Origin of the sequence: Spirosoma flavum, assembly GCF_042686045.1 — a bacterium.
GTDB classification, from domain to species: Bacteria; Bacteroidota; Bacteroidia; order Cytophagales; family Spirosomataceae; genus Spirosoma; species Spirosoma flavum.
Window position 1 is genome coordinate 345,881 of record NZ_JBHUOM010000002.1, and the last position, 115,343, is coordinate 461,223.

At 46.5% G+C, this 115,343-nt stretch carries 93 protein-coding genes and 1 pseudogene (2 of these 94 running past the window's edge); 47 read left to right on the top strand and 47 right to left on the bottom strand.

Annotated elements, in window-relative coordinates:
* The 3 genes from ACFS25_RS06955 to ACFS25_RS06965 all read left to right on the top strand — a co-directional run.
* A protein-coding gene (locus ACFS25_RS06955) for a TonB-dependent receptor (protein ID WP_381497934.1) crosses the window boundary here: on the top strand, positions 1-1,320 show its end. It extends 2,073 nt beyond the left edge of the window; only the last 1,320 of its 3,393 coding nucleotides appear in the window; its start codon lies beyond the left edge, outside the window; the stop codon is at positions 1,318-1,320.
* A gap of 79 nt (positions 1,321-1,399) precedes the next feature.
* The gene (locus ACFS25_RS06960; protein ID WP_381497936.1) at positions 1,400-2,266 is read left to right on the top strand and encodes a glycerophosphodiester phosphodiesterase family protein; all 867 of its coding nucleotides are present in this window, start codon (positions 1,400-1,402) and stop codon (positions 2,264-2,266) included.
* Positions 2,267-2,281: 15 nt separating this feature from the next.
* Entirely contained in the window at positions 2,282-3,541 is a 1,260-nt protein-coding gene (locus ACFS25_RS06965; protein WP_381497938.1) for a ComEC/Rec2 family competence protein, read from the top strand.
* Between the two features lie 10 nt (positions 3,542-3,551).
* Here ACFS25_RS06965 and ACFS25_RS06970 read toward each other — a convergent pair whose 3' ends face one another.
* Complete coding sequence (locus ACFS25_RS06970; RefSeq protein ID WP_381497941.1) at positions 3,552-4,547, bottom strand: patatin-like phospholipase family protein; 996 nt, start codon at positions 4,545-4,547, stop codon at positions 3,552-3,554.
* A gap of 280 nt (positions 4,548-4,827) precedes the next feature.
* Here ACFS25_RS06970 and ACFS25_RS06975 point away from each other — a divergent pair, with 280 nt between their 5' ends.
* Complete coding sequence (locus tag ACFS25_RS06975) at positions 4,828-5,802, top strand: polyprenyl synthetase family protein (protein ID WP_381497943.1); 975 nt, start codon at positions 4,828-4,830, stop codon at positions 5,800-5,802.
* A 48-nt stretch (positions 5,803-5,850) separates the two neighbouring features.
* Here ACFS25_RS06975 and ACFS25_RS06980 read toward each other — a convergent pair whose 3' ends face one another.
* The gene (locus tag ACFS25_RS06980) at positions 5,851-6,642 is read right to left on the bottom strand and encodes a sterol desaturase family protein (protein ID WP_381497946.1); all 792 of its coding nucleotides are present in this window, start codon (positions 6,640-6,642) and stop codon (positions 5,851-5,853) included.
* 206 nt (positions 6,643-6,848) lie between these two features.
* Here ACFS25_RS06980 and pafA point away from each other — a divergent pair, with 206 nt between their 5' ends.
* Positions 6,849-8,525, top strand: coding sequence for an alkaline phosphatase PafA (gene pafA, locus ACFS25_RS06985; protein ID WP_381497949.1), 1,677 nt, complete (start codon positions 6,849-6,851; stop codon positions 8,523-8,525).
* 41 nt (positions 8,526-8,566) lie between these two features.
* On the opposite strand, the gene ACFS25_RS06990 is transcribed toward pafA, so the two are convergent.
* On the bottom strand, positions 8,567-9,334 hold the full coding sequence (locus ACFS25_RS06990; protein ID WP_381497951.1) for a biotin--[acetyl-CoA-carboxylase] ligase: 768 nt from the start codon (positions 9,332-9,334) through the stop codon (positions 8,567-8,569).
* Positions 9,335-9,448: 114 nt separating this feature from the next.
* Between ACFS25_RS06990 and rsfS the strand changes: the two genes are divergently transcribed.
* Both rsfS and ftsH read left to right on the top strand, forming a co-directional pair.
* On the top strand, positions 9,449-9,844 hold the full coding sequence (gene rsfS, locus ACFS25_RS06995; protein ID WP_381497953.1) for a ribosome silencing factor: 396 nt from the start codon (positions 9,449-9,451) through the stop codon (positions 9,842-9,844).
* A 156-nt stretch (positions 9,845-10,000) separates the two neighbouring features.
* Entirely contained in the window at positions 10,001-12,031 is a 2,031-nt protein-coding gene (gene ftsH / locus ACFS25_RS07000; RefSeq protein WP_381497956.1) for an ATP-dependent zinc metalloprotease FtsH, read from the top strand.
* A gap of 52 nt (positions 12,032-12,083) precedes the next feature.
* Here ftsH and ACFS25_RS07005 read toward each other — a convergent pair whose 3' ends face one another.
* The 12 genes from ACFS25_RS07005 to ACFS25_RS07060 form a co-directional block, all read right to left on the bottom strand.
* Positions 12,084-12,575 carry a metallophosphoesterase family protein gene (locus tag ACFS25_RS07005; protein WP_381497958.1) on the bottom strand — a complete coding sequence of 164 codons (492 nt, stop codon included), beginning with the start codon at positions 12,573-12,575 and terminating at the stop codon, positions 12,084-12,086.
* Positions 12,576-12,649: 74 nt separating this feature from the next.
* A complete protein-coding gene (locus tag ACFS25_RS07010) occupies positions 12,650-14,356 on the bottom strand; it encodes a fatty acid--CoA ligase (RefSeq protein WP_381497960.1) in 1,707 nt (568 codons plus the stop codon).
* Between the two features lie 209 nt (positions 14,357-14,565).
* Positions 14,566-15,492: an alpha/beta fold hydrolase gene (locus ACFS25_RS07015; RefSeq protein ID WP_381497962.1), complete on the bottom strand. Its 927-nt coding sequence runs from the start codon at positions 15,490-15,492 to the stop codon at positions 14,566-14,568.
* Positions 15,493-15,869: 377 nt separating this feature from the next.
* Entirely contained in the window at positions 15,870-17,111 is a 1,242-nt protein-coding gene (locus ACFS25_RS07020) for a NupC/NupG family nucleoside CNT transporter (RefSeq protein ID WP_381497964.1), read from the bottom strand.
* Positions 17,112-17,258: 147 nt separating this feature from the next.
* The gene (locus ACFS25_RS07025) at positions 17,259-17,420 is read right to left on the bottom strand and encodes a hypothetical protein (protein ID WP_381497966.1); all 162 of its coding nucleotides are present in this window, start codon (positions 17,418-17,420) and stop codon (positions 17,259-17,261) included.
* Between the two features lie 18 nt (positions 17,421-17,438).
* Positions 17,439-19,805 carry a polyphosphate kinase 1 gene (ppk1, locus tag ACFS25_RS07030; protein ID WP_381497967.1) on the bottom strand — a complete coding sequence of 789 codons (2,367 nt, stop codon included), beginning with the start codon at positions 19,803-19,805 and terminating at the stop codon, positions 17,439-17,441.
* Positions 19,806-19,874: 69 nt separating this feature from the next.
* The gene (gene gyrB, locus ACFS25_RS07035; protein ID WP_381497969.1) at positions 19,875-21,875 is read right to left on the bottom strand and encodes a DNA topoisomerase (ATP-hydrolyzing) subunit B; all 2,001 of its coding nucleotides are present in this window, start codon (positions 21,873-21,875) and stop codon (positions 19,875-19,877) included.
* A gap of 473 nt (positions 21,876-22,348) precedes the next feature.
* Positions 22,349-22,753, bottom strand: a complete 405-nt coding sequence (locus tag ACFS25_RS07040) for a hypothetical protein (protein WP_381497971.1) — start codon at positions 22,751-22,753, stop codon at positions 22,349-22,351.
* A 90-nt stretch (positions 22,754-22,843) separates the two neighbouring features.
* Complete coding sequence (locus tag ACFS25_RS07045) at positions 22,844-24,055, bottom strand: alanine dehydrogenase (protein WP_381497972.1); 1,212 nt, start codon at positions 24,053-24,055, stop codon at positions 22,844-22,846.
* Positions 24,056-24,127: 72 nt separating this feature from the next.
* Positions 24,128-24,550, bottom strand: a complete 423-nt coding sequence (gene tsaE, locus ACFS25_RS07050; protein WP_381497975.1) for a tRNA (adenosine(37)-N6)-threonylcarbamoyltransferase complex ATPase subunit type 1 TsaE — start codon at positions 24,548-24,550, stop codon at positions 24,128-24,130.
* Positions 24,551-24,588: 38 nt separating this feature from the next.
* Entirely contained in the window at positions 24,589-25,878 is a 1,290-nt protein-coding gene (locus tag ACFS25_RS07055) for a Gfo/Idh/MocA family protein (RefSeq protein WP_381497977.1), read from the bottom strand.
* A gap of 154 nt (positions 25,879-26,032) precedes the next feature.
* Complete coding sequence (locus ACFS25_RS07060) at positions 26,033-27,790, bottom strand: phospho-sugar mutase (RefSeq protein ID WP_381497979.1); 1,758 nt, start codon at positions 27,788-27,790, stop codon at positions 26,033-26,035.
* 371 nt (positions 27,791-28,161) lie between these two features.
* On the opposite strand from ACFS25_RS07060, the gene ACFS25_RS07065 reads away from it, so the two are divergent.
* Entirely contained in the window at positions 28,162-28,452 is a 291-nt protein-coding gene (locus ACFS25_RS07065; protein ID WP_381497981.1) for a hypothetical protein, read from the top strand.
* A gap of 1 nt (position 28,453) precedes the next feature.
* Here the strand turns inward: ACFS25_RS07065 and ACFS25_RS07070 are convergent, their stop codons facing one another.
* The 4 genes from ACFS25_RS07070 to ACFS25_RS07085 all read right to left on the bottom strand — a co-directional run bounded on the left by ACFS25_RS07070 (position 28,454) and on the right by ACFS25_RS07085 (position 35,098).
* Positions 28,454-29,515, bottom strand: a complete 1,062-nt coding sequence (locus ACFS25_RS07070) for an NAD-dependent epimerase/dehydratase family protein (RefSeq protein ID WP_381497983.1) — start codon at positions 29,513-29,515, stop codon at positions 28,454-28,456.
* Between the two features lie 3 nt (positions 29,516-29,518).
* Positions 29,519-31,471 carry a KUP/HAK/KT family potassium transporter gene (locus ACFS25_RS07075; RefSeq protein WP_381497985.1) on the bottom strand — a complete coding sequence of 651 codons (1,953 nt, stop codon included), beginning with the start codon at positions 31,469-31,471 and terminating at the stop codon, positions 29,519-29,521.
* Positions 31,472-31,981: 510 nt separating this feature from the next.
* On the bottom strand, positions 31,982-33,439 hold the full coding sequence (locus tag ACFS25_RS07080) for a M20 family peptidase (RefSeq protein WP_381497987.1): 1,458 nt from the start codon (positions 33,437-33,439) through the stop codon (positions 31,982-31,984).
* Positions 33,440-33,763: 324 nt separating this feature from the next.
* On the bottom strand, positions 33,764-35,098 hold the full coding sequence (locus ACFS25_RS07085; protein WP_381497989.1) for an Nramp family divalent metal transporter: 1,335 nt from the start codon (positions 35,096-35,098) through the stop codon (positions 33,764-33,766).
* A gap of 242 nt (positions 35,099-35,340) precedes the next feature.
* On the opposite strand from ACFS25_RS07085, the gene ACFS25_RS07090 reads away from it, so the two are divergent.
* The 9 genes from ACFS25_RS07090 to ACFS25_RS07130 all read left to right on the top strand — a co-directional run bounded on the left by ACFS25_RS07090 (position 35,341) and on the right by ACFS25_RS07130 (position 45,890).
* The gene (locus tag ACFS25_RS07090; RefSeq protein WP_381497991.1) at positions 35,341-35,994 is read left to right on the top strand and encodes a metal-dependent transcriptional regulator; all 654 of its coding nucleotides are present in this window, start codon (positions 35,341-35,343) and stop codon (positions 35,992-35,994) included.
* A gap of 82 nt (positions 35,995-36,076) precedes the next feature.
* Positions 36,077-37,153 (top strand): LptF/LptG family permease, encoded by a 1,077-nt coding sequence (locus tag ACFS25_RS07095; protein ID WP_381497993.1) that lies wholly within the window; start codon positions 36,077-36,079, stop codon positions 37,151-37,153.
* 90 nt (positions 37,154-37,243) lie between these two features.
* Positions 37,244-38,191 (top strand): DMT family transporter, encoded by a 948-nt coding sequence (locus ACFS25_RS07100; protein WP_381497995.1) that lies wholly within the window; start codon positions 37,244-37,246, stop codon positions 38,189-38,191.
* Positions 38,192-38,250: 59 nt separating this feature from the next.
* On the top strand, positions 38,251-39,684 hold the full coding sequence (locus ACFS25_RS07105) for a DUF6056 family protein (protein WP_381497997.1): 1,434 nt from the start codon (positions 38,251-38,253) through the stop codon (positions 39,682-39,684).
* A gap of 10 nt (positions 39,685-39,694) precedes the next feature.
* A complete protein-coding gene (locus ACFS25_RS07110) occupies positions 39,695-40,432 on the top strand; it encodes a dolichyl-phosphate beta-glucosyltransferase (RefSeq protein ID WP_381497999.1) in 738 nt (245 codons plus the stop codon).
* Complete coding sequence (locus tag ACFS25_RS07115) at positions 40,429-42,114, top strand: hypothetical protein (protein ID WP_381498001.1); 1,686 nt, start codon at positions 40,429-40,431, stop codon at positions 42,112-42,114. The genes ACFS25_RS07110 and ACFS25_RS07115 overlap by 4 nt, the downstream gene beginning before the upstream one ends.
* 117 nt (positions 42,115-42,231) lie before the next feature.
* Positions 42,232-43,230, top strand: a complete 999-nt coding sequence (locus ACFS25_RS07120; RefSeq protein ID WP_381498004.1) for a glycosyltransferase family 2 protein — start codon at positions 42,232-42,234, stop codon at positions 43,228-43,230.
* Positions 43,231-43,259: 29 nt separating this feature from the next.
* Positions 43,260-44,234 (top strand): glycosyltransferase, encoded by a 975-nt coding sequence (locus ACFS25_RS07125; protein ID WP_381498006.1) that lies wholly within the window; start codon positions 43,260-43,262, stop codon positions 44,232-44,234.
* A gap of 123 nt (positions 44,235-44,357) precedes the next feature.
* Entirely contained in the window at positions 44,358-45,890 is a 1,533-nt protein-coding gene (locus ACFS25_RS07130) for an MBOAT family O-acyltransferase (protein ID WP_381498008.1), read from the top strand.
* A gap of 92 nt (positions 45,891-45,982) precedes the next feature.
* Here the strand turns inward: ACFS25_RS07130 and msrB are convergent, their stop codons facing one another.
* From msrB to prmC, 3 genes are all read right to left on the bottom strand, one after another.
* Entirely contained in the window at positions 45,983-46,492 is a 510-nt protein-coding gene (gene msrB / locus ACFS25_RS07135) for a peptide-methionine (R)-S-oxide reductase MsrB (RefSeq protein ID WP_381498009.1), read from the bottom strand.
* Positions 46,493-46,556: 64 nt separating this feature from the next.
* On the bottom strand, positions 46,557-47,534 hold the full coding sequence (locus tag ACFS25_RS07140; protein ID WP_381498011.1) for an AAA family ATPase: 978 nt from the start codon (positions 47,532-47,534) through the stop codon (positions 46,557-46,559).
* A gap of 95 nt (positions 47,535-47,629) precedes the next feature.
* Positions 47,630-48,478: a peptide chain release factor N(5)-glutamine methyltransferase gene (prmC, locus tag ACFS25_RS07145; RefSeq protein WP_381500777.1), complete on the bottom strand. Its 849-nt coding sequence runs from the start codon at positions 48,476-48,478 to the stop codon at positions 47,630-47,632.
* A gap of 173 nt (positions 48,479-48,651) precedes the next feature.
* Here prmC and ribD point away from each other — a divergent pair, with 173 nt between their 5' ends.
* On the top strand, positions 48,652-49,773 hold the full coding sequence (gene ribD, locus ACFS25_RS07150) for a bifunctional diaminohydroxyphosphoribosylaminopyrimidine deaminase/5-amino-6-(5-phosphoribosylamino)uracil reductase RibD (protein WP_381498013.1): 1,122 nt from the start codon (positions 48,652-48,654) through the stop codon (positions 49,771-49,773).
* Between the two features lie 54 nt (positions 49,774-49,827).
* On the opposite strand, the gene ACFS25_RS07155 is transcribed toward ribD, so the two are convergent.
* Positions 49,828-50,337 (bottom strand): hypothetical protein, encoded by a 510-nt coding sequence (locus tag ACFS25_RS07155; protein WP_381498015.1) that lies wholly within the window; start codon positions 50,335-50,337, stop codon positions 49,828-49,830.
* A gap of 14 nt (positions 50,338-50,351) precedes the next feature.
* Positions 50,352-53,303 (bottom strand): TonB-dependent receptor, encoded by a 2,952-nt coding sequence (locus tag ACFS25_RS07160; protein ID WP_381498017.1) that lies wholly within the window; start codon positions 53,301-53,303, stop codon positions 50,352-50,354.
* A 649-nt stretch (positions 53,304-53,952) separates the two neighbouring features.
* Here ACFS25_RS07160 and ACFS25_RS07165 point away from each other — a divergent pair.
* The gene (locus ACFS25_RS07165; protein WP_381498019.1) at positions 53,953-55,380 is read left to right on the top strand and encodes a tetratricopeptide repeat protein; all 1,428 of its coding nucleotides are present in this window, start codon (positions 53,953-53,955) and stop codon (positions 55,378-55,380) included.
* 12 nt (positions 55,381-55,392) lie between these two features.
* On the opposite strand, the gene nagA is transcribed toward ACFS25_RS07165, so the two are convergent.
* The gene (gene nagA / locus ACFS25_RS07170; protein ID WP_381498021.1) at positions 55,393-56,580 is read right to left on the bottom strand and encodes an N-acetylglucosamine-6-phosphate deacetylase; all 1,188 of its coding nucleotides are present in this window, start codon (positions 56,578-56,580) and stop codon (positions 55,393-55,395) included.
* A gap of 107 nt (positions 56,581-56,687) precedes the next feature.
* Here nagA and ACFS25_RS07175 point away from each other — a divergent pair, with 107 nt between their 5' ends.
* Both ACFS25_RS07175 and ACFS25_RS07180 read left to right on the top strand, forming a co-directional pair.
* Positions 56,688-58,016 carry a 3-phosphoshikimate 1-carboxyvinyltransferase gene (locus ACFS25_RS07175; protein ID WP_381498023.1) on the top strand — a complete coding sequence of 443 codons (1,329 nt, stop codon included), beginning with the start codon at positions 56,688-56,690 and terminating at the stop codon, positions 58,014-58,016.
* A 46-nt stretch (positions 58,017-58,062) separates the two neighbouring features.
* Positions 58,063-58,866 carry a phytanoyl-CoA dioxygenase family protein gene (locus ACFS25_RS07180; RefSeq protein ID WP_381498025.1) on the top strand — a complete coding sequence of 268 codons (804 nt, stop codon included), beginning with the start codon at positions 58,063-58,065 and terminating at the stop codon, positions 58,864-58,866.
* Between the two features lie 27 nt (positions 58,867-58,893).
* Here the strand turns inward: ACFS25_RS07180 and ACFS25_RS07185 are convergent, their stop codons facing one another.
* Both ACFS25_RS07185 and ACFS25_RS07190 read right to left on the bottom strand, forming a co-directional pair.
* The gene (locus ACFS25_RS07185) at positions 58,894-59,277 is read right to left on the bottom strand and encodes a DUF1398 family protein (RefSeq protein WP_381498027.1); all 384 of its coding nucleotides are present in this window, start codon (positions 59,275-59,277) and stop codon (positions 58,894-58,896) included.
* A gap of 66 nt (positions 59,278-59,343) precedes the next feature.
* Positions 59,344-60,126, bottom strand: a complete 783-nt coding sequence (locus ACFS25_RS07190; RefSeq protein ID WP_381498029.1) for a helix-turn-helix domain-containing protein — start codon at positions 60,124-60,126, stop codon at positions 59,344-59,346.
* A gap of 155 nt (positions 60,127-60,281) precedes the next feature.
* On the opposite strand from ACFS25_RS07190, the gene ACFS25_RS07195 reads away from it, so the two are divergent.
* Positions 60,282-60,626: a DUF4260 domain-containing protein gene (locus ACFS25_RS07195; RefSeq protein WP_381498031.1), complete on the top strand. Its 345-nt coding sequence runs from the start codon at positions 60,282-60,284 to the stop codon at positions 60,624-60,626.
* Positions 60,627-60,656: 30 nt separating this feature from the next.
* Here the strand turns inward: ACFS25_RS07195 and ACFS25_RS07200 are convergent, their stop codons facing one another.
* Complete coding sequence (locus ACFS25_RS07200; RefSeq protein WP_381498033.1) at positions 60,657-61,700, bottom strand: AraC family transcriptional regulator; 1,044 nt, start codon at positions 61,698-61,700, stop codon at positions 60,657-60,659.
* Positions 61,681-62,436 (bottom strand): helical backbone metal receptor, encoded by a 756-nt coding sequence (locus tag ACFS25_RS07205; RefSeq protein ID WP_381498036.1) that lies wholly within the window; start codon positions 62,434-62,436, stop codon positions 61,681-61,683. The genes ACFS25_RS07200 and ACFS25_RS07205 overlap by 20 nt, the downstream gene beginning before the upstream one ends.
* Positions 62,437-62,556: 120 nt before the next feature.
* On the opposite strand from ACFS25_RS07205, the gene ACFS25_RS07210 reads away from it, so the two are divergent.
* Both ACFS25_RS07210 and ACFS25_RS07215 read left to right on the top strand, forming a co-directional pair.
* Positions 62,557-63,405, top strand: coding sequence for a GLPGLI family protein (locus ACFS25_RS07210; protein ID WP_381498038.1), 849 nt, complete (start codon positions 62,557-62,559; stop codon positions 63,403-63,405).
* A 14-nt stretch (positions 63,406-63,419) separates the two neighbouring features.
* Positions 63,420-66,380 carry an outer membrane beta-barrel protein gene (locus tag ACFS25_RS07215; protein WP_381498040.1) on the top strand — a complete coding sequence of 987 codons (2,961 nt, stop codon included), beginning with the start codon at positions 63,420-63,422 and terminating at the stop codon, positions 66,378-66,380.
* A gap of 66 nt (positions 66,381-66,446) precedes the next feature.
* Here the strand turns inward: ACFS25_RS07215 and ACFS25_RS07220 are convergent, their stop codons facing one another.
* The 4 genes from ACFS25_RS07220 to ACFS25_RS07235 form a co-directional block, all read right to left on the bottom strand.
* Complete coding sequence (locus ACFS25_RS07220) at positions 66,447-67,517, bottom strand: M42 family metallopeptidase (protein ID WP_381498041.1); 1,071 nt, start codon at positions 67,515-67,517, stop codon at positions 66,447-66,449.
* Entirely contained in the window at positions 67,514-68,155 is a 642-nt protein-coding gene (locus ACFS25_RS07225; protein ID WP_381498043.1) for a DUF3226 domain-containing protein, read from the bottom strand. The genes ACFS25_RS07220 and ACFS25_RS07225 overlap by 4 nt, the downstream gene beginning before the upstream one ends.
* The gene (locus tag ACFS25_RS07230) at positions 68,152-69,258 is read right to left on the bottom strand and encodes an AAA family ATPase (protein ID WP_381498045.1); all 1,107 of its coding nucleotides are present in this window, start codon (positions 69,256-69,258) and stop codon (positions 68,152-68,154) included. The genes ACFS25_RS07225 and ACFS25_RS07230 overlap by 4 nt, the downstream gene beginning before the upstream one ends.
* 75 nt (positions 69,259-69,333) lie before the next feature.
* Complete coding sequence (locus ACFS25_RS07235) at positions 69,334-69,759, bottom strand: helix-turn-helix domain-containing protein (protein WP_381498046.1); 426 nt, start codon at positions 69,757-69,759, stop codon at positions 69,334-69,336.
* A 133-nt stretch (positions 69,760-69,892) separates the two neighbouring features.
* Between ACFS25_RS07235 and ACFS25_RS07240 the strand changes: the two genes are divergently transcribed.
* From ACFS25_RS07240 to argB, 8 genes are all read left to right on the top strand, one after another.
* Positions 69,893-70,582, top strand: a complete 690-nt coding sequence (locus tag ACFS25_RS07240; RefSeq protein WP_381498048.1) for a ClpP family protease — start codon at positions 69,893-69,895, stop codon at positions 70,580-70,582.
* A gap of 323 nt (positions 70,583-70,905) precedes the next feature.
* Positions 70,906-72,138: an ATP-dependent Clp protease ATP-binding subunit ClpX gene (clpX, locus tag ACFS25_RS07245; RefSeq protein WP_381498049.1), complete on the top strand. Its 1,233-nt coding sequence runs from the start codon at positions 70,906-70,908 to the stop codon at positions 72,136-72,138.
* A 212-nt stretch (positions 72,139-72,350) separates the two neighbouring features.
* Entirely contained in the window at positions 72,351-72,965 is a 615-nt protein-coding gene (locus tag ACFS25_RS07250) for a hypothetical protein (RefSeq protein WP_381498051.1), read from the top strand.
* A gap of 199 nt (positions 72,966-73,164) precedes the next feature.
* On the top strand, positions 73,165-73,800 hold the full coding sequence (locus tag ACFS25_RS07255; RefSeq protein WP_381498053.1) for a hypothetical protein: 636 nt from the start codon (positions 73,165-73,167) through the stop codon (positions 73,798-73,800).
* Between the two features lie 5 nt (positions 73,801-73,805).
* On the top strand, positions 73,806-74,525 hold the full coding sequence (locus ACFS25_RS07260; RefSeq protein ID WP_381498055.1) for an alpha/beta fold hydrolase: 720 nt from the start codon (positions 73,806-73,808) through the stop codon (positions 74,523-74,525).
* 156 nt (positions 74,526-74,681) lie between these two features.
* A complete protein-coding gene (locus ACFS25_RS07265) occupies positions 74,682-75,815 on the top strand; it encodes an aspartate aminotransferase family protein (protein WP_381498057.1) in 1,134 nt (377 codons plus the stop codon).
* A 150-nt stretch (positions 75,816-75,965) separates the two neighbouring features.
* Positions 75,966-76,925: an N-acetylornithine carbamoyltransferase gene (locus tag ACFS25_RS07270; protein WP_381498059.1), complete on the top strand. Its 960-nt coding sequence runs from the start codon at positions 75,966-75,968 to the stop codon at positions 76,923-76,925.
* Positions 76,926-77,005: 80 nt separating this feature from the next.
* On the top strand, positions 77,006-77,824 hold the full coding sequence (gene argB, locus ACFS25_RS07275; RefSeq protein WP_381498062.1) for an acetylglutamate kinase: 819 nt from the start codon (positions 77,006-77,008) through the stop codon (positions 77,822-77,824).
* Between the two features lie 38 nt (positions 77,825-77,862).
* Here the strand turns inward: argB and ACFS25_RS07280 are convergent, their stop codons facing one another.
* Both ACFS25_RS07280 and ACFS25_RS07285 read right to left on the bottom strand, forming a co-directional pair.
* Positions 77,863-78,402 (bottom strand): C40 family peptidase, encoded by a 540-nt coding sequence (locus ACFS25_RS07280; RefSeq protein WP_381500779.1) that lies wholly within the window; start codon positions 78,400-78,402, stop codon positions 77,863-77,865.
* 300 nt (positions 78,403-78,702) lie between these two features.
* Positions 78,703-79,137, bottom strand: a complete 435-nt coding sequence (locus ACFS25_RS07285) for a cytochrome B (RefSeq protein ID WP_381498064.1) — start codon at positions 79,135-79,137, stop codon at positions 78,703-78,705.
* Between the two features lie 27 nt (positions 79,138-79,164).
* Here ACFS25_RS07285 and ACFS25_RS07290 point away from each other — a divergent pair, with 27 nt between their 5' ends.
* Positions 79,165-79,614: a DUF4286 family protein gene (locus ACFS25_RS07290; protein ID WP_381498066.1), complete on the top strand. Its 450-nt coding sequence runs from the start codon at positions 79,165-79,167 to the stop codon at positions 79,612-79,614.
* A gap of 8 nt (positions 79,615-79,622) precedes the next feature.
* Here ACFS25_RS07290 and ACFS25_RS07295 read toward each other — a convergent pair whose 3' ends face one another.
* The gene (locus ACFS25_RS07295) at positions 79,623-82,070 is read right to left on the bottom strand and encodes an efflux RND transporter permease subunit (RefSeq protein ID WP_381498068.1); all 2,448 of its coding nucleotides are present in this window, start codon (positions 82,068-82,070) and stop codon (positions 79,623-79,625) included.
* A gap of 131 nt (positions 82,071-82,201) precedes the next feature.
* Between ACFS25_RS07295 and ACFS25_RS07300 the strand changes: the two genes are divergently transcribed.
* From ACFS25_RS07300 to ACFS25_RS07310, 3 genes are all read left to right on the top strand, one after another.
* Positions 82,202-84,001: a hypothetical protein gene (locus ACFS25_RS07300; RefSeq protein ID WP_381498070.1), complete on the top strand. Its 1,800-nt coding sequence runs from the start codon at positions 82,202-82,204 to the stop codon at positions 83,999-84,001.
* Positions 84,002-84,220: 219 nt separating this feature from the next.
* Positions 84,221-86,587, top strand: a complete 2,367-nt coding sequence (locus tag ACFS25_RS07305; RefSeq protein WP_381498072.1) for a glycosyltransferase family 4 protein — start codon at positions 84,221-84,223, stop codon at positions 86,585-86,587.
* Between the two features lie 131 nt (positions 86,588-86,718).
* A complete protein-coding gene (locus ACFS25_RS07310; protein ID WP_381498074.1) occupies positions 86,719-88,209 on the top strand; it encodes a glycoside hydrolase family 130 protein in 1,491 nt (496 codons plus the stop codon).
* A gap of 63 nt (positions 88,210-88,272) precedes the next feature.
* Here ACFS25_RS07310 and ACFS25_RS07315 read toward each other — a convergent pair whose 3' ends face one another.
* The 3 genes from ACFS25_RS07315 to ACFS25_RS07325 form a co-directional block, all read right to left on the bottom strand.
* Positions 88,273-89,133: a BT_3987 domain-containing protein gene (locus ACFS25_RS07315; RefSeq protein ID WP_381498076.1), complete on the bottom strand. Its 861-nt coding sequence runs from the start codon at positions 89,131-89,133 to the stop codon at positions 88,273-88,275.
* Between the two features lie 63 nt (positions 89,134-89,196).
* Complete coding sequence (locus ACFS25_RS07320) at positions 89,197-90,696, bottom strand: SusD/RagB family nutrient-binding outer membrane lipoprotein (protein WP_381498078.1); 1,500 nt, start codon at positions 90,694-90,696, stop codon at positions 89,197-89,199.
* A 24-nt stretch (positions 90,697-90,720) separates the two neighbouring features.
* Positions 90,721-93,996 (bottom strand): SusC/RagA family TonB-linked outer membrane protein, encoded by a 3,276-nt coding sequence (locus tag ACFS25_RS07325; protein WP_381498080.1) that lies wholly within the window; start codon positions 93,994-93,996, stop codon positions 90,721-90,723.
* A gap of 769 nt (positions 93,997-94,765) precedes the next feature.
* Here ACFS25_RS07325 and ACFS25_RS07330 point away from each other — a divergent pair.
* From ACFS25_RS07330 to ACFS25_RS07350, 5 genes and pseudogenes are all read left to right on the top strand, one after another.
* A complete protein-coding gene (locus ACFS25_RS07330) occupies positions 94,766-94,915 on the top strand; it encodes a peptidase associated/transthyretin-like domain-containing protein (RefSeq protein ID WP_381498082.1) in 150 nt (49 codons plus the stop codon).
* Positions 94,916-94,927: 12 nt separating this feature from the next.
* Positions 94,928-97,999, top strand: a pseudogene (locus ACFS25_RS07335) (SusC/RagA family TonB-linked outer membrane protein); the annotation flags it as partial.
* Positions 98,000-98,021: 22 nt separating this feature from the next.
* Positions 98,022-99,566, top strand: a complete 1,545-nt coding sequence (locus tag ACFS25_RS07340; RefSeq protein WP_381498084.1) for a SusD/RagB family nutrient-binding outer membrane lipoprotein — start codon at positions 98,022-98,024, stop codon at positions 99,564-99,566.
* Positions 99,567-99,992: 426 nt separating this feature from the next.
* A complete protein-coding gene (locus ACFS25_RS07345; RefSeq protein WP_381498086.1) occupies positions 99,993-100,499 on the top strand; it encodes a hypothetical protein in 507 nt (168 codons plus the stop codon).
* Between the two features lie 54 nt (positions 100,500-100,553).
* Entirely contained in the window at positions 100,554-100,940 is a 387-nt protein-coding gene (locus ACFS25_RS07350) for a hypothetical protein (RefSeq protein WP_381498088.1), read from the top strand.
* Positions 100,941-101,032: 92 nt separating this feature from the next.
* Here ACFS25_RS07350 and meaB read toward each other — a convergent pair whose 3' ends face one another.
* The 4 genes from meaB to ACFS25_RS07370 all read right to left on the bottom strand — a co-directional run bounded on the left by meaB (position 101,033) and on the right by ACFS25_RS07370 (position 104,353).
* The gene (gene meaB, locus ACFS25_RS07355; protein ID WP_381498090.1) at positions 101,033-102,022 is read right to left on the bottom strand and encodes a methylmalonyl Co-A mutase-associated GTPase MeaB; all 990 of its coding nucleotides are present in this window, start codon (positions 102,020-102,022) and stop codon (positions 101,033-101,035) included.
* Positions 102,023-102,039: 17 nt separating this feature from the next.
* Positions 102,040-102,765: a 2-C-methyl-D-erythritol 4-phosphate cytidylyltransferase gene (locus ACFS25_RS07360; protein WP_381498093.1), complete on the bottom strand. Its 726-nt coding sequence runs from the start codon at positions 102,763-102,765 to the stop codon at positions 102,040-102,042.
* A 64-nt stretch (positions 102,766-102,829) separates the two neighbouring features.
* Positions 102,830-103,873, bottom strand: coding sequence for a tRNA preQ1(34) S-adenosylmethionine ribosyltransferase-isomerase QueA (gene queA, locus ACFS25_RS07365; protein ID WP_381498095.1), 1,044 nt, complete (start codon positions 103,871-103,873; stop codon positions 102,830-102,832).
* A 120-nt stretch (positions 103,874-103,993) separates the two neighbouring features.
* Entirely contained in the window at positions 103,994-104,353 is a 360-nt protein-coding gene (locus tag ACFS25_RS07370; RefSeq protein ID WP_381498097.1) for a hypothetical protein, read from the bottom strand.
* Between the two features lie 163 nt (positions 104,354-104,516).
* Between ACFS25_RS07370 and ACFS25_RS07375 the strand changes: the two genes are divergently transcribed.
* On the top strand, positions 104,517-105,506 hold the full coding sequence (locus ACFS25_RS07375; RefSeq protein ID WP_381498099.1) for a gluconolaconase: 990 nt from the start codon (positions 104,517-104,519) through the stop codon (positions 105,504-105,506).
* Positions 105,507-105,566: 60 nt separating this feature from the next.
* Here the strand turns inward: ACFS25_RS07375 and ACFS25_RS07380 are convergent, their stop codons facing one another.
* Complete coding sequence (locus tag ACFS25_RS07380) at positions 105,567-106,214, bottom strand: 3-keto-disaccharide hydrolase (RefSeq protein WP_381498101.1); 648 nt, start codon at positions 106,212-106,214, stop codon at positions 105,567-105,569.
* A gap of 230 nt (positions 106,215-106,444) precedes the next feature.
* On the opposite strand from ACFS25_RS07380, the gene ACFS25_RS07385 reads away from it, so the two are divergent.
* From ACFS25_RS07385 to ACFS25_RS07395, 3 genes are all read left to right on the top strand, one after another.
* Complete coding sequence (locus ACFS25_RS07385; protein WP_381498102.1) at positions 106,445-109,198, top strand: PAS domain-containing sensor histidine kinase; 2,754 nt, start codon at positions 106,445-106,447, stop codon at positions 109,196-109,198.
* Positions 109,199-109,311: 113 nt separating this feature from the next.
* On the top strand, positions 109,312-110,205 hold the full coding sequence (locus tag ACFS25_RS07390; protein WP_381498104.1) for a PE-PGRS family protein: 894 nt from the start codon (positions 109,312-109,314) through the stop codon (positions 110,203-110,205).
* An 86-nt stretch (positions 110,206-110,291) separates the two neighbouring features.
* Positions 110,292-111,473: a cation:proton antiporter gene (locus ACFS25_RS07395; RefSeq protein WP_381498106.1), complete on the top strand. Its 1,182-nt coding sequence runs from the start codon at positions 110,292-110,294 to the stop codon at positions 111,471-111,473.
* 12 nt (positions 111,474-111,485) lie between these two features.
* On the opposite strand, the gene ACFS25_RS07400 is transcribed toward ACFS25_RS07395, so the two are convergent.
* On the bottom strand, positions 111,486-111,806 hold the full coding sequence (locus ACFS25_RS07400) for a hypothetical protein (RefSeq protein WP_381498108.1): 321 nt from the start codon (positions 111,804-111,806) through the stop codon (positions 111,486-111,488).
* Between the two features lie 96 nt (positions 111,807-111,902).
* On the opposite strand from ACFS25_RS07400, the gene nhaD reads away from it, so the two are divergent.
* Together nhaD and ACFS25_RS07410 are read left to right on the top strand one after the other, a co-directional pair.
* Positions 111,903-113,198 carry a sodium:proton antiporter NhaD gene (gene nhaD / locus ACFS25_RS07405; protein ID WP_381498109.1) on the top strand — a complete coding sequence of 432 codons (1,296 nt, stop codon included), beginning with the start codon at positions 111,903-111,905 and terminating at the stop codon, positions 113,196-113,198.
* 80 nt (positions 113,199-113,278) lie between these two features.
* The gene (locus ACFS25_RS07410) at positions 113,279-113,989 is read left to right on the top strand and encodes a hypothetical protein (protein WP_381498111.1); all 711 of its coding nucleotides are present in this window, start codon (positions 113,279-113,281) and stop codon (positions 113,987-113,989) included.
* A 120-nt stretch (positions 113,990-114,109) separates the two neighbouring features.
* On the opposite strand, the gene xrtN is transcribed toward ACFS25_RS07410, so the two are convergent.
* Positions 114,110-115,231: an exosortase N gene (gene xrtN / locus ACFS25_RS07415; RefSeq protein ID WP_381498113.1), complete on the bottom strand. Its 1,122-nt coding sequence runs from the start codon at positions 115,229-115,231 to the stop codon at positions 114,110-114,112.
* A protein-coding gene (locus tag ACFS25_RS07420; protein WP_381498115.1) for an XrtN system VIT domain-containing protein crosses the window boundary here: on the bottom strand, positions 115,218-115,343 show its final stretch. It continues 2,544 nt past the right edge of the window; only the last 126 of its 2,670 coding nucleotides appear in the window; its start codon lies off the right edge, out of view; its stop codon occupies positions 115,218-115,220. Before ACFS25_RS07420 ends, xrtN begins: the two co-directional genes overlap by 14 nt.

A 115,343-nucleotide genomic window follows, 5' to 3' on the forward strand; every position in this document is an offset into this window, starting at 1 on the left:
CGTATTCCAGAAGTACTGGTTTCTAACCAATTGGGTAACAATGGTGTAAATACGGGCGTCCTTAACTTCCAGAATACGACAGCCTATCCGTTTGTAACTGATCCAAGCTTGCTTCCAGCCGCTGTACGGCCTAACCCAACCAATACTGATGTTTCAAGTTTAACTGGATATGCGGTTAATGCAACCGATCCTAACTTGAAATACCCTATCGTTTGGAAAACGAACATTGCTATCGACCAGCGCTTACCCTGGGGCTTAATCGGAACATTGGAGGTAATCTATAATAAGACACTTCAAGGTCTCCGTTATATTGATGCCAACCTGAAAGGAGCAACCAGCCAACTATCAGGTCCTGACACACGAAGCCGTTTTCCTGCTTTAGGCGTAACAGGTACTGCTGCTATCAACACAGCTCGATATATTAATTACCCATATAACACAAACGCATTTGTCCTGAAAAATACAACCGAGGGTAATGCATATACCTTTACAGCTAAACTTGAGAAACCATCCAATAGAGGTTTTGGTGGTATGGTAGCCTATACCTATGGCCGGGCCCGGGATTTAATGTCAGTAGGTAGTACAGTAGTTGGTAATACTCCAACTGTTGCTGGTCAAAATTATTTGACTCTGTCGTATGGCGATAATGACTTGCGTCATCGGATTATTGGTTACATCAATTATCGCATCAATTACGGTGGCAAATTTGGTGGTTCTACAACGTTTACGCTTGGTGGTACGTCAACCAGCGGTTACAAACAGTCATACATTTATGGTAGTGATCTGAACGGCGATGGTCAGACGAATGATCTACTTTACGTTCCTAAGACGGCATCTGAACTGACATTTGCCGCTCTCACAGTAGGTACTGGAGCCGCAGCGGTAACGTATTCGCCTGAACAACAACAGGCTGCTTTTGATGCTTATATTAACGGCAACGACTATTTGAAAACTCGTCGTGGTCAATATGCCGAACGGAATGGTGGATTTGCTCCATGGTTAAGCCGTTTTGATTTCTCGGCCATTCAGGAGTTTTATATCAAAGTAGGTTCCAAAGACACGAGACACTCGATTCAGTTCCGGGCCGATATTCTTAATGTTGGTAATCTTCTTAACAACAAATGGGGTGTGGGCTGGATTCCAACGACTGCTAACCCATTGGCCATTGCCAGCATTAATGCTACTACGGGTTTGCCAACGTATCGGCTTGCTACGCAGTCCTTAAATGGCAGCACGATTCTCTTGAAAGATTCATTTGTTAAGAGCGTAACGATTGATAACGTTTGGCAGGCGCAGCTTGGCGTTCGTTACTCTTTCTAACTACTTGTTGATTGAATAACCGTAAATCCCCCGCCACAGTCAATGTGACGGGGGATTTTTGTTGAACTAGATTTACGCTATGAAAACAACATTCTTCTTTTTACTGATGTCTCTTCTATCAAATGAGGGGATGGCACAGAGGCTGAACCGGTTTCACGATAGTCAGACAAGTGATGCCTTTTTTCAATACAAAGCGGACCGCAAACGACCGCTTATTTTGGCGCATCGGGGTGGGCCAGGGTCTACAGATACTGAAAACTCAATAATGACTTTCGATAAAACGGCGAAGGCGCTTCCTGATGCTATTATCGAGATGGACGTGCGCTTGACGCGTGATAGCAGCCTCATCCTGCTACATGATGCAACGTTAGATCGGGAATCTGATGATAAGGGGCCCGTAACAGAACGAACTCTGGCTGAATTGAAAAAGATCAGACTCAAAACTCTGGCCGGTGATTTGACTGATCAGTCGATGCCAACCTTTACAGACATACTAACGTGGAATAAGAACCGATATATGTTAGCTTTAGATGTAAAGCCAGGAACGGACCCACTTCGGGTAATGAAGGAAGTTGAGAAGCACCAAGCTGTGTATTCTGTTTTCGTCATTTGTTATTCGCCGGCAGAAGCGCAACGAGTGCGCGACCGTTACCCCTCGCTTTGGCTAGCGATTGGGATTAACGGTATGGCTGATCTGGAGAGATTAGAAAATAATCCGCTACTGTCGGGACGGCTAATCGCGCTGACTCCGCAGAAAATTCAGCCGGTCTCATTTTATGAACGCCTGCATAAACTGGGAATCCCTGCTTCTGTTGGTACCTATGGGGCTGGTCAATTAGATGAAAAACCAATGGCCGAGGTTGGTGCTGGTTACCGGGATTTATTCCGGCAGGGTGGTGATATAATCACTACAGATCGCCCACGTGATGTATCTGCTTTATTTTAACTTATCTGTTTTTGCATGAAATTTTCCCGGCTATTAGTTCTCGGCGCAGAACTATTGTTGTCCATTGCTACGGTAGCACAGCAAATAGGGAAACCGCTGGCCGTTTGGCAGACTGGTCAACTTGATATTCACCATATTAATACGGGTCAGGGTAATGCTACCTTTATCGTTTTTCCAGATGGTACAAACCTGTTAATTGACGCCGGGGCGATTAATACGATTGACTGGCGAACGAATAAGCCACGAAATATCCCAGTCAAGCCTGGTAATGACCGACAGGCAGGCGAATGGATTGCTCGTTATGTGCGCAATGCGTTACGGTTTCAAGCTGATCCGGTCATCAATTACGCCATCATTACGCATTTTCATGATGATCATATGGGTTCACCGCTAAACGTAATCAAGCGAGGGGCAGGGGGATATGTACTAACGGGGATTACAGAGGTAGGTGAACACATTCCTATTCGTAAGGTAATAGATCGTGGATGGCCAGATTACGCCTATCCACGGTCATTTGCCAGTGATTCGATGGTAGTCAATTATCATCGGTTTCTGGATTGGCAAATCAACCATAAAGGATTGATTGTAGAGCAATTTCAGGCTGGACGAAATGACCAAATTGCTTCAGTTAAGCAGCCTGAACTCCGCAAAAAATATCCGTTTGAAGTCAGAAATCTAGCGGTTAATGGTCAAATCTGGACGGGCGATGGAAGCAAAACCCGACCCCTTTTTCCCGACCTAACTTCCTTACCCGCTACAGAGTACCCTAACGAAAACATGTGTAGCATCGCGCTCCAAATTCGTTACGGTAACTTTGATTACTTTTCGGGGGGCGATATTCAGGGAGTACTTCAGTTTGGATCACCTGTCTGGCATGATGTTGAAACTCCATTAGCGAAGGTAGTTGGGCCAGTAGATGTCCAATTGCTTGATCATCATGGTTATGCAGATTCGCAAAATGGCGCACTTCTAGCGAGCTTGCGGCCGCGCGTCTTCGTGATTCCGGCCTGGGCATCCTCGCACCCAGGGCGTGATGTACTCGAACGTATCTTTTCTGAAAAGACATATACCGGCGAGCGCGATGTCTTTGCTACTAACCTACTTGAAGAGTCTAAATTAGCTATTGGTGACTTGCTGCCTCGGCTAAAAAGCCAGTCAGGTCATGTTGTCGTACGAGTTGAGAATGGCGGAAAATCGTATCGCGTACTGGTTTTAGACGATAACGATGAGTTATTTAGCGTGAAGGCAATACATGGGCCTTATCAGGCTCAATAGAACTATATAGTTACGGTGAAACTGTAGCGTTGCCGTTTAGACGATTCATTTTCAGCATATCCGTTCCGGCCTGGTATCCTTGAACAATCATCCGACTGATATCATCGGAGGTGAACTTCATTAAATTGAGATGGAGTGGTTCAGTAGGACGGATTATAGTCAGTTTAAGGCTTCGTCCGTCGAGGTTTTCACGATCGGCAAAACGTTCGGCCCAGGCAATGTCATTGTTTACTAACTGATTGACTGTGATGTCTTTAACCCGATCCATTAGATTTAACAGGTTTCGGTAATTGAACTGTTCGTTATAAATCTTTTTAGCATGACACGCCACACAGGCAATCTCGGTAGCTCCATCTTCAATAGCTACCCGCAGCGGAGCTACTTCACGCAGGCCACCGTCTAAGAAGGCTCGCCGGTGATCGCCCCCGATTTGCACGGCGGGCATTAGAAATGGCAATGAACTGCTGGCATATACATAATCCAGAAAGTGAGGGTCATGGACGTCAGCATAGCGCATATCACCTTCAATAATATCTACGGCTCCGACTTTTAATTTTACCGGTCCGGTCTTAAGGGCTTCCACATCAACATTGTTACGAATTAGGTTCTGGATGGGCGAATTGTCTAACAAACCATCAAACCGGCTCATAATTGTATTGTAACCCATGCGAAAACGTGACCGAATTACGGCTACATCGGTGGGTTTTGTAATATTCCGAATCCAGAACTCAATTAAATATTTGCCAACTTTCTCCCAGTCTACCCGACCGTTTTCGGCTTGCTGACGCGCTGCCTCGTTGGCAATAAACGTGGCATTTAGACTTCCAACCGAAATGCCGTAGAGTTGGTCGGGCACGAAACCCGACTCAAACAAAGCCATAACAGCCCCTACTTGAAACGCTCCTTTCAATGATCCTCCGCCCAGCACAAGAGCGCGCAGGGGAGATTTGCCCGTAGGTAAAATGGCACTTGGATGTGGAAGGGGTGGGGTCGGATTGTCAATCATATAAACCTACGGTAGGTGGTATTACTAGTACATGAGCCCGGTAAGTTGAGACTTTTCAATCAATAAACAAAACGAATTGGTATGGGGATAGTTATGAAAAGGAGACCTGGTTTTCTAAACGGCTTTTTCGGCGTCTGCACTTTCCTTACTATACTTGCTGAAAAAACAGCTATCAGGAAATACTTACCGAAAAACAAGTGTTGCATCGTTTCACTAGTCGATCGTTACTTACCCTTATTAACTGCTGTTAACTGATTACTGCTCACTGATAACTGAAATAATGCCTCTTACCGTCGCCGACATACAAGCCCCGATTGCTGCCGAAATGCAATTGTTTGAGCAGAAATTTAAGGGGCAGATGAAAAGCGATGTTATGCTGCTCGACCAAATCATGAATTATATCGTGAAGCGGAAAGGCAAGCAATTACGTCCGATGTTTGTGTTTCTCATGGCGGGTGTTTGTGGTCCCATTACTGAAGCCACGTACCGGGGCGCGTCGTTAATTGAATTGTTACACACAGCCACTCTTGTTCACGACGACGTGGTCGATGAATCCAACTACCGGCGTGGTTTCTTCTCTATCAACGCGCTCTGGAAAAATAAAGTCGCCGTGCTGGTGGGCGATTACCTACTCTCACGCGGACTGTTGCTTTCAGTTGATAACGGTGATTTCGACTTGCTCCGGATTGTTTCGACAGCCGTCCGCGAATTGAGTGAAGGCGAATTGCTTCAGATTGAGAAAGCCCGTCGGTTAGATATTACCGAGGATGTATATTATGAAATTATCCGTCAGAAGACAGCATCGCTCATTGCTGCTTGTTGTGCGGCTGGAGCGCGTTCGGTAGAAGCTGAAAAGGAGGTCGTCGATAAAGCACATGCCTTTGGCGAGAAAGTTGGTATTGCCTTTCAAATCAAAGATGACCTGTTCGACTACGGAATCGCCGAAATAGGCAAGCCGCTGGGCATTGATATTAAGGAGAAAAAGATGACGCTACCCCTCATTTATGCTCTTAATAAAACCGGTTTTCTTGAGAAAAGGCGGATCATTAATATCATCAAAAACGAAAGTGAGAAGCCCCAAAAGGTCAATGAAGTAATAGCATTCGTCAAAAATTCGGGCGGTATTGAATACGCAACAGAAGCCATGAATCAGTATGTTGCCGAAGCGCAGGTATTACTGAACGCCTTCCCCGACTCGCCCTATCGGCAATCCTTGCACCAGCTTGTACAATACACGATCGACCGAAGCAAATAAGTTTGTACTAGGAGAGATAGGTAAGTAGGTAATGAAATCTTCCACCCATCATTCTACAGGCTGTGTTTCCTTTTGGGTTTTCTTTGAAAATAACCGGTGAAAATCCGGGCTTTCAGTATTCATCCACTTGTCCCAGAACGTGAAATACAAGCCGTAGTTAAACCGAAACTGCGTATGGTGAAGGCTGTGATGTGTCGCACCAATTAACCGGCTCCCCAGCCAGTGCCGATCAAAATTATGTGGATAAATCTCCGTATTCAGGTGATTGATGGCGCTTGACAACGTCATGATTAACAAAATCAGGCCCACCGCTGAGATATGCAGCGGTAATACAAATGTTAAAGCAGGAATGATAATGGCTTGTAAGGTGCTCTCAATAGGGTGAAATGAGAACGATGTCCAGGGTGAGGTCGTAATACTGTCGTGGTGCGTTTTATGTACCCATTTGTATACACCCGGCCAGTGCATCCAGCGATGAAGCCAGTAATAATAAGTCTCGTGAATAAATAGCACCAGCACAATACTGGCCGGATACCAAAGTAATGGGTAGCTCGTAATATCCGTGTAGACCTTTGTGTAACCCCTCTGATAGGCCAAAATGATGCCTATCGCAATACCCGTAAAAATCAGGGACGTAACCATCGACCAGCCAATTTCGCGCCAATCCTGACCAGCTTTTCTGGGACGCGTTTGTACGGCTCGATGCGCGAATTGTTCTTTCAGTGAGACTTTAAACAGCCACCAGAACGTCAGCGAGAACAGGACATATCGCCCAAAAATAGCGATAAAAAGAATTAAGGCCGTTAACCCGAGCGTGGCCGGGCTGGTAATTTGAATCATACGATGCGATAACATAATTCGCTATTGATTCAACCAAATCCATACAACAATGTTGAAAAATAGTGCTTCGATTCTCAATATCACCAGTAGATGTTCCGAGTTTCATTGGAAAGGCTTCACAAACCCTTCATTTTGTTCGTTCGTTAGCCCATTAATTTGTTTGTACATTTGTCGCAGTCACCCAATTATTCAATATAACCGGCATTATGCGCCTGATTTTCTCCGTTTTACTGGTGTCGGTACTCACCACAGCGGCCTTCGCCCAACCTAAAAAAACGTCGGCTACAACGGCCAAAATCAATAGTTCTGCCCGCAAAATGCTGGCGAGGCCAAAACTCGTTGTTGGGATTGTGATTGATCAGATGCGCTACGATTACTTGTACCGTTACTATGATAAATATGGTTCTGGCGGATTTCGGCGCATGATGGACGGCGGCTTCAATGCCCGGAACAACCATTATCATTACGCAGCTACGTATACCGGACCGGGTCACGCAGCCATTTACACAGGTTCTGCTCCGGCGTTGAATGGCATTGTTGGTAATGATTTCTACGAACGAAATCTTGGCCGGCTGATGTACTGCGCCGAAGATACAACCGTCAATACCGTCGGCAATACAGGAATTGCCGGTAAAATGTCACCCCGGAATCTGCTCGTGACAACTATTGGTGATCAACTCAAACTCGCTACCGATGGTCGGGCTAAAGTTATTGGAATAGCCCTGAAAGATCGTGGGGCCATTTTGCCCGCTGGTCATGCTGCCAATGCCGCCTATTGGTTCGATTCGAAAGATGGCAATTTTATCAGTAGCACGTTCTATCAAAATGAGCTGCCGCAGTGGGTACAGACCTTTAACGCCCGCAAATTGCCGGAGCAGTTTATTAACCAGAAATGGGAACCTACTCTGGCTATGAATCAATACACTGAAAGTACTATTGATGATGAGCCTTATGAATCGGTGTTAGCGGGTGAAACTAAGTCTATTTTTCCCCATACGTTTGCTATTCAGGCTGGCGGAAGCAAATATGAGCCGCTTCGCACTAGTCCCTATGGTGACCAGATTACTAAAGAATTTGCCCTGGCAGCTCTCAAAGGTGAACAACTAGGGCAGCATGACGTAACCGATATGCTTTGTGTTAGCTTTTCATCGCCAGATTATATTGGTCATGCTTTTGGTACGCACGCTATTGAAACAGAAGATCAATATATCCGGCTTGACCGACAACTGGCTGACTTACTGAATGAGTTAGATGCTACAGTTGGTAAAGGTCAATGGGTAGCATTTTTATCGGCAGATCACGGCGTTGTCGATGCACCTGGCTTCCTGCAGCAGAATCGGATTCCAGCCGGAGTACGAGGATATGGCGAGATTGGTGAAGCCGTAAAAGCCGCACTTGAAAAAGCGTACGGGCCGGGGCAGTGGATGCTCTCGTACTTCAACCAGCAGATTTACCTCAATCACACGTTGCTGACAGAAAAGAAAATAGCTATGCAGGACGTATATGAGATGCTGCGGGCTGTATTGCTTAAACAGAAAGCGGTAGTCAATGTCGTTAACCTGCATAATCTCGGTGCTGAGGCTCTGCCATTATTGCAGGAGAACTTGTTCCGCAATGTGTATCACCCAAACCGTAGTGGTGATTTCTATGTAATGCAACAACCCGGTTGGCTTGAAGGTCGAAACAAAGGGACAACGCACGGAACAACATACGCCTACGATACTCACGTGCCGTTTTTACTTTATGGATGGGGCATTGTTCCGGGTCAGACTTTTCGTCGAACGCACATTCATGATATTGCCCCGACTATTACGGCCCTTCTTGGACTTCTGGAACCCAGTGGCTGTATTGGTAACCCGTTGGAGGAAGCAATTGCTAAATGAGTGGCAGGATTGCCAGAGAGGTCAATATTTCATCTGCTGATTCACTCATTACCGAAAGTAACTTCTTTAAATCCGAAGTAGCGCTCCTGCCCATCAACGCTGATGGCCAAACGACCGTTGGTATCTATGCCAGTAATAGTGCCTAGAAAAGGCTGACCTTCACTTTCGAAATTATGTTCTTCCTTAGAGCGGTACAGAATCTGTAGGTAATTATTTTTTAGGGTATCGCGCTGACCCGAGAGTAACTGTAAATAACGTTGTTCTAAGGTTTCGCAAAGGCGGCTAAGCAGGCCGGGTAGATCGTAAGCGTTGGGTAAGGGCACTTCATTTTGTAAAGAGGTAGCAGTAGAATAGCCAAATTCTGTTTGGTTCACGTTTAGTCCCATACCGATCACCGACCAGGCAATACCATAGCCATGAAGAGTATTCTCAATTAAAATTCCGCCTAGCTTTTGATCGTTAATATATATATCGTTAGGCCATTTAATGCGTAGTGGCTCGCCAACGAGGGGTTGAAGTGCATCGTAAATACCCAGCGAAATGGCCATGTTGAGCCAGAACTGCTCTGTTGCTGTTAAGAAAGATGGCTTCAAAATCAGCGAAAAAGTCAGGTTTTGTCCTGGGTTGGCTTCCCATTGATTGCCACGCTGCCCCCGACCGGCTGTTTGATTATCCGTTATGACAAGTAGTCCTTCGTTAGGGTCGGTTTGAGCAATCAAAGTAGACGCTTCGTCGTTAGTTGACTGACAGCTTGGCAGATATTGGATTATTTGTCCAATAAAAAGCGTTTTGGGATAGATTTTGTACAAAATATTGTATAGTTTAGTAGTATAGAGAGTTGATGAATGGTGCTATGGACGTTTATGTGTCCAATAGATAACGTACCCGCTGATTGGCTTATCGTGCAATGTTAAAACGAAAGCATGAGAATTAATAAAAATAGTGAGTTTACCGCCGACCAAATACGTGATTTTGTAGTTCGGGGAATGCAGGAGAAGAAAGCACAGGAAATCGTTGTAATGGACCTGCGCAACGTCAAAAATGCCATCTGCGATTATTTTGTTCTTTGTTCGGGTAACTCTGACACGCAGATTGACGCTATATCGACTTCCGTTGAAGACGAAGTTTATAAAGCCAGCAAGCAAGACCCCTGGCACAAGGAAGGAAAACTGAACCGAGAATGGATTTTGTTGGATTACGTCGATGTCGTCGTCCACGTTTTCAAAAAAGACCGGCGCTCGTTTTATGATCTTGAACAACTTTGGGGTGATGCCGAGATCCGGGCTATTAAAGATGATGATATGGTGGTCGCATCTTAAGAAGGAAGTACTGTTATTGGTCCAATTGGTAAAAATCAACCATTGAATTGGGCCGTTTGTGGGGCTGACAAACCGTCTGTCCTAACCGATTCACGATAGAAACAATCATTCGTGAATCGGTGTTACCCTTGAAATCCGTTAGTACAACCTGAGGAAATGGCAGAAAATAATAATAGAAATCCGTTAGCACCCCGTGGTGGGCCGCGTAAACCCAATTTTCAGGGCTGGATTGTTGCTTTGCTGATTGCCGCCATTCTTGGCATAACATTCTTCAACAGAAGCTCAGCTACGCGCGAAATTTCGCAAAAGCGGTTTGAGCGTATGGTAAAAGATCACGAGGTGGCGGAAGCAATAGTCGTTAATGACAAAATTGCTGAAGTAACTCTGACGCAACAAGCCGCACAAAGCCCTAAATATCGCAACTTGTTTGCTGAAAAACCGTATTTTGGCACTAGTCAAGGTCCGCATTTCCAGTTTCAGATAGCTTCTGGGGAAACATTTAAGAAAGATTTAGACGCAATTCAGCAAGGACTTCCTGACAACGAAAAAATCGATTATCGATTTGAACAGCGCAGTGACTTTGGCAGTATTATCAGCACATGGGGCTTCCTTATTGTGATGATTTTGGCGATGTACTTTCTACTCGGTCGCATGTCAGGGGCTGGTGGTCCAGGTGGTCAAATCTTTAATATTGGTAAATCAAAAGCAGCTTTATTTGATGCCGATAGTAAAGTAAAAATCACCTTCAATGATGTTGCCGGCCTGGACGAAGCAAAGGAGGAGATTAAGGAAATCGTTGATTACCTGAAAAATCCAACCAAGTTTACAAAGCTTGGAGCGAAGATCCCGAAAGGCGCTTTGCTGATTGGCCCTCCGGGTACCGGTAAAACCCTATTGGCGAAAGCTGTAGCAGGTGAAGCGGGTGTTCCATTCTTCTCACTATCGGGGTCAGATTTCGTTGAAATGTTTGTTGGGGTAGGTGCCGCTCGTGTACGTGACCTCTTTAAGCAAGCAAAGGAGAAAGCTCCCTGTATCATTTTCATTGATGAAATTGATGCTGTTGGTCGGTCACGGGGACGGGGTTCTATGCCTGGTGCCAATGACGAACGCGAGAATACATTGAACTCATTGCTGGTTGAAATGGATGGTTTCGCCACCGATTCAGGTATCATTATTTTGGCAGCTACCAACCGGCCCGATGTGCTTGATCCAGCGTTGCAACGACCTGGTCGTTTTGACCGCCAGATCAGCATTGACAAACCAGATATTATTGGTCGGGAAGCAATCTTCCGGGTGCATTTGAAGCCGATTAAATTGTCGACTGATGTTGATCCAAAACAGCTGGCTGCTCAAACACCAGGTTTTGCCGGGGCTGAAATAGCTAACGTTTGTAACGAAGCAGCGTTGATTGCCGCTCGTAGCGATAAGGAAGCCGTTGACATGAAAGACTTTCAGGACGCAATGGATCGCGTTATTGGTGGTCTGGAGAAGAAAAACAAAATTATCTCGCCGGAAGAAAAAGAAATTGTAGCATATCATGAAGCAGGTCATGCCGTGGCAGGATGGTTCCTTGAGTATGCTGATCCGCTCGTGAAAGTAACCATTGTGCCTCGTGGTGTTGCTGCTCTTGGTTATGCACAGTATTTGCCACGTGAGCAGTATCTGTATCGCACGGAACAACTCATGGACGAAATGTGCATGTCATTAGGTGGCCGAGTTGCGGAAGATCTGATCTTTGGTAAAGTATCAACCGGTGCTCTGAGCGATTTAGAGCGTATTACCAAGCTGGCATATAGCATGGTAACCATGTACGGCATGAACGATAAGATTGGTAACGTATCATTCTACGACTCGAAGCAATCTGATTATAACTTCAGTAAGCCTTATTCGGAAGAAACGGCTAAGCATATTGATGAAGAAGTTCGTAAGATTGTCAGCCTGGCTTATGATCGGACAAAAGGACTTTTGACTGATCACCGCGATGCATTGGAAATTTTGGCTAAGGAATTATTGTCAAAAGAAATCCTGTATCAAAATGATTTGGTACGCCTAATTGGTAAACGTCCCTTTGAGCGTGAGACCGTTTATGAGGCTTACAAAAACAGAGGTGTAGCTGAGGAAATTAAGGAAGAAATCGGTAGAGAGGCCAAACCTGCTGAAACCGAACCAGAATCGCTACCTATATAATATGAATTATTGTTGACAAAAAAGGCGTCCTGAACAGGACGCCTTTTTTATGTTATTTTTTTCCTAGCTCAATCACCTGCATATCCAGAACTCGACCCATATCGAGCGAGAAGCGGATGGCAGTTCGCATAACGTGGAAACCTGTTTTTCCAGCCGCACCAGGATTAATAAATAATAGATTATTCATGGCCGGATCTCGCATGACTTTAAGAATATGAGAATGGCCGCAGACAAATAAATCGGGTGAATCAGCTTTTAAGACTGGCCGGGTTGTAGGATTATACTTAGGTGGCGTTCCGCCGATATGCGTCATCCAGATATCCAATCCTTCGAGTGTAAAACGTTGATTGGAAGGTAGATCGCTAGTCTCTCGGTCAATATTGCCACATACGATTCGTAATGGGCGAAAATTTCGTAGCTGCTCGTCCACAACGAGGGCTCCTACATCGCCTGCATGCCATATTTCATCACACGTATCGAACTGAGTGAAAATTTGTGGGTCCAGGTAGCTATGCGTATCGGATAAAAGGCCAATTCGAATCATAATAATAGCAAACACATAAGGCGCAGATTTCAGTCAATACTGAGGAATTCCTCTCTATTCACCGAACTCCGCGTTTAAGAGATCGTGGTTGATGAACCCAAAATTAATTCTTTCATCTCGCTGCGAATCTTCTTTTTATCAATTTTACCAACGCTTGTTTTTGGAATGTCCGACACGAATATAATCCGGTCGGGTACGTACCATTTATGTAATTCACCTCGCTCTATTTTTGCCTGTAAATACGCTTTTATACCTTCGGCAGTTAACGAATAACCTGGTTTTAGTATAATGAGTGCATGCGGACGTTCTCCCCAACGGTCGTCGGGTAGACCAATAACGGCTGACTCAGCCACTCCTTCGACCTGCGACAATACATCCTCCATATCCAGCGACGACACCCATTCTCCCCCAGTTTTAATAACGTCTTTGGTACGATCAGCAATGATAACCCAATTGTCAGGCGTAATGCTGGCCACATCTCCCGTATGAAGCCAGCCACCTTTCCAGAGCTCAGCTCCCCGTTCGGAATCTTCATAATATCCTTGCGTGAGCCACGGACCACGAGCTACAATCTCGCCTAAGGAATGTCCGTCATGCGGAACAAATTGACCGTTGTCGTCCATCAATCGCATTTCGACGAAAGGCGCAATCCGGCCAGCTCGTGTACGAAGTTCGATTTGCTCTTCTGGTGAGAGCGTTTTTTCTTGTTCATTAAGGTACCCAACAGCCAGAATCGGGGCTGTTTCGGACATACCGTACCCCGACATAACAGTGATGCCCAGCTCTGTAGCTGCTTTGGCTAAGCCTTTGGTAAGGGCTGAGCCGCCAATCAACACTTTCCAGCGACTAAGGTTCTGGCGAAATTTCTGAGCGGCCGGATTGCTGACGAGCATATTAAGAATCGTTGGTACACAATGCGACAGGGTAACTCCCTCTGTGATAAGCAATTTAAGCAGCAATTCAGGTTCGTAGCGACCCGGATAAACTTGCTTGGCCGACATCATCGTTGCCAGAAACGGAAAGCCCCAGGCATGTACGTGAAACATGGGCGTTATGGGCATATACACATCCGTGGATCCTTTGAATGGCATCGCTTCGTAGCCGATGATGTACGTCAAGAGACCCATTGTGTGCATGAATAACTGCCGATGTGAAAAATAAACACCCTTTGGACTACCTGTTGTACCAGTAGTGTAAAAGGTTGTAGCCCAAGTATTTTCGTCGAAGTCCGGGAATTCGTACTGGTCAGATGCTTTGCTCAATAAGGCTTCATATTCGCCGGAGAAGCCGTTTGGTATCTCATCAAGTGTGTTAATCCTGGCCGTACCAGTATAAACTTTATCACTCAGAACGACATATTTCTCAACAGTTGTAAGCTCTCCTTTAATAGCCGTTAGAATGGGCAGAAAATCTTCATGAATTAGTATAACCTTATCCTTAGCGTGATTTATGGTATACTGAACTTGAGCGGGTGGTAGCCGGACGTTGACCGTGTGTAAGATGGCACCCACACTAGTAACGCCAAGAAAACATTCGAGATAACGATGGCTATCCCAGTCTAACACTGCAACTGTATCGCCCGGTTTAACATCTAATTCAGCCAATACGTTAGCTAATTGCCGAACACGTTGATTAAATTGGATGTAGTTTATCCGAAATAAATCCCGGTAAACAATTTCACGTTGAGGTTCGTATCTGAGCGACTGCGCTAGCAGATTTTTTATGAGCAAAGGTGGCTCATGTGCCTCAGCGGTACGGGGAATGAGTTTTGTCGGAATCATAATTACCTAACGGTATTTACTGAAAATACAGATAAATCGAAGGTAGAATTGAATAATGGAAAGAAAAAATAGTAGGTAATAAAAAAAGTCCGACTTCCGAAAAATAGGAAGTTGGACTTTTGAGTAAACGTCAGTGCTGTGTCAGTTTTAGCGTAAAAGACACAAGCTGGCTTTATTATTATCTGAGTTGGTATTTTATAAAGTCTATTTTATCGTTGTTCAACCGGGCGAAAAGCTAAAAATAAACCCACTCCTAGAACGATAGCAGCACTTACCCCAATCAGTATGCTGTCGGACTGCGTTGTTTTCGGTTGTGTGTCTTGCTCATGTGATTGATCGGTCTGAGGCTGATACGTTCCGTCAGTCACGTCCAGAATTAATTGTGTTGCCTCTTCAGGAACGTCAAGTTGGGGGAAATGGCCGGAATGTGAAAACCAATGCAGATGAGCATCCGGGAATAATCTTAACGCGAGTTTCGACTGGCTAGGTAGGCAAACCAGGTCCTGACGACCCCAACCAATAACCAATGGCAGTTGAATAGAGCCAGCCGGAGCGCCTTGTTGCTTTTCGCCATAAGCCAGATTTGTCAGCAATTCGCTAAAGGTGGGAGTGGGAATAAACGTCCGTAACTCGTTTAAAGCTACTTGAGCCGGAATTTTCCAGGGACGAGCCGAAAATTGAGCAAATAGTAATGTTCGACTAACTGGATTATTAGTTAGTGTGGGTAATACGGGTTGTAGCTGTTTGACCAACTGAGCCGATAAGCGAACAGAATGATAGAAAAAAGGAATTTCCCAACCCTGCCAGAAACCACCCGGATCAAGCGATACGACTGCACCGAGTATACCGCCCCGCCGGGCAAGTTCAAGTACCAGTCGTGCCCCCATTGAACTACCCACAGCATCGACACCTATGAGATTATTCTCTGCCAAAAAGTCAGTTATGGCATCGGACAGGGTACCGATAGATACCTCACCCGTCAGCGGTGGTGTGTCGCCAAAACCGGGTAAATCCACAGCAATGACATCGCGCTCAGCGGCTAATCCGTCAATTATCCGATCCCATGACCGGTGACTGCTTCCAATACCGTGAATCAGTAACAGTGGTTTACCAGTCCCGCGCCGGACATAATTCATAGTTGTAGGTAGTTGAGTTTTAATCGTTGTTCACCGGGTTTCAGTCTACGTGAATAGCCTGCCGCAAAGCAACTTAAAACTGCCCTCAGCGACCATGCTATCGAGCGAGGACAATCAAATCAACTCCATTAGGGATGTAATGTTTTTTGTTGTCAAACCACTTCGTGTATAGTAGTTAGTCCACACGAATAAAAGTAAGGTTTGATCAGTTCGTTTTTACCTAAACTGCCTAAAGGAGTGTGCGATGCAATGAAGGCTATGTTTTTGGCAAACAAAACGGTTCTAAAGCGGACTTCCGACCTGGAAACGACCACACGGCGGCTGAATAGCTGATTAACCCTATCAGGCTTTTCGACGCACTATATAAACTGTAATAATTACAGCAGTAATCCGGCAAGAGTCGCCGACATATAGCTGGCCAGCGTGCCGCAAATCAGTGCTTTGAATCCGATTCGGGCCAGATCGCTTCGGCGTTTGGGAGCTAATTCGCCAATACCACCAACTTGAATAGCAATGGAGCTAAAATTGGCGAAGCCACAGAGCGCGAAGCTGACAATAGCGATTGTTTTAGGGTCAAGTGTTTGCTTGATTTTTACCAGTTCTAAGTAGGCCACAAACTCATTAACGACCATTTTAGTGCCCATTAATGAACCCGCTGCCTGTATGTCTTTACTTGGTACACCCATTGCCCAGGCAAAGAGAGAGAAGAATTTGCCCAGAATAAAATTGAGGCTCAGGTAATCTACGTTGAAGATGTAGAAGCCTACTCGAAACATAAGACTATCGACCAGAGCAATCAACGCAATGAAACCGATTAGCATGGCAATCACATTGAAGCCCACTTTCAGCCCTTCGCTGGCCCCCGCTGCAATAGCATCTAACAGGTTAGCATATATTTTTTTAATCTCTACCTTGACGGTTCCCTGTGTTTCGGAAATCTGCGTCTCGGGCATTACGATCTTGCTGATAACCAATGCACCCGGCGCGGCCATGATACTGGCTGCCAGTAAATAAGGAGCTGGTACGCCAAGGGAAATATACACAGCTAAAACGCCCCCGGCTATGCAGGCAAACGAGCCGGTCATACTGGAAAGTAGTTCGGAGTTGGTCATGCCGTTGAGATACGGCTTAATCATGATCTGTGCTTCAACTTGCCCCACAAATGTACTCGCTACGTTTGAGAGAGCTTCGGCTCCACTCACGCCCATAAGCCACTTCATTGCCTTTGCCATTACAGCTACCACCCGCTGCATAATACCCAAGTGGTAAAAAATATTGACCAATACGGCCACGAAAATGATCGTCGGAATGACTTTAAAGAAGAAGATAAAGTTGTTCTCAGGACCGAAGGCTTTACTAAGAACATCGGGTTTGACGAGCGATGAAAAGACGAACTCGGCACCTTTGTTGGCCTTTTGCAGCAACCGGTCAACGTAATAACCAAGTCCCTGAAAAAGGTTTCTTCCGAAGTCTGTTTTTAAGACAAATACCGCCAGGCCAAGCTGAAGAGCAAGCCCTACGCCAACAGTACGATAATTAATTGCTTTACGATTGTCAGAGAGGGCATAGGCGATACCCAGAATTAAAACGATGCCAATTAGTCCAGTAAAACGCTCCATTCAGGGATGATACAATTACAGTTAGGTCGGCGAATATACAAAAAGTAGAGATGGAACGAACCCAATGGAAAGAGAGGAAAACGAAAACAGGCTGAATAGACGAATTATATTCGCTTATTCAGCCTGTTAGCTTGTTGAGAAACCTGTTTAAATGAGCGTAGTCAGATCAAGTACAAAACCGGGCAAGACATCTTCACCCGACAATTGACCAAAGCCAGTAACCTCTTGTAATGCCAGAATGGGTCGGTAGATATACGTTGACTGGTTAGGTAGATCAATTAACCAGCCCAATCGACAACCATTTGCCATCCAGTTATCCACTAGTGCCTAGATATTAGCGATAGCTCGCTCGGCACCTTCCTGGTACTCTTCTTCAATCTGGGCTACTTCTGCCGATTTAATTTCGGGGTCGAATAGCCGGGCATCCATTGCTTCCTTCTCCGTCACTTCAAAGAATCGTTGGTGTATGTTAAACGGCTTATCGCCGGTTGGTACCTCGCATTTTTCGAAATTACCGTCTTCCTTCAATTCATAGGCATTGACGTTATCAAGCAGGTTATCTTTTAGGATCAAAATAGCCTGTTGTTTCACGCGATGATCTGCCAGAATGAACAATGACTCAATACGACGATCGAAACTACGCACCATTACGTCTGCGCTGCCACCGTATACTTTCGGGTCGCCATTGTTATGGAAGTAATAAATGCGGGTGTGTTCCAGAAAATCGCCGACAATAGATCGCACGGTAATGTTTTCGCTCAAACCAGCCCGGTGGGGACGCAAACAGCAAATACTGCGCACAATTAACCGAATTGGTACGCCAGCCTGCGATGCCTTGTATAACTCATCAATCACCTGCTTGTCTTCCAGAGAGTTGACCTTGATGCAAATGCCGCTCAATAGACCACGTTGGGCATTGTCGGCCTCCAAACGGATCAGGCGAAGCAACTGTTCCCGCATGTCGCGCGGAGCCGTAATGAGGTACTGATATTCATTGGGTATCGAGTGACCTGTAATGACATTGAAAAACTCAGAGATGTCGTGCGTATACGTCTCATTTGTTGTCAGCAGGCCAATATCGGTGTACAGTTTAGAGGTATCTTCATTGTAGTTACCCGTAGCCATGTGGGCATATCGTACAACGCGGCTGCCTTCATTGCGTACCACTAGCAGTAGCTTTGTGTGCGTTTTAAAACGGCTGATGCCGTAGATAACAAAGCACCCTGCTTTTTGTAATCGCTGCGCTTCCCGAATATTGTTTTCTTCGTCAAAACGTGCTTTTACTTCGAACAATACGGATACGTGCTTGCCATTCTCCGCGGCTTTTAACAGCGCTTCTGTGATACGAGATCGCTTGGCCAGTCGATATACAGTAATCTTGATCGCCAGCACATTAGGATCTTCGGCTGCTTGTTCGAGTAACTGAAGTACAGGTTCAAAATTGTTGTACGGATGGTGCAACAATAAATCACGTTGCTTAATAAGCTCAAAAATGTCGTCGGTTTTATCACGGCCTAATCCCAGCGGAGGAACTGGCGCATGGGGTAGGGGCATGTCATCCTTAAACTCTGGATTGCCAATAATTTGCCACAAGGCCGAAAAGTCGAGCAGTGTGTGCGATTCAAATATATTTAAATCATCAATTTCCCAGCGTTTCTTAAGCAGATTCAGCATCCAAGGCGAACTCACTTTAGATTGACTATCTGCCCCACTGTTTTCAGTTTCAATTTCGACACGGGTAACGCGGCCCAATCGTCGATTCTTGATTTTTTGCCTAACCTCATCAATAAAGTCTACTTCGTCGTCGTCGTTCTCATCGAGCGTGAAGTCGCCATTACGCGTGATACGAAATAGATTTACCGCCAGAATTTCGACATTTCTGTAAAGCTTCTTGATGTTCTGGCGGACAATTTCTTCAATGGAAATAAAAACCATTATGTCCTCGCGCTCGAACGTTATGAACCGGGGAAGGTTAGCTGGAATCTGAACAAACGAAAGGCGCTGACGGTCGTCTTCGTCTTCCGAGCGTAAACTTACCAGTTCAGTTCCATCCGTATTTTGCGTGACAACCCCGAAGATGAGCACTTTAGCCAATAAAACCGGAAAGGTATGCGTGTAATCATACAACATTGGGGTCAGCGTTGGATAGATGGCCCGGTCGAAGTAATTGGTAGCCTCTTCCTGCTCGTCGAGAGTCAGATTTTCGTACGTAACCAGTTCGAGCCCATTTTCGGCAAAAATTGGGAGTAACTGTTCGGAAAAGACAGTCTGTTGGTCCTGAAAAAACTGATGCGCTGCCGTGTACAACGCCTTGCGAAACGGTACTTCGCGTAGCCCCGAGTAATCTACCCGCTGTTTATGATAGTCCAGATAGTTATACAAACTACCCACACGAATCATAAAAAACTCGTCCATATTGGAGGCCGAAATAGCCAGAAACTTTAGCCGTTCCATGAGTGTACGGTCTCCCAGCGGAGGTTGCGCCGTACGGGCCTGATCCAGAACGCGCTCATTGAATTTGAGCCAGCTCAAATCGCGGCTTAAATAATCGCTCTGATCAATGACGCTGCTAACTTTTTCGCTAACTTTTGCCATTTTATCTGTTCCCTGAGCAGGCGCGTTGGCCTGTCGGTGTGTAAAACGGGAAACCAGGTTGCCCAATATCGTGCGGTTAGAGTTGAGGGAATAACGCATACTTATTTCAAAGCTTTGAAGTACAACAAAAAAGCGGACTAAAGAAGCCCGCTTTATGTTATCATTCAGTTAAACATCCACTCGGGCATACTTGGCGTTTCGTTCGATGAACTCACGTCTGGGGGCGACTTCATCACCCATCAGGGTAGAAAAGACGTGATCAGCATCGGCAGCTGACTCAACTGTTACGATTTTCAATGTTCGGGTATCGGGGTTCATCGTGGTGCTCCAGAGCTGTTCGGCGTTCATTTCACCTAAACCCTTGTACCGTTGAACACCCACGTTTTCTTCACGACCGCTACCCGCCAATTCTCTCACAGCAGCTTCGCGTTGTGCTTCCGTCCAGCAATACCGCTCTTCTTTGCCCTTTTTAACAAGGTAGAGAGGAGGCTGAGCAATGTAGATGTAGCCATTGTCGATCAGCGCCTTCATATTGCGATAGAACAGCGTCAAAATCAACGTACGGATGTGACTACCATCTACGTCGGCATCGGTCATGATGATAATCTTGTGATACCGGAGTTTGTCCAGGTTCATCACAGTCTCATCATCCTTCTTTTCGAGCCGTATACCCAGAGCCGTCCAGATATTTTTTATTTCTTCGTTTTCGTAAATCCTGTGCTCCATAGCCTTCTCTACATTCAGGATCTTACCACGTAAGGGTAAAATGGCCTGAAATGCCCGGTTACGGCCCTGCTTGGCTGTTCCACCGGCTGAGTCGCCTTCCACGAGGTACAATTCACATTTTTCTGGATCGGTATCGGAGCAGTCAGCAAGTTTACCGGGCAGACCCATGCCACCCATAAAATCCTTGCGTTCGGTCATGATGCGCTTGTAGGCCAGATCGGCGGCAATCCGCGCCTGAGCTGACACCAGCACTTTTTTAACGATGCCCTTCGCCGTATTCGGGTTTTCTTCCAGCCATGTTTCAAGAAGGTCGGCCATTGCCTGGCTCACCGCACTCACCACATCCTGGTTGCCTAGTTTGGTTTTAGTCTGTCCTTCAAACTGAGGTTCCTGAACCTTTACCGAAATAACGGCGGTTAGGCCCTTCCGGAAATCCTCACCACTGAACGTTACCTTACCCGAATTCTTTGGCAGTACACCGGGATTCTTGTCGGCATAATTTTTCAGTACTCGCGTTAGGGCAGAGCGGAAACCCTGCACGTGTGTACCACCCTCGTGGGTGTTGATGTTGTTAACGTACGACAGGACGTTTTCACCAGCCTCATAGTTGTAAACCAACGCGACCTGCACAGGAGTTGACCCTTTGGTACTCTCCATATAAACCGGCTTCATACCGTCGAGCGCCGGGCGGGTTTGATCCAGATATTGAACGAATTCAACCAGACCACCTTCCGAGAAGAAATCGTCCTCACGTAGTGGCTGCCCGTTTTCGTCCAGCTCACGCAGATCTTTCAGGAAAACGTGGATGCCTTTGTTCAAATAGGCTAGCTCGCGCAGACGGCCTGCCACGGTATCGTATTTATAAACCGTTTCGTTAAAAATGCTGGCATCAGGCTTAAAGTGTACGGTCGTACCAGACTCTTCAGTCTCACCAATTAGGCGGACAGGGTATTGGGGATAACCTATTTTATATTCCTGTTCGAAAATCTGACCTTCCCGACGGACTTCTACGCGTAAATCGGTTGAAAGCGCATTAACGCAAGAGACGCCTACGCCGTGTAGCCCACCAGAAACTTTATAATTGTCTTTATCGAATTTACCACCAGCGTGCAGTACGGTCATAACTACCTGAAGGGCAGAAACACCCATTTTGGTATTGATGCCAGTCGGGATACCCCGGCCGTTATCCTGCACAGTTATTGAATTATCAGGATTAATCGTTACGCTAATTTTGTCGCAGAAGCCAGCAAGCGCTTCATCAATGGAATTATCCACAACCTCCCAAATAAGGTGGTGGAGACCACGTGTACCTACGTCGCCGATGTACATGGATGGACGTTTGCGAACGGCTTCCAAGCCTTCTAACACCTGGATGTTATCGGCACCATAGTTGCTTAACGCGGTTTCAACAGGAGCATCTGCTTCAATTAGTTCGTTGGTCATATCAGAATGGGAGCGTGTCAAAAATTTGTTGTTTTGGGTCCAGAAAAAGCTAGATTATGTGGATCTATCAGATTGTAAAAATACAAAAATAATTGGTCTTTTCCTACCGCTATTTGCTGAGATTAGCTTAATATACGAAAAAATAAATTAATCATCAAGCCACTGGATAGATAAGGGCTTTTTGTTCGCTTTGACCCCTTTTTATGCTTATTTCTCCGCCATTAAATCCTCGCGTAAAGGATAGGAAAAAGGTGAATTTTTAACGCCTTTCTTCAGATAGGCCATTTCTCGAAAAAGTATCATTGAGAGGACTAGCTGACGAGGGTAATTTGACCTGATTTGCCATAGGTATCCTAAACGGGTTTACCCTACGTGCCGACGAGCGTTTTTTGCTTCGTTTTGTAAAACTGATCATAAAAAATAAAGCCGAATCGTTTTGATCCGGCTTTATACTAACGCACAAAAAAAAGTCATTAATCTTCTGGATACGGAATGTAAACAAAGCCCGCAAAATCGCCATGTACAACGAACAGGCAGCAATATTCATCGGGCTTTTTGTAGTTCTCTTTCCACAAATCGACTGAGTCAGGGCCGATTAACTCGCGTTGAATAAACTCATCAACAAACGATGCTTTATAATTCCACAGATTGTCCATATCGTTAACTGCAATTAGCAGTTGCCCTACGGGAACGTCACGGCGTGACGCTACAAAGACGGGATATTCCGAAAATCCACGTTTCCTGATTTGATAAGAAGCATCTTTTAATTGATCGGCCACCTTCACAAAATCAGACGAAATAGTACCCATTAATTCTCGGTTGACATCGTAAGAATTGGCGTCGTCAAGTAGCGTATTTTCGTTGCTATGATTAATCATGGTTGAATGATCCTTGTGGTGACGGTTCCTTAAAACCGACATTAGTTTTGAATAGATGCATTGGTTCCAAGAAACCAATACCACGTTACATTAGAACCGGGCGGCCAGCAAGAGGTCTAAATCTTTGAAACGCATATTGAACTTGCGTGCGATGTAGGCATTGGTAAGCGTTCCCTTGTGAGTATAAACACCTTTCATAAACCAACGGTTCGCATACATCATCTGTTCAATACCACCGGTAGTGCCGGTTTCGAGTAAAAAAGGAAGAAATATATTACTCAGGGCCATGCTGGCCGTGTAGGCTACGCGGGCGGCAATGTTTGGTACGCAGTAGTGAATGACCCCCATGTGCTTAAACGTGGGCTGTTTATGGGTTGTCATGTGGGACGTCTCGAAGTTTCCTCCCTGATCAATCGACACGTCGATGATAACCGAATCTGGTTTCATGCGCCCAATCATTTCTTCGGTTACGACTATAGGGCTAAGCCCATCCTCGGCCCGCATGGCTCCAATAACCACATCGGCCCGCTGAATGGCTTCCGCAAGGGTATCTGAGTCGATAATAGACGTATAAACGTGTTGCCCAACTGCGTATTTAAGCCGCTGAAGTTTGTACAGATGCTTGTCAAATACTTTTACATCAGCTCCCATACCGAGGGCTGTGCGAACGGCATATTCGGTAACCGTTCCGGCACCGAGCATAACAACTTTCGTTGGTGGAACGCCCGTGATGCCTCCCAGAATAATACCCCGCCCATTATCAGCATTACTCAAATATTCCCCCGCGATGAGCATAACGGCACTCCCCGCAATTTCGCTCATAGAACGTATTACGGGAAGGTTACCACCCTGATCTTCAATATATTCGTACCCAAATGAGGTTAGATTCTTGCTGTTGATTTTCTCGAAGTAAGTCCGGTCATGAGCGGGTAAATTCAACGCCGAAATAACCGTGCTTCCCGATTGTACATACTCAAATTCCGCATCGACAAGCGGCTCGACTTTCAGGATTAGATTGGCCTCATAGACTTCTTTGGGCGACTGGGCAATCTGCGCTCCTGCCTCGCTGTATTCGGTATCAGAGAATTTAGCCTTCTCGCCCGCCCCCTTTTCAACAATAACATTATGGCCGTTCCTCACCAGAATAGCCACCGCTTCGGGCGTGAGCGCAATGCGGTTTTCCTGAAGAGATACCTCTTTCGGAAGGCCAATGAGTAGGCTGTTCCGGCTGGTCTTTACCGCCAGCGGAGATTCCTTCGGGTACAGGGCCGTTTGCTTGGCCAATTCCTCAAATCCAGTCACTTTTCTATTTTTTTACGGTTTACAATAGTTGGTTAATAAATGCCCTAATAACAGGGAACCAACTGCTGTAAACTATCCAATTACCTTAGTTTCAATGGCTCGGCGACCAACTGAATCTACCGAAATGTGAATTTGATAATACGTGGCAGGCCACAGCGACGAGATACGCTCCGGCCATTCAATAAAGCAGTAATTATCTGAATCCATATACTCTTCAATGCCAATATCCAGCGCTTCGGCTTCGTTGCGAAGTCGATAACAATCGAAGTGATAAACTGAATGACCTTCGTGTGTGGTGTATTCATTCACAATCGAAAACGTTGGACTTTGTACCATACTCACTACGCCCAACATCCGGCAAATAGCCTTAATGAGTGTCGTTTTACCTGCACCCATTTCGCCCTCAAATAGCCACACCGACTGATTGCGCCCTTCAGCCAGCAACCGATGGGCTACGGTGTCGAGTTCGTCAATATGGTCAAGGTGCAGGATCATGAGCGGTTTTTTAAAAACTCCCGCAAAGATATAGATTTTTAAGCGGTCCACTTAGTTCGCATGGGGCGACTTAGTAGCCGGTTTGCTTCGGCATCTCCCTGAAATTGTTCTGTAGCCGGATTCCAGCGGAGTGGACGACCGAGTTGATAAGCAATATTGCCAAGCGTGCAAACCGAAGCCGTTCGGTGCCCTACTTCTACATCGCAGATTGGGTTTTTCCGGCTTTTGATAGCATCTAGGAAATCTTTGTAATGATTATCACTGAGATAAACACGTTTTTCACCTTCGCCAATAACCTTGTCCTTCAATGTTTCGGGCGTGGTCGTTAAATTTCCCCGGCTTACAGTCACTTCACCTTCGGTACCGATAAATTGGCAGAATTGAGGGCCATCAATGGGGTTGTGGTGCATTTCTATACCGTTGGCATAGCGATAGACTAAGCCCTTGCCCTCTTTGCCGGGTATCGCTTCTGTCGGACCGGAATTGTCCATGTCTAACCCCCACTGGGCAATGTCGAACATGTGCGCACCCCAATCCGTCATGCCGCCCCCGCCGAAGTCTCGAATGTCGCGCCACTTACCCCAGAACGCATCGTTTAGGGTAGGGTTCAGCGCGATGTTGTAAGGCCGTTCAATGGTGTTGGGTCCGAGCCAGGCATCCCAGTTTAGGCCGGAACGAACCGTTTCGGCGGTTAAATCGAACGTATGAGGAGGCCCGCCAACATTGACATTCACCATTTTTATCTGACCTATGTAGCCATTGCGAACCAACTCAACGGCCTGCCGAAACTCTTTCCATGACCGCTGCATACTGCCGGTCTGAAACACGCGCTTGTATTTACGTGTGGCCTTCACCATATCGCGACCTTCCTGAATGGTGAGTGACAGGGGTTTCTCGCAGTAAATATCTTTTCCGGCTTTAGCCGCCTGGATAGCAATGGGGCTGTGCCAGTGGTCGGGGGTGGCAATGACGACGGCATCAATACCTTTGTTACTCAACAAGGTTCGATAGTCGTCGTAGCGCAAGCAACCGCTATACGATGCTTTAGTAGCTTTGTCGGCATAATATGTATTTACAGCATCAGCGAACGTGGCTACTTTAGACTGGTCAACATCGCAGACAGCAGTAATACGAGCATCGTTTTTTAGAAATTGTCCCCGCAAACCAACACTCTGCTTCCCAAGACCAATAAATCCCACGGCAATCTGGTCGCTGGGGGCCAGAAAGCCGCGACCCAGCACGTGACGCGGAACAATAGAGAAGACCGATAAGCCTATGGCTTGTTTTAGAAACGTCCGGCGGTTGGCTGCAACAATTGGTTTAAACATGAGCCTACAGAGTTGAAAAACAAAAAGTGGGTAATGAGTAAGCTATACTTACCAATTACCCACTTACTTGCTGATGTTGACCAAATTAATTATAGCCCGAATTCTACATCAGCGTTTCCTTGCGGTCTATTTTGGACAAGATTGCCTGCGTTTCTTAGGTCAGTTGTAATTCATCAATCACACGCTGTACTTTCGCTTTTAACTGAGCGTAGGTGTCGTCAAAGGCTTCTTTGCTTTCGAGCGGCTCACGAACGCTAACGTAAAACTTTATTTTCGGCTCTGTACCCGATGGTCGTGCTGATACTTTTGTGTCATCGGCAGTGAAAAATTGAAGCACGTTCGACGATTCGATACCCATTTTTCCCGCTTCAATCGCTGATATCTGGCCACTTTGTGCGTCTAGACGCGTTAATTCTTTGTAATCGTCAACCCGAACCACCGGCGATCCGGCGATTGATTTAGGCGGATTGGCCCGGAAATCGGCCATCATTTGCTGAATTTCTTCAGCTCCAGCTTTTCCTTTTTTCGTTAGTGAAACCAGCGATTCGTAATAGAAACCATTTTCCTGATACATGGCCATCAGCATATCGAACAGGCTTTTACCCTGATCTTTAGCATAGGCGGTCAGTTCGGCAATAATGGCGCAGGAGGCAATAGCGTCTTTATCGCGCACAAAATCGCCGATCAAGTACCCATAGCTTTCTTCGCCCCCGGCAATGAACTGTTCTTTACCTTCGAGTTCACGAATAACTTCAGCAATGTATTTGAAGCCTGTTAGCGTGTTGTAGCAGGTTACACCATACCGTTTGCACATCTGATCGATAAGGTCGGTTGTAACGATGGTCTTAGCTACAAACTCCTTGCCGGTCAGTTTGCCCGCGTCTTTCCAGGCATTGAGCAGGTAATAAATAATCAGGCTGGCCATCTGGTTGCCGTTGAGCAACTCAAATTCGCCGTGGTGATTGCGGGCACCCGCGCCGACACGGTCAGCATCGGGGTCGGTGGCCATAATCAGGTCGGCATTGAGCGAATTGGCCAGATCAAGCGCCAACTGCATAGCCGCCCGTTCTTCGGGGTTTGGCGATTTCACTGTTGGGAAATTACCATCTGGAACAGCCTGTTGCTCAACAATATGAACGTTGGTGAAGCCTAACGCATCGAGTACACGGGGCACGAGCGTAATACCCGTTCCATGAATGGGTGTGTAAACGATATTCAGGTCGGCCTGGCGTTTGATAACATCCGGGTTGACCGCATTCGACTTTACCCGCTCCACATAGGGCGCGTCAATTTCTTCGTCAATCAGCTGAATTCGCTCAGGAACGCCTTCAAACTTGATGTCGTCAATAGAGGTGATTTTATTCACCTCGTCGATAATAGCTTTGTCGTGCGGAGCAACCACCTGCCCACCATCGTTCCAGTAAACCTTATAGCCGTTATATTCCGGTGGGTTGTGCGAAGCCGTAACGACAATACCGCTCTGACAACCCAACTGACGAATGGCAAATGATAGTTCGGGCGTTGGGCGCAGGTCGCTAAAAAGGTACACCTTAATGCCATTAGCCGAAAAAATATCGGCAACCAGACGCGCAAACTCCGGGCTCATCCGGCGGCTGTCATGGGCAATGGCAACGCTAATATCTTCGCCCGGAAAGGCTGCGTTAATGTAGTTGGAAAGTCCCTGCGTAGCGGCTCCAACGGTATAGCGGTTCATGCGGTTCGAGCCCACGCCCAAAACCCCCCGCAGGCCACCGGTGCCAAATTCCAGGTCGCGGTAGAACGAGTCGTTTAATTCGGTCGTGTTGCCGGAATCAATCAGGTGTTGAATCGATTCTTTAGTAGCGGCATCGTAGTTGCCACTAAGCCATTTATCAACACGTTGCTGGGTAGGAGAGTCTAGGGTTATTTCCATTGGTTAAGGGTACTGATTTGAATTTGGTTTATTTAAGTCAGACGTTTATAATTTGTAATGAAAACAGCGCATTGATGAACTAGTGACGCGCTAAGTTGCATAGAATCATTGTTTTTCCTGCATAAGTGACTCAGCAATTAGCTCATCAAACACTCTTATCTTATCAATTCGGTTATGATGCAATGACTTCGTTTAAGATTCTAAACTGGTTAAAATACTGGTTGTCAACTAAACGAAATGGTTTTGGCAAGATATGAGAATAACTTCAACAACAGGGACGCATTGCAGATGCCCTTTAATCAACTAGACGAACGGGTACGTATCGAAGAAAGCTGATTTAATTTCTCCGCCAAAATTACAATTCCCCCTTCGTGAACCAAACCTGTAGGGTAGAATCAGGTGCGTTTTTGATCAAACGAACCGGCAAGACCCGCAACCTTATCAATCCCACCAGCCATTGGGTTAAACGGTGTTCGGCTGTACGGTTCCCCCAAATATTTTATTCATTCACGGTGGTCTGGTCCGTCCACCAACAGCCTTTTGCATTTCCAGTGGTAGCCGAACATGAGTTAAGCCAGTTGGTTGACTGGATTGGTAAATCCCTGAAAAAACCCCAACTCCGGTGGGAATTGGGGCAGATACTTATTCGAAAAAACAGGTAGATTATTTTAGAATCGGCTCCAGAGCAACCCGGTTTTCATTGAGCCAGTGGTGAATATCGGTCACGATCTCACGGATGCCGAGTTCAGGTTTCCATCCGGTACGCGCCGTTACGTTCGTGTTGTCAGTGATGTAGAGCCGGATGTCGGCGGTTCGATTTTCGGTAACTTGTTTGATCGGGATAGTCTTGCCGGTTACTTCCTGACAGATTTGGGTCAATTCCTGCAACGACGCGCTACTTTCCAGGCCCCCGCCCGCATTCATAATCTCGCCGTTTACATCGCCAAGATTATGTAACTGCCAGTCAATCAACCGGCAGAGGTCGGAAATATGGAGCATGTCGCGGGTTTGTTTACCCGTACCGCCGTAGCCGATGTAGGCAAGCTGCTGTTCAAAATAGTGTTTGGCAATCCAGAGAACCATAACGCCCTGATCGACCTTACCCATCTGCCACGGACCCGTAATAACTCCACATCGATTAATGACTGTTCGCAAACCGTAAAACTCATTGTATTCCTGAATCAGGAGTTCCGACGCTAGTTTGGTTGTGCCGTAGAGCGATCGTGCCCCAGTAAGGGGAAAATCCTCGGCAATACCCCGCGATGAAACACCTGGCACAGGTTGATTATCGGTTAGGACAAAGCGTGTATCTGTTTCGTCGAAATTGAGCGTTTCGAGGGTTTTAATTGGATAAACCCGACTCGTTGACAGGAAAATGAAGCTGGCTTTGTGCTTTAAGGCGTAGTTTAGGCAGTTGACAGTGCCAAACAGGTTGGTATTTATGAGGTAATCGGGCGTACCATCCAGACCGGCTAACACCGATGGTTCTGCTGATGCTTCGATGACAGTGTCTACGGCAGGCAGGGCGTCAAAATCTTCTTTATTCCGAATGTCGCCGTGCAGAAATTCAATACCGGTTGCTTTCAACCGAGCCAGGCTTAATTCTGATCCACGACGTTTAAGGTTATCGAGTGCAAAGATCTGGTAAGTAGGATAATTCTGTTTCAACGAAATAGCCAGCGATGAGCCAACAAACCCGGCTCCGCCAGTAATGAGAATTTTCATACGTTAAGTTGTAATGCGTTTGAGCTGGACGTTTTCGACCGGGCGGATAACCAATGGTACTTTCTCGATTTTAACCGAACTACTGTCCAGGCCGAACCAGCGATCTTCGGGCGTAGTAAACCCTTTAATGGTAAAATATAAATTCATAATAAACCGTTCGCGGGCGGGTAATTCGTTTTCAAACGACAGAAATTTTTCCAGCACAACGAAGCGAAAATCGCCGATAACATTCTGTCGGCTAAGTGATTCGTAGCGGCTCGTAATATCCACTTCTTTGTTTTTAACCATGTCTTCGATCACCTTCCGAAAGAACAGGTTGATACGTTGCTCAACCCGAAAGCCTAATTTAAACGTCACTTTATAGGCATCGTCGGGAGCAATGGTATTCACTTTATACTCCATCGTATAAGGGTCATCGGTTGTATCGACGTGAACGAACCAATAAATGTCGGCTCGTTTCGGGCGCTTCTGGAAGATGGAATAAATGATTTTTGACTCAATTTCTGACTGCCGGGCTGCATTGCTCATAAACACAATGTGCGTGGCGTATTTCGGAATACTTATGTCGCGGCTGAGTTCTTTAATAGCCTGCGTATACTGATCAATTCGGACATATTCTGTCAGGCGAAGTTTGATCTGGAATGCCTGGAGCCAGATGTACATAATTCCGGCAATGGTAGAGCCGATGAGTACCGATACCCAGCCGCCGTGTGGGAATTTGATCAGATTAGCGACTAAAAACGAGCCTTCGATACCCAAGTAAACAACCAGAAATAACACTACCCACCACGCCTGATACTTATGCGTATAGAGGTAGTACGAAAACAACAGGGTTGTCATCAGCATTGTCAGGGTAATGGCCAGACCGTAGGCCGCATCCATATTTGATGACTCCCGAAAGTAAAGTACTATGCCCACGCAGCCTGCCCAGAGCAACATATTAACGCTCGGTACATAGAGCTGTCCTTTCTGAAGGCTTGGGTATCGTAGTAGAACTTTAGGCCAGAAATTCAGGCGGATGGCCTCACTGATAAGCGTGAAAGACCCAGTAATAAGCGCTTGACTGGCAATAACCGCAGCGGCTGTTGCAATGACAATGCCTATGGTTAGGAACCAGGGGGGCATGATGGCATAGAACGGAATCCGGTCTTTCAGTACTTGTCCCTGCATGCTCACAAGCCAGGCACCCTGACCGAAGTAATTGAGTACCAGACATGATTTGACAAATATCCAGCTCACCCGAATGTTGGACCGACCGCAGTGGCCCATGTCGGAATACAGAGCTTCGGCACCGGTTGTACACAGAAAAACCGAACCTAAAAGCCAAAAACCACCCGGATACTCGACTAATAACCACCAGGCGTAATACGGATTAATGGCCGCCAAAATACCCGGAGCGTGTGCAATCTGAATGGCACCGAGCGTGCCCAGCATCACGAACCAGACGAGCATAATAGGGCCAAAGGCTGTACCGATTACATTGGTCCCGAAAGCTTGAATCAGAAAGAGAATCGTTAAAATCGCGATAACGATTTCAATAATTTGTAGATGGGTAATGGCCGGGTAAAGTAGCCTTAGCCCCTCCACTGCCGACGAAACCGAAATGGGTGGTGTAATTATACCATCGGCCAGCAGAGCGGCACCACCAATAATGGCGGGGAGCGTGAGCCAGCGGGCATGCCGCCTAACCAGTGCATAAAGCGCAAATATGCCGCCCTCACCCCGGTTGTCGGCTCGCAGGATCAGGATGACATATTTAACCGTCGTTTGTAGTGTCAGCGTCCAGAGAACGCAGGAGAGGGCTCCACGCACTACATCGGCCCGAATTATATTTTCGGAACCAATAATAGCCCGGAGCGTGTACAAGGGCGACGTACCAATATCGCCGTAGATGATGCCCATTGCCACCAGTAGACCGGCAGCCGAAACGGTGTCTATATGTTTCTTATCTTCCATAAAATAGGCTTACACCTTCTTGCATTACGAGCGGGTCAAAACGGCGCAAAGATAACCGATGTTTAGCTTCATTAATGCTAAGTTAACCGAAAGTTACATGATATAAGGAGTGCTCAGAGCGAGCCTATAGCTGGTACCAGATAGAACTCCAATCACGGGAAATAGCTTGCTACAACTTAGTATTACTAAGATACATGCTGCCAGCTTATAGTAAAATAATGAGCGCAAAATGTCCTTATAGTTGACATTGACAAACTTTACTGGCTGATCATTGCCCGCAAAGTCGATTTAGTCAGGGGGAAGGGATGTGTATTGTTGATTGACGGAAACCAAAGTATCGCTTAGCCCGTATGTATTGGGGCCGCTCATATAATCTGTTCGGGTTTTGTTTAATTAGGTGTGTTTGGTAGATGGCTCGTTTCGTTAACGAGCCATCTCTTTAACAGTGTAGCTTTTATATCGCAGCAACTTTATCTACGTGGGATAGTTAAATCTCAATAAATTAACCTACTATTTCTGGCTATTTTGAATAAGGGCTACGTAAAACCGGATCATATTCTGGTAATCCTTCACACGTATGCGCTCATTTGTACCATGAACACCTTGCGTTTCGGCATCATTCAGGGGCAAGGGCGAAAACCGATACGTAGCCGGTGTGAGCGCTGAATAAAACTTAGAATCTGTAGCCCCGAGCATAACATAAGGAGCCACCGCTACGTCGGGAAAAATACTCTTGATCGTCTGGTGAATTGTTTGAAAAGCGGGTGCTTCAGGATCTGATAAGGGTACGGGGTCATTCCCTTTACCCAAAATACTGACGGTAATGCTATCGTTGTCAATGACTTGTTTTACCCGCTCAATAACTCCGTCAACCGTATCGCCCGGTAGCAACCGAAAGTTGACCGTAGCCAGTGCATCAATTGGGAGCACATTGTCTTTAGCCCCGGACTTAAAAATAGTGGGTGCCGTTGTAGTACGGAGAGACGCATTAGTCGATTTTGTCTGGGACATTATCCGTTTGATGACCGGTGCAAATAGCCATTGGTTGGCCAAAACGACTCGCTGTCCAAATGGAACTTCTGATGCGAGGTAATCTAATAAGTGATCGACGCCACCATTTAAACGGGCCGGAAAAGGGTTGTGTTCCAGTTTACTAACTGCTTCAGCTACCATACCGATGCTTGTTTGTTCGGGGGGCATTGAGGAGTGCCCACCTTTGCCAATTGCCGTAAGTTCCAGGCTTAGGTATCCTTTTTCGCTAATGCCGATGAGAGCCACTGGCTTTTTGATACCGGAAACACCGTCGGTTTTGATAACTCCGCCCTCGTCCAGAATATAGTCGATTGACACTCCTCGTTTTTTCAGCGCAGCGGCAATAGCTTGAGCACCTTGCCCCGATGTTTCTTCGTCCTGTCCAAAGGCCAGCAGTAAGGTTCGTTCCGGTTGAAAGTTGGTGCGTAACAAATACTCGACCGACTCTAACACGCCTATCATGCCCATTTTGTCGTCAAGTGTGCCCCGTCCGTATAGGTATCCGTCCTCAATGATACCCCCAAAAGGTGGACGTTTCCACATGCCTTGCGTTCCCTGAATGACCGGAACAACATCGTAATGAGCCATCAGCATAATCGGTTTTAGGGCCGGGTTTCGTCCTTTCCATTCGTAGAGCAGACTATACTGGTTGAAGGTCTCTTGTTTCAGGTGTTGGTGAATAAGCGGATATGTTGCCCGTATGTAGGTGAGGAACTTGTCAAACTGTGTCGTATCCGTTAAGGCAGCATCGGTGTACGAAACAGTAGAAATTCGAATGGCTCCGGCAAGCCGTTGAATAGATGAATCGGGTACGACGATCGGTGCGGCTGCTGGTACATTCGTTAATTGGTGTGATGTCAGCCGGAACGTATTAACGAGTAAGACGACAACTAGTAAAACAAGTAGAAAGCCAATGATTCGCAAAAATGATCGCATGAGAAAGTATACAGAGATATTGACGTAGAGAAGTAACGAGGCATAGGAGTCTGCCTATGTGCGTTATAACGGTGTCCAAAATCGCCATTATTCGTCAGTATGCAATATTATTTGGCTGAAACAGTAAAATGGAGTATAAATGAGAGCTATTTGAGCTATCTAATGCAGGAAAAATACTAAATGTAAGTAGTTTATAAACGGACTTCTGCGGTTGAGAACGCTGCCTGTGTCAAGATTATATTAATACAGCGTTCTATTGCTCACCGTAAATCGTCGAGTTACAGGACGATGAAATTATTATCTGCACTCTTTATTGTTCTGCGTTTAGGTCAAGGTATCCCACAATAAATAGCCATTCAAAACGATTATAAGCCATGTCACAAACCACGATAACACCCGCATCCAACCCGGATTAGCAAAACGGCCCATTTTAGCTTTATCATTCGTGAATAAGACTAAGGGGACTACCGCAAAACTAAGTTGCAACGACAGGATAACCTGACTGAAAACGAGTAATTCGCTGGTGCCATGTTCTCCGTAAAGAATAGCCACCACCAGAGCCGGAACGATGGCTACTAAGCGCGTAATAAGCCGACGTAACCAGGGCTTAACACGCAGGTTTACAAAGCCTTCCATCACAATCTGGCCTGCCAGTGTACCCGTTAAAGTGGAGTTTTGGCCCGACGCCAGCAAGGCTACTGCAAACAGAATACCGGCCATCTTGACACCTAGAATTGGGTCGAGCAGACGATGGGCATCGGTAATGTCGGCAATTTGTTGATTACCCGAAAAGTGAAACGCCGACGCCGACAAAATGAGAATGGCCGCATTGATGAAAAATGCCAGAAACAAGGAAACTGTTGAGTCGATGGTGGCAAACTTAATAGCTGATTTGCGACCAATATCATTACGTCCAAAATCGCGGGTTTGTACAATACTAGAGTGCAGATACAAGTTGTGCGGCATAACCGTAGCACCTAATATCCCGATAGCAATATACAGCATGCCCGGATTGGTTACGACTTCGGTACGCGGCACCAATCCAGCTACAACGCTGGCAATGTCGGGCTTAGACACCAGCAGTTCATAGCCAAAACAACCCACAATCAGGAAAATAAGGCTGGCGACAACCCGTTCAAGTAGCTGAAATCCTTTGTTCTGTAAGTATAAAAGCAGTAACACATCTAAGGCCGTAAGGAGAATACCTATGGTGAGAGGCAGGCCAAACAGCAGATTGAGTGCAATAGCAGAACCAATGACTTCGGCTAGGTCGGTGGCAGCAATGGCAATTTCGGCCAGAAGCCACAAACCGATAGCAGTTGGTCGGCTAAAATGATCGCGGCAAGCCTGGGCGAGATCACGACCGGTAGCGATACCGAGTTTTAGAGATAAATGCTGAAGTAGAATAGCGAACAGATTGGAAATCAGTACTACAGATAACAGTCTATAACCGTATCGTGCACCGCCCGCAATATCGGTGGCCCAGTTTCCGGGGTCCATATAGCCCACCGCAACCATCATACCGGGACCAGCGTAGGCGCGTAGCGTCTTGAAAAAGCCCCCACCCGTAGGCACGTGCACTGAACTATGTACGTCGGCCAGGGAGTTTGTATTATTCTCCTGACGCCAGCCTTTCATCGACGTATTCGTTGCTTCCATTTTTTATTATTGTACGTTAACTACTCACGACAGCGTTGTTTGAAAATAAATTAATCCAGATTTGGATACTTACTGACAAACCCGAAATCAGGTAAGTAATCATATAACGTATCAAAGATAAGTATTGTTGAAATAAAAATTTAGATTAGTCTAAATTTTTAGAAAGTTTAACATAAAAACTACCTTTGCCGGCAAACTGTTTTAGTTTATTCAACTGTTCTGAATAAGCAGCCACCAACTTCATGCACTCGTTCACTGAAGAAAATTACCTGAAGACCATTTATTACCTCGCTAATCGTCAGCAGGGTGAAGTCAGTACGAATGCCCTGGCCGAAATGACATCGACAAAGGCCGCGTCAGTAACGGATATGCTTCGGAAACTGGCTGACAAACAGTTGATTCATTATAAAAAATATCAGGGTGTCCGCCTAACGGAAGAGGGCGAACGGCTGGCCTTGCAAATTATTCGGCGGCATCGGCTTTGGGAGGTCTTTCTGGTTCAGAAACTCGGTTTTGGTTGGGATGAGGTCCATGAAATTGCGGAAGAATTGGAACACATTCGTTCAGAAGAGTTGGTGACCCGTTTAGATACGTATCTGGGTCATCCTCAATTTGATCCGCACGGCGATCCAATTCCTACGCCCGCCGGACAAATGCCCGAAATGGGCTATCGGAAACTGTCAGAGGTGACGGCTGGGGAAGGCGTTTGCCTGATGGCGGTGCTGGAACACTCGACTGAATTTTTGAAACACCTCAATCACTCGAATTTAACCCTCGGCTGTATTGTAACGGTCAACGAGATCAATGCCTTCGATAAGTCGGTGCTGGTGCAGATTGAAACCGGTCGCACTATTTTTATCAGCTATGAGGTTGCCAAAAATTTGTTGGTAAACTAATAATAACGCGCCGTCGGTTTTAAGAAACCGCTGTGCGAAACGGCTCAGTAGGCCAGTTTTTAAGGAACCGACATCATAAAAAATGAAACTATTAGACGGCTATATTCTCAAACGCTTCCTTCAAACCTACATCTTCGTCGTGCTGGTCATTGTACTTGTAGTGGTTATGATTGATTACACCGAAAAGGTGGATAATTTTCATAAAACTCATGCCCCCGCCAACGCAATTCTGTTTGATTATTACCTCAATTTTATTCCGTACTGGGCCAATTATATTAGTCCGTTGATGGTCTTTATTGCTACGGTATTTCTAACATCACGGTTGGCGGCCCGAACCGAAATTATTGCCATTCTGAGCAGTGGTGTTAGTTTTGTCCGGTTGTTGTTTCCGTATATACTGGGTGCATCGGTGTTGGCTGTAGCCACCTATTTCATGGTTAACTATATAATTCCGAAGGCTAACAAAACCCGGATTGCGTTTGAGATAAAGTACATTAACGACGCCTATACATACTCCGGACGAAATGTACATTTGAAAATTGCCCCGAGTACCTATGCCTATCTGGAGAGCTACAATAACCAGAGCAACACCGGGTATAAGTTTACGATGGAGCGCGTGGAGGGCAACCAACTCAAGCAAAAACTTTCTGCTGACCATATTGAGTGGGACGCTAAAAAGAAGAAGTGGACGATCTATAATTATAAGATACGCACCATCAACGGCTTAAAGGAGACGCTTACGCCCGGCGTTCGCATCGACACAACGCTGAATCTGAAACCCGACGATTTTGGCTCTAATTTTAACCTTTACGAAACGCTCACCCGCCCCGAACTCAATAAGCGAATTGAGCTATTACAAAGTCGTGGTGCCGACGGTGTAGAGACTTATCTGCTCGAAAAATACAGCCGTGATACCCGGCCATTTGCCATTATCATTCTAACCGTCATTGGCGTAATCATGTCGGCCCGCAAGAGTCGCCGGGGGGTGGGCTGGCAAGTAGCACTGGGTTTCTTTCTGGCCTTTACCTATCTCTTATTTTTTATGTTGGCAAAAGGCATCGCCGAATCGGGTAACCTCAATCCAATAGTGGCGGTCTGGTTGCCAAACGCTATTTTTGCGGCTATTGGAGTGCTCTTGTACAATACCATTCCGAGGTAAGTTGTAAAGAGTGGTGCATGATAAAGAATGAATGTTCACCAATCTGGTATCATTTTTTCTTTATCACGCATCACTATTAATCCGTCCTTCATGGTTCACAAGCCTTCCTCAACCGACTACTTTCAACTTCATTTCATTGTTCTGATTTGGGGGTTTACGGCTATTCTGGGTAAACTGCTGGAACCACTCGACTCGTCGGCAGTGGTTTTATTTCGCACACTGCTGGCCGTTTTAGGCGTAACTATCGTGTTACTAATCCGCAGGCAGAACATACAGGTTTCGTCAGCTGATCGATGGGGGTTGCTGGCTACGGGCGGGCTAATTGGCTTGCATTGGGTCTTATTCTTTTTGGCGGCCCGGTTGTCCAACGTTTCGGTTTGTTTGGCTGGTATGGCTACCAGTTCGCTTTGGGCGAGTGTGTTGGAACCGCTTGTGCTACGTCGTCGGGTGCGTCCCATTGAGGTAGCCCTGGGCGCGGTTGTCATGGCTGGCCTTTATGTGATTTTCCGGTTTGAGTTCGATAAAGTTGTGGGGCTTGCAGTTGCCGTAGGTTCGGCTATGTTATCATCACTATTTACGATTATCAACAGTCGCTTTACGCACCGATATGATGCATTGGTCATCTCGTTTTATGAAATGATTGGTGCTGGGCTGGCTGCACTCGTCCTGTGGATTATAGTCCGGATGGCTGATCCACTCGAAGCGAATTCTACGGTGCAATATGTACCCGATTCGCCCATGCAATGGTTCTGGTTGCTGGTGCTGTCGATGATTTGCACCGTTTATGCGTACACAGTTGGAGTCCGGTTGTTGAGAAAGTTTTCGCCTTACCTGGCCATATTAACCGTAAATTTGGAGCCGGTGTATGGAATCGCACTGGCAGTGCTAATTTTTGGTGATACCGAACATATGACATCGGGGTTTTATGTGGGGACACTTGTCATTCTGGTAGCCGTACTGTCTTATCCATTCCTGAACCGACAAAAACCTACGTCAACTACACCCACCGGGGGCGATCTGGAGATAGATTTACATTAATAAAAAACAGGATAGAGGGCAAAAGTAAGGGCCTGATTTACTTCCGTACGATTTTTTGCATGAAACATCCGCTTATTGACCGGTTGGCGACCGTAATCGTTATCCTCTTGTTTTTACTGGCTTACGTGCCATTGTTGCTGCTGTCCCTTCACAATCATCCATCGGCTGCCGACGATTATTGCTTTGCCGATACAGCCGTGCGGTATGGATTCTGGCAGGCCCAGAAATTTTATTACGACGGATGGACAGGGCGCTATTTTTCCAATATGCTGGTTCATGGTAGTCCGCTGGTGTGGGGTTGGTATGATGGATACCGGTTTATTCCGGCCCTGATGGCTACAGCCCTGGCTGGCTCCATCTATGCATTAGCCAGTGAATTTTTACGGGGTGAGTCGCTAAAAAGTCGTTTAGTAGCGACGGGTGTGCTATTTTTCCTGGTTGTGATCGCCCTGCAAAGTACGGTCGAAGCATTTTTCTGGACAGCCGCTATCGCCACGTACACTGTTCCAACTATACTGACTATTTACTTGCTGGCCGTCATTATCCGGTGGTATCGACTACAGGCGGGCCCGATGAAATGGATAACGGCTTTATGGGCTGGCTTTCTTGTATTTGCCAGTGTTGGCTCCGGCGAAACGAACCTGATCCTCTTAATTTTATTGTTACTGACTATTGTGGGTTACCGACTGGTATTTCTTCGTCGCTTCGACCCTCTGCTGATCTGGTTGGTACTGGTGGCGCTGGTATCGGCTTGGTTGTTGTTTCGGGCACCGGGCAACGCCATTCGAATGGGTAGTAACCAGGCGAAGGCTGGCGAATTAGTTAAGTCTGTAGGATTATCATTTTTCTGGCTGGCCCGGTCTATGGCTGAGTGGCTTATTAAGACGCCCATTATACCCTTTTCGCTACTTTTTATACCCGTAGCCCGGCGGCTGGTTCGACATGGTAGTTCTGTGCGCGAGTTGTTTTTGCTCCCGGCTGGCTTACTAACCATTGTCTATCTGGGGTTATTGGCCGCCACAATTTTTCCATCCTATTACGGTTTGGGTATTCCTCCTTTCGCCCGAACCATGAACATTCTGTTTGTTTTCTTTGCCCTGGGCTGGTTCTATGTGCTGACCGTTTGGGTTGGTTGGCTGGACCGGCGAGGGCGTAGCCTGACACTTGTTCAAAAGTGGCCCGCACCGGTATGGTTACTAACGGGTATTTGGCTACTTGGTAGTATCGTATTTAGCAAGTCTATTAATCAACTCTATACAGATTGGTTAAGTGGTCATGCAGCTACCTATGACCGCGAGATGACGGAGCGCCATCGCCAACTAATGACATCGGCTGATACCGTTCGTTTACGGCCTATTAGTGTATATCCGCCCACTTTATTCGTTGAAGACATTAAGCCCGACCGTACCCACTGGTGGAACCGTTGCCAATCGGGTTATTATGGCCATAAAGTACTCGTTCTTGATTCTACCCTCACCGCCACCGCCAATTAGTAAAGGCTGTATGTCCTCTGTCTGCATCATTATTCCGTGTTATAACGAAGCCACTCGGCTCCCGGTCAATGTGTTTCTATCGTATATGCAGCAGGGCGAAAATGTGCATTTTTGTTTTGTAGACGATGGCAGCACTGACGATACTCAGACAGTGTTGAAAGCAATGCAGGCGCAGTATCCAAACCGAATTGAGGTTTTAATTTTAGATCAAAATCAGGGTAAAGCCGGAGCCGTACGGGCGGGTATGCTGCATTGCGCCGATAAATCATTCAATTATTTGGGTTTTCTGGATGCTGACTTGGCCACGCCACTGGGAGCCATTGCTGATTTAACCACTGTTCTGGAGGCTAACCCGGCTCTCGATTTGGTAATGGGGTCGCGCATTAAGTTTTTGGGTGTCGAAATTAAACGCGACCCGTTTCGGCACTACGTTGGCCGGATAATTGCAACTATAATTAGCAACATCCTGAAACTTCCCGTTTACGATTCACAATGTGGGGCCAAACTATTCCGCCGTGATCGTGTCGTTGCCTTGTTCCAAGAGCCGTTCATTAGCCCGTGGCTGTTCGATGTGGAGTTGCTGGCCCGACTTATCCGGCAATACGGTCGACCGGATGTATTAGAGCACATTGCCGAATATCCCTTGCGACAGTGGATTGAGCAAAGCGATTCGCGCATCAGTTCAGGCTATGTTTTCAAAATGTGGTATGAACTATACCGAATACAACAAAAATATAAAAATGTATGACTCGACTATACCGGCTATTGTCGTTTCCTCCACTAACGCTGGCTTTTTTGCTGTTGCCTATTGCGGGTTTCTTTATTTACTTTTTCGCACTGCGCTACAACATTCCCTGGTTCGATGAGTACGAAAATATTCCGTACTTTCTGGACCGTTTCCTGAATGCTCATTCGTTTAGTGAGCGCATAACTGCGTTAGTACGGCCCAATAACGAACACCGGGTTGTCTATGCCCGGCTGGTGGTGCTATGCCAATATTTTCTGACGGGTGGGCTGAACTTTGCCAACCTTATGCTCTGGGGGAATATGGCTTTAGTGCTAATTTTCTTCCTTCTTTATCGGGTACTGCGCAGTCAGGAGAAACGTTCAACGCAAGCCCTGATCGGCTTGTTGCCGGTGCCTCTGTTGCTTTTTACGGCACAAAATTACCTGCTCACTTTCACCGCGATTTACACACTCCAATACTTGGCTATTATTGGTCTGGTGATGCTTACGTTCTTCGTATTAGCGACCAATAAGCCGCTCAATTTTGGTCTTGCAGTAGGCTTAGGTTTACTGAGTACGTTCAGTATGGGTAACGGTTTGTTGCTGTGGCCTGCCGGAGCGGGCATGTTGCTTCTCCAGCGACGGTGGCTGGCATTGGGTATTTGGCTGGTTGTCGGCGCTTTGGGCGGTTATCTCTACTTTTTGGGCTACCCGGTGCAGCAGGGTAATGCCGATGGGTTTGCCTATGTACTGGCGCATCCCGGACAGATTGTTGCCGGATTTCTGATTTTTGCGGGTAGCGTATTCGACTTTTTCCCGACGCTTCCGGTCGGAAATCGGGTTTATCTGCCATTTGTTGGTGGCTTGATTATCGTGGTTAGCCTAGGTTACTGGTTGGTAAGAACCCTGTTTCAAACGAAAAAGAACACCTCTTTTTTTGATGCGTTTATTTTTGGTGTGGTGCTGTTCTTACTGGCTAACATCGGCTTGATTGCCCTGTTCCGAATTCGGTTTTATTTCGGGATGGTACTGCACAGTTCCTATCGAACATACGCGCTGGTACTGTGGGCAGTAGCTTGCATTTTGCTCTACAATCAACTGTCCGATAAGAGACGAACGCAGCTTTGGCCGGTGGTCTGGCTACTCTTTCTAGGGGTCAATGTGATAACCTACCTGACTTATCTGCCCGAAGCCATAGAACGACGAAAACACTTACAGGGAATGGTTTTTAATCAGGTACACAGTGATGTTGGGCTTGGTGGTAGTCGTAATACCGAGTTGGCCCGTTATATCTCGGACTTAACAACTCTGATGCACAAGCAAAACTGGTATAACTTGCCGAACCCGACGATCACGCCCGACGAGAAAAAACTACTTGGCCCTGTTCCGACGCCCCTGCTTACTAAACCATTGAATGTTCTCCAAAAGCCTGATTATGTAGTCGTGAGCAGTGATGAATCTGCGTATAGCCCCGGTTTAAACAAGGGTACGTACCTGATTATGAGATCGAACCGCTATACCTATTTGATGTTTGCCAATAAAAATCGTCCTCTGGGCCATAACCCCTGGCAGGTATCTCCCGGCTTCTCAGCCGCCATGCCAAAATTTATGATTCAGGCGGGCCATTACCAATTGGGTTGGTTTCGCACGTACCCGGAACACAGCGAAGTTCAGTTTACGAACCAGTTTGTTGAGGTGCAGTAAAGTGGTTGTTTCCTGAATCGTAACTGGCCTGGTTGGACTGTACGATAAAGGATTGGCCTGTTTTAGAATGAAAAGGTTTACTTTTGCCAAGTCTGCCACTGACCAATTACAACTGTTTTGTCGAATCCACAGATTTCTATTATCGCTCCGTTATATAACGAAACCGAGTCGTTGCCTCGTCTCATTACCCGGTTGAATGCCGTAATGGATAAGTCGCCCCTGACCATCGAAGTAGTTCTGATTGATGATGGAAGTCGCGATAATACGGCTGTACTAATGCAGCAGCTAGCCCTGACCGACAGGCGCTATCAATGCATATTTCTGTCGCGCAATTATGGGCATCAGATTGCGCTCACCGCTGGTATTGCGTCGGCTTGTGGAACCGAAGCGTTGTTTATCATTGACGGTGATTTGCAGGACCCACCCGAATTATTAACGGAGTTTTATCAGAAATATCAGGAAGGCTACGATGTCGTGTATGCCGTGCGCAAGAAGCGTAAAGAAAGCTTGTTTAAACGCATGGCCTATTCTTTATTCTATCGGTTGATTCGGTCGATTTCTTATGTCGATTTGCCGTTAGATAGTGGTGATTTTTCGCTTATTAGCCGCCGGGTAGCCGATATATTGAAGCAAATGCCCGAAGAAAGTCGATTTATTCGGGGAATGCGAAGCTGGATTGGCTTCCGCCAGATTGGTGTCGAGTACGAACGGGATGCCCGCCTGGATGGGGAGTCTAAATACTCGTTCGGTATGCTGCAACGCTTAGCCTACAACGGCATTTTTAACTTCAGCGAATATCCAGTCAAAATTATTACGCGAATGGGTATGGTCACGATTAGTATAGCCGCCATTTACCTCATTCAGACGCTAATTAAACGGTTTGTTTATCATGATGTGCCACAGGGATTTACGGCCCTGCTGTTCGTCATTGTACTTTTTAGTGGTGTACAACTGATTGCCCTGGGGCTGATTGGCGAATACGTCTTGCGCATATTTTTTCAGGCCAAAGGACGCCCACTTTATGTAATTCGGGAGGTTATTCGGCAGCAGCAACGTCAGCCTTTGCCGGGCCACAGTGCCGATATATCATTTCCTGCCTCTCAGCCCACCACCTAACAACCTACTATTCATTGTCACAAACCCTGATGGCATTAGATAAAATCTTAACCGCCTTTCCTGACCGCATCAATATTGTTATTCCTTTATTTAATGACTGGCAGGCTCTCGGACTATTATTGGAACGTATTCAGGCGGTAAATGACCCCATTCTAACCAGCCGGTTGGCCTTTCTGATTGTAGACGATTGCTCGTCGACAAACTATGAAACGTTGCCTGCCAGCATCGGACAGTCACTGTCGGTGTTGCGCCTGTTTCGAAATGTTGGGCACCAGAAAGCCATTGCCCTCGGCCTGTCTTATTTGGCTTCATTACCCGATCAATACCCAACTATTGTAATGGATTCTGACGGCGAAGACCGACCCGAAGATATTGTACAGCTTTTGCAAACGGGAGCCGCCAACCCCGGTTGCGTTGTGTTTGCCCACCGCGCCAAACGGCACGAAGGCTTGCTGTTTCGGCTGTTCTACGAGGTTTACAAAACTGTATTCCGATTGCTAACGGGTAAGGTAATTACGTTTGGTAACTTCAGCCTTATTCCCGCCAGGCAATTACGCAAGCTGGCGCACGTTTCCGAAATCTGGAATAACTACCCCGGCGGAGTCATTCGATCGCGATTGCCTTACACGGCTGTACCATTGGAACGTGGGCGTCGGTTGGCAGGTGAATCCAAAATGAACTTTGTTTCCTTAGTGTTGCATGGGCTTAGTGCGGTGTCGGTACTGATGGACACGACCGCCGTTCGGCTGGCCCTTTTCTGCGTTATGATGGTGGTGGCGTCGGTGTTTGGTATTGGCGTGGTAGTGGCCCTTCGCTTGTTTACCGATACTGCCGTGCCGGGATGGGCCAGCTACTTAGTCTTTTCATTCCTGATTGTTATTCTACAGGCTTTCCTGATTTCGTTGCTGTTAGTTTTCATTGTCCTGTCCTACCGAACGCAGCCCCAGTTTATTCCAGCGCGGCAATTTCAGGATTTTGTCGAAAAGGTCGAGAAGGTATACTAGTGGAGTGCTACGTTTATATATAGTAAGTTGGCGATGGGAAAAATTGAAAAGACAGCTTGCTTCTTATCAGTCACGTAACACTTATTAACTTGCCATTTACTGCCTGCCACTTACAACGTACTAATGCTTTTTAATTCACTACAGTTTTTACTGTTTTTTATTGTCGTTACGCTTAGCTACTTCAGCCTGAAGTGGCAGGGGCGATGGATGCTATTGTTGGTAGCCAGTTGCTACTTCTACATGGTTTTCCAGCCAGCGTATATTGTTATTCTCTTTCTTACTATTGTCATTGATTACATCGCCGGAATCTGGATTGAGAAATCGAGTGGAAAAGCACGACGATGGCTATTGATTCTATCGCTGATTTCCAACCTGGGTATTCTGGCCTTTTTCAAATACCTCGGCTTCTTCACCGAAAATATTGCCAGCTTATTCGGTGCGCTGGATATGCCACATATTGCTACAACCGTTACCGAGCAGGTGAACCGAGTGTTTGTGAAAGTGTTGCATGTGTTCGGGCAAAGTGGTATTTCGTCCTATAAAAACAACATGAGCATTCTGCCCATTGGCCTGTCATTTCACACGTTTCAGGCCATGAGCTATACGATTGAAGTGTATCGGGGTAATCAGAAAGCGGAGAAACATTTCGGGATCTACGCGCTCTATGTGATGTTCTATCCGCAATTGGTGGCGGGCCCAATTGAGCGGCCACAAAACGTACTCTGGCAGTTTCACGACTACTTCAAATACGATGTCGAGAATGTAAAGGCGGGGCTAATGCAAATGGCTTTCGGACTATTCAAGAAACTCGTTATTGCCGACCGGCTGGCGATGCTCGTTGACCATGCCTACGCCGACCCATCCCAACAAAACGGCCTGACGTTACTGGCGGCAACATTTTTTTACACTTTCCAGATTTACTGCGACTTTTCGGGCTATTCCGATGTGGCTATTGGGGCTTCGCGGGTTATGGGCTTCACGCTCATGGAAAACTTTCGAACGCCTTACATTGCCCAGTCGATTTCGGAATTCTGGCGACGCTGGCATATTTCACTCTCAACCTGGTTCCGCGATTACTTGTACATTCCGCTTGGGGGCAATCGCAAAGGAGAGTTTCGGCAATATCTGAATATGCTGATTGTCTTTTTAGCCAGTGGTCTCTGGCACGGACCAAACTGGACGTATGTAATTTGGGGCGGACTAAATGGCCTCTATCAAATTCTGGCCGTTCTGCGCGATAAACTGCTGGCACGAATGGGCTTTTCGAGTACGCCACCGAGTCTGGTAACGTCGCCGGTTCATGATGCCCAAAGTCGTAAATCACCCATACGCGTGACGGTTAACGTGTTGATTACGTTTATCTTGATTATGCTGACATGGGTATTTTTTCGCGCCCACAACCTTGGCGATGCGTTCCTGATTCTACAGCGGATTGCAACCTTATCAATCAGCGACCATATCGATAGCCCAATGAATTCGGTAGAGATGTGGTTCAGTGTTGGGCTTATTGCGTTTCTCTTGCTGAAAGAACAATTCTACCTCACCATTCCAACTCGTCATACCACCCGCTTCGCTGTGTTGTTCGTGGTAATTACATTTGCGACCTATTTATTTGGCGTCTTCTCCTCAAATCAGTTCATCTATTTTCAGTTCTGATCTGAGATTAAGTTGATAGTAATACACTACCTATTTGCAATTCGCGGATTGCAAATAGGTAGTGTATTAACAGTCTGAAATTAGAGCAAACCTTACTTTATCTGTGCAAATGTTAACGCTACACCGTTCATGCAGTAGCGCAGGCCGGTTGGTTCAGAACCGTCGTTGAAAACGTGGCCGAGATGCGCATCGCAAACGGAACAGCGAACCTCGGCTCGGTTGCCGTCGGATTCAGTATAAATCGCATTTGGAACGATGGGCGCGTAGAAACTAGGCCATCCCGTGTGTGAATCAAACTTGGTTTCAGAGCGAAAAAGTGGATTGTGACAGCCCACGCAGGTATACGTACCCAGTCGGTGTTCGTGGGTCAGGTCGCTACTATTGGGCCATTCGGTGCCACTTTCGCGGATAATGTTGTATTGAGATCGCGTTAATAGTTTTTGCCAATCGGCATCGCTCTTTTCAACTCGGCGGTTACCAGGCGATGTCGCATCAAGAGGACGTTGGTGCGGTGGTCTGGGCGTAGCAAGGTAAGTGCGGTAAAGCCACAGGCCGCCAATTAGTAGTACCGCTAATAGTATGAAAATCTTGTTCTGTTGCATCTGTAAAGGCCCAAAGAAGCTTTTACATAAAACACCAAACAGGCAGTCTACCGTTCACCAAATCTTAGCGTCCGATGGCTACTTTACGCAAAATCGAATCAATCACCTGCAAGGTCGTTACGCCATCGGCTTCTGCTTCGTAGTTGAGCATAATGCGGTGGTTAAACACATCTGGTGCCACTTCCTTAATGTCTTCTGGCAGGACGTAATCACGACGGTCGAAGTAGGCGAGGGCTTTTGCTGCCAAGTTCAGGTTGATACTGGCGCGGGGCGACACACCGTATTGAATGTAGCGAGCTTCGTCGCGGAGATTGTACTCCATAGGCCGGCGCGTGGCAAACACTAACTCAATAATGTAGCGCTCGAGCGTTTCCGAAATAGTGATACCATTAATTTCGTCGCGAATAGCCGCCAGTTCCACCTTCCCCAATACGGGCTGCACCTCATAATCGAAATTCATGTTCGACATCCGGCGCATCACTTCCAGTTCCTCTTCTTTGTTCAGGTAATCCACAAATACCTTCATCATAAACCGGTCTACCTGAGCTTCGGGAAGCGGGTAGGTACCTTCCTGCTCCACAGGATTTTGGGTAGCCATTACCAGGAATGGCCGGTCAAGCACAAAGGTTTCTTCGCCAATAGTTACCTGCTTTTCCTGCATCGCTTCGAGCAGGGCAGCCTGCACTTTTGCGGGCGAACGGTTGACTTCATCGGCCAGAATCAGGTTGGCGAAAATAGGTCCCTGTTTCACCTCGAACTCGGCAGTTTTCTGATTGAAAATCATCGTCCCAATCAAGTCGGCTGGTAACAAATCTGGCGTGAATTGAATTCGCTGGAAATCCAGTTCCAGTACTTTTGCCAGCGTATTAATTGTCAGTGTTTTGGCTAAACCTGGAACCCCTTCGAGTAAAATATGTCCGCCGGTAAACAGCCCGATGAGCAATCGGTTGAGCAATCGGTCTTGCCCAACTACGACCTGGCTCATCTCGCTGAATACTTCGCGGATTTTAGTATGGTAAGTGAACGAGGTAGTTGATTGCATAAAATAAGGTGTAGGTCGTAAGTCAGCAATTAGTGCCTGATACAGCGTTAATCCACTTGCGTCAGCTACTTATCACTTACTGACTTACCACTTTGTTAAAACGTTATCCGAATACTTCGGTCTTTGCCGTGAATGTCTTTATATACGTGAATCTTGGTAAATCCCCGTTCGGCGAATACTTGACGAGTAGCCTCGCCGAAACGTTCGTTGATTTCAACGTAGCAAGCGCCATCTTTGGTGAGGTGCCGAACGCAGAAATCGGCAACCGCTTTATAAAAAACCAATGGGTCGTTGTCTTCCACAAACAGCGCCAGACCAGGTTCGTAATCCAGCACATTCCGATGCATGTCGGCTGCTTCTGAGCGGGTTACGTAAGGGGGGTTACTGACTACACAATCGAAACGACGGCTAAAATCGGTCGGCACGTTAAGGATATCCTGAATCTCAAATTTAACGTCAGCGTTAAGGTTTTCATTGTTATGCTGCGCCAACGCAAGAGCCTCCGTCGAAACATCCCAAGCCGTCACAACCGACTGGGGTAAGAATCGAGCCAGGGTAATGGCGATGCAGCCACTACCCGTACCGATGTCCAGAATAGGCACATCATCGGTGCGGTCGGCAAAGTCATGCATAATAAGCCGTACTAAATCTTCGGTTTCAGGCCGGGGAATCAAGACATCAGGCGATACTTCGAACTCTAAACCACAAAAAATCGTCGTGCCAATAACGTGCTGAATGGGTTCCTGCCGGTTTAATCGTTCCAGAATCTTAAACCAGTCGGGTTCGGTACGGTTTGGTGGTAGCGGTTTATCGGTGAGTACATCGGTTTTGCGCAGACCGAAATAGTGGTCGATCAGCATAAACGCCATTTCCCTTGCTTCTTCGGGCGGGTAAGCCGTAATATTTTTGCTGAGTCGTTCGTATAGAGGTTTGGCAGTCGCCATTTTGTTCGGGTCGAGTAATTTTGTCAAAAATAGGAAAGTTTAGGCGGTTCCCGCCGGGATTTGTAGCGTTCCATGTCCGGTTTAGGCTGGTTTGAGGTAAATCTTGACTTCAACTACCCAAACCGAACGTGATACGCCATACATCAAAACTCGTAAATAGCGTCCCGATTGTGATGAATGAACGTTTCATGCTGCGTGCTCTCGAACTGGCTAGCCTTGGTCGGGGTCATGTTAGCCCTAACCCGATGGTTGGCTGTGTAATTATTCATGGTCCCGAAAGCGATGAGCCGAATGCTGAACCGCGCATTATTGGCGAGGGCTGGCACCAGCGTTACGGCGACTGGCATGCCGAAGTTAATGCTATTCGCTCAGTACGGCCTGAGGATGCTCACTTGCTAACCGAATCAACGGTTTATGTTACACTTGAGCCCTGTTCGCACTGGGGTAAAACGCCCCCCTGTGCCGATTTGCTCATCGAAAACCGGGTGAAGCGGGTTATCTGCTGCAATGATGATCCCAATCCGTTGGTGGCAGGGCAGGGGTTTGCGAAATTACGAGCCGCTGGTATTACCGTTGGAACGGGTGTTATGGCCGAGCAGGGTCGTGACCTTAACGCCAGATTCTTTACTTTTTTTGAGCGTAAAAGACCATATATCATTCTGAAATGGGCCGAAACTGCCGACGGATTTATTGCGGGTGAGCAGGGAACGCCAGTCAAAATAAGTGGTGAACTGGCGCACCGTCTGGTTCATCGCTGGCGTAGCGAGGAAGATGCAATTATGGTCGGGACCAACACGGCTCGTCTGGATAATCCGCGACTAAATACCCGTCTGTGGCCAATCCAGGCCGGGCCACTCCAGACCGGTTTTAATAAAAATCCAACGCGCATTGTTATTGATAATCAACTTTCGCTGGATCAAACGTTGAATTTATTCGATGGCTCCCAGCCAACCATCGTTTATCATCAACGCCCGTTAAGTTTCGTACCAGAGCGGCACAATGTTAGTTACTCATTTGCTCCGCAAGATGCAGGACCGTTACTCGTTCACTTAATGCAGGACTTGCACCAACGCAGGATTCAGTCTGTGCTGGTGGAAGGCGGTACAACCTTGTTGAAATCGTTTATGGAAGCTGGCCTGTGGGATGAAATGCGTGTGTTTCGCAGTCCGACAATGCTGGGTGGAGGACGGTTGGCCGATGCGATAAAGGCTCCCGCAGTACGGGGCAATTTGATTAGCCGGGAGAAAGTGGGAGAGGATGAGTTGACGATATATAAAAACAGCCCCGGAAATTAAACCGGGGCTGTATTCTGTTTGGTAAAACGATTCTTATCCGTCAGACATCGGGACTTATTCCGATTGGGCAACGGGTATAGCATTGCCTCCAACGTTACCACTGGCTACCAATGTCGTACCTAACATGATTTTGACATTGGCATTGTAGGTGCTTAGTTTATCATAGAAACCAGCTTCATTAATGACATAGTATTTGTTGCTGGAAAATGATCCCGTAGCCCCACTAATGGCATCAAGCGTTTTGAGTGACTTGGCTGAGCTTTCGGCAACCTTGCCTTCATAAATAGAGGAAGAATAGGCGGTTCCTGTCGTTGTATTATAAAGGCCCATCTCTACCAGCGTAACCGACGTGTTGTACTTGTAAAACACCACGCGCCCGTAAACAGTCGATCCGGTTGCCGAAGTTAATGAATAAGACTTGTAGGTCGTTACGGTACCACCGCCCGGAGACGCACTTACATTCGGTTCGTATTGTTGCTGCTCACATGCACTAAGGAAAGCAAGCATAGACAGAAAGAGGCCCAATGTGAGGATACTGTTTCTTTTGTTGAAAAATAGGTTCATAGCTGGGGTAGCAGTTAGAAGTTGAACATCACACGGCCATAATAATAGGAGCCATTGGAGCCTTGCTGATTGTTGGAATACAGATAAAAACCTTGATTCTCAGCTCGGAGTATTTGAGGATATTTATCGAAGATATTGCTGCCGCCAATCGATACTTTTACGTTACTATTCACGTCGTATCCAAAACTCAGATCGAAAACTGGCTGGCCTGAGAATGTCTGGTCGTAATAATTACCATCTTTATCGGACGATACAGATCGCTCCGTGACCGATCCAAAGTAGGTGCCTCTCAGCATCGCGTTAAATTTATTAAAGCGATACGTAGCAGAACCGATAAGCTTTGTTCTTGGCGTTCCTGTTTCAAACTGGCCTATTACACTGCGACTCAGATACTTTTCAACCACTTGATCTTCAGTAAGATTTGCTACATTCAGGTTAAGCGTCTTCCGGTTGAGGACAGAGTTTTTGCTGAAAATTGCGGCCAGCGTGAACGTCAAACTTTTGGCTTTGGGAAGTACAAGCGTGTAATTTCCAACGAGCTCAATTCCTTTAGAGCGTACATTGGCACCATTGACGAAAAACTGCGCTTCCCCTCCGCCGATTACTTCCTGATAATTATTGCCAACTTCTGATGCGTTGAAATAGCTGGTCTGGAAAATGCGGTTGTCTACATCAATTTGGTAAGCATCTACCGTTACTTCAAATCCATGAACTGGCTGATAGGTAAGGCCAAAACCATACGTCCGTGATTGTTCCTGCTTTAATCCTTTGATGCCCAATACCCGGGCCGCTGTGCTGTTTGTGGGGTAGGTAGTCACATCCAGAGGCTGAGGAATTCCGTTAGCGTCCGGTACGAAAGCCGTAGCCGTGTGGGTATAGTTCAACTCCTGTAGCGAAGGTGCCCGGAACCCGGTTGCAATTGACGCCCGTATGGAAAGGGTTTTCGATAGCGAATACCGGGCTGCCAGTTTCCCGATGGTTACCCCGCCAAAATCAGAGTAATTTTCCAGTCGAAACGCGCCTGCCAGCAAAAATTTTCGAGTGAGTTCCAGTTCGGCGTCCAGATAGGCAGCCATCGTCGTTCTGAATTCATTTCGTTCGTTCTTGGGACCGAACCCTGAAAAGCACTGGCAGTTGGCCGACAAATTCTTAACGGTCACCTGTTCACCGGCATACACCGACACTGGATTTCCGCTTGCATCAACGATAGGTACGGCATTTTCATTTTCCAGGGGTTTTCCATCAGGACCAGTCAGAAGTCCGGCTTTCGATGCCGTAACGATACCGGCATCACCATAGATATAGCTTTCCTCTTGCCCTTTCATGATTTTATAATTCTCAACGCGCATTTCTGCACCAAAGGCGATATTCAGGCCATTCATTACTCCTTTGAAATAGCGGGAAAAATCGAGGTTGGTCGAGTTTTGCGTAAACTGATGCGTCCCAATATTCATATTCACCGGCGAGTTGGAACCCAGAGACGCATTGATCGTATTGACCATACCAATTTTCATCGTGTTGCTCCCGAATGTATTGCTGAAGTCAACACTGAATTCTCCGATTTTACTTTTAATACCGATGGTATTCGAAATGTCTGACGTATTGGAGGTCATCTGCGGCCTGTAGCCGTTGGGATAGAGCAGGTAATTGGTCCGGTCGGTTTGAGCAGGTCGGCGGAAATAGCACGAAAAACCTTCCAGATATTTATAAGAAGCACCACCAAAACTGTAAATAGTCGTGGTGGGGTTTATCTCATACCCCGCATTATAAAAGGTGCTTCCCAGCGTAATAGCGGGCATACCAGCGTAGACCGCAAAATCGGCCTTCGTCAATCCTCGGGCGGTCATTATACCGGCTTCGGTTGTCAGCGCGGCAATTTGTGCTGTGTTACCAGTAGCCTGCGCATTCACCAATTCGGGATTCGTGATTACCGGGTTTCCGTTCTTATCTGTTCTGAGGTTATTAAGATACGTTTTATCGAAAAAGCCAAAGTCGTTCAAAAACGGACGCAGCGTGGGTCGGCGTTGGGTAATCTGACCCGAAATATTAATGTATCCTTTATCACTAAGTTTGAAGCCGTAGTTGGCATCAAATTGATAATTGAATCCATCCGGTTTGCCCGATTTGGTCAGTGCTCCAGCCTGCCCACCCGTATTAGCGTATCCTCCACCGGTAAGGCTGGCTGTTAGTTTATTGGTACCTTTCTTTAAAATAATATTTACAACACCTGCCACGGCATCTGAACCATACTGGGCGGCAGCGCCATCACGAAGTATTTCCACCCGATCAATAGCTGAAACAGGTATAGTCATCAAATCAACGGTAGTAGAGGGGCTACCAACGGCTGTTTCGGTGATGAGCAGGGCGGAAGTATGTCGTCGCTTTCCGTTAATCAAAACAAGTATCTGATTTGGGGCCATGTTTCGTAACTGAACGGGGTCAACGTGCGAGTTTAAGTCTCCTCCCTGCGACCGGACAGAGTTGAAACTGGGAGCCACAAAGGCCAGCATTTGTGCCAGATCCATTTGAGGAAGAGTGCCCATAATATCCTTGATCGAAATTACATCCACCGGAACGGGTGAATCAATGAGAGTACGTCCGACGTTTCGTGTTCCGGTCACAATCAATTCCGTCAATTCATTCACATTCTCTTCTAGCGGAATCTCAAAAGAGGTACGGTCACCTACTTTTATCTCTTGGGCTTTGAACCCGATGAAACTGATCACAAGGACATCATTTGGCGAAGCTTCCAGCGAGAATACTCCCTGATTATCCGTGATCGCCCCTTTCTTTGAATTTCCCTTTACCAAAACATTGACGCCTTGCAGAGCTTCAGATGTAATGCTGGTATAAACCTTTCCCGTTATTTTCCTGGTCTGGGCCAAAGCGTCCGTAGGGCGTATAGCGGCCAGGACCAGCATGATAATAACAGGTATAATGCCATGCTTAAGTAATTTTCTTCTCATGATTCTTATAGGAGTTAAGTTGAACACACTCATTTTCAGGCTACCAGGGCAGATAGGTGAGAACAGCTCTTATGCGCTTTCTCTTCTCAATTCTATCTCATGGACAATCACATTAAAGGGTAGTTGACAAGTTAAATCTTGAGTATATTTATTGTTAAAACTAGCAAATAGAATACCTAGAGTTAGTTTTTCCCGATACGTGAAAACTAACTAAAATAAACACATTAACGTGTGCTACGAATAGCCCAATTATGACCGATTCAGCGGTATAAGATTCCTACTTATGTAACTTCCTATACAAGTTCGTGCGCACGAAACAGGAGCAGTATATTATTGTATTTTTTCAAATGTGCCAATTATAATTATGTCTTCAAAGAAAAATGTAGAATAAAATCTTATAATACTCAATAAATGCAATATATAACTGTATGTCTACTATTTTTTGGTTGATTCCAATTGCGCAGTTGTGAGAACTATAATACTGATTTGTTTTACTTATTGTCGGCTGATGGATACATTCGATTGGGTGTTCTTTCGTCAATACGCCTTTCCCTCAGAATTCGCGTATTAATGGCTGGAACTCACGATGCTCAATTATCTTTGATTGGGTAATTCTACTCTTTTGTCCAAAACAAGCTATTACACCCAGATGAAGTATTTCTTTTACCTATTTCTAGTACTCGGCTACTCTATTTCGGCTCTTGCGCAAAACGCCACTAACTCTGTTGAGGCTCTGCATTTTATTAAGTTAGGCAATACCCTACGAATGGTTGACAGAACGCAACAGGCCATTGATCTACTATTGCGGGCCTTACCAGCGGTGCAGTCAAAAGATGTTTATATGGAAGCCGTTACGTATGAAAACTTAGGGTTTGCTTATAGTGATCTGGAGAACAGCCAGGCTGCGGTGGGCTATTTTAACAAAGCCCATAAATTGTATAAAAAGCTGAACTACGGCGCTAGTGAAGCTGCTATGCAGCAATTGATCGGGGAAATGGCCGGTAAAGATCTGTATGCCGGAATTGACGTTGGAGCATCAGGGGTGAAACTGGCTATTTTCCGTACGACGTTCGAAAACGGTTTTTATAACAAAGACATTAAAGTAAAACCTGTTGCACCCAATGTAACCCTGATTTCAGGAACGGCGCAATCGTTCAAGGATGGGCAGGAGGTAATGAAAGCGTATCTGGACTCAATTCGGCATTACGATATACCCGCCAGCCATATATACATTGCTTTCAGTAGTGGAGTCAACGAAACACTGGGAAAAACGCCGGCTAAGAAAAAGAAACTATATGAGCTGTTTTCGGGGCTGATTACCAACAGCATGCGCGGAAGTGATACTCTACGAATAGACTCTACACTGACAGCCGCCCGCGAAGCCGAACTGTTCCTGATTGGCTCTATTCCCCGTAAGTTATGGGTTACCGCATCCTGTATCGATATTGGAAGCGGCAATACCAAAGGAGGTTATTATGATAGTGGCCGTCGGTTTCACTCAGTTAGCTTGCCTTTTGGCACCAAAACGCTGGCTAATCTAATTGATAATAATCGGTCACTGGCTATTGATGCTTACAAAACAGAAGCGCAGCGGGTAATCAAAATGATTGCGGACACGGCAGTGAATGTCGAGTTCAATACCGCCAGCCCTGGGCTGCACCAACGTAAAACGGTTGCTTTAGGCGGTGGTATTGCCTGGGCTATGACTGCTTACCTGCATCCCGAAAAAGCCGGTACGACCGCCGTACCTCTAACAGTAGCCGATGCAGAGCGATTTGCCCGTTTAGCCCTGACAGATTACCAATCCCTGATTCACCCCGACCTGAGCGACCTGAATGATCCAGTAGTACGAAGAAAAGCGGAAACCGACCTTAATAATGTCCAGAACCAGTTCAACGAAAAACAAGTTATTGCCGGAGCCCTGCTGTTAGAATCTGTTGTTCGGGCTTATGCCAACACGTCTATACCAAAGCGGTTTGTCTTTATTCGGGATTCGGATATTAGCTGGGTAACGGGTAAGTTTCTGGAGACGCTTAACCAAAACTACGAACAGGCTCTTGCGAAAGGCGCGCGGTAGGCGGGTATTGGTTTACGTTAGTTGTTCGCCCGATGCCCAAACTCCTTTTACATTCATCGATTTATCCAGTCGTACCAGATTAGCCACGTATTCAGGCTGAATCTTGCCCAACTGATCGCCCATACCAATGATTTCGGCTGGAATCACAGATGTCATTCGTAACGCATTGGTTAGGGGAATACCCGCTTGCTCAACGGCGATTTTGACACAGTCGATCAGTGTAATGGCTGAACCGGCCAGATTGCCTTCGTTGTTTACGTACCGGCCCGGCCCAATCGTCTTGGACCCATCCAGGTCAGGTTCATAATGCACAACAAATTGCCCTAACTCAAAGGCAGGGCGGGGGGGATTGGCAAACAGCGCGTCAGAAATCAGGAATAGCCGTTCGCCCAGCAGTCGATACGCAATGCGGATTGTTGTCGGATTACAGTGGTAACTATCGGCAATAATGCTAGCCCGAACGGTTGGGTGGTCGAAGACGGCCCCAACTACACCGGGTTCCCGACTCTCGAAACCGCGCATGGCATTGTAAAGATGGGTAGCCAACGGAATACCTTCCGTAAAAGCCGCCGTGGCCTGCTGATAGGTCGCATTGCTGTGGCCGAGTGAAAGGAGGGTGTTCGCGTGCTTTAGTTTTTTAATCGTGGTAAGTTGATCGGGCGTCAGAATTTCGGGAGCCAGCGTCAAAATTCGAATAACATCGGCGTTGGTGCTGAATAGGGTTTCTAGCTCACCTTCGGCAGGTGTCCGAACGTAAGCCATACTATGCGCGCCACGTTTAATCGGATTGAAATACGGTCCTTCGATGTGAATGCCCGGTACACCAAACGGGTTTTCAGCCCGCACAACCTGCACTGCCGCCATCGACTGCTGCATAATGTTGAGCGAAGTGGAGTGAATGGTAGGCAGTAGGGTTGTTGTGCCGTTTCGGGCGTGGGAAATATAAATATGTCGTACTGTTTCGGGCGTTGGCTGATCGTTCAGAAAGAGATGTGAGCCGCCGTAAAGCTGTAAATCTATGAGGCCGGGAATAAGATAATCGCCATTGAGATCAATGATTGTGGTGTTCTCATCGTTGAGATCGATATCAGCAATTGTCGGCGTAATTTCCTCAATGCGACTGTTGGCGACTCTTACAGATGTACCGGGTAACCAATCTGTTCCGGTAAAAACATGGGCATTTATGAACTGATACGTCATACTAGTTAGGACTGAATTCTATTTGGTAACCCAAATGATGACCGGAATGTAGTAGGATTTTCGTTTTTTTGCGAACTATTTCGTGTCAGTACCAATCTGTTTATCTCTTGAACGCTGTTCGTTTAATTCCCCCCGCCACGCCAACGCAGTCCGAACCGGATGGCTCCAGTCCAGTTCAGGCCTATCCAATCCGGGCCACTATTCCATTGGCTTCGTCGAAGAGTGAAAGTAATCGTGCGCTAATCATCGACGCGCTAACTGGATTTCGTTGCGAGTTGCAAAATCTCTCGACCGCTCGTGATACGCAGACAATGATTCGGCTGCTGAAATCAGACGACCAAACGGCTGATGTTCTGGATGCTGGCACGACGATGCGTTTCCTAACGGCTTACTTCGCGGTAACGGGTCAGAAAAAAACGATGACGGGCACGCCACGCATGTGTGAACGGCCCATTGGCATTCTGGTTGATGCCTTACGTACACTCGGCGCGGATATTACATACCTTAAGAATGATGGTTATCCACCTCTGCAAATAAACGGCTTTTCGTCCCCCACTGAATCTGCCAATCGACTGAGCATTCGTGGAGATGTGAGCAGCCAATATATCTCGGCACTGGTAATGATTGCCCCGCTGTTGCCCAATGGCCTGACGCTGGAACTGACCGGAGCTATTGGTTCCCGGCCTTACATCGAAATGACGTTGGAACAAATGAGGTATTTTGGGGCCGACGTTCAGGATGATTGGGAGGCAAAGACGATTACCGTAGCGCCCAAACCGTATACACCCAGGCCGTATGCCATTGAGTCTGACTGGTCGGGGGCGAGTTACTGGTATAGCGTAGCCGCTTTGGTTAGGGACGGAGATGCCGGAACGCTCAATGCCGAAATTAATTTGCTGGGTCTGAAAGCCAAGTCGTTACAGGGTGACAGCGCGATTGTCGACATCATGCGGTCGTTAGGCGTTGAGAGTACATTCACTGATTCGGGGGTTCGACTAACCAAACGACAGGCTGAAGCATCGCTGGCGTGGGATTTTACCGACTGTCCCGATCTGGCGCAGACCGTAGCCGTTTGTGCGGCTATGAAAGGGGTCGTTCTTACCCTAACGGGTATCGAAAGTTTGAAAATAAAGGAAACTGACCGTATAGCCGCGTTACAGGCTGAGTTGCAGAAAATTGGCGCCGAACTTGTGGAGATTGAGCCAAATCATCGGTACGAAGTTCATCAACTGGCGACAGCGCCTAAGGCTCCGGCAACCATCGAAACCTACGATGATCACCGGATGGCCATGGCTTTTGCTCCGGTAGCCATGCAACAGGAAATTATCATTGATGAACCGGGCGTAGTGGCCAAATCATATCCTTCGTTCTGGGACGATATGGCGCGGGTTGTCACGGTCGAATTTATCCTGGAAGAAACGAAAACTGCTTCCTGAAACGTTACGTGTAATCACGCTTTCGCTTTAACTAAACCTAACAACCATGACGCGCCGGGAACAATTTGACCAGCAGGGCTACCTTATTGTCCGCAACGTTTTTACACCCGAAGAAGTGGCCCAACTGCGGCAGTCGGCCTACGAGCATCGGGATCGGCAGCAGCAGCGCGGTCTGGTGGCGCAGGTCAAACAGGCTTCGTCTGTAAAAGGCGATTTGCTGAGTAAAGATGGCTTGGGTTGGTTGATTTATGACCCACGTATTGTGGCTATCGCCAGCGAAATTATGGGTGATACACCCGTTTATTTCTCCGACAGTACGTATCAGATTGGGACCGGCACGAGAGGTTTTCACCGCGACAACATCGACCGGCATCAGTTTGGTCAGGGAGCAGACTGGGACGGCGCATACCCGTTGATTCGCTTCGGCGTCTATTTGCAGGACCATGACACCTACAGTGGCGGGATTCGCTTTAAAGCCGGTAGCCACCAGGCCGCCGATGGGGCCGACGTGTTTGCCGACACCCGCGCGGGCGACATTGTGGTTTGGAACATGCGGACGCTCCACAGTGGTAATGCCCGTCGGATGAAGGTACTGAACAACCTGCCCCTACACGTTGGCCTGGAAAATCGCCTGCCTGATTTTCTGTTCCGCGAACAACAGGGCGAACGGGTTTCCCTATTTTTTAGCTACGGTCTGGAAGGCAAACACCTGGACCGCTATTTGGAGCAACACATTCAGAAACGGGCTGACATGCAGGAAAATGTACGCCTGTCCGCTTACTCATCCGAAACGCTTAAACAAGCCGAACAGAATAACGTGAAAGTGCTGGATGTGAAGAAGTTGGTGTAATGAACGTAGGACAATTGAAGGAAAAAGTTAGGCTGTAGTAATTTCCTCTTCGTAGTGCCCGCCCATACCTATGTAAATAACTCGCTTGTTCGTGCCGGTAAGAATAGCGTCGTAGAAACGCACCCCTGCCTGTGCGATTCCATTCATGAATGCTGGAAAGTCTGTTTTGCCTTCCTGATTATCGCGGATTGCCGCAATCGCTCTATCCCGATCGAAGGCGGACATTATGATCCGGGGTTCCATTATGTTTGTATGTATAGTAGTTTTCCCCTCCGCTAGTTTATACAACATACTACCCGACGACACTTCAACCGTGTATGATTGCACACCGGCATCAACGAGTTTTTGGGCCAAGTCGGGATAGTTTTTTGCCGTGGCATATGCCTGAGTAATCGCTTCTTCCTGTACCATTTCCGCTTTGTTTTTTCTACAAAGGTCGGTCTGGTTGTAAAAACATACTTGTAAAAAATCGTTTTTCTACGTCTGATTAGGGTTTAATGAAGCCTGCATAAACTCGGAAGGAGTTACACCAGTGAATATTTTGAACTCGTTGATGAAGTGAGCCTGATCAAAGTAGCCAGATTCTAAACCAATTTCGGTCAGTCTGCCGGCTGTCGGAAATAATGTAATGGCTTGTTTCATCCTGACGATTGATGAAAACTTCTTTGGCGAGGTGCCGACTACGTTTCGAAAACGCTTTTCGAGTGGACTTTGGCTAATGCAAAGATTCTTCGCCAAGGCGGCAATGCGAATGGTTCCTTTTGATTGGTAAATGTGCTGTAAGGCCAGTGCAACAAGAAGATCTGCTTTTGTTTCCTGAAATCTCGAAAGCAAAAATTGCTCGACAATTCGAATCCGATCCCAATCATCGCTTACTGAGGCTAATTGGTCTTCAATCGAATTGAGCGTAGTAGAATCAACAAACGTATCAAGAGGCAAACTTTCACCAAACAGTTCATTAATGGGTTCGCTGAGAAAAGACGCAGCTCCTGTTTCTGTGAACACAACGAGCACAGAACCAATGGTTGACGAATTTTTGAAAAGGCGAAACCCATCCTGAATGCCCGTAATGCCAGACGTAGCCAACGGCACTTCCGCGGTCTTGTCTACATAAGCGAGTTTTCCCCGATACTGAAAACCCATAACCAGCGATATGTCAGGCAAGACTTTATATGTCCGCTCATCGTTCGATTCCGAAATGACAAACTGCTTGATATAGGGTTTTAACCTATCGCACGGCAGATACGGTTGAAATTTCATCGTTCAGGTATCACTGACGTCAACTTCAGAAAAAGCAAGTTGGCTAGCTAAGTTAACCCAGAATTTCGCAATTGGTCACGCGTGTTGCATCTTTCGTCAGCGACCGCCTAGCCGTTTCTTCGGACCTTTGTGCTGTACTAATCACAACGAATCGCATGAAAACGTTATTGAAATCCGAAGAAGTAATTCAATTTACGGGCGCTATTTACCTATTCACTCGTCTGGACTTCGCCTGGTGGTGGTTTCCCACCTTGATCCTGCTACCCGACGTTAGTATGATTGGCTACTTGATTAATCCGACCATCGGGGCAGTTTTTTATAATATTGTGCATCATAAAGGACTCGGTATCGTACTTGGGTTGCTAGGGCTGATGACGGGTAATCAAATACTGATGCTAACGGGTATCATCCTTTTCGCTCACTCCAGCATGGATCGTATGCTGGGCTATGGCTTAAAATATTCCGACAGTTTCAAGCATACAAGTATAGAAAATTTGTAACGTGCCTTGTCGTGCGTGATTTCATTAAGCCTATGAGTACGCCTGAGCCAGCCGATAAGCACCCGGAGTTTGGCCCGTCCATTTTTTGAAGGATCTAAAAAAGACACTTGGTTCGGCAAAACCCAGCAGATACGCGATGTCGGTGGTACTCAGATTTGGTTCGCGCAGGTGGCTAACTGCCAAATCTTTACGTATTTCATCGAGCAATTGCTGATAGGATGTGCCAGCGTCTTTCAGGTGAAGCTGCAACGTTCGGACACCGATTGCCAGCCGGTCGGCTACCCCTGCCAGAGTAGGTTCTTCGCCTTTCATCATCGAAAGAATTTCTGATTTAACGCGGCTGCTCAACGCTGGTGTTTGAAGCCGATTAAGAATATCGTCAGCGTGTTTCTCAAATAAGGGGAACAGACTGGAATTAGCATTCAGTATGGGCGTATCGAGTAGAGACGCGTCGAGTACCATAACCGTTTCCCTGGCATCGAACGTCAGACGGGCCGGAGCAAACACACGCTCGTGTTCACGAGTATCGGCTGGGCGCGGGTAAGCAAAGTGAATTTCGTTGGCTGTGACGTGCTGCCCCGTTAAGACACGAATGAAAGACAAATACAGGGATAACTCAGAGTCAAACGTATATTCAGGATAAATAATATCAGGACTGGTTATACGTAATGACAAGGCAAACTGGGCACCCGAAGAACCGTCGGACTGAATAAGTTGACCGGTTGTGCAGACACCTTCGCAGGCAATATCCTGATACTGAAAGAGTTTCTCAAATGCGTAGCCTAATGTTGGGCTATTCATCATGACATATGCCAGAACACCTATTGTAAGGGGATTGACCATTTTGCCAATTTTCAGCGCAATATTCGGGTCACCAGTAACGGTGACGATTTCGTGCCAGAGGGCCTGCACCTGCCGAATCTGAACGCGTCCGTCGGGGTCACGAAGTTGATCAGGACTAATACCTACGGCACGGGCAAGTACGTCAGAATCAGCTCCCTGCTGCTGGGCTGCAAACAGAATCAGGTTGATAGAAGCAACGGAAAGAGTATGATCAGTTTGAGCGTCGGTCATGATTTATTTCGTTACGCAAGTTCATAAAATAGGCTGATGCCCGCAACAACCGGCTGCCATACCATGAAAACATTTCTCCATCTACCAGCAACACCTGCGAAGACGGGCAAATTTCCTGTAACTCGTTGATATGTTTCTTCGTAAACGGGTAGGGCTCCGAAGATAGAAAGATTAAATCGGGTTGCACTTTTTGCAGGTCGTCGGGTGTGACTTCTGGGTAGCGTAGTTGATCGGCGAAGGCATTACGGAAACCGGCAACGTCAAGCATCGCATGGATAAACGTACCGGAAGCAGCCACCATGTAGGTCTTACGCCAGATTAAATAAGCAACGGATAGAGTAAAAGAAGACAAACAGGGAAGTAGCAACGACTCGATTTGCTGAGCCAGTTTATCTGATTCTTGTACTCGCCCGACCAAATTACCCACCTCCCGAATCATAGCCAACGCATCAGGTAAAGTTGCTATATCTGTGATATGAACGGGATAATGACGCTGAAGGTCGTCAATCTGCCCGCGCGTATTTTCTTCTTTATTTGCCAGGATAAGGTCAGGTTTCAGCGCATGAATCCGATTAATGTCTAGTGTCTTTGTGCCGCCTACAAGTGCCTTATTTTCAACTTTATTGGCCGGATGAATACAGAACTTCGTGACACCCACAATTTCCTCCTCCAACCCCAGATCGAAGAGTAATTCGGTTTGCGATGGTACGAGAGAAATGATGCGTTTTGGGTTCATAAATAGACATTCAGCGGCTAAAAAAGGCGACTCTGCACCTATTTAACCGCTTTTGGGGAAGTTTTGGCCAAGAGTTCAGATTTTTATGCAACGTTTACTATAAGAATCCTTCATTCGACCATGAAACAGTTCATATTCACCTTTCTAACTGCCGGACTTTGCGCTACGACGCTATACGGCCAAACGCCTAATTCGGGCAAAATCACCTACGAAGGTATGCGCCAGATTGACCGGTCGCAAATGCGTATGGTAATCAACGGGCAGGAAGTTCGGCCCGGCAGCCCTGGGGCTCCCGATGCCCCGGAGGGAGCGCCAGAAGTAATGTCATTTACGCAGAAACTCGTGTTTTCCGGGACGATGGCCAAAGAAGAGCGAGACCGGCAACAAGGGGGCATGTTTCGTCGGACAGCCGATGGCGGTGGGCCGGGTGGCGATAGGCCGAGCGATGGCGGTAACCGTCCTGCCCGCACTATGCGTATGACGCCCCCGTTTGAGCAACAGACATTTCTGGATTTGGCAAACCGCCAGCGCATTGACGTGCTGATAGTTAAGAAAGATTCACTGACTAGCGAAACGTACCGATCTGAAAAGCCAATGCCAGCGGCAACGGATTGGACAGCCGTCGATAAAACCAAGAAAATTGCGGGCTATACGTGCCATAAAGCAACTGCTACGCGCCGAAAAGAAACCTACACCGTCTGGTACACCACCGATCTGCCCTTTACTTATTCGCCCGTTGCCGACCTGACGCCCCCTAAAGGCGTGGTCCTGCAAATTGAATCAGACAGTGAATCGTTTAAAGCTACCGGTGTTTCGCTGGAAGCTGTAGCCGAAGCCAGCGTACAACCGCCTAAAGACGCAAAAAATGTATCGTCTGATGAACTGGAACAAATGCGCCGGAAGGGAATGGCTGATTTCCGGCAGAAAATGATGCAGAACATGCCGCTTCAGGGTGCTAATCGAAATTGACCAAAAAGCCTGCTATGCGCCTTATTCTAATTGTTCTTATAAGCTTTCTGTCGTTTGAGTTTGGCTTTGCTCAATCATCGGGTACTATTCGTGGATCGGTAGTGGATTCGCTATCCCGAAAGCCGCTACTCGAAGCATCAGTGTCGCTGTTATCAGCCCGCGATTCGTCGCTGGTGACATTCGGGATTACCGATGGAGAGGGGAAGTTCGTCTTTCTGAAAGTGGCAGAAGGGCAATATCGGGTGCTTGTTACCTATGTGGGCTATCGTAGCCGCGCCCGTCGTGTTTCGATCACGAAAGATGATCTTACCGGCGATGCTGGAACGATTGATTTGGTCGCGCAATCGCAAACGCTAACCGAAGTGTCAGTGCAGGGAGAAAAAGCCCCGATTGCCGTAAAAGGCGATACACTGGAGTTTAATGCGGGCTCGTTCAAAACCCGCCCGAATGCGCAGGTAGAAGACTTACTCAAGAAATTGCCCGGCGTGCAGGTTGATCGCGATGGCACGGTTACGGCTCAGGGACAGGCTGTTACGAAAGTATTGGTGGATGGTAAGCCGTTTTTTGGCAACGACCCCAAAATGGCTACGCGTAATCTGCCCGCCGATATTATTGATAAAGTACAGCTTTTCGACCAGTTATCTGAACAATCGGCCTTTTCGGGCGTGGACGACGGAGACCGCTCAAAAACGATCAACATTACAACGAAAAAGGATAAACGAAAGGGTTCGTTTGGCCAGCAGACGATTGGGGCCGGGCCAAAGCCCGGCGATGACGCGCGGTATTCGGGTCGGGTAAGTTTGAACCGCTTTAATAATGGCCAGCAGATTTCGGTGCTTGGCATGGCTAATAATGTTAACCAGCAGGGGTTTACGGCTCAGGATTTGGGCCTTGGCGGTAACTTTGGCGGGGCCGGACAAGGCCAGGGCGGGGGAGCCGGTGGTGGCGGCAATGTAATTCGTGGTGGCGCTACCGGAGGGGCCGGTAATGGAAGTGGTCAGGTGGGAAGTAATGCCATTACTCAATCGTGGGCGGCAGGAATTAACTACCGCGATGGGTGGGGAAAGAAAATTGATGTAGTGAGCAGCTATAATGCAAGCAATACAAACACCCTCACCGATCAAAAAAGCCGCAGGGAAAACGTATTGCCCAACCTTAGTACGTCGGGCACAACGACTCCCCGGACGGATTCATCGTTTGTGCGAAACCAGACTAACGGTTCTGATAATACCAATACGAATCAACGCGTCAATCTCCGACTCGACTACCGGCTCGATTCGATGACAACGATTCGGGTCATTCCGAGTTTATCATGGCTGAGTTCAACGTATAGCAACCAAAGTGATTCGAGAACGGTGAACAGCCAGGGCGTGCTGGCAAATTCGAGCACGACCAATTACAATTCAACGGGCGATGGCTTTACCGGTAATAACTCACTATTACTGTTTCGCAAGTTCCACAAGCGCGGACGCACTTTCTCTGTAAACTGGAATGTAGCGTTGAACAATCAGGACAACGCAGGTATCAATCGGTCTGTGAATAAGTTAAGCCGGCCCATCTCAACGACGACTGGTTCGGGAAGCACCGGAATGCCTGATTCGACGGGCTTGTACACGCAGATTATCAACCAGCGAAACGACCAGCAAACGCACTCTATGACGAACAGTATTAATGTAAGTTATACAGAGCCGCTTTCACTACGCCAAACACTTGAGTTTCACTACACACTGTCAAACAACCACAACACATCGAACCGGGCGGTCAATGATTTCAACGAAACGACAAGCCAGTATGATCAACCAAACTCCTTGTTGAGCAACCGTTTTGTAAATGACTACGTAACTAATCGGGGCGGACTTACGTGGCAAACTAAACGATTGAAATATACCTATGCCCTCGGCCTCGATGCGCAGCAGGCGAGTCTGCGGTCAGATAATTTGAGTCGAGAAACAAACCTGAGCCGGACCTTTACGAACCTACTGCCGAATGCGCTGTTTACGTACAACTTTGGCAAGAGCCGCACGTTGCGTCTTACGTATCGTACCCGCATCAACGCGCCCTCAGTCAACCAGTTGCAGCCCGTTCCGAACAACACTAATCCACTTAATATACAGCTTGGCAACGCCGGTTTACAACCTGAATACGCTCACACGGTATCGTTGAATTTCAATCGGTTCGAGCCATCAACGTTCCGTAATCTGTTTGCTTTATTAAACGTTAGTCGGACGGATAATAAAATTGTCAATTCGACAACTTTTACCCCATCAGGAGCGCAAACGACAATGCCTGTAAATACGAATGGATATTATACGGTAAATGGTTCGCTGGTGATGGGACAACCCATTAAACTTGGCCCTCAGAAAGCCAATCTTAGCCTGACAACGAATCTGACCTATAACCGGGGAACGAGTTTTGTAAATAGCCAGTCAAATCAGGCGCAAAATTGGTTGGTTGGGCAGGGAGCGAGTCTAAGTTCTAATTTCGTGGAGAAACTGGATTTGAATCTGGCTGGCAATATCAATCTTCAGTCGGCTAAATACTCGCTGCAACCGCAACAGAATACGACCTTCCTGAATCAGACTATTACGTTTGATGTGTACTATCAACTGCCCCTAAATTTCACCTTCTCGACCGATGTGTATTTCAATCATTATGGCGGAAATTCGGGTAGCGCTAACCAGTCGTTTACGCTCTGGAATGCAACGTTGGCTCGGCAATTATTTAAGCAGAAACAGGGCGAAATTCGGTTTCAGGCGTTCGATATGCTAAACCAAAACCGGAGTATTGTAAGAAACGTAACAGACACCTATACCGAAGAAGTGCAGAGCCGGGTTCTGAACCGGTATTTCATGGTAAGTTTTGTGTATAACCTACGCCGGTTTGGTGCGGGCATTACGCCACCAAGAGATCCCTTTAGTCAGCCAGGGCGGGGCGATGGCCGGGGTCAGGGAGGAGGTTTTCGAAGAAATGGATAATTGATATTTTATATTTTTGTGGTGTCGGTTTGAGAAACCGACACCACAGAAGCCTTTTCGTATGTCTTACTTTATATACCGAAAATCTTCTCCGCCTTTCAAGGCCAGAAGCGTTTCGTACATGAGTTTGATAACGTTTTGCACATCGTCCATGTGAACGGTCTCAACCGTAGTGTGCATGTATTTGAGCGGAAGCGAAATCAGGGCCGACGCAATGCCTTCGGTAGCGTAGGCGAATCCATCGGTATCGGTGCCCGTCGAGCGACTGACGGCCTGACGCTGGAAGGCAATATCCTGCTGTTCTGCCACACCAATCATAAAATCGAGCACATTGTTTTGTACAGCGGGGCCGTAGCACAACACAGGTCCGTCGCCACATTTAAGATCGCCCTGTTCCTTTTTGTCGTACTTTGGCGATTGCGTATCGTGTGTAACGTCAGTGCAAATAGCCAGGTCGGGTCGGAGTCGTCGGGCAATCATTTCGGCACCCCGAAGGCCGATCTCTTCCTGTACGGCGTTGACGACGTAGAGCGTGAACGGCAGCGTTACGTTGTTTTCTTTCAACAAACGGGCGACTTCGGCAATCATGAAACCACCCATGCGATTGTCCAGCGCCCGCCCAACATAATAGCGGTTATTTAATTCCATCAAACCATCGACGAATGTGCAGACCGTTCCAACGTGAATGCCCATGTCCAGTACTTCCTGTTTGGTGGCCGCACCAACGTCAATAAACAGGTCTGTTATTTTTGGCGCCGTGTCTTTGGCAAGGTCACGAACGTGAATAGCAGGCCAGCCAAAAACGCCTTCCACAACACCTTTTTTCGTGTGCAGATTTACCCGCATCGAAGGAGCAATGAGGGCGTCGGAGCCCCCGTTTCGCCGGACGAAGAGGTAACCATCGTCGGAGATGTAATTGATGAACCACGAAATCTCATCGGCGTGGGCTTCAATAACAACTTTGTAGTCTTTTCCCGGCCCTATAACACCAACGGCAGTGCCATACGTATCAACAATGTATTCGTCCGTGTAAGGTTTGAGATAATCCAGCCAAATCTGCTGTCCCGACGATTCAAAGCCTGTGGGCGAAGCGTTGTTGAGGTACTGATACAGAAATTTTTTACTTTGTTCGTTCATTGGATGCTAAAAAATGGGTCTAAAAATTCTTTTAATGGTTTGAGGGTTGGGTATGTGGGGTCAAGGTTCCAGTGGTTTTCATTTCTGTAATCGCGTTGACGCTCTTTTATTTTTTCTTTTTCTGTACCCGACTCACCAACTAATGCTTCGAGATAGGCATATATTTTGGTTTTTCGAGCTGGTAATGTAAATAAGCCCGTCTCAGTCATCGCAGTTTTTTTGCCATTTAGACACGACTCATAGGCTTGCCAACAGTCAAAAATAATTTGGTTCTCTGGATGAATTATAGTTTGAAGAAGGGTTTCTAAATCACCATCAGCTTCATTATTTGGAAGCAAAAAGAACGTAAACCCATGTGTTTGGCTATGGGAGCTAAATAATAAATGATTGTCTGGGTAATGATCTGCGTCGAATATTACAATTACTGGAATACCTAAAAAGTCAGCTTGCTCAAATAAAATACTTAGTTTTTCCAGTTTATTAGCACTATCAAAAGCGTCTTTACCATCCAGATGAATAATGTCACCAAGCTTCCCTAAACTAGCAATACCCAAGGGGTAAGTATACCATTCATTGATTAGGTCTTGGAGAAATTTGGCATCGGCAATACCCTCTACCAATATCTTAATTTTACTCATAATTGGCCTCCTCTTGTATTAACGCCAATACTTAGCGAAAACTCGAATTGCTCGAAGTCATATGTAAACGCTTTCACTTCGCCTTGTTTGTTCTCAAGAAGAGCAATATTGCGGGCTTCAGACTGAAATTGTTTCATATCCTCATCCGAAAGGGCTTCAACAAATGCTTGCTGGCATTCGAGGCTATGAGTAGTGGCGAATAGTTGGACGTTGTATTTAGAAAAGAGCTGAATAATATTTTTCCAGTAAGTTTTTTGATGAGTAAAATGGATACCAGCACCGATTTCATCGACCATTAAACGTCGGTTTTCTGTTATCAGTACTTCTAGGAGAAGACGAAAATATTTAACAGTACCGTCTCCAAAATAAGTAAGTGGATATAGAGTATTGCTATCTGAGAGAATTATCCCTAATACTTCACTGTTTCCAATTTTGTGAGGACGTATTTCTTCGATTTTGGGGATGAATAACCGTAGATTACTCTCGATTTCCTTCCTAATATTTTTATTGGAATTGACGAATTGATAGTAAATGCCTATCAATTCTGATCCATATCCTAGGTTTGCCGATATGAATGGAACATAAGAATCTAAGTTGAAACCGTTGTATTTAGGTATCGCTGACCCTTCAAAATAAGCAGCAATAAGTTGCCAATCAATAAATTTCCCTTCGTTATGTATTTTGGATAGTTTTAACCATTGATCTGGAATTGTAGTGACAACTGATTCTTTTATAGCTGCTTTCTCAGGGTCATAAAGTTGTTGGTGAGGTCTGAGCTCTAGACGCAGATCAATGTTATTTGCTGTAATTCTAATAGGACCTGCTTTCTTAAAAATTGCTTCCCAGAAACGAGTTTGTTGAATTTCTTTGTAAGTAAACTCAGCTTCCTGTGATTGAGCTAGGCCTCTATCCCAGAATGTAATCCAATAGTTATAGGCAAGCCTAGTGATGTTTTCATCAAACGTCAACGCTTCCAGCACTGACGTTTTTCCCACATTATTATCCCCTACAATCAGGTTGAACTGCCCCAGATTGCTCATCTCGAAGGAGTCGAACCGTTTGAAGTTCTCGATTTTGAAGTAGGTGAGGTGTTGCTTTTCCATAAATGACACTGACTTAGCCAACAAAAAGGGGGTGAACAAATGTACTAAACTGTCTTGTACGTTTGGCAGGGCATTCTAAAACCCAATCCGCTCGCGGGTTTGTTCTACGTCCATGTAGCGCAACAGGTCCATCGCAATGCGGTCGTCATATTTACGCTTCCAGTAGTTGGCTTCAAGGCGCAGCTTGTCTAATTCGAGTTGTTGTTTTTCGACTGTCAGGCGGAGTGTTTCGAGTTCGTGGCTGATGAGTTCGTCGGATTTTACCTCAATAACTTGCGCCGAAATAGCTTCGTCGGTGAGCAGGATTAAAGGAGAGATGGCCAAAACGGTTGCAATTTGGGCCAGCCGGGAGAGTGTCAGATCAGTTTTTCCCCGTTCAATATCGCCATAGGCAGTAGTGGACAGGTTGAGCAGATCAGCCATGTTTTCCTGTGATAAACCGCGTTGGAGCCGTTGCAGGCGTATTTTTTCTGCCGGACCATGATTAGTGATGGAGTTCATATCAAGTAATAACGATAAAATCTAAATCAAAACCGACAGGGCTTTTCGTGATGATAACGCAATTTTGTAACGAAACAATTCTCGAACTTACACCAACCGTTCTTGGTTTTCAAATCAAGAAGTAAACCCAATTATGAATAACGAAAAAGAATTCCGCAATTTCGCCGTGCATCACATGGGTCTTAATGGCCTGACGGTGGATGGTTACGTAAAGCACACCATCGAAAGTAATAGGGTTGAAAACATGACCCGCTCGGTCATTGAAGAACGCCCGATGAATTTCCGCGAAGTCGATGTGTTTTCACGCTTGATGGCCGACCGTATCATCTTCATGGGCTTACCCGTCGATGACAACATCGCTAATATCATTGTGGCGCAGTTGCTCTTCCTGGAGTCGGCTGATCCTAAAAAGGATATCCTGATGTATTTAAATAGCCCTGGTGGTTCGGTGTATGCCGGTTTGGGTATCTACGACACCATGCAATATGTTCGGCCCGATGTGGCTACCGTTTGTACCAGTCTTGCTGCTTCTATGGGAGCTGTACTGCTGGCTGGTGGTGCCGCCGGAAAACGCTCAGCCTTACCTCACGCCCGTGTTATGATTCACCAGCCTTCGGGTGGTGCTCAGGGTCAGTCGGTCGATATTGAAATTACCGCCCGCGAAATCGTCAAACTACGCGAAGAGTTATACGAAATTTTGGCGCTTCACTCAGGTAAACCCATTGAGCAAATCGAAAAAGATTCGGATCGCGACAAGTGGATGCGTGCCGAAGAAGCGAAAGAATATGGTTTAATTGATGAAGTATTGCGCCGGGAAAAATAGTCTGAACAGACGGGGTAGAGTCAATAAAGAAACGCGGGAGTTACGCTTAGTAGCTCCCGCGTTTTTGTTGGGTACCCGTTAAGTTTGTGTACAGAGTAAAAAAGTACACCCTACAAAGATCGGAATCTTAACCCGACTTGGCCGTTTGACTACCAATTAATAACTTTGTTAATCTCCAACGACTCAGATTCGCCTGAGTCATTTTTTGTCGCGAAATTAGCGTAATAAAGCGTTTACAAGAACCGTTTAACCAAACTGAATGACAAACGTGAATACGTTTGCCTCATTCGATAACCCCCAGCCCCTTTACACTGCAACCGTTCATGCCACAAATTACTTGCTCGTTCTGTGGACGACGCAAAAACGAAGTACTACTATTGCTGTCGGGTATCGACGCGCACATCTGTAACTACTGCATTGAGCAGGGTCATCAGGTGGTGTTGGACGAAACGCGCCCCAAACGCAGCGACCCAACCGAGATAAATATTAAGCTCATTAAACCGATTGATATGAAGCGCCACCTCGACCAATACGTTGTTGGTCAAGACGAAGCCAAAAAGTCAATCACGGTTGCCGTTTATAATCACTATAAACGATTGATGCAGCCAAATACCAATGATGACGTAACGATTGAAAAATCGAACATCATTATGGTGGGCGAAACCGGCACGGGTAAAACGTATCTTGCCCGCTCGATAGCCAAAATACTCGAAGTGCCGTTCTGCATTGCCGACGCAACAGTTATTACAGAAGCTGGCTACGTAGGTGAAGATGTTGAGACTATTCTGACACGTCTGTTGCAGGCCGCCGACTATAATGTTGAAGCAGCCGAGCGCGGAATCGTTTATATTGATGAGATTGACAAAATCGCCCGCAAGTCAGACAATCCGAGCATAACTCGCGATGTAAGTGGGGAGGGTGTTCAGCAGGCTCTGTTGAAATTACTGGAAGGATCGGTTGTGAATGTGCCGCCCCAGGGGGGACGTAAGCACCCCGACCAGCGAATGATCGCTTTAAATACCGAAAATATTTTATTCATCTGCGGTGGTGCCTTTGATGGAATTGAGCGGCACATTACGAAACGTATTAACACTCGACCAATGGGTTTCACGGGTAACCGACCGCTGAATGAAACATTTGAGCGAGGCCACCTAATGCGGTATATTTCGGCCCTCGACCTGAAATCATTCGGGTTGATTCCTGAACTTATCGGACGTTTACCTGTATTGACTCACCTCGAACCGCTCGACCGCTCGGCCCTGATGCAGATTTTGACGGAGCCGAAAAATGCCATCACGAAGCAGTATGATAAACTCTTTCGAATGGAGGATATTACGCTTCATTGGGACCCCAGCGCCCTGAATTATATTGTTGATCAGGCTTTGCAGTATGGGCTTGGTGCACGGGGGCTACGCTCAATATGCGAGTCAATTATTACTGATGCCATGTTTGAAATGCCTTCGCAAACGGCTGTGAAAGAGCTAACTATTAGTCTGGAGTATGCCCGCGAAAAATTTGGGAAATCCAGTACCCATCAATTTCGTTCAGTAGCGTAATCACTTATAAGCATTCATAAAAGGTCCGCTCTACATCAGACTTGATGTAGGGCGGACCTTTTTATGAATAAGGTATATACCTATACGTAAACCTCCACGAATTGTTCCGTTTGCTGATGCTGAATGAATTTTTTAATCAAAATGCCAACAAATGAATAAAGTTGTAGTTGATGAGAGTGATAATTCACTCGTTCACTTAAAAACAGTACACTATGCGTATGTTCTCCAAACACATCTTCACCGCGCTTTTAGGAGCAGCTATCTTTTCGTCATGCAGCCGTCCAGTGGCTTACATGCAACCTAGCGCGCGTGAACACTTTGTAACAACATCAACTAAAGCAGTACCCCTAACAACCACAGAGAGTTCTGCTCCTGCGGTTATTGAAGCAACGGTTCCTGTAACAGTTGCGACTCCTGCCGAACAGGTTGCCAAGGCTACCACGGCTCTGGATCAAATGGATGCTATGGTGCGCAACGATAGCAAACTAAGTACTGACAAAACGGTTCAAAAACGTCTAAATCGGGTACGGACACTACTAGCTGTAACATCGACTAAAGCAGCTGTGTCACCTACAGAGGTTAGCGCTCCTAAAAAAGCGAACTTGATGGAACGGTTGATACTGAAAAAAATGAATAAGAAAATCAGCAAACAACTAGCTCCGGCTAATCCGAACAAAGCAATGTCCAGTCAGGGTACATTGGCAGCGGGTGCCGTCTTGGTTATCATTGGCCTGCTGCTATTGGTACTAACGTCTGGTACGGCTGCAACGGTTGGCCTTGTGGCTATCCTGGTTGGCGCAGTTATTTTGTTGATCGGGTTGTTGTAACACGCATTAATTCAGGATCTATAAAGTCCCCGTCAAGCTAAAGTAGTACCTCGCTGACGGGGATTTTAATGACCTCTTGAGTACTAAAAACACTTATTTGTATCTATTTTTTCATTAATGTTCCGAATGTCCCAACAAATGCATAAAGTTGTAGTTGTTGAGGATGTTGTACTAATCATTTATTTTAAAACAATCTACTATGAGCATGTTATCTAAACACCTTTTTGCAGCTCTTTTAGGCACTGCCCTTCTTTCATCGTGCAGCCGTCAGGTAGCGTATTTTCAGCCTAGCGCCCGCGAAAGCTTTAAGTCGGCACAATCCGTAACGGTGGCAGCCTCTACGCCTATTGAAGCAGTACAACCCATTGAAACAGCACAACCTGCTGAAATCGCTACGTTAACTCCTGCCACTGCCGTTCCGGTTGAGCAACAAATTGCTCAAACAAAACAGGCAGTAAACGAGGTAGAAGCCTATGTACGTAACGACAGCAAACTGGCATCGAACAAAAAACTGGCTAAACGAATGGTGCGGTTAAACGAACTATTGGCAACAACCAGCAGCAAAGCGATGGTGTCAACAAATGCTGCTTCTACAAAAAAGATGTCGCTGATGGAGCGGACAATGCTCAAAAAAATTGACCAAAAAATCAAAAATCATGTAGCGCCAGAGAAAACTCAGGCAATGAGCAGCAATGTTCGTCTGGGAGTTATCATCGGTATCATTGGTTTGCTTTTACTCATTCTGGGTGGTGGCAGCGTGTTAGGTGTTATCGGTGCGATTGGTCTTATTGTTGGCTTAGTGCTTATTCTGCTTGGTGTTATCAACAACTCATAGAGTACATGAATAAACCCGTATCAATTGGGCTTATTCACGGTCACGGCGTAGATGCTTCCATTTGGGATAGCATCTACGCCGATTTGGCTTTGGATAATTCGGTTCTAAAACCTGACTTTGCCCAACTCACAAATCTCACCACGATTGATGAGTACGCGGATGAACTGTATGCTCGACTACAGGCAGCTAAGGTCGAAAAAGTCGTGCTGGTGGGACATTCGATGGGAGGGTATATGGCCCTTGCTTTTGCTGAACAGCACCCGGAGATGGTGCAGGCATTAGTTCTTTACCATTCTACTGCTACCGCCGACGACGAAAATCGACGTCAGGCGCGTCAGCAAGCTATTGACGGGCTGGAAATGGAGGGACCATCTCCGTTTATTCAGAAGCAGTTGCCAAAAATGGTAGCACCCACATACCCACCCGAAAAAGTGCAACTACTAGTCGAGCGCTTCAAGAGTTTGCCCGCCGACGCGCTTATTGCCGGGATGAAGGCTATTGCGGGTCGACCTGACCGAACAGGTGTTTTGCGAAATGCTCTGTTTCCCGTTTTATTGGTGTTGGGCCGCGATGACCAATTGATTCCCTACGAGAAAACAGCGCAATTAGCCGATTTGTCCAACCAGATCAGCGTTGCCATCATTGAGCAAGCTGGACACTTAAGCATGATTGAGCAACCTATTGCGTCGATTCAGACAATTCGATCATTTATTGGGAAATTCTAATCCATGACAGACACGTATTGGAATAGAGGAGGCTGATTCAGCTTCCTTTTTGCGTTTTAGGCCCTATTTTACATTGATTATCCGTAAACTTGCACCTCAATTATGGTACAGTATTGGATTACTTAACGTATCCGATACGTTTATATCGTCAAACGAATGGCTGAGCTTTTTAATGTTTATCCGCTATACGACATTGAGCCCGTCAGGGCGCAGGGTAGCTACCTCTGGGATGCCGATGGCACCCGTTATCTCGATCTCTACGGTGGTCATGCTGTGATTTCGGTTGGTCATACGCATCCGCGCTACGTGAAAGCACTGACGGACCAACTGAATAAAATTTCGTTTTATTCCAATTCCGTCAGGATTCCCCAACAGCAGGAGTTGGCGAATAAATTAGGGGATCTTTCCGACCATCCCAATTATTCCTTATTTCTGTGTAATTCCGGGGCTGAGGCCAACGAAAACGCGTTAAAACTGGCCTCGTTTCACAACGGACGGACAAAGGTCGTAGCCTTTACCAAATCGTTTCATGGTCGTACCGCCGGGGCTGTTGCTGTTACTGACAATCCGGCTATTGTAGCCCCGATAAATTACAATCAGCACGTTACATTTCTGCCCTATAACGATTCCCAAGCTGCTCTAACGGGCATTACAACCGATACCTGCGCCGTAATTATTGAAGGAATTCAGGGTGTGGGCGGTATACAAGTGGCAACCGACGAGTTTTTACAGACGCTCCGTAAACGGTGTGACGAAACGGGTGCAATACTTATTCTGGACGGTGTTCAATGTGGATATGGCCGGTCAGGTAAGTTTTTCTCACACCAGTTTAGCGGTATCGAAGCCGATATTATTTCGATGGCGAAGGGAATGGGTAATGGATTTCCCATTGGCGGCATTCTGATATCGCCCAAGTTCAAGGCTAGCTATGGACTACTTGGTACGACTTTCGGTGGAAATCATCTGGCTTGCACGGCTGCCATTGCTGTGTTAGACATCATGCGCGATGAGGGACTGATGGAAAATGCCACCCGTATTGGCAATTACTTTATGGAAGGTATTCGGCAGATTGGCGGGTATAAAGACCTGCGTGGTCGGGGCCTGATGATTGGTATCGAATATGATTTTCCCGTAGATTCATTACGTAAGATGCTGTTATTCGAACATAAGCAGTTTACAGGTGTAGCCGGAAAAAATACCATTCGGTTGCTGCCTTCGCTGGCTGTTGGTATTGACGAAGCCGATATGTTTCTGGATGCGTTACGTAAAGAAGTTGCTGTGTTATCGTAAAATACCAAATCATATAGCTATCACTGCCTGAGTTTGCGTCCTCACAGATCATTTGGGCATCAGCTATTAATTAGTAATTAGTTATTCGGATAACGTTTGTGAGGACACAGACCTTGAAATCGATGCGCCTACCTCTGCGTTAAAGTTAATATGAACAATTTTCTTTCCCTTGCTGACGTCACGAACATCGACGCCCTGATTCAATCCGGACTTGCTGCCAAAGCCAATCCCTTTGCCGATCAACTTCTTGGTAAAAATAAAACGATCGGCCTGGTCTTCTTTAATTCCAGCTTGCGAACACGACTAAGCACACAAAAGGCTGCTCAAAACCTCGGTATGAATGTAATGACCATGAACGTTGGTCAGGATAGCTGGGGACTGGAAATGGAGGAAGGTGTGCTTATGAATGGCGACAAAGCTGAACACGTTCGTGAAGCAGCAGCCGTCATGGGCCGGTATTGCAACATAATTGGTATTCGCGCTTTTGCCGAACTCAAAGATCGTGACAAAGACTACCGGGAGCAGGTCATGCACCAGTTTGCTACCTATGCCAAAGTGCCCATTGTCAACCTTGAATCGGCCACGCGCCACCCGTTACAATCGCTGGCGGATTGCATTACAATTGAGGAAGCAAAAAAGGTAACTCGCCCGAAGGTTGTACTAACCTGGTTGCCACACTTTAAGCCTTTGCCGCAGGCAGTAGCCAATTCATTTTGCGAATGGATGAACGCCCGTGTCGATTCAGGAAATGTTGAATTTATCGTGACCCACCCGGAAGGATACGAACTTGCTCCCGAATTTGTCGGTAATGCCCGTGTGACGCACAATCAGGATGAAGCCTTTGCCGGTGCCGATTTTATTTATGGGAAAAATTGGTCGTCCTATACAAACTACGGTCAGGTACTTACACAAGACTCGTCCTGGGCTGTAACAATGGATGACTTACGCCTTACGAATGATGGTAAGTTTATGCATTGCTTACCCGTACGTCGTAATTTAAAAGTGTCTGATGCGGTGCTGGATAGTCCTCAATCACTGGTAATTGAACAGGCTGCCAACCGCGAATGGTCGGCTCAGGCGGTTTTGAAAGAAATACTAAAAAGTATGTAATACCACATTGATTGGCCCGGCAAACACAGACGTTTTTACATCGTTTTTTACTGCCGAGCTAATGTGTTCGCTTAAATCCCATGCAGACGCTTATTGTTATCAAAATTGGTGGAAACGTCATCGACGATTCTGCGGCATTACAACGGTTTCTAACATCCTTTGCTGGCTTGCCGGGATCCAAGTTACTAGTACATGGCGGAGGGAAAATAGCTACGCAAGTGGCTGAGAAATTAGGCATTCCAACAACAATGGTCGAAGGCCGACGCATTACCGATCAGCCAATGCTCGATGTGGTGACGATGGTGTATGGGGGCTTAGTCAACAAGCAGATTGTTGCTAAACTTCAGGCGTTGACCGTGAATGCTATTGGCATGACGGGGGCTGATGCCGGAACGGTGCTGGCTAAAAAACGCCCGGTCAAAGATATTGACTATGGCATGGTTGGCGATATTGAAGAAGTCGATTCGGGACAAATTCAGTTTTTTTTACGTCAGAACCTAACACCCGTTTTTGCCCCTATTACGTATAGTTTATCCGGTGATTTGCTGAACACTAACGCCGATACAATGGCTTCGGCAATTGCCGTTGATATGGTGCGTCACAACGATGTGACCCTACTTTATTGTTTTGAGAAAAAGGGAGTTCTGAAAGATCCAACTGATGATACTAGCGTCATTAGCGAGCTTACGCCCGCTCTTTATGCAGAGTATAAAGCCGCTGGAATCATCAATAAGGGCATGATTCCGAAGTTAGATAATGCCTTCAACGCTTTGGCGAACGGCGTGTCGAAAGTGATTATTTGCCATGCCGACGAGGTGGAAATGGCTGTAAGTCAGGGAGCTGGAACGACGCTGAAATTGAAAGACGATCAGTCAGGAGGCTACCATACTACATCTTGACCTAATGTAGCGTTCTGCTGGAATGCTAACCGATTACGTTACTTATTAGCCAGTAAATGAGCCACGCGTCGAACGCCCATAAATCGACGTTGGTAATAGCTCGCCTGAAGGTAATCGTAGCGGACGCCCCCGTTCCAGGCAGAGTGGATGAATTTAATTCGGTCGCCAATAACCTCTGTAATGAGACCGACATGACCAATTCGATTGCCACCTGAACTGTGACCTTTAAACAGAATCAGATCGCCGGGTTGAGCTTCGTCTTTGTCAATAGCCGAACCTATGTTGCCCTGTGCAGCGCTGGAATGCGGAAGTGAAATGCCAAACTTATTATAACAGAAGCGAGTGAAACCAGAGCAGTCGAAGCCTCTTGTGGTGGTGCCGCCAGAACGATAGCGAATTGAAAGATGCTCCTTGGCGAAGTTGATGACATCTTTAACGAGCGGAATTTGCTCGTAGAAACTTACTTGGTTTGACGTTGTGGCTACGTCAGTTAATTCATTTGTTACACTAGGTACGACTTGTGCTTGAACGATGCCAAACGAGACAGTACAAACTACTGCCAGGAGCATTTTTCTCATCATAAAATTGAGGTCAAATCCGAGTTACGCTCCATAAAAGTAGCTAATCGTGGACATTCTACCTATGGGATGAGAAAAAAGTTCTACACATTAATAGAATTTTTCCGTGCCAAGTTTGATAAGTTACTGACCGTAAACTAATTGAAGGATCGAAAAAGCATATGAAAAATTTGAAATTTAATAATGTGTTTACATCTGGCAAATGCTTTGTAAACGATAAGACGGTCTTTCAGCAGCGGCATATATAGATTACGCGTTGCTGGAAGACCGTCTTTGGTAGGTCGGAGAGATGTATGTGATTTAAAACCAGTTCGCGCCAATAATGCGGAACGGCCAGGGAATTGAGGCCAGAATAAGTACTAACCCCAATCCGTAAAAAATGCCGATTAATCGTTGTTTTGCCGTGGTATCAGATGCCCGTTTTGAGCGTGAATAGCCAATGGTAACTAGCACAATGGCAATCAGCATACCAGCCGTATGCTCCACACTGTAGAATCGGTACAGCTTGTCGCTTAGTAAGCTGAAATTAACTTTGGGGCTCATAAAAAATAGGACCAGACCCAAAATGAGCTGTGTGTGCACCGAAATCAGGGTGAACAGGTACAGTTTACGATTACCATCGGTATAGCCGCTGCGTCCCTGCCATTTGCCGATGGCTACAACTACGGCTGCTAGTAAAAGAATCAGGGCTACCCAGCGAAGCCCTGAGTGGGCGTGTACTAATCCAGAATACATGAGTTAATTAATTTAAGGCGAATTGGTTTGATTGGCAAAGAAACAACCAAATCAGGACTTTTACCTGAAGCCGGGTCGGGGATTCTTCCCAACGATCAAACCAACTGTGATACAGTTTCAGCCAAAAGTGTAACAAATGCTCAACTTACCCCGCCAATCGGTTGTTTAGCGACTATGATTCTTTATAATACAACTTATAGCGTTGCCGATGAGGTGGCCCATGACTGGCTTCGCTGGATGAAGCGCTTCTTTTTGCCCGCTGCAATAGCTACCGAATTACCCGTTAGTCACAAAATTCTCCGCTTACTGACAGAACTCGATAATGGCGGCACAACCTTTTCGGTTCAGCTCGATTTCAACACAATGGCCGACTACGCTGCCTACCAACAGTATCATGCCGACACTCTGCGCCAACGCCTTAAACATCGCTTTGGCAATCAACTTATTTCATTTGATACGCTTTTGGAAGAAGTCTGAAAGCCGTATTAATTCCGTGTGCTCTGCGACTCTTTATTTAGCTTTTTCTGGTTTTGCTGTTTATCGACAGTCAATAAAAAAGCAGGGAGGAGAATCAGGTTGGAGGCCATACCCATTAGTAGCGTAATAGAAACCAGAATGCCAAGCGCAACGGTACCCTGAAAAGTAGATGCGGCAAAAATGGCGAAACCCGCAAACAGAATTATGGCGGTGTAGAACATGCTGATACCAGTGTAGCGGATCGTCTCTGAAACGGCCCGATCTATAGTTATCTTTTGATTCCGTAATTCATCGCGGTATTTCGTAATAAAGTAGATGGTACCATCAGATGATATACCAAAGGCAATACTGAAAATCAGAATGGTCGAAGGTTTCAGGTGGATACCGCAAAAACCCATTATTCCGGCTGTAACAATCAACGGTACCACGCTTGGCAAAATAGCAATCAGACTCAACCGAATATCGCGCAGGAGAATAATCAGAATAACGGAAACCAGTAAAATAGCCAGTGCTGTACTTTCGGCCAGGTTAGTGAGCAGATAATCGTTACCCCGCGTGAAAACAACACTGTTGCCCGTAATATGAACATCGTACTGATCGGTAGCTGCCACGCGCTTTCCGGTTGTACGGTCTATATTGAAAATCGAATCGGCTTTGGGCTGAAGTTCATTTATTAGTTGCGTCGTGCGAACGGTGCCAACGTCAGGCATCTGAAAACTGATGCGCGTATAGCGAAACGTACTGTCTAAATAGGCTTTAAAGGCTAAGCCTCCACTTGCATTCTTGGCACCTTTCAACTGCGGTGCATAACTCGCCAACTGACTCAGTTCGAGTGCGCCCGGCAACGCGTAGTATTTGGGGTCGCCCCCACGGTAGGACTGATAAAGAAACTTGACCGCTTCGACCAAAGAGAGTGGCCGTGTAAACTCGCTGTACTTGCCGAATTCGCGTTCGAGTAACTTGATCTTCGTTAACGTCTGGGGTGTCAATACCCGGCCAGGTCGTTGGGTATCAATGCTTACTTCAAAGGGCATCACGCCCTTAAAGCGGCTTTCGATAAACTTTAAGTCAGTGTAGATCGGGTCATTTTTGGGTAAATCATCCACTACATAGCCAATAGGATTGATCTGTAGAGCACCCACAATAGAGATGGCCGTCACGATAGCAATAAATGTATAAATGGCGGTTCGGCGGGTATGTACCAGATGGTCAACCCAGGTAAGGAAGTTACCAACCTGCCGACGCTCCAAATGTCCGCGTTGTTTAGCAGATGGTGTTGCCAGATAGCTGAAAATACTGGGTATCAGAATGAGCGATACGACGTAGGTAGTCATGATACCCAATGCAGACACCAGCCCAAATTGCAATAGGAGGGGGCTTCCGGTGAAATAAAACACGAAAAAGCCGACACTCGTAGTAACGTTAGCGAAAAAGGTCGTTTCGCCGATTTTCTCCGTAGAAATCGCCAAAGCTTCGTGCTGACTGCGCCCCCGGTTCAATTCTTCGTGGTAGCGATTGAGTAGGAAAACAGTGTTTGGGACCCCAATAACAATGATCAGGGGCGGAATAAGGCCGGTTAGCAATGTAATGTCGTAGCCGAGCAGAACAATATAGCCCGTTGCCCAAATTACGGCCACGCCGACAACCGCCAGTGCCGTCAGCACGACTGTTAGTGACCGAAAGAAATAAAACAGAATCAGCGCCGTAACTAAAAACGCCAGTCCTAAAAACAGAAACATTTCTTTGCTGACTTTCGCTGTAAACTCCGTACGGATGTATGGCATACCCGACATGTGTACCGTGCCGTTGGACTGTGTATCGACGGTTGATGAACCGGCTGACGTTGATGCGATAGAGCCAGCCAGTGTGTGTCGCCGACCAAACGAATCGGCTACGGCTTCTACCTGTCGGACAAGAGCAATCCGGTTTTTAGTGTTCACCACCTTCTGGTCGAATGTTATGGCCATCAAGTGCGCCCGCCCACTGCTGTCGGTCACTAAACCCCGATAGAACGGCAGGGCGGCAATGCGCGTATGAAGACTGTCTAACCCGCTTTGGGTCGTGAGAGGCCGCGAAACCAGCGGCCGAACACGGAAAGTATGGGCTGAATCGTCACGCGTGATCCCGTAGAGATTGGCATTCGACACAACGTCTTTTATACCTTCGATATGCCGGATTTGCTGACTCAATGCATACCAGTCGTTAAAGAACTTAAGCTGGTACATACTATCGGTTTCAATAGCGAGCACCATTACGTTGCCATCCTGACCAAAATGTGACTTAAAGGCTTCGTAGCGCTGATAGTCGGGGTTCGTGACGGGCAGAATTTTAGCCAGTTCGTAAGAGAGCTTGACCTTACTGGCCTGATACCCCATGAACGCTGTGCCGATCAAAACAGCTACCACCAGGGGTATTCTATTTTTTAAAATAAAAGAGGAGATACGGTGCCAAATCATACCTGATTAACGCGAAATAAGTCCGAAAGGTACATAAAAACGATGGCGTATTAGAAAGCAGTTAGGGTATATGTTACTGCTTCGATAGCTTGCGACGGTTAACTATGTACTCACCTTCAATTTATTAATGTATGAAATTTCTTTACTCGTTTGGGCTGGTTTTTGGGTTAATACTGTCAGGCATTGATGCGTCGTGGTCGCAGAGTAATATAGTGATTACTGGGCCAACGTCTGCTACGCCTGGTACATACAATTTATTTGTAGGAACCTTTACAGCTTCTACTAATACGGCAGGTAGTAAAAATGTATCCATCGGTAATTCTAGCGGTAACGGTAACACGTCAGGAAGCGAAAATACGTTTGTGGGTCACCAAGCCGGTTATCTTAATACAATTGGAAATGATAATGCCTACGTGGGAACCTATGCAGGGGGCTTTAATGGAAAAGGTAGCAACAACGCTTTTCTAGGCGCGCAGGCAGGCAGCTTAAACACTGATAGTTACAGCAATGTGTTTGTCGGATATAAAGCTGGTATGTATAATACGGGAGGCTGTAGTAATGTGTTGGTAGGCAGTCAAGCTGGCACAGGATTGTTTCAACAATCTATAGGTAATAATAATGTTATGATTGGCGACTCAGCAGGTTTGTTTCAGAATGGTGCTAATGGTAATGTATTCGTTGGGAGTAAATCAGGCTATACTAACTCGACTGGAATAGACAATGTATTTATTGGCCGATCTGCGGGCTTCAATAATCGTACAGGCTCATCGAACACACTAATGGGGGCCTCTGCCGGTAATAATAATAATGGTTTTGGTAATAGTTTCTTTGGCTCTCGATCGGGTAATCTGACAAGTTCTGGCAATGGAAACTCATTTTTTGGGGAGCTGGCTGGTTCGCAAAATCAGTCGGGTATGTGGAATAGTTCTATAGGCTATCGAGCTGGATTGAAGAATGTAGTGGGGTCTCGCAATGTTGTCATTGGCGATTCGGCTGGTTTTAACAACATGGTTTCAGGCAATGTTATGGTGGGAAGCACAGCCGGTTATACTAATCAAACAGGCGCTAAAAACACCTATCTTGGTTACCAATCTGGCTATAACGCTGTGGCAGATTCCAATACGTTTGTTGGCTATAAATCTGGCTTCAGTACCACCACTGGTAAGGGTAATACATTCTTTGGTTCCGTATCGGGTCGGGATGTCACAACGGGAAGCCACAACACGATTGTGGGTAATGGAGCCGGTACGGCTAACGGCAATGGTGACGACAATGTGTACATTGGCTACACCACCGGGCAGCGTGATAGCGGCTCCCGCAACACATTTGTGGGTATGGGAGCTGATGCCCTGGCGCAAAATTTAACGAATGCAACAGCCATCGGTGCGGGAGCGATTGTATCCGTTAGCGACGCTGTTATACTGGGTAAAGATGCTAATATAGGTATTGGTACAAATGCACCCACCGCCCGGTTGCACATACGTAGTGAGCGGCCCGGTAAGTCAGGACTTCGACTGGAAAATTTAACGAGTAACAGTCTGGTAACCACCAAAACAGACAAAGTATTGACTGTAAATGAGCGGGGCGAAGTACTGCTGGCTCGACCTGCTACGGGTAAACTATTTGTGACAAACAAAGCCGATTGGGCTGACCGGGTTTTTGAACCTGGTTATGCTCTTCGGCCGCTGAAAGAAGTGAAGCAGTACGTTACAGAAAACAAACATTTACCCAATATATTGTCGGCCGATGAGGTTGTTAAAGAAGGTTACGACGCTGCAACGATGGATGCTCACTTACTCGAAAAGATAGAAGAAACAATGCTTTACGTTATACAGCTTAAAGAGGAAGTGAATGTGCTCAGGCGGCAAAATACACGGCTGAAATGCGCTTTGCAGCAGCTGAAAAAAGAGAGAAAAGTTACTGTCTATTGATAAAAACGTACCCCTATCAAACGTCAACTATTCAGTATCGTTAACAGAGTGTAACCGTTTTTTATAGGGTGAAATGAAGGTTTAGTTGGATAATAAGTTGTCAAATTATTGAAATCGCCTTTATACGATTAAAATATTTTGTTACCCTAAACAAAAGCCCTTGTAAATTGTTATCGTTATAGACTTTGTACTTCTCATTAATTTACTAAATCATTTATTATGACAACTCATTCGAACCGCACCGGCACGAATTACTATCGGCATTCCGATCAGATAGAAACGGACGCATCGGTGTGGGGCCATAATCCTAAAAATGTAGCTTTTATTGGCGATTATTTACCCCGCCAATGTGGCATTGCAACCTTCACGTCTGACCTTTATCTTTCGTACAATTCCTTTATTCATGACTCCAGAGCGCTGGTTGTATCAGTTAACGATACGCTCGAGGGCTACGACTATCCAAATGAAGTACGGTATGATTTTTACCAGCACGATCAAGGCGCTTATCGCAAAGCTGCCGAATTCCTGAATTCAAAAGACGTTGATGTTGTCTGTTTACAACACGAATACGGTATCTACGGTGGTTCGGCGGGTAATTATATTCTGACACTTCTGCGTAACCTCACGATGCCCATCGTGACGACCTTTCATACGATTCTGAAAGACCCGAATGAAGACCAGTTGCTGGTGCTGAAAAGCATAGCTGATTTGTCGTCTAGGGTAATTTGTATGTCTGAGAAAGGCCGGGATTTCCTGATAAATATTTACGAAATTCCCGAAGAAAAAATTGACGTTATACCGCATGGTATTCCCGATATGCCCTTTGTCGATCCGCACTTTTATAAGGATAAGTTCGGTATGGAAGGGAAACAAACCTTGCTGACGTTTGGGCTGCTTTCACCAAATAAGGGCATCGAGAATGTGATTCGTGCATTGCCCCGTATTGTAGAGCAGTATCCCGATGTCGTATATATGGTGTTGGGGGCTACCCATCCGAACCTGGTGAAAAATGAAGGCGAAGCCTACCGCGACAGCCTAAAGCAACTGGCCAATGATTGTGGCGTTCGCGACCATATTCGTTTCTATAATCAATTTGTCGAATTAGATGGCCTGATTGAGTATTTGGGCGCTGCCGATATTTATATTACACCTTACCTGAATCCAGCTCAGATCACATCAGGAACGTTATCGTATGCTTTCGGTTGCGGAAAAGCCGTGGTTTCAACACCTTACTGGCACGCCGAAGAACTTCTGGCCGATGGCCGTGGTATTCTGGTTCCATTTGGCGACTCAGAAGCGATTGCCAGTGAGATTATTGGTCTGCTCAGCGATGAGTCCACTCGTCATCACATGCGTAAGAAAGCTTATATGATGGGCCGCGAAATGATCTGGGAACGAGTAATTCAGACGTACGCTGACTCCTTCTCACATGCTCGGCAGGAACGAATGAATACGTTTAATAATCAGGCATTGTACACAGTGGGCGCGCACACCAGTTCAGTTTTTAAGATGCCTGGACTTCGACTCGACCACCTGTTTCGCCTGACTGATTCTACCGGTATTATCCAGCATGCCCGGCATCATCTTCCGTATTATGAGGAAGGCTACTGTACCGACGATAATGCCCGTGCCCTAATTCTGGCATTGACAATTCAAACGGCTGGCCTGGGTGACCAGAAATTAGCGAAGGCTGCCGATAATTATTGCGCCTTCATCAACCACGCCTATACCGATGAGTATCGACGTTTCCGCAACTTCATGAGCTATGACCGTCGCTGGCTCGAAGAATTTGGTTCGGACGATAGCACAGGCCGCACCATATGGGCACTTGGCACGTGTATCGGACAGTCATCGGATCGTAACACCGTTACATGGGCTATGAGCCTATTCGAGAAGGTGTTGCCTACGGTTGTGTCGATGTCGTCACCCCGTTCATGGGCGTTTTCTTTACTGGGTATTTACGAATACCAGAAGAAATTTAACGACGATCGACTGGCCAAAAACATTGAACGACAGTTACTTGACAAACTGATGTTCCGATACACAGAAACCGCGACCGAAGAGTGGCCCTGGTTCGAAAATACGTTGTCGTATGATAACGCTGTACTCGCCCACGTTCTACTTCGTTCTGGCGACGAGCATTTGGTTGGTATCGGACTCAATTCGTTGCGGTGGCTTATAGACCTGCAAACAGCTCCACATGGCCATTTTCAGCCAATTGGCTCAAACGGTTTCTATACAAAAGGGCAAACTCGTGCCTATTTTGATCAGCAGCCACTGGAAGCCCAAAGTACATTATCAGCTTGCTTGGCCGCTTTTTCTGTTACGGGTGACGATGAGTGGCACCGAACGGCCATTCGGATTTTTAAATGGTTCTCTGGATTTAATGACCTGGGCTTGCCATTATATGATCAGCAAACGGGCGGCTGTCGCGATGGTCTGCACATTGACCGGGTGAATCAAAACCAGGGTGCAGAGTCCACATTGTCTTATTTGATGGCCTTGGCCGAGCTATATGCAATCCAGAAACAACGACCTGAAGCAAAGCCGGTAAGCATGTCTATGCCTGCTTTAATGAATGGCTAAAAAAATTAAGCATACTAAGTTAGTGAGTGATCAAGTTGTAAGAGAGTAAGTGGTGTGTAAATTAGTGTTTACCATTTATACATTTAGAACTTGTTACCTGCCATTTGATTACTTACTAACTTATTAGCATAATGAGTATAAAAGCCATTCGCACTGGCATTGTCTTACGGCCAGATCCAACCCGCGTTTTATTTCGCCCCTTTGATCTGGGCAGTACCACCCGAACCCTGAAAATTGTGGCACGGGTTGGTGGTATGACCGATGAGGAGGCCGAACAAAAACTTGATGAAGTTATCCGGGAGTTTGGTGGTCGTCATTATAAACTCGAACGCTTTTTATTGAACCGGTTTGAGCAGATAAAGGCTCACTTACTAACCGATGAACCCCTGACAGACGATAGAAAGCTGCTTCTAGGCGCGTATTTCACAATGGAATATTCGCTCGAATCGGCTGCGCTGTTTAACCCATCCATGATCTGGCATCCAGACCAGACCAATGTGCCACCCGGTTACAAACGCTTTATTTTGAGCTTACGGGCCACCGGTGAAGGTCATGTCTCATCAATCTCATTTCGTATGGGTTATATCGACGAGACTGGGAAAATTGTCTTAAGACAGCCATCGCGCTACGTAACATCTCCCGAAATCGTTCCGAATCACCGCTTCAACCGGGTTATGTTTGAGCGTAAACTGTATGAGTTACGGTTGGAAAATAGTATTCAGGAGAAAATGATGGTGGGCCTCAGTGACGAGTTCAGTTTGTCTGAACTCGAAGCGCAGATCAAACGGGTATCAGCTCAGTTTCGATACAACGCAGAATATGAAACCATTGCGAGCGGATTGCTGGCACTAGCGAAGTCGAACTACGAAATTCACTTCGAAGATGACCAGAGTTTAGACGAGCGGTGTATTTTTCCAAATTCACCTAATGAAACGAACGGTATTGAAGACGCTCGTTTTGTTCAGTTTACCGACGATAATGGCGAAATAACCTACTACGCCACCTACACCGCCTACAATGGTAAAGTCACGTTTCCGCAACTGTTGGAAACGAAAGATTTTACCCATTTCAGCGTCAGCACACTCAATGGTGCCGAAGTCTCGAACAAGGGTATGGCGCTATTTCCGCGAAAAATTGGCGGAAAATATGTCATGATTTCGCGGCAGGACGGGGAGAATATCTACCTGATGTATTCCGACGATTTGTACTTCTGGCAAACTAAAGAACTTATTCTTAAGCCAACATACCATTGGGAATATGTTCAGTTGGGCAACTGTGGCTCACCAATGGAGACTGAGGAAGGTTGGCTCGTCTTGAGTCATGGTGTAGGGCCAATGCGGAAATATGCTATTGGGGCTTTTCTGCTTGATTTGAACGATCCCTCAAAAGTTATTGGCCGCACTAGCGAACCTATCCTGAGCCCCGACGAAAACGAACGCGAAGGGTACGTACCGAATGTTGTGTATAGTTGCGGAGGGGTCATCAATGGTGGTGAATTGATTATTCCTTATGCTATGGCCGACTATGCCAGCAGTTTTGCTACTGTAAATGTGGCCGAACTACTGGCCGAACTGACGGGTCAAAGTAAAAAAGAAGTTGTGCCTGCCGAGGTTGTGGCTTAAAAATACAGTCCATAGAAAAGCCCCGTTACGAACGTAACGGGGCTTTTTGCTAATCATGATAGGCTATTTCAGTTTAATTACTTCATTAATGACTCGGTCGCCACCCGCACCCGCATATTTGTAATTAAGCGTGTAGGCGTGCGTTGTTGGGTCGTATTTATTTTCGCCAAACTGTACTGTTGCTGTGCTGGCAGTACCTTTAGGTGTGAGCGTTACTGTATTATCGGCATTAACCTTCAACCACATTAATGCTGTGGCCCCTAAGTCAGCGTACTCCGTTTGAACGGTCGATGCATCAATGGTTGCTAATGTTTTATCTCTATTTATTGCTCGTGTACCAGCAGTAGGATGATTAAATGTACCGACCGACCGATAATCACCGGCGTAGTCATTCTTGATTTTCAGGAAAATAATTTTCGTGCCATAATTGCTGCTTACAGCCACGTTGTTTGATGCAGTCGTGATCTTCAGCGGCAGTGCATAAGCCGCGTCGTTATAGCCAATTGGGTCTGGCACTTTGTCGGCTCCCGAATAAAAGGTGAGATTAATGGGTGCCAGTCGGCTACCCGCCTTCACCGTTGTGGTTAGCGACGAAATCTGGTATAGCGTTGTGGGCAGCAGCTGATAAGATGTGGTATTAGCCGCGTTGTAGGCATCCAGAGCGGCTTTGTCCAAAGCCAGCGTAACCGTAATGTCCTGTGTAAGCGGTGCCGGAGAGGCAATGTTTACATCGAAACTATAGCTGGTTGGAGCTGTTTGAATAAGCAATCCCTGGTTGTCTGCAATCCCGTAGAATGCCGCCGAGGGAATTTCGGCCACTGCCCCTACGCTCTGAAAATCAGTAAAATGATCGTCGTCTTTTAAGCAGCTGGTCATACTTAGTGCCAGACCACCCAAAACGAAACTATACAAAAGGTTTTTCATGATTGTCAATGGTTATTCCGGTCAGATGCGGCTATAAAAACAGTGCCTGACCGAAGTTGATGATTATTTCACCCAGAAAATCTTGGACGTAAACTGACTGATATCGCCTTGTGCCTTCACCGCTGCGCTATTGTAATTAAACTCGCTTTGCGGATATAAAAGCCGAACCGGAATCTGCTTGACTGACGTGCTGGGGTCTTGTGAAATCGGTACGTTTGGAACGCCCAGCCGTCGATAATCCGCCCAGGCTTCAAAGGGCGACCAACCGTTGAGCGATGCCCATTTTTGGGTAATAATTGCCTGAATTTTATCCGTCGACGTGTCCCAGCCAACGTTGATGGTAGCCTGCGAATAATATGTCATAGCATCAGCCGCCGTCAGGCCCAGATTCACAAACGATTCCGTAATAGCCTGTTGGTAAAAAGTTTTCGGATTGCCAGTAATCCAACCCCGCTGAGCGGCTTCGGCTTGTACGAAAAAGGCTTCGTGCGATGTCAGAATATAAGCCGGTTGGTTTACATTATTTAGCACGCCGGGACCAATACCCGATGTTAAACTATTTACCGCGGGAGCTATCGTGCCAAAAAACGTTCCGTTAAATGTAGTACCTGAACCACCAACGGGGGCATAGAACTCAGCCAGCCGGGGGTCGTTCGTTGATTGGTAGAAGTTGATCCCGTATTTGTTGGCGCGGTTGATATTGTAGGCTTCAATAGGCTGACTGTTAACCTGATAGCCGTAGGTGCCATAAAAAGGACTTTGCTGACCGGATGAGTTGGCATAACCGGGATTGACAGCCGCGTTTTCACCATTCGCCAGGAATCCATACCCCGATGCGTTGATAATAGCTAACTGAGCCTGTATAAAAGCCAACCGGTCTGCTTTTTCGGATTGCCGTAGTAGCATTCGCAGTTTGAGCGTATTGGCAAACCGACGCCATTTAGCAATATCTCCCTTAAACATGATGTCGTTCGTACCCGGATTTAGTACCGTTCCACCCTGAGCCGCGAATTTGTCCGCATCATTGAATAAGGTCAATCCAGCGTCAATTTGCTTGAATAGATCTTCATATACAGTCTTGGCATCATCATAAACGGGCTGAGCCGTACTAAGTCCCTGTAAAGCTTGTGTATAGGGAATATTGCCGTAGGTATCGACCAGAATCTGGAAGTGCAACGCCTTCATAATTTTAGCCATACCCTGCAAAAGCGGCTGACCCAGAGTAGCCCCCTGTTTATCTATATAATCATAGTTTTTCAGAATGATAAACGCATTGTCCCAGATACCCGTGTTAAAACTTGTTGTAAACTGGTAGTTCTTATCCGATGTACCAATTGAGTAGTTACCACTCCAGTTCCAATACCCCATCCAAAGGTTCAGAAAGCTAAAAGAGGTAGAGAAATAAGCCCCTGACGAGCTTAAGGCAGCAGGCAATACCAGCACTGGCGTGGCAGCCGTCACCTGATTGGGATTACTATTGATGTCGAGGTAATCTTTACGGCAACCGGACAAGATGGTCAGTGTTACCACCATCGCCCCGATAGTAAATTTTTTGAGGTTCATGATTTTTGTTGATAAGAGTATGACTTAAAAACCAACACTTAGCCGGAAACCGTACTGGCGGGTCGGGGGAGTCTGATATTCGTTTGTGGAACCTTGAGCGTTACTGTTATCCAGCGAAAACTCAGGGTCAGTGAATACGTTTGTTTTCGGACGTAGCATCAACAAATTGCGACCTGTTATGCCGATGTTCAGCGATCGGATAAACTTGATGTTGCTGAACAGCGTCGGTGGGAAGTTGTAACTCAGGGCTACTTCGCGGAGTTTCCAGAAAGCTGCACTCGTTACATAACTCGAAACGGCGTTGTGATAACCTGAGTTTGTCCAGAATTCCAGATTGCCATCACGGGTTGAGACATTCGTATTCGGCGCGAATGAAGTTGTCCCATCAGCATTGGTCGTGGCCAGCACCGAATTTGGGTAAACGAAGTTTTGCCGTCCGTTATACGTTGAGCGAATGCCCGCACCCGTAAATTCCAGCGCGTTTCCTAACTGGTTGTAAATCACATTGCCGCCCCGATATTCAACTAAGGCGTTCAAGGTGAGTCCTTTAAAGGCAAAGGTGTTGTTGAAGCCAAACCGGTAGCGGGGCTGTGTGTTCCCTAGATATTTGATATTGGGATCCACGATAGGATAACCCGTTGTTGGGTCAACTACCGGGCGACCTACATACTGGCCTGTTGCGTCATAATATGAAGCGGTTGGATCTGTGTTTTGCACCCGAGCAAGATCTGTTCCGTACAGGGCTGGATACGTGTATCCTACGGCTGCATATACATTCGATGCGGCACCAGGGGCATAGGGATTAAAAATACTGCTACCTAAGGGAATATTAATTTTGTCTAACCCGGCATAGACCGACGTTACCCGATTATCTATGTAAGTGAAATTGGTATTAATATTCCATGTAAAGCCACCTGCATTGACAATTGGACGGATCGTTTTTAAGTCGATTTCGAGGCCTTTATTTAGCATAGACCCCGTATTAATCAGGGCTGACGCAAAACCCGTTGTTCGCGAAACCTGGATAGGAACCGTCTGATTTGTTGTTACCATCGAATAATATACGACTTCGGCATTGATCCGGTCGAACAAGCCAAACTCAATGCCTACTTCCTTATTCGTCGTAAATTCAGGTTTCAGATTAGGATCATTCTGCTGTGTACTCTGCGCAAAACCGGGCTGGCTACCATAAGGAAATCCACCACCGGGATTAAAGACGTTCTGTAACTGGTAAGGCCCAACGCTAATATTACCCGCCTTGGCAATGCCACCCCGTAATTTAAGGTATGTCAGCACACTGTTTCCTTTGAGAGCTGGCAGAGCCTCTGTCAGAATTAACGACGCATTGACACCAGGGTAAAAATAGGAGCGGTTACCCGCTGCCAGCAACGATGTATTGTCATATCGCCCGGTAGCGTTGACAAAGGCGAAGTTGCGGAAGCCCGCCGTGAAATCGTAGAAGTAACCAAGCAGGCGGCTCTGATAAGATCCTTCGCCCGCGCTCACATTGCCTAATCGGTTAGCGATGTTGTAGGTTCCTGGTACAACGAGTGAACTTGCAGACGCCGTCAGGTAGCGTACATTGTCAACCCGGCTTTGCTGACCCAGAATTAATTTGGTAGTAAAATCACCAAATGTTGGCGCAACGGTTACCAGTAGGTCACCCGTAAAGCGTGTCGTTGTAACGCTACCATCACCCACATTACCATTTACCTGTTTTAGCGACGAAGCAATGTTACCGGCACTCCAGGGGTCTCCCAGGGCGTAGCTACTAAACGAGACAGCTGCCAGATGCGATTTAGTCTGCGTATTGGCTACCTGACCGTTTATGCGATAGGTAACGTTCAACCACTTAGCCACCTGATAACCAACATCAGCCGATCCCTGAAACGAATATTTGTTGGTAATGGCCCGCGAATTATCGCCGGTTACCTGCCACCAGGGATTCGGATAATATGCGTTAAAGTATCCATTTACATCGCCATAGGGTGAGGTGATATCCTTGATGCGCGGATCAGTCAATGGTGCGTTAGCAGGCTGGTTCAGCAAGTTCCAATATAAAGGTCGGCCCTGACCAAAATCGCCATTTTCCTTGTTCGTATTTTCATACGTAAACTGCGCTTTGGCATTCGTCGTGAACTTGTCAACCACCCGGCCACCATTGACAACGACGTTGGTCCGGTTGTATTTATCGTTTGGAACAATGCCCTTTTGGTCAACGCGCTGAAGACTCAGCCCGAAGTAGTTCTGCCCATCGCCCACTCGGTAAGCCACGTCGTGTTGTTGAGTAACGCCAGTATTGAAAAATGCCCGCCGTTGATCTTTACCCGTCGATGAAAAAGGTACTTTCAAGGTATCGAGCCGGAAAGAACCATCGGGATTCGCAATCTGAACACCGAAGCCTAACGGCTGTATGGAACCATTGAAGGCCGGGCCAAACTGCTGATTTTCGAAGGGAACATATAGCCGCTGTCCGTTAGCATCCAGATAAGGAGCACCTTCACCCCCATTAGAGCTATAGGTGCGCTGTAGGTCAGGCATGTAGGATACGCTTTCTAGTTGCGTATTGTTTGTGTAAGAAATCTGTGGTTTATTATTCAGTGTACCGCGTTTTGTCGTGATAACAAGCACCCCGTTCGCGGCATCGGATCCGTAGAGGGCGGCAGCGCTTGGTCCTTTCAGTACAGAGCTGCTTTCAACATCATTCGGATTAATAGACGACAGATAGCTAATATCGGTAAGTGCTCCGTCGACAACCAACAGGGCCTGGTTATTACCAAGGAATGAACGATTACCCCGAATAGTGAGTCGGGGAGTGGCCCCAACGCCATTATTCACTAAGTTCACTTGTAATCCCGCTACTTTCCCTGATAACCCATTCGCGATGTTAACCGGTGCAGCCTGGTTGATTAAAGTACTGTTGATTTTAGTTACCGACGTACCGATTTCTCGTTCATTACGCCGAATCCCGAATCCCGTAACCACGACTTCGTTCAGCGTTGATGCATCAGCAACTAGTGTTACATTCACTGTATTGCGGTTACCGACTGCTACATCCTGAGATGTGAAACCTACAAATGAAAAGGTTAATGTGGTTCCAGAACCCGCACTAATTCGGTAATTACCGCTGGCATCAGTGGTTGACCCTCGAGTGGTCCCTTTGATAACAACACTCACGCCCGGCAGTGCCGAGCCATCATCAGACGATGTTACACGTCCCGTTACAGTTGCATCCTGTGCTAGCCCTGGCAGGCAGAAAAATAGCGACAAGAGGTAGCTTGCAATTAAAAATTTTCTCATAAAGTTGATGATATTTAAGTTAAGAAAAATAAGTATGCTACTTCTTTTATTGAAGCGATGTAACTCTAAATTACTCTATAAAGCCCAAACTACCTGATGTGTCTATAGTAATAGTAATCTGCATTTAATTGTTTTTTAATAGTATATAACAAATAGTAAAAATCTTGTTTCTAAGTAATTGTACTTAAACTAAAAGGAAATTAGTACTCAGCTTAATGGTCTATTTATAGTTAATAATTTGGCGCTATCTAGATTAAACAATATATTATATTACATATATCATTTTGGGTTACATAGAAGCTAAGAAATAAAATTTTTAACAAAAAGGCAGTTTATTTTTTACTCCTTATAGGTCTTATCCTGAAACTGTATTCAAAATGGGTAAGAATACACGCTTAACTTGTGTTTAGTGTACTCTATGTTAATTGGTTTTATAGAAATAACTGGCTGGTATATAGATAGTTGTAATTCAGTAATTATAAACAGATTATAATAAAACCGAAAACATCCAGGCTTATTTATAGAATAGCGTGAATAAATTAAAATTTTATTAAAAAAATTTTAATAATTGTTTTAAAGGATTACATAATAATAATATGGTGCACGTAATAAAATAGACTTCGATTCAAAATAAAATTTTTAATGCTTATAATTATCCCATTACGCAAGACGCGTTGACGGAATGAGATTAAAGAAATTTTTAATAAGTTTTTAATATATTTGGATGGGTCCAGTCCTCTGTATCACTTCTTAACTTAAACAATGCTCTATGCGTAAATTTTTATTGGCACAGTTAATACTGTGCTTACTCGCTATTCCTGTGCTTGCCCAAGACCGGGCTATTACCGGGAAGGTTACCTCGTCGGAAGACGGCTCTGTATTACCAGGGGTTACTGTCTTAATCAAGGGTACAAATTAGGGAACGACGACTAATTCGGATGGTACTTACCAGATTAGTGCTGCCAAAGGCGCTACACTTCTAATTAGCTTCATTGGTTTTGCTACCGAAAGTGTTAAGCTCGACAATCAGACATCAGTAAATGTGTTGCTGAAACCCGATGCGTCACAACTTCAGGAGATAGTTGTAACGGCCCAGGGTATTCGGAAAAGTCAGCGGGAAATTGGGTATGCCATTTCTAAAGTAGAAACGGAAGATGTAACGGTTGGCCGTTCGCCCCAGTTGGCCCAGGCGCTGTCGGGCAAAGTAACCGGTCTAGCCGTTTATAACGTCAACAACAGCGTTGATCCAGCAGTGAAAGTTGTGTTACGGGGTTACCGCTCCTTAACTGGTAACAACGAAGCCCTGGTGGTTCTGGACGGTATGCAAACGACATCCAGCGTATTGGCTATCATCAATCCTAATGATATTGAGAGCGTATCGATTTTGAAAGGTGGGCAGGCGGCTACCTTATACGGTTCGGCCGGTATTAATGGAGCCCTTATAATTACAACCAAAAAAGGAAAACAAGGCAAGTTGAAAGTGTCGTATTCCAACAGTACGAACTTTGAACAAATCAGTTTCATGCCCCAACTTCAGGACAAATACGGCTCTGGCTCGCACTACGCCACTTCTTTCGGTGGGGCTGGCTACAGCAGTGATTATTTAACCCGACTCAAAGACAACTGGCGTTCGTATGAAAACCAGCAATATGGCGACCAGTTCGATGGTTCTATTCGAATGCAGGGCCGCACGACTGAAGATGGCGGCCAATATTTATTGCCCTACTCAGCCATTCCAAACGCCCGCCGGAAGGCTTTCGATACGGGTGTGTCGATGAATAACCAGGCTAGTTTTCAGGGGGGCGACGAAAGCGGGACGTTCTATATGTCGATGGAAAATCAAAAGATCGCCGGTATTGTGCCAAACGATAAAAGCGAACGCACAGGTACTCGTCTGTCGGCTACCCGAGACTATGGCAAACTGACGGCCAGTTTCAATGCGGGTTATACCCAGGCGGTTTATGATCGTACATCGTCTGACTTTTATAATAACGTACTGAATCAGCCAGCCAATTTACCGCTGAAAGACCTGCGCGACTGGCAGAACAATAAGTTTGCCAACCCCAATGGTTTTTACAACGATTATTATAACAACCCGTATTTTGAGGCCGATAACAACCGGATGAAATACAAGGATGCCAACCTGAACGGTAACTTAAGTCTAAATCTCAAGCTGACTCCCTGGCTGATTATTACTGAGCGCATCGGGATTTTGAACAACTCCCGCACCGGCAAAAACACCACAGGTAAGTTCTTGTATTCTGACTGGGCTAAAAGCAAAGCGTTTATTCCCGCTCCTTTCTTTCGTGATGGCGACGGTACGGGTATCTATCGGGCTATTACTGACCAATTGGGTGGTGTGTCAGATTATTCAAGCACTGAAAATGTAATTAATAATGAATTTCAGGTTCATTTAACGAAAGACTTCGGGCCATTCTCCAACAAGTTGATTCTGGGAAATAGCGTTTATCAACGCACAACCAAGAGCATTGCGGTAGGATCAAGTTCAATTGTTGTACCTGACGTATATAACGTAGCGAACCGTCAGGGTGAATTGACGGGTGGTGAGATAAGTTCGCAGGAGCGCCGGTTTGGGTACTACGCTGATTTAACCTCGAACTATAAAAACTGGTTGATTTTGAACGGAACCTTCCGTTTCGATGCCACCTCACGATTCTACAAACCAGATCGTGCAGCCAGCACCTGGTCTTATCCGTATTACGGTGTCGCTCTTTCGTTTATTGCTACCGATGCTTTTCCGGCTATACGAAGTCAATTTCTAAATTATGCCAAACTGCGGGTAAATGCCAATAAAAACGCCAACGACAACATTCCGTTATATGGCCTTGACCTGGCCTATAATAACGGTACTAGCTTTCCGTATGGCAACACCGTTGGTTTATCGGTAGGTAACACATTGCCCGACGCCAATTTAAAACCTGAAACGGTTTATTCGTCAGAAATAGGTGGCGAATTCCAGTTGCTGAACAACCGCATCAATATTGACGTATCGGCCTATACGCAAACCTCTACAGGACAAGTAATTACTGTTAAGGTGCCAAACTCAACGGGTTTCAATAACCTGCTGATCAACGTGGGCGAAACCAAAAACTGGGGCTATGAGGCTGAGGTTAAATACCTGATTGCCAGAGGTAATAAGTTTTCATGGGATGCCAGCGTTCGGTACTCATATAACGATAACAAAGTTGTTGATCTGTATCCGGGAATCAACGAATTTCAGCTAAACAACACGTTTGCGTACGCGAACACAAACGTTATTAAGGATTCCCGTTTCCCAATTCTGAAAACGGATGGCTATCAGTATGCGCCGGATGGATCGGGCAAAGTACTGGTAAACTCAACCACGGGTTATCCTCTACGTCAGACTACATTGTCGCCACGGGGCGGTGTACTTCCCCGGCACATTGCCGGTCTGGGTTCGAAAATTGAATACGGTAACTTTGGTTTTACGTTTAACTTCGAGTATCGGGGTGGCAACGTAATGTTCAGCGACCTGGGTCGTCAAATGACCTTTACCGGAACGGGCAAGTGGACTGAAAACCGTTCTCCGCAAATTTTCCCGAACTCGGCTTACTTAGGGCCGGATGGAACAACGGTAATTCCAAATACGACTGTTCAGGTGCGCGAGGCTGAGTATGCTTTGTGGGTAGATAACTACCGGCTAATCTCGGAAAACTTCGTTACACCAGCTTGGTTCATCAAACTCAGAGATATTAACCTGGCGTATCGTCTGCCACAAAGTCTGCTGGCCAAAACTAATTTTCTCTCAGCAGCCAGCATTTCTTTATACGGTCGGAACCTGATCACAATTGTCGATAAACTCAATTATTATACAGATCCTGAGTTTAGTAATGTAGGTAATGCAGCACCGGGTAGCACGGCCATTCCTGGTACAACTACCGCCAATAGTGTTGGTATCAACACGACGGGTCAAACTCCGCCAGTACGTCAGTACGGTGTAAACATCAACCTTACATTTTAGTAATCACTGAAATTAACTTGACATGAAACTAAAATCATTATTTATACTTGCCTTCGTACTTCTGGTTGGTAGTGCCTGTAACCAGTCTTACTTAGATATCAATACCAATCCCAATGTACTGCCAACCGCATCGCCGAGTTTTGTCTTTACGAACGCACTGAACACATCGGCAAGAAACATTGCCGGGAATACGGACGGAGCAGGATCAAACGAAATCGGTTTCTACTGGGCGGGCCAGTGGACACAGGGAAACGGGTATATTATTAATACCGCCCAGTTTGGTTACCAATTTACCAATGGCGATTTCAACTATTGGGATACATACTATGACAATCTGGAAGATTATCAATATGTGATCAATAATGCAGATGCCAGTAGCCAAAAGTACCTGAAAGGTCCGGCTAAGGTTATGAAAGCCATGTTGTATCAGCAATTGGTTGATATGTATGGCAGCGTACCGTATACCGAAGCCTTGAAAGGTGGTGCTATACTGGCCCCGAAGTTCGATGATCAAAAAACAGTTTACGAGTCGTTGATTACGCTGTTGGATGAGGCTATTGTCGATTTGAAAGCCAATGTCTTTTCCAGCGCTTTTACGGGTTCAGATATTATTTTTAATGGCAACGTAACCAAGTGGGCTCAGTTTGCCAATTCACTTAAGATGCGACTGCTGATTCGCCAGTCTAAAATTGCAGGTAGAGAGGCTTATATCAAGACTGAAATCAATAAGATTGTGACCGAAGGTTCGGGCTTTATTACAGGAGCTGAGGTTGGCGTGGGTGGCCCTTCATTTTATTTGGCTACCGCCGGAAAACTAAACCCTGTTTATGATCGATGGGGTTATGATGCCAACGGGGCAAAAAGAGCGTTGAATAACTATCCCCGTCTAACGAAGTTTCTTATCGATGGTCTCAAAGCGGCAAATGATACGCTACGATTAAAGCGAATTGCCTATGCCAACGGTGGGGAGAACGCGAGTACTCCGGGTGTAAGTACGCTGAAAGAAGTGGCGGCCAACTACTCGGGTACCCCGTTTGGGGTGAGTTCAGGTTTCTTGCCAGCCAATACAACCTCTTTAGGGCCCAGCCTGCTCGTGAAAGGTGAGTACAATCGGACGTATATTCTTATGACCGCGTCTGAAGTTCAGTTTTTACTGGCCGAAGCCAAACAGAGATATGCGGATATATCGTTGGCTGGTACAGCTAAATCGTATTTTGAAGAAGGCATTGTCCAGTCGTTCCGCGTGCTGGGGGCTAACGTAGCTGGTGCTGCTGCGTTCAAAGGCAGTACGATCAACAACTACGATTGGGATGCGTCAACGGATAAACTGGCCGCTATTGCTATCCAAAAATGGATTGCACTAACGAACTTCAGTGGTCTTGAAGCATGGGCAGAATACAGACGGACAAACTTGCCGGTAACACCGCAAAGTGTTCAGGTACCTGATGCAAAACGCCCTGTACGTTTCTTCTATCCAAACACAGAATCTGGCTCAAACGCGGCAAATGTAGCCGCGCAGGGTACTATCGATGCATTTAGTACCCGGCTGTTTTGGGATGTTGACTAAAACAGCAAAAATTAACTTTGTCGCATTTGTGAGTAATCAGCAAAAAAAGCGGGCCGACAATGTCGACCCGCTTTCTGCATTACGCTTTATCCAACTATTAAAAAATTAAAATCTAAGGGAATTTTACTTCGCCTACTGCTCTGTCAGGAGCAATTAAATCTTTACATATATCAGTTTAACGGGTGAGAATAAATGCCCTGATACGTAACTAATATTAGGCTGGAAATATAGCTGTTAATCAGTTCCTACGGCAGTTAAATAGGTTTGATGTATATTATTCGGTAGGTATATTGATTTTTCGGTAGATACTTTTTTTGCCATATATTAAATTTTTTCAGTATGCTTACGAGCGTGGTGCATACTGAAAAGAGTGTAAACTTTTTATCTAAAAGGAAGTTATTCTATAAGATTAGCCGACTCAACGCCATGAAAGACGAAAAAGATGTAGAGCGCGATGACGCGCAGATAACGGGTTGTACAGAAGGTCCGTTTGGTTCTGATGATACCGATGTCGATCGGCCAATGGAGGATAATAAGAATCAGTTCGAACAGGAAGATTCTGCCAACGGACTCGATAGTCAACAAGTTCGGGGAGGGCAGGACGGTCGCAATAATCGGGGTATTGGAAGCACCGATATGGATAGTAAGAATGGGGTGCTACGAATGGGTGATACAAGCAATAGCACACTTGAAGTAACCCAGGAAGGACTGGATGCGGCTGTTGCGGATAGCAGTAAAACAAACACGGCTACGGTAGGTGTCACAACGAGCGGTCCTGACGATTATGCCTCTGCCGATCAGGTACCGGTACCAAACGCGCAGGAAGCGGCTAAGAAACAGGATGACACACAAGAGTCTGATAGTGAGCAGGAAAAACGTGAGGAGAATGTTGCTGAAACAGGCACTGACCTTACTAATAAGCCTACATATTAAGTACTTTATATAGGGTAACTTTTCTTAAATTCTAAACACTTAAATAACAACGTTATGAGCGTAAGTAGCAATTCCCGCAAAGAAAGCACTGAGTCTTTTGCGGCTCAGGCAATGCATAACACAATGGGTATCCCCCCAGCGTTAGCACAGTTGAATGATAAGAATCTGGATAATGAATTACCATCGCGCGTGGCCGGTAGCAACGACACCGATGTTCCGGGTGATGTAGCTGAAGCAGAGGCTACAGTAGCCGAAGCCGATGATGCCAAGGGTATTACCAGTGAGGATATTGAAGAATCGAAACGAGCATCATGGGGACAGCCACCTGTTTCTGAGGATCCGGCTATAGTAACCGATGCAGATTGGAACACGAGTACCAACGAAGGAACGATTCCGACCACTCGCATTAATGAGCCGGATAAAACATTAGGAAATTCGTAAGTAGACAGAATCTATATAGTTAGTTGTAAACCTATAGGGACATGGACTCTATAGGTTTACTTTTTTAGCTAGTCAACCAACTGATTTTCGCCCTAAAGTGAATCACTCGATTGACTCAATAGCATTTCTACCGCTGGAGTAGGGAGGAGCGTTCCGGCCCGGACCTGTTCTTCAATTTCTGCTAACTGACTCCGTACATTCGGCTGATTATAAAACTGGCCTTCAAGCCGTTGTCGCACCAAAGACCGAAACCAGGTTAGCTGTTGTTCCTGCCGTCGGCGAAGGTGATAGCCGTTTTGAGTGGTTATTTCTTGATGTTCCCGAATAGTTTGCCAAATGTCGTTTACCCCCACGCCCGTTATAGCCGAGCAAGTAAGTACAGGCGCAAACCAGCCATTGCCAGTGGGTGGAAAAAGATGCAGCGCATTTTGGTATTCAACTCGGGCTCTCTTGGCAGATGCCTGATTATCACCATCCGCTTTCGTAATTGCCAGCGCGTCGGCAAGCTCCATAATGCCTCGTTTCATGCCCTGCAATTCGTCGCCTGCACCGGCCAGCATCAGCAGGAGGAAAAAGTCTACCATGCCATGCACAACGGTTTCGGACTGGCCCACGCCTACCGTTTCGACCAGAATAACATCGAACCCGGCAGCCTCGCAAAGAAGCATTGTTTCTCGGGTGCGATGGGTTACTCCGCCTAACGAATCGCCCGCCGGAGAGGGACGAATATACGCGTTAGGATTCATCGAAAGCATTTCCATACGGGTTTTATCACCCAGTAAACTGCCCCCCGACCGCTGGCTGGTTGGGTCAATAGTCAGGACGGCCAGCGTGTGGTTCAAGCTGGTTAAATAGGTGCCGAACGATTCAATAAAGGCACTCTTGCCAACGCCCGGAACGCCCGTAATTCCTATTCGAATTGATTCGCCCGTTTTTGGTAAAATACGCTCCAGTACCTGCTGAGCCAAAACTTGATCATCAGGACGTCGGCTTTCGATAAGCGTGATAGCTTGACTCAGCACCAGACGGTTGCCAGTGAGAACGCCGGTAGCGTAGTGATCGGGCGAGAGTCGATGGCGCATTTAATAGTTTAGTCCAGCTATTTTAAATCCTCCGGCGTTGTAATTTTAATGTTTTCGTATGACCCTGCGATCAGCGTAATCGGAAAACCGGCATAGTCCATAACACTGGCGCAGTCGGTAAAAAAAGGCTGTTCCTGGGTTTGAAATGCCTGTCGAAACAAGTCCAGCCGGAATGTCTGGGGCGTTTGCATTAAACGATACTGGCTGCGGTCAACGGCCTGGCTGCTGCCATCGGCTCGAATGACCCGCACGGAATCTTTCACGGGTACACAGGTAACCGCCGAGCCTGTGCGAGCGGCCGTATCGAAACTGTTCCGAATAATTTCGGAGGAAACAAATGGCCGGACACCATCATGGACAGCCACTAATCCGTTTGGAACCTGAATCGCCTGTAGGCCGTTGCGTACTGACTGAAAGCGTGTACTTCCTCCGATAACCAATTGAACATTAGGGTGGAAGTTATGTTCCATGCAAAGCCTTTCCCAAATGACCAGATCGCGGGCGGGCAGAACGAGAATAAGTTGAATCGTTGCTGCTCTAGTAGGTTCGGTCAGTGAAGACACAGATTCAGGGAGTTGAACCGTCAGAAATCGCTCGATCGTATGCTGAAGAATAGGTTTGCCATTGAGTAGCAGAAATTGCTTCGGTACATCAGACTTCATTCGGTTGCCACTGCCCCCGGCAACAATAATAGCAAAGTTAGTCGTCACGGAGTTGCCCGGCGGGCGATCATTCGTAGTCATAAAAAAAGGGGGCACAAGACCCCCCAAAAGTACTAAATGACTATTGACTAGTAAAGCAGGATGTTTAAATAATCAGCATGGCATCGCCGTAGCTGAAGAAGCGGTACTTCTCTTTGATAGCTACCTGATACGCTTCCTTGATAAGTTCGTGACCACCAAAGGCGCTAGTCATCATTATCAGAATGGACTCCGGTAAGTGAAGGCTTGTTAGCAGCGAGTTGGCAATTTTGAATTCGTAAGGTGGGAAAATAAAGCGATCTGTCCAGCCCTCAACGGGTTTCAACCGACTGTTAGCTGATACCGATGATTCAATGGCTTTGAGGGAAGTAGTGCCAACAGCACACACGCGCCTGCCTGCATCGAGAGCCGTATTGACAATCTTAGCTGAATCTTCGGGAATCCGGTAATTTTCGGAATCTGTCTTGTGTTTGGTCAGGTCTTCAACGTCCACCTGACGGAAAGTACCTAAACCAACGTGCAACGTGACGGGAGCGAAATGAATACCTTTAATCTCCATTCGTTTCATCATAGCACGGGTAAAGTGCAGCCCGGCGGTAGGCGCTGCTACAGCCCCAACATGCTGGGCAAAAACTGTTTGGTAATTATCCCGGTCAGCTTCTTCTGCTTCACGGTTCATTTCGCGGGGAATGGGTGTTTCGCCCAATTCGTCCACGGCTTTCATAAACTCGTCATGGTTGCCATCAAACAGGAAGCGAATTGTCCGACCGCGCGATGTTGTATTATCAATTACTTCAGCTACCAGATCACTATCCCCGAAGTATAATTTATTGCCAACCCGAATTTTGCGGGCTGGATCGACCAGCACATCCCAAAGTTTCATCTCGCGGTTTAACTCGCGCAGGAGGAATACTTCAATTTTAGCACCCGTTTTTTCTTTGTTGCCATACAGCCGTGCTGGAAAAACCTTCGTGTTATTGATCACCATCACATCGCCATCGCTGAAATAACCCAGCATATCCGAAAACTGCTTGTGTTCAATAGTTTTGGCTTTTCGGTCAATGACCATTAGCCGAGATTCACCCCGCTCAACCGGGTATTTGGCTATAAGACTTTCGGGTAAATCAAATTTAAACTCGGATAACTTCATAATGTATTAGCACGAAAAAGAACGGCGTGTTTTTTCTAAAAGGGGCAAAGATAGTCAAAAACCCGGAAAATTTTACATGTTCCGGGTTTTTTTTCTTGCAAATATCGTAAAAATGACTTATTAGGCGGCCGTAACGGGATCTATTGGCTTCACAGCCCCATCGGTATTCACATTGGCGCGTTCTGATACGTTAAATTTTGCCATCAGCTCAGGCGATACTTCGTTAGCGTAAGTACCCTGCGCGGACACAAAAACACCTTTCATACCATTAGAGGCTGTAATAGCATACAATGTCATTTCATCGCCGGGATCCGATGTACCCTCAAATCGGTGGAACTCATCTACGATAAATTCTTCTCCTTTCAGCTTTGTTTCTGTGCTTTTTTCTTCCAGAAAATCTTTTTTCGGGCCAAACTCGTGCGTATAGCCGCGGCTCCGAAGGTCTTCCATTGCTTCGGTCAGGGTGGTGAAATGGGTCATAGTCGTAGAGTAATTTTGTATTAGTGTAAAACTAAAAAGAAGCCAGTATGGTTTTGGCACGAACCGTATAGTAATGTACCAACGCCGATCTAAGCAGAGTAAACATTTACTGGTAAAACCTGATTAGTATTGTGCGTAATACAATGAATAAATACGCCCTGCCATGCTTCGCTCTCCTTATTCGGCTTGTAAATTTCTTATCCTATCACTTTGTCTTACAGCCTGTAACACAACTGACCCGGAGTTTAACGCACCTGTTATTCCGGAACGTATTACATTTTCGGCTGCCCGGCAGTATCCGGAGGGGATAACCTATGCGCCCAGATTCAACCAGTTTCTGGTCGGTTCAATTACGCAGGGAAAAGTAGGAATTGTGGACGAGAAAGGACGCTATGCGGACCTGATTAAAGACGACAAATTGCTGATTAGCAGTGTTGGTATAAAAGTACGGGGTAGCCAACTGTACGTTTGTAATGGCGATCAGGGCGTTTCGGACAAAAGCGAACCGCAAACAGCGTTGAAAACCGCCGGTCTGTTTATTTACGATCTCGCATCGGGTCTGAATCTGCGTCGGGTCGATTTGGCTGCGCTCTTGCCCGATGCCAATCATTTCGCCAATGACATCGCATTTGACGATCAGGGAAATGCCTACGTAACCGATTCATTCGCTCCCGTTATCTATAAAGTCCCATCCGATTCAACCCGGCCAAGCATATTCGTCAACTCACCACTCTTTGCCGGGACACAAGGCTTTAATCTAAATGGGATCGTTTACCACCCCGATAAATACCTGATTGTAGTGAAGTCGAACGAAGGAAAGTTGTTCAGGATTGATCTGGCTAACCCAAACAAGGTTGTTGAAATAACGGGTGCAACACTACCGGGTGGTGATGGAATGCTGCTGTATAAGAACGATTTATATGTTGTGAATGGCCGCAATCGAGTATCGCAGATACGAAGTTCAGACGGTTGGCAAACGGCATCTATCGTTAAAACGGATAGTGTTGGTTACAGTCAGGCTACCACCAACGTGTTAGTGAACGACAAGATTTATACGCTCAACGCCCGTATCGATGAGGTAAGCGCGGCTGTAACGGCCAAAAATCCGGCTCAACTTCAGGCTACTTTATACAGTATTCAGCAGTTTAAATAGTGAGCGGGCAGAAAGGAAAATTTCCTCTTTCTGCCCGCTCACTATTTAAACTCACTTATTTTAATCCGGCAACACCTTTACCATCAAGTCTTTATAGTAAATTACACTTTTGGGATCATGGCCTTGCAGGGCAATGGTACCATGGCTCAAATGGCGTTTGTCTTTGCGTCCAGGTGTACTCAGACTGTCCGCTTCGGTGTAGTCGTTAACAACCTTATCATTGATTTTGATGATTACCTTCTTGCCTTGCACAATGATGTGCTCCGTGTACCATTCTTCATCTTTCACAGACACTTCTTTTACGTCCTGAAACGAATAAACGCTACCGGTTTTGCGCCAGTCGGTATGGCTCTGGTTTACCTGAATTTCATAACCCTGCGAGGGCCAGCCAGTTTCCTGATAGGCTGTATGAATAAACATACCAGAGTTAGCGCCGGGCATTGTTTTAACTTGTGCTTTCCACTCGAAATTTTTGAAATCGTGGTTGCCCACTGGCCCTTCGTAGAATAGGTGCGCCCTTGGACCGGCAACCATGATCGTGCCATCTTTAATACTGAACGTACTGGCATTGTCGCCAACTTTCCAGCCGTTGAATGTCTTGCCGTCAAAAATGCTAACCCAGCCGTCGGCGGCTGGTCGGCTGATGAAACTAATGCACAAACCAAGCAGCAGTGTAGCGGCTAACAGGCGGGGTAGGGTCGTACGCATAAAAAAAAATCTCAAGTTGGAGGTGATGTTTTGTTGATAAAGCACAAGCTCACCAAAAACTAATGTTCATCCGTCAACTTGCTCTTATTAATTGGTATATGGCTGCTACATATCATCATCAACCTGCTAAAATACGCCGGTAGTGCAGCAGAGGGGAATTGAAAGTGAACTGCTCAAAGAAGGGTGTTAAGCAAAATTAAGTAACTTGCTAAACTGTTTATCCGCTCTTCATGCCCGCCAATAGTACCAGCCAAATGCCCGCCGATTTGCCGACTCAACTTTCCTTAGCTCAGCTTTTTGACTCACTACCCGATAATGTTTTATGGATGCGTGCTGTGCGCGATCCAAAGAACCTGTCTGATGAATCGGCGAATAATGTTGAAGAATTGACTCAAAATCAAATAGTTGACTTTGTTGTCGACTATGTCAATCCGAAGGCTCGGCAAACGGTTGCTGGCGGGTGCCAGGTCACCACTGGCAAATCAGTTCGATATGGTAATTCGCCTAATTCAGCCCTTACAGAGCAAAGGTTTCAGCAATTGTGCGATGTGGTTGAAAGTGGCAGGTCAAAGGAGTTCGAGTATTTCGATACTACTCTCGGCCAGTGGCTTTGGGTGACGCGTTCCAAAGCGGGCGATGGGGTGCTGAGCATATCCCGCTCGGTCGCTAGTCCGAAGGAGCTTGTGTTGGAAAATGAACGCCAGCGAACGCTATTAGACCGTGTTCTCAATAGCGCGTTCAATACGGTATTCGTCTACGAAGCTATTCGCGGTCACGACAACCAGATTCAGGATTTTAGCATTCGCCTGGTCAATGAGCGGGGTCGGGCAGATGTGTTGGCGCGTCTAAGAATTGATGTAGAAGGTAAAACATTGCTCACTATAAACCCGGATTCCCGTCAGTCGGGCCAGTTTAACCTGTTTTGTCAGGTTATCGAGTCGGGCCATCCCATTCAGACTGAGCAGTTTTATCCGGTTGCTCAGGCTTGGTATAATACCTCAATTACTAAACTGAATGATGGCGTTGTTGTGATAGGGAGTGACATTACCGAGCAGAAACAAAGCGCCCTCGAAACAGAACGCCAACGAACACTTTTAAACGGTATTCTGAACGCGTCGCAGGATGCTGTTGTCGTGCTGGAGACTATTCGTGAGGAGTCTGGAGAAATTACTGACTTTCGGTTTACCCATACTAATTCAATGGCAACCCAGTTACTTGGTCATTCGGTTGATGGGTTGTTTCAATCTACATTTAAGACGCTCTACCCAGGCCCCTTAGACGCTAGTCTATTTAATCACTGTAAAACCGTAACACAAACCGGCGAATCCTACAAAGGCGAACTACTCTACGAAGCGAACGGACTGGATTGCTGGTATGGAATTTCGGCAGTTAAACTGGGTGATGGCGTGGTGCTGACCTTCACGGATACGTCTGCTGCAAAACGAGCGGCCATGACCATCGAACAGTCAGCAGACGAGCTGCGGACAGTAATTGACTCCGCGCAGGTTGCTATTTTCCTCATCAATCCGGTCTACAATGAAGTGGGCAGAATTGTTGATTTCCGGTTTCGGACAGCTAATCAACTGACGGCTCGTTATGTGAATCAGGACCCCGACGCATTGACTGGCGAATTAGTGAGCCGATGGTTTCCTGACTACCTCACCAATGGGTTGTTCAGGCGGTATGTTGCCATTTTCGAAACGGGCCGGACACAGCATTTCAATTTTCACTTCGAGGCCAAAACTATTGATTCCTGGGAAAACTATACCGTTCTCAAGGTTGGAAATGATGTTCTGGTCACGTTTACCGACTACACCGAACTCAAAAAGCTTCAGCAACGCCTGGAAGCGTCAGCTACTGAATTACAGACAGTTGTTGACACGTGTCAAACCGGAATTTTCCTGTTTAGCCCCGTGCGAAATCAAACAGGTACTGTTATTGATTTCCGGTTTCGAATGGCCAACCAGCACTTAGCCTCCTATGTGGGGCAGAAAGCAGATGCTCTGGTAGGGGCGTTGGGCAGTAAGTGGTTTCCTGATTATAAAACAAACGGGTTATTCGATGCCTATTATAAAACCTATAGTACGGGCGAATCGTACCGGTTTGACTTTCATTATGATGGAAGCGGAATTGATGTCTGGCTCGATATTAAGACGACCAAATCGGGCGACGATGTGTTGGTCACCTTTGGGGATTATACGCCCCTAAAGCAACTCCAGCAGCAACTGGAAAATTCGGTTATTGAGTTGCAGCGGTCAAACAAAAATTTAGAGCAATTTGCTTACGTGGCGAGTCACGATTTACAAGAACCTCTTCGTAAGATTCAGGCATTTGGTGATATTATTCAGTCGCAGTTTGCGCCGGTTATCGGTGAGGGAGGTGCCGATTTGATTGCGCGAATGCAATCGGCTGCTGCCCGAATGCAGGTGCTAATTAAGGACGTATTAGCCTACTCGCGCATCGCTACCAAACGAGAAACTGTTGCACCAGTCGATCTTAATCAGTTGGTGGTCGATGTCTTAAGCGATATTGAAACGGCAATTACCGACAAGCAGGCTGTTATAAACGTTGAGTTGCTCCCTACGGTTCGGGGCGACGCGGCCCAACTTCGGCAACTCTTTCAAAACCTTGTGAGCAATGCGCTAAAGTTTACAAAGACCAATAAAACGACCGAAATCCCCACAATTTGCATCTCAACCAGTCTCGTACACGGTCGTGATCGAACGGAGGTCTCATTGCCGTCTACGGATGCTGATCGTTTATTTCACCTTATTGAGATAGCTGACAACGGTATTGGTTTTGATCCGCGCCACGCTGAACGAATTTTTCAGGTCTTTCAGCGGCTTCATGGCCGAAGCGAATATCAGGGGACCGGCATTGGACTAGCCATTGTTCAGAAAGTTGTCGATAACCATCAGGGCCATATTCTGGCCGAAGGAAGACCGGGACAGGGGGCTACGTTTCGTATTTTATTACCCGTGTAATTCATGCCTATTTACGCTACTGCAACGTACCGATTAGGGAAAACTGACAGTAGTGTTCACCATTTTTGCCTTTCAGTTCGTTACTTTGGCAATCGAATCAATTAGAAGTCTTCATGCGTAATTTCATTTTGTTGGTTTTAGGGCTGGCTTCGGCTGCGTGCAAACTCAGTGTACCCAGTGTTTACGATGTCAATTTTACATCAGATCCGACTGCCACGCCCGTGACACCTGGTCAGATTGACGAAGCGTCGGGAATGGTCGACAGCCGTAGCCAACCCGGTAACATCTGGATTGAACAGGACAGTGGCAACCCTGCCGAACTTGCCTTACTGGGGTATGACGGCAAAGTAAAAGGTAAAATAGCGGTGCCGTCAATTGCCAACCGCGATTGGGAAGAATTGGCTATGGGTCCGGGCCCAAAAGACGGCACGAACTATATTTATATTGGTGAAATTGGCGACAATAATGCCCAATACCAGACAGTACAGATTTACCGCCTACCCGAACCCACCAATCTGCAAACGCCCATTGTGAACACACAGATTGAGCGTATAAATTTTGCCTATCCACAAGGCCCGCGTGATGCCGAAGCCATGTTTGTTGATCCCAAAACAAAAGATATTTATGTAATCTCTAAACGGGAAGAGAAGGTGCATCTGTATGGCTTGTCTTATCCACAAAACACGAATGATCTGACCACGGCAACCGATTACGGTGAACTTCCTTCTTTTGGTGGAGGGCTGGCAAACTACGTGACGGGAGCGGCTATATCTCCCGACGGTAACGAAATTCTAGTGCGAACCTATACCACTGTATATTACTGGAAGCGTGATGCGGGACAAAGTATTGCAGATGCGTTACAATATGGCACCCGTCGTTCCTTAGTTACTCGCCTGGAGCCGCAAGGTGAAGCTATCTGTTTCGATAAAGACGCGAAAGGCTTTTTTACCATTAGTGAGCGGGCCAGCGCTTCATCGGTCAACCTATATTATTACGCCAAAAAGTAGTTGTACCGCAGAAAAGCGTAAGTGACTGACCTGATGTATTGAGAGGTTCCGTCAGTTACTTACGCCTTACTGAGTTATCTTGCCGCATGGATTCATCGATTCTGATTATAGTCCTGAGTTTGTCGGTATTGATTTCCTATGCCTTCGACTTGTTTAGCAGCCGTTTCAAAACGCCATCCGTTCTGTTGCTGTTGCTGTTGGGTATACTAACGAGGCAAGCCACTACGTATTTCGATGTTCAGGTACCCTACGTCAATGCTATTTTACCCACGCTTGGTACGCTGGGTCTAATTCTGATTGTACTGGAAGGTGGCCTTGATCTTGAGCTTCACACCGACCGCCTAAGTGTACTCCGGCGAACGTTACTGGCTTCGTTACTCGCCATTGTGGGCGGAACGCTGCTCATGGCCGGAATGCTCTATTTACTTCTGAACGATTCCTTCTATCACTGCCTGATTGCCGCCCTGCCGTTTTCCATTATCAGCAGTACGGTAACGGTGCAGAGCGTAGAACAACTGTCGGGTGGGCAGCGTGAGTATGCCGTTTATGAATCGGCGTTTGCCAGTATTTTGGGCATTATGGCCTATAATTTTCTGCTGTTGAGTCGGGAATCCATACTGGGAGCCGTTTGGCTTTTCACACGCGATACACTCCTGATGGCCCTCATTTCGTTGGGATGTTGCTTTTTGCTACTCTATCTAATTGGCCGTATCAATCACCGCATCAAATTTCTGCCGATTATTTCGGTACTTTTTTTAGTCTACGCGCTTGCCGAAATCAACCATCTCTCGTCGTTATTACTGATTCTTATTTTTGGTTTGTTTCTCAACAATACCGAGCTGTTTATTCGTGGTCGATTGAGTCTGATTCTGAAAAACGATTTGTTTGAGAAAGAGCTTGACCAACTCAAAAATCTGACCGCTGAAGGCTCCTTTGTGGTGCGTACGTTCTTTTTTTTAATCTTAGGGTATGCGGCTGTCCCTAGTCAATTGGTTGATAGTGACGCACTTATTGTTAGTGCGTTATTCATACTTATTATCATTGCCTGGCGCTGGGTAACGCTTCGACTTACGTATTGGGGTACGCCGGGGCCGTTGTTATGGATTGCGCCACGCGGCCTGATTACGGTTCTACTCTATTTAAATATCCCCGAAGATTTGCGGTTGCAGGGTTTCCGCGAAGGCATCCCCATAGTGGTTGTGGTGCTGTCGTCTCTGGTGGTTATGACGGGGGTGCTGGGGCATAAACCCGTGAAGGATACTAACTAAAGAAGATAGCCTTTACTTCGCCTTCATGTAGTTCCAGAAAATCCACCACCGTCGGGATTGTAAGTAACTCATATTCTGCTCGTTGGCGAAGGCTTCTCGCTCGAAACTAATATTGCGGTAAGCTTCGTAGTGCTGTTTGTACTGAAACCGACGGATGATGTATTCAACGACGTACCACAAATAGAACAGAAAAATTCCTAGTTCTGCCTGTTGGCGCAGATGAATTCGTTCGTGGTTGAGAAGGGTAGGGCCAGGATTCGGATGCCTCACTAAAATAAAAGGAAACAATGCCATCCCATCGGGACCGAGCGAAGAAACGTGGATGACAAACATGGCTATTACTACGTTTACAAAGGAATAACAATAATAGGCGCAATTTTGCGCATACCTACGAACATTGCCTCTATTGAGACTTACAGTCTGTTCTTTATGTCGCTACTACTCATTAGTATTTTTGTTGCCGGCTATGTGCTGATTACACTCGAACATTCGATTAACATAAATAAGACCGCTACGGCGCTCATTACGGGTGTTCTATGTTGGGCAACTTATGCCCTGATGTCGAATGACACCGCAACCATCGGACACCAACTCGGGCATCACTTGAACGACACAGCCGAAATCCTGTTCTTTCTGATGGGAGCCATGACCGTTGTCGAGTTGATAGATGTGCATGATGGTTTCACGCTTATAACAGACCGCATTGCCAGTCGCAATATCCGCACCTTACTCTGGTTAATAAGCCTGCTCACATTTTTTTTGTCGGCCCTATTAGATAACCTTACTGCCTCTATTGTGATGGTGTCGGTGGCGCGAAAGTTAATTCGGGATGTTGAAGATCGACGGGTTATTGCCGGTATGATTATCGTTGCCGCCAACGCAGGTGGTGCTTGGTCGCCTATTGGTGACGTGACGACTACCATGCTCTGGATTGGCAGACAAATTACGACTTCCAGTATCATAAGCTCTTTATTGTTACCTAGTTTGGTATCGATGGTGGTGCCATTGTCTCTACTGACATACCTGTACAAATCCAACTCTCAAGTCAATACATCACTGGATAATTTGGGTATTAGCCGCCCTTACGTAACCCCAACGACCCGGCGCGAACGACGAACTATGCTGGCTATTGGGTTGGGTGGAATGCTGTTCGTCCCTATTTTTAAGACGCTCACGCATTTGCCACCTTACATGGGGATGATGCTGGTGCTGGGCGTAATTTGGGTCGCATCAGAAATTCTGCACAGTGATAAAGACGAGGCTCAACGGAAGAAGTTTACGGCGGCTTACGCGCTAAGCCGAATTGATACGCCCAGTATTCTGTTTTTTCTGGGTATTCTGCTGGCCGTTGGATCGCTGGAAGCAACAGGTGTGCTGCGTTCGTTAGCCGAGTCCTTAAATCAAACCGTTGGCAATCTGGATGTCATTATTCTACTGATTGGCGGTGTGTCGGCAGTAGTTGACAACGTACCCATAGTGGCCGCTACTATGGGTATGTATGACCTGCAAACGTATCCGACTGATGCCAAAATCTGGATATTTCTGGCTTATTGTGCTGGTACGGGCGGGAGTTTGCTACTTATTGGGTCGGCAGCGGGTGTGGCCGTTATGGGTATGGAAAAACTGACTTTCAGTTGGTATTTGCGTAAAATTAGCTGGCTGGTACTAATCGGTTACGTAGCTGGTGCATTGGTATATCTGGCCGAATTTGCGCTGACTAAGTAGCCAATTAATTGGACCATCTGCGTACTTTGTTGTTTGTATATGATACAGTACCTTTGAACATAAATTTTCTCTGAAAAACCATGAAAAAACTACTACTAGTCGCAGGGATAGTGTCTGTATTTTGGCAGTCGGCAACTGCTCAATCAACGCCAACAGCCGACCAGGTGATCGATAAATACGTTGCCTCAATCGGAGGGAAAGATGCGTTGATGAAAGTAACAGATATGACCACCAACATGTCCAGTGAAGGACAAATGGGTGCTATTATGATCACTCGCAAACAGAAATTGCCTAACAAGTTTTCAATGGTTATCAACGCCAATGGCATGGAGGTGATGAAACAAACCGGCGATGGCTCGAAGGTGGTTATGGGTGGTATGCAGGGAAGCCGCACGATCGACGGTCCGGCGGCTCAGCAGATGACGGCCATGAACACGATTTTTCCGGAACTGCATTATACTGAAAATGGGGTGAAGACGACTCTTGTTGGTCCCGAAAAGATAGACGGGAAAGATACCTACAAACTTAGCCATACGACCGCCGATGGTTCGGCGGTCTGGACTGATAATTTCGATGCCATAATGGGCCTGAAAGTACAGTCAGTAATGACGGCGAAATCACAGCAGGGAGAAATGACAACGACCAGTATATTTTCGGACTATAAAGAGGTGAACGGCATCAAATTCCCGATGACCATCCTGCAACAGTCACCCCGTGGCCCTATGACCATGACTATTGATAATGTGAAGATCAACAAGGGGCTGAAAGATTCGGATTTTACGGAAAAGTAAATAATTTCCTTTTAGGAGTCTGATTATAAATTACTAAACTTAAGTTTTTCGTGATAAGCCCTGCTGTGGTTCATATTAATTTAAAATCGTAGCCCGACTTATCGCGAAAAACCATAGAGTCTACTCAAAATCGAAGGGATATTTTGCTTTATCTACGGTCACGTTGACAAGCATAAACTCGGTTTTGCCCCGTAGCATTTGTGTACGCATACTCAACTGGCTGATGGTTGTCATTGCCCCGTTGCTGAACCACCAGACCGTGTGAAGAACTTTCCCTTTCTTGCGTAATTCGCCAATGTAAGCCGGGTGTCCGTCGAGTACGGTTTCCCGAATGCGCCGAAGTTCGTAACCACTGCCCCGCCAGCAAGCAATTGGGTTATGGTCAGCGCTGAACCAGTCGGGTTGGGGTTTCAGGTAAATCAGGATGCCCGGTTTTGCCAATTGTAGTAACCCCGTAGCAAGCGTTTTGCACTGGCAGTCATGTCCATATTTGTACCACCCCGCTGCTATTGACGCAAGATGTACATTGCGGCAATGGGTAAGGCCGGGTTCAACGGGTCGTGATGCCAGCACTAGTACAACTAGGCCAAGCGTCAATAAGCCAGTTCCCCAGCCAAGTCGCCAACCGTTCATCGAATTCTGTGCTTTTGTATACTCCTCAAGTGCAGGAGATGTCCGTGCGAGACGTTGCACAAGCACACCCGCTACCGCCCACATGGGAAGCCATGTATAGACTGCTACACACGCCAAGCCAATACCCTCGTGTGCCCAGGTGCCAGGCATAGCCCCAAAAGCTACCAGCAACATAATTCGAAACAGATTACAAAGAATTGTCAGCCCCAAAACGAATAATCCGTAGGCAAAAACCCATAGAAGGGACACTGATTTATGCGCCTGTCGTTCTTGCCAGATAAGCATAAACAAAGCTAATAATAACGATACACCGGTTAGTTGAAGCCCCGTGCAAGCCGGATCAACGGCCAGTTCAATACCGTTATTAATCAGTATGTTACCTTCCACCTGTACGTTTAATCCGGCTAGCCGAAGAAGATTACCTGCCCATTCGCTGAGTTGTAGTCGGATGGGGAAGGTGAATAAAGCCGAGAAGTAGCGCAGGCCCGGTGACAGGAGTAATAGGGTCAGTAAACGCCCTGTCCAATGGCTTCGGACACTGGTTCCGGGCCAGCTTGCAAAGACGAGCAAGGCTATGGAAAGCAAGGTTGTTAGATCAAGCGACAGCATAGCGTTTTTTCCAGATTAGCCATCCAATCAATCCGGCCACCATAATCAGTAAGGCCCATTCGTGCGGTTCTGGTACGGCTCCTTCTTCTTTCAGCGTTGCATTATCGAGTCC

Coding starts and splice junctions, on each gene's coding strand:
- prmC (WP_381500777.1), bottom strand. CDS start 48,478: ATGGCGACTGCCAAACCTCTATACGAACGACTCAGCAAAAATATTACG.
- ACFS25_RS07300 (WP_381498070.1), top strand. CDS start 82,202: ATGAAATTTCTTTACTCGTTTGGGCTGGTTTTTGGGTTAATACTGTCA.
- ACFS25_RS07410 (WP_381498111.1), top strand. CDS start 113,279: ATGAAAAAACTACTACTAGTCGCAGGGATAGTGTCTGTATTTTGGCAG.
- ACFS25_RS07190 (WP_381498029.1), bottom strand. CDS start 60,126: ATGAAATTTCAACCGTATCTGCCGTGCGATAGGTTAAAACCCTATATC.
- ACFS25_RS07005 (WP_381497958.1), bottom strand. CDS start 12,575: ATGATTCGAATTGGCCTTTTATCCGATACGCATAGCTACCTGGACCCA.
- meaB (WP_381498090.1), bottom strand. CDS start 102,022: ATGCGCCATCGACTCTCGCCCGATCACTACGCTACCGGCGTTCTCACT.
- ACFS25_RS07210 (WP_381498038.1), top strand. CDS start 62,557: ATGAAACAGTTCATATTCACCTTTCTAACTGCCGGACTTTGCGCTACG.
- ACFS25_RS07250 (WP_381498051.1), top strand. CDS start 72,351: ATGCGTATGTTCTCCAAACACATCTTCACCGCGCTTTTAGGAGCAGCT.
- ACFS25_RS07395 (WP_381498106.1), top strand. CDS start 110,292: ATGGATTCATCGATTCTGATTATAGTCCTGAGTTTGTCGGTATTGATT.
- ACFS25_RS07165 (WP_381498019.1), top strand. CDS start 53,953: ATGAAGTATTTCTTTTACCTATTTCTAGTACTCGGCTACTCTATTTCG.
- ACFS25_RS07220 (WP_381498041.1), bottom strand. CDS start 67,517: ATGAACGAACAAAGTAAAAAATTTCTGTATCAGTACCTCAACAACGCT.
- ACFS25_RS07345 (WP_381498086.1), top strand. CDS start 99,993: ATGAAAGACGAAAAAGATGTAGAGCGCGATGACGCGCAGATAACGGGT.
- ACFS25_RS07400 (WP_381498108.1), bottom strand. CDS start 111,806: ATGTTTGTCATCCACGTTTCTTCGCTCGGTCCCGATGGGATGGCATTG.
- ACFS25_RS07070 (WP_381497983.1), bottom strand. CDS start 29,515: ATGAAAATTCTCATTACTGGCGGAGCCGGGTTTGTTGGCTCATCGCTG.
- ftsH (WP_381497956.1), top strand. CDS start 10,001: ATGGCAGAAAATAATAATAGAAATCCGTTAGCACCCCGTGGTGGGCCG.
- ACFS25_RS07185 (WP_381498027.1), bottom strand. CDS start 59,277: ATGGTACAGGAAGAAGCGATTACTCAGGCATATGCCACGGCAAAAAAC.
- ACFS25_RS06965 (WP_381497938.1), top strand. CDS start 2,282: ATGAAATTTTCCCGGCTATTAGTTCTCGGCGCAGAACTATTGTTGTCC.
- ACFS25_RS07025 (WP_381497966.1), bottom strand. CDS start 17,420: ATGGCAAATGGTTGTCGATTGGGCTGGTTAATTGATCTACCTAACCAG.
- ACFS25_RS07375 (WP_381498099.1), top strand. CDS start 104,517: ATGCTTCGCTCTCCTTATTCGGCTTGTAAATTTCTTATCCTATCACTT.
- ACFS25_RS07100 (WP_381497995.1), top strand. CDS start 37,244: ATGGTTCACAAGCCTTCCTCAACCGACTACTTTCAACTTCATTTCATT.
- ACFS25_RS07155 (WP_381498015.1), bottom strand. CDS start 50,337: ATGAACCTATTTTTCAACAAAAGAAACAGTATCCTCACATTGGGCCTC.
- ACFS25_RS07340 (WP_381498084.1), top strand. CDS start 98,022: ATGAAACTAAAATCATTATTTATACTTGCCTTCGTACTTCTGGTTGGT.
- ACFS25_RS07085 (WP_381497989.1), bottom strand. CDS start 35,098: ATGGAAGCAACGAATACGTCGATGAAAGGCTGGCGTCAGGAGAATAAT.
- ACFS25_RS07325 (WP_381498080.1), bottom strand. CDS start 93,996: ATGAGAAAATTTTTAATTGCAAGCTACCTCTTGTCGCTATTTTTCTGC.
- ACFS25_RS07385 (WP_381498102.1), top strand. CDS start 106,445: ATGCCCGCCAATAGTACCAGCCAAATGCCCGCCGATTTGCCGACTCAA.
- ACFS25_RS07230 (WP_381498045.1), bottom strand. CDS start 69,258: ATGGAAAAGCAACACCTCACCTACTTCAAAATCGAGAACTTCAAACGG.
- nagA (WP_381498021.1), bottom strand. CDS start 56,580: ATGACGTATCAGTTCATAAATGCCCATGTTTTTACCGGAACAGATTGG.
- ACFS25_RS07125 (WP_381498006.1), top strand. CDS start 43,260: ATGGCATTAGATAAAATCTTAACCGCCTTTCCTGACCGCATCAATATT.
- ACFS25_RS07140 (WP_381498011.1), bottom strand. CDS start 47,534: ATGCAATCAACTACCTCGTTCACTTACCATACTAAAATCCGCGAAGTA.
- ACFS25_RS06975 (WP_381497943.1), top strand. CDS start 4,828: ATGCCTCTTACCGTCGCCGACATACAAGCCCCGATTGCTGCCGAAATG.
- ACFS25_RS07095 (WP_381497993.1), top strand. CDS start 36,077: ATGAAACTATTAGACGGCTATATTCTCAAACGCTTCCTTCAAACCTAC.
- ACFS25_RS07105 (WP_381497997.1), top strand. CDS start 38,251: ATGAAACATCCGCTTATTGACCGGTTGGCGACCGTAATCGTTATCCTC.
- msrB (WP_381498009.1), bottom strand. CDS start 46,492: ATGCAACAGAACAAGATTTTCATACTATTAGCGGTACTACTAATTGGC.
- ACFS25_RS07200 (WP_381498033.1), bottom strand. CDS start 61,700: ATGACCGACGCTCAAACTGATCATACTCTTTCCGTTGCTTCTATCAAC.
- ACFS25_RS07370 (WP_381498097.1), bottom strand. CDS start 104,353: ATGACCCATTTCACCACCCTGACCGAAGCAATGGAAGACCTTCGGAGC.
- ACFS25_RS07205 (WP_381498036.1), bottom strand. CDS start 62,436: ATGAACCCAAAACGCATCATTTCTCTCGTACCATCGCAAACCGAATTA.
- clpX (WP_381498049.1), top strand. CDS start 70,906: ATGCCACAAATTACTTGCTCGTTCTGTGGACGACGCAAAAACGAAGTA.
- ACFS25_RS07265 (WP_381498057.1), top strand. CDS start 74,682: ATGGCTGAGCTTTTTAATGTTTATCCGCTATACGACATTGAGCCCGTC.
- ACFS25_RS07130 (WP_381498008.1), top strand. CDS start 44,358: ATGCTTTTTAATTCACTACAGTTTTTACTGTTTTTTATTGTCGTTACG.
- ribD (WP_381498013.1), top strand. CDS start 48,652: ATGAATGAACGTTTCATGCTGCGTGCTCTCGAACTGGCTAGCCTTGGT.
- ACFS25_RS07270 (WP_381498059.1), top strand. CDS start 75,966: ATGAACAATTTTCTTTCCCTTGCTGACGTCACGAACATCGACGCCCTG.
- ACFS25_RS07110 (WP_381497999.1), top strand. CDS start 39,695: ATGTCCTCTGTCTGCATCATTATTCCGTGTTATAACGAAGCCACTCGG.
- ACFS25_RS07075 (WP_381497985.1), bottom strand. CDS start 31,471: ATGGAAGATAAGAAACATATAGACACCGTTTCGGCTGCCGGTCTACTG.
- ACFS25_RS07055 (WP_381497977.1), bottom strand. CDS start 25,878: ATGTTTAAACCAATTGTTGCAGCCAACCGCCGGACGTTTCTAAAACAA.
- ACFS25_RS07195 (WP_381498031.1), top strand. CDS start 60,282: ATGAAAACGTTATTGAAATCCGAAGAAGTAATTCAATTTACGGGCGCT.
- xrtN (WP_381498113.1), bottom strand. CDS start 115,231: ATGCTGTCGCTTGATCTAACAACCTTGCTTTCCATAGCCTTGCTCGTC.
- ACFS25_RS07260 (WP_381498055.1), top strand. CDS start 73,806: ATGAATAAACCCGTATCAATTGGGCTTATTCACGGTCACGGCGTAGAT.
- ACFS25_RS07350 (WP_381498088.1), top strand. CDS start 100,554: ATGAGCGTAAGTAGCAATTCCCGCAAAGAAAGCACTGAGTCTTTTGCG.
- ACFS25_RS07360 (WP_381498093.1), bottom strand. CDS start 102,765: ATGACTACGAATGATCGCCCGCCGGGCAACTCCGTGACGACTAACTTT.
- ACFS25_RS07215 (WP_381498040.1), top strand. CDS start 63,420: ATGCGCCTTATTCTAATTGTTCTTATAAGCTTTCTGTCGTTTGAGTTT.
- ACFS25_RS07305 (WP_381498072.1), top strand. CDS start 84,221: ATGACAACTCATTCGAACCGCACCGGCACGAATTACTATCGGCATTCC.
- ACFS25_RS07390 (WP_381498104.1), top strand. CDS start 109,312: ATGCGTAATTTCATTTTGTTGGTTTTAGGGCTGGCTTCGGCTGCGTGC.
- ACFS25_RS07015 (WP_381497962.1), bottom strand. CDS start 15,492: ATGAATTATGTCCGGCGCGGGACTGGTAAACCACTGTTACTGATTCAC.
- ACFS25_RS07320 (WP_381498078.1), bottom strand. CDS start 90,696: ATGAACCTCAAAAAATTTACTATCGGGGCGATGGTGGTAACACTGACC.
- ACFS25_RS07330 (WP_381498082.1), top strand. CDS start 94,766: ATGCGTAAATTTTTATTGGCACAGTTAATACTGTGCTTACTCGCTATT.
- ACFS25_RS07295 (WP_381498068.1), bottom strand. CDS start 82,070: ATGATTTGGCACCGTATCTCCTCTTTTATTTTAAAAAATAGAATACCC.
- ACFS25_RS07090 (WP_381497991.1), top strand. CDS start 35,341: ATGCACTCGTTCACTGAAGAAAATTACCTGAAGACCATTTATTACCTC.
- ACFS25_RS07160 (WP_381498017.1), bottom strand. CDS start 53,303: ATGAGAAGAAAATTACTTAAGCATGGCATTATACCTGTTATTATCATG.
- ACFS25_RS06960 (WP_381497936.1), top strand. CDS start 1,400: ATGAAAACAACATTCTTCTTTTTACTGATGTCTCTTCTATCAAATGAG.
- gyrB (WP_381497969.1), bottom strand. CDS start 21,875: ATGACCAACGAACTAATTGAAGCAGATGCTCCTGTTGAAACCGCGTTA.
- ACFS25_RS06980 (WP_381497946.1), bottom strand. CDS start 6,642: ATGATTCAAATTACCAGCCCGGCCACGCTCGGGTTAACGGCCTTAATT.
- ACFS25_RS07310 (WP_381498074.1), top strand. CDS start 86,719: ATGAGTATAAAAGCCATTCGCACTGGCATTGTCTTACGGCCAGATCCA.
- nhaD (WP_381498109.1), top strand. CDS start 111,903: ATGTCGCTACTACTCATTAGTATTTTTGTTGCCGGCTATGTGCTGATT.
- ppk1 (WP_381497967.1), bottom strand. CDS start 19,805: ATGCGTTATTCCCTCAACTCTAACCGCACGATATTGGGCAACCTGGTT.
- ACFS25_RS07180 (WP_381498025.1), top strand. CDS start 58,063: ATGACGCGCCGGGAACAATTTGACCAGCAGGGCTACCTTATTGTCCGC.
- ACFS25_RS07235 (WP_381498046.1), bottom strand. CDS start 69,759: ATGAACTCCATCACTAATCATGGTCCGGCAGAAAAAATACGCCTGCAA.
- ACFS25_RS07060 (WP_381497979.1), bottom strand. CDS start 27,790: ATGGAAATAACCCTAGACTCTCCTACCCAGCAACGTGTTGATAAATGG.
- ACFS25_RS07380 (WP_381498101.1), bottom strand. CDS start 106,214: ATGCGTACGACCCTACCCCGCCTGTTAGCCGCTACACTGCTGCTTGGT.
- tsaE (WP_381497975.1), bottom strand. CDS start 24,550: ATGATCCTGCACCTTGACCATATTGACGAACTCGACACCGTAGCCCAT.
- ACFS25_RS07080 (WP_381497987.1), bottom strand. CDS start 33,439: ATGCGATCATTTTTGCGAATCATTGGCTTTCTACTTGTTTTACTAGTT.
- ACFS25_RS07240 (WP_381498048.1), top strand. CDS start 69,893: ATGAATAACGAAAAAGAATTCCGCAATTTCGCCGTGCATCACATGGGT.
- ACFS25_RS07280 (WP_381500779.1), bottom strand. CDS start 78,402: ATGAGAAAAATGCTCCTGGCAGTAGTTTGTACTGTCTCGTTTGGCATC.
- pafA (WP_381497949.1), top strand. CDS start 6,849: ATGCGCCTGATTTTCTCCGTTTTACTGGTGTCGGTACTCACCACAGCG.
- ACFS25_RS07040 (WP_381497971.1), bottom strand. CDS start 22,753: ATGATTAATCATAGCAACGAAAATACGCTACTTGACGACGCCAATTCT.
- ACFS25_RS06970 (WP_381497941.1), bottom strand. CDS start 4,547: ATGATTGACAATCCGACCCCACCCCTTCCACATCCAAGTGCCATTTTA.
- ACFS25_RS07255 (WP_381498053.1), top strand. CDS start 73,165: ATGAGCATGTTATCTAAACACCTTTTTGCAGCTCTTTTAGGCACTGCC.
- ACFS25_RS07115 (WP_381498001.1), top strand. CDS start 40,429: ATGACTCGACTATACCGGCTATTGTCGTTTCCTCCACTAACGCTGGCT.
- queA (WP_381498095.1), bottom strand. CDS start 103,873: ATGAAGTTATCCGAGTTTAAATTTGATTTACCCGAAAGTCTTATAGCC.
- rsfS (WP_381497953.1), top strand. CDS start 9,449: ATGAGAATTAATAAAAATAGTGAGTTTACCGCCGACCAAATACGTGAT.
- argB (WP_381498062.1), top strand. CDS start 77,006: ATGCAGACGCTTATTGTTATCAAAATTGGTGGAAACGTCATCGACGAT.
- ACFS25_RS07225 (WP_381498043.1), bottom strand. CDS start 68,155: ATGAGTAAAATTAAGATATTGGTAGAGGGTATTGCCGATGCCAAATTT.
- ACFS25_RS07285 (WP_381498064.1), bottom strand. CDS start 79,137: ATGTATTCTGGATTAGTACACGCCCACTCAGGGCTTCGCTGGGTAGCC.
- ACFS25_RS07315 (WP_381498076.1), bottom strand. CDS start 89,133: ATGAAAAACCTTTTGTATAGTTTCGTTTTGGGTGGTCTGGCACTAAGT.
- ACFS25_RS07020 (WP_381497964.1), bottom strand. CDS start 17,111: ATGGAGCGTTTTACTGGACTAATTGGCATCGTTTTAATTCTGGGTATC.
- ACFS25_RS07010 (WP_381497960.1), bottom strand. CDS start 14,356: ATGATTCCGACAAAACTCATTCCCCGTACCGCTGAGGCACATGAGCCA.